General features: G+C 72.3%; 112 protein-coding genes, 1 tRNA gene and 2 pseudogenes (2 of these 115 only partly in view). 33 read left to right on the top strand and 82 right to left on the bottom strand.

Annotated features, from left to right (window positions below; genetic code table 11):
- Together SPOPO_RS0121635 and SPOPO_RS33140 are read left to right on the top strand one after the other, a co-directional pair.
- Positions 1 to 367, top strand: the final stretch of a protein-coding gene (locus tag SPOPO_RS0121635) for a polyprenol monophosphomannose synthase (protein WP_019877182.1). It extends 419 nt beyond the left edge of the window; the window shows 367 of its 786 coding nt (coding positions 420–786); its start codon lies beyond the left edge, outside the window; it ends in the stop codon at positions 365 to 367.
- Positions 368 to 418: 51 nt separating this feature from the next.
- Complete coding sequence (locus tag SPOPO_RS33140; RefSeq protein WP_019877181.1) at positions 419 to 952, top strand: FxsA family protein; 534 nt, start codon at positions 419 to 421, stop codon at positions 950 to 952.
- Between the two features lie 131 nt (positions 953 to 1083).
- On the opposite strand, the gene SPOPO_RS0121625 is transcribed toward SPOPO_RS33140, so the two are convergent.
- The 12 genes from SPOPO_RS0121625 to SPOPO_RS0121570 all read right to left on the bottom strand — a co-directional run bounded on the left by SPOPO_RS0121625 (position 1084) and on the right by SPOPO_RS0121570 (position 13094).
- Positions 1084 to 1452 (bottom strand): RNA polymerase-binding protein RbpA, encoded by a 369-nt coding sequence (locus tag SPOPO_RS0121625; RefSeq protein WP_019877180.1) that lies wholly within the window; start codon positions 1450 to 1452, stop codon positions 1084 to 1086.
- Between the two features lie 260 nt (positions 1453 to 1712).
- Positions 1713 to 3395 carry a S49 family peptidase gene (locus tag SPOPO_RS0121620; RefSeq protein ID WP_084671832.1) on the bottom strand — a complete coding sequence of 561 codons (1683 nt, stop codon included), beginning with the start codon at positions 3393 to 3395 and terminating at the stop codon, positions 1713 to 1715.
- Between the two features lie 10 nt (positions 3396 to 3405).
- Positions 3406 to 4470 (bottom strand): ABC transporter ATP-binding protein, encoded by a 1065-nt coding sequence (locus tag SPOPO_RS0121615; RefSeq protein ID WP_019877178.1) that lies wholly within the window; start codon positions 4468 to 4470, stop codon positions 3406 to 3408.
- Positions 4467 to 5333: a molybdate ABC transporter permease subunit gene (modB, locus tag SPOPO_RS31000; protein WP_084671407.1), complete on the bottom strand. Its 867-nt coding sequence runs from the start codon at positions 5331 to 5333 to the stop codon at positions 4467 to 4469. Before modB ends, SPOPO_RS0121615 begins: the two co-directional genes overlap by 4 nt.
- A gap of 27 nt (positions 5334 to 5360) precedes the next feature.
- Positions 5361 to 6221, bottom strand: a complete 861-nt coding sequence (gene modA / locus SPOPO_RS0121605; protein ID WP_019877175.1) for a molybdate ABC transporter substrate-binding protein — start codon at positions 6219 to 6221, stop codon at positions 5361 to 5363.
- A 42-nt stretch (positions 6222 to 6263) separates the two neighbouring features.
- Positions 6264 to 6851 (bottom strand): hypothetical protein, encoded by a 588-nt coding sequence (locus SPOPO_RS33135; RefSeq protein WP_019877174.1) that lies wholly within the window; start codon positions 6849 to 6851, stop codon positions 6264 to 6266.
- A 47-nt stretch (positions 6852 to 6898) separates the two neighbouring features.
- On the bottom strand, positions 6899 to 7300 hold the full coding sequence (locus SPOPO_RS0121595; RefSeq protein ID WP_033385144.1) for a TOBE domain-containing protein: 402 nt from the start codon (positions 7298 to 7300) through the stop codon (positions 6899 to 6901).
- A 57-nt stretch (positions 7301 to 7357) separates the two neighbouring features.
- Positions 7358 to 9577, bottom strand: a complete 2220-nt coding sequence (locus tag SPOPO_RS0121590) for an MMPL family transporter (RefSeq protein ID WP_211210941.1) — start codon at positions 9575 to 9577, stop codon at positions 7358 to 7360.
- A gap of 117 nt (positions 9578 to 9694) precedes the next feature.
- Positions 9695 to 10459: a maleylpyruvate isomerase family mycothiol-dependent enzyme gene (locus tag SPOPO_RS0121585; protein ID WP_019877171.1), complete on the bottom strand. Its 765-nt coding sequence runs from the start codon at positions 10457 to 10459 to the stop codon at positions 9695 to 9697.
- 11 nt (positions 10460 to 10470) lie between these two features.
- Positions 10471 to 11295, bottom strand: coding sequence for a mycofactocin-coupled SDR family oxidoreductase (locus SPOPO_RS0121580; protein ID WP_019877170.1), 825 nt, complete (start codon positions 11293 to 11295; stop codon positions 10471 to 10473).
- A 10-nt stretch (positions 11296 to 11305) separates the two neighbouring features.
- Positions 11306 to 12778, bottom strand: coding sequence for a protein adenylyltransferase SelO (locus tag SPOPO_RS0121575; protein ID WP_019877169.1), 1473 nt, complete (start codon positions 12776 to 12778; stop codon positions 11306 to 11308).
- 28 nt (positions 12779 to 12806) lie between these two features.
- Positions 12807 to 13094 carry a hypothetical protein gene (locus tag SPOPO_RS0121570; protein WP_019877168.1) on the bottom strand — a complete coding sequence of 96 codons (288 nt, stop codon included), beginning with the start codon at positions 13092 to 13094 and terminating at the stop codon, positions 12807 to 12809.
- A gap of 85 nt (positions 13095 to 13179) precedes the next feature.
- Between SPOPO_RS0121570 and SPOPO_RS0121565 the strand changes: the two genes are divergently transcribed.
- Genes SPOPO_RS0121565 through SPOPO_RS0121550 form a run of 4 tightly spaced genes read left to right on the top strand, consistent with a single transcriptional unit; the run spans position 13180 to position 17059 of the window.
- Entirely contained in the window at positions 13180 to 13692 is a 513-nt protein-coding gene (locus SPOPO_RS0121565; RefSeq protein WP_019877165.1) for a MarR family winged helix-turn-helix transcriptional regulator, read from the top strand.
- A 28-nt stretch (positions 13693 to 13720) separates the two neighbouring features.
- A complete protein-coding gene (locus tag SPOPO_RS0121560) occupies positions 13721 to 14182 on the top strand; it encodes a helix-turn-helix transcriptional regulator (protein ID WP_019877163.1) in 462 nt (153 codons plus the stop codon).
- A 5-nt stretch (positions 14183 to 14187) separates the two neighbouring features.
- The gene (locus tag SPOPO_RS0121555) at positions 14188 to 14598 is read left to right on the top strand and encodes a VOC family protein (protein WP_019877162.1); all 411 of its coding nucleotides are present in this window, start codon (positions 14188 to 14190) and stop codon (positions 14596 to 14598) included.
- Between the two features lies 1 nt (position 14599).
- Positions 14600 to 17059, top strand: a complete 2460-nt coding sequence (locus tag SPOPO_RS0121550) for an ATP-binding cassette domain-containing protein (protein ID WP_084671404.1) — start codon at positions 14600 to 14602, stop codon at positions 17057 to 17059.
- On the opposite strand, the gene SPOPO_RS30990 is transcribed toward SPOPO_RS0121550, so the two are convergent.
- The 6 genes from SPOPO_RS30990 to SPOPO_RS0121520 all read right to left on the bottom strand — a co-directional run bounded on the left by SPOPO_RS30990 (position 16992) and on the right by SPOPO_RS0121520 (position 20502).
- On the bottom strand, positions 16992 to 17906 hold the full coding sequence (locus SPOPO_RS30990) for an AraC family transcriptional regulator (RefSeq protein ID WP_019877160.1): 915 nt from the start codon (positions 17904 to 17906) through the stop codon (positions 16992 to 16994). The two genes, SPOPO_RS0121550 and SPOPO_RS30990, sit on opposite strands and share 68 nt — an antisense overlap.
- Positions 17907 to 17919: 13 nt before the next feature.
- The gene (locus SPOPO_RS0121540) at positions 17920 to 18186 is read right to left on the bottom strand and encodes a hypothetical protein (RefSeq protein ID WP_156870107.1); all 267 of its coding nucleotides are present in this window, start codon (positions 18184 to 18186) and stop codon (positions 17920 to 17922) included.
- A gap of 638 nt (positions 18187 to 18824) precedes the next feature.
- Positions 18825 to 19253, bottom strand: a complete 429-nt coding sequence (locus tag SPOPO_RS0121535) for a type II toxin-antitoxin system VapC family toxin (protein ID WP_019877158.1) — start codon at positions 19251 to 19253, stop codon at positions 18825 to 18827.
- 6 nt (positions 19254 to 19259) lie between these two features.
- Positions 19260 to 19526 carry a type II toxin-antitoxin system Phd/YefM family antitoxin gene (locus SPOPO_RS0121530; RefSeq protein ID WP_019877157.1) on the bottom strand — a complete coding sequence of 89 codons (267 nt, stop codon included), beginning with the start codon at positions 19524 to 19526 and terminating at the stop codon, positions 19260 to 19262.
- 18 nt (positions 19527 to 19544) lie between these two features.
- On the bottom strand, positions 19545 to 19946 hold the full coding sequence (locus tag SPOPO_RS0121525) for a hypothetical protein (protein ID WP_019877156.1): 402 nt from the start codon (positions 19944 to 19946) through the stop codon (positions 19545 to 19547).
- A 1-nt stretch (position 19947) separates the two neighbouring features.
- Positions 19948 to 20502: a TIGR03086 family metal-binding protein gene (locus tag SPOPO_RS0121520; RefSeq protein ID WP_019877155.1), complete on the bottom strand. Its 555-nt coding sequence runs from the start codon at positions 20500 to 20502 to the stop codon at positions 19948 to 19950.
- Positions 20503 to 20549: 47 nt separating this feature from the next.
- On the opposite strand from SPOPO_RS0121520, the gene SPOPO_RS0121515 reads away from it, so the two are divergent.
- The 3 genes from SPOPO_RS0121515 to SPOPO_RS0121505 are packed head-to-tail and all read left to right on the top strand — an operon-like array spanning position 20550 to position 22726.
- Positions 20550 to 21119, top strand: a complete 570-nt coding sequence (locus tag SPOPO_RS0121515) for a GNAT family N-acetyltransferase (protein ID WP_028985000.1) — start codon at positions 20550 to 20552, stop codon at positions 21117 to 21119.
- Positions 21120 to 21139: 20 nt separating this feature from the next.
- Positions 21140 to 21796: a class I SAM-dependent DNA methyltransferase gene (locus SPOPO_RS0121510; RefSeq protein ID WP_019877153.1), complete on the top strand. Its 657-nt coding sequence runs from the start codon at positions 21140 to 21142 to the stop codon at positions 21794 to 21796.
- Positions 21797 to 21847: 51 nt separating this feature from the next.
- A complete protein-coding gene (locus tag SPOPO_RS0121505) occupies positions 21848 to 22726 on the top strand; it encodes a dioxygenase family protein (RefSeq protein WP_019877151.1) in 879 nt (292 codons plus the stop codon).
- 62 nt (positions 22727 to 22788) lie between these two features.
- On the opposite strand, the gene SPOPO_RS0121500 is transcribed toward SPOPO_RS0121505, so the two are convergent.
- Entirely contained in the window at positions 22789 to 23160 is a 372-nt protein-coding gene (locus SPOPO_RS0121500; protein ID WP_019877149.1) for a YchJ family protein, read from the bottom strand.
- A 108-nt stretch (positions 23161 to 23268) separates the two neighbouring features.
- On the opposite strand from SPOPO_RS0121500, the gene SPOPO_RS0121495 reads away from it, so the two are divergent.
- Positions 23269 to 27525, top strand: a complete 4257-nt coding sequence (locus tag SPOPO_RS0121495) for a bifunctional nitrate reductase/sulfite reductase flavoprotein subunit alpha (RefSeq protein WP_028984999.1) — start codon at positions 23269 to 23271, stop codon at positions 27523 to 27525.
- Between the two features lie 7 nt (positions 27526 to 27532).
- On the opposite strand, the gene SPOPO_RS0121490 is transcribed toward SPOPO_RS0121495, so the two are convergent.
- The 5 genes from SPOPO_RS0121490 to SPOPO_RS0121470 all read right to left on the bottom strand — a co-directional run bounded on the left by SPOPO_RS0121490 (position 27533) and on the right by SPOPO_RS0121470 (position 32403).
- Positions 27533 to 28306 carry a CoA transferase subunit A gene (locus SPOPO_RS0121490; protein WP_019877147.1) on the bottom strand — a complete coding sequence of 258 codons (774 nt, stop codon included), beginning with the start codon at positions 28304 to 28306 and terminating at the stop codon, positions 27533 to 27535.
- On the bottom strand, positions 28306 to 28716 hold the full coding sequence (locus SPOPO_RS0121485; RefSeq protein ID WP_019877146.1) for a DUF3037 domain-containing protein: 411 nt from the start codon (positions 28714 to 28716) through the stop codon (positions 28306 to 28308). The genes SPOPO_RS0121490 and SPOPO_RS0121485 overlap by 1 nt, the downstream gene beginning before the upstream one ends.
- Positions 28713 to 29570 (bottom strand): HipA family kinase, encoded by an 858-nt coding sequence (locus SPOPO_RS0121480; protein WP_019877145.1) that lies wholly within the window; start codon positions 29568 to 29570, stop codon positions 28713 to 28715. Before SPOPO_RS0121480 ends, SPOPO_RS0121485 begins: the two co-directional genes overlap by 4 nt.
- Positions 29571 to 29585: 15 nt before the next feature.
- Positions 29586 to 30251, bottom strand: a complete 666-nt coding sequence (locus SPOPO_RS0121475; RefSeq protein WP_245541736.1) for a lysophospholipid acyltransferase family protein — start codon at positions 30249 to 30251, stop codon at positions 29586 to 29588.
- Between the two features lie 121 nt (positions 30252 to 30372).
- Entirely contained in the window at positions 30373 to 32403 is a 2031-nt protein-coding gene (locus SPOPO_RS0121470; protein ID WP_019877143.1) for an acetoacetate--CoA ligase, read from the bottom strand.
- A gap of 96 nt (positions 32404 to 32499) precedes the next feature.
- Here SPOPO_RS0121470 and SPOPO_RS0121465 point away from each other — a divergent pair, with 96 nt between their 5' ends.
- The 3 genes from SPOPO_RS0121465 to SPOPO_RS0121455 all read left to right on the top strand — a co-directional run bounded on the left by SPOPO_RS0121465 (position 32500) and on the right by SPOPO_RS0121455 (position 35373).
- Complete coding sequence (locus SPOPO_RS0121465; RefSeq protein ID WP_019877142.1) at positions 32500 to 33960, top strand: hypothetical protein; 1461 nt, start codon at positions 32500 to 32502, stop codon at positions 33958 to 33960.
- A 64-nt stretch (positions 33961 to 34024) separates the two neighbouring features.
- Positions 34025 to 34624, top strand: a complete 600-nt coding sequence (locus SPOPO_RS0121460) for a sigma-70 family RNA polymerase sigma factor (RefSeq protein WP_019877141.1) — start codon at positions 34025 to 34027, stop codon at positions 34622 to 34624.
- Positions 34621 to 35373 carry an anti-sigma factor gene (locus tag SPOPO_RS0121455; RefSeq protein ID WP_019877140.1) on the top strand — a complete coding sequence of 251 codons (753 nt, stop codon included), beginning with the start codon at positions 34621 to 34623 and terminating at the stop codon, positions 35371 to 35373. The genes SPOPO_RS0121460 and SPOPO_RS0121455 overlap by 4 nt, the downstream gene beginning before the upstream one ends.
- Before the next feature lie 86 nt (positions 35374 to 35459).
- Here the strand turns inward: SPOPO_RS0121455 and SPOPO_RS0121450 are convergent, their stop codons facing one another.
- The 11 genes from SPOPO_RS0121450 to SPOPO_RS30970 all read right to left on the bottom strand — a co-directional run bounded on the left by SPOPO_RS0121450 (position 35460) and on the right by SPOPO_RS30970 (position 45289).
- Positions 35460 to 36053 carry a MerR family transcriptional regulator gene (locus SPOPO_RS0121450; protein WP_019877139.1) on the bottom strand — a complete coding sequence of 198 codons (594 nt, stop codon included), beginning with the start codon at positions 36051 to 36053 and terminating at the stop codon, positions 35460 to 35462.
- A gap of 186 nt (positions 36054 to 36239) precedes the next feature.
- Positions 36240 to 36710 (bottom strand): bifunctional nuclease family protein, encoded by a 471-nt coding sequence (locus tag SPOPO_RS0121445; protein ID WP_019877137.1) that lies wholly within the window; start codon positions 36708 to 36710, stop codon positions 36240 to 36242.
- A 20-nt stretch (positions 36711 to 36730) separates the two neighbouring features.
- On the bottom strand, positions 36731 to 37435 hold the full coding sequence (ftsR, locus tag SPOPO_RS0121440; RefSeq protein WP_211210940.1) for a transcriptional regulator FtsR: 705 nt from the start codon (positions 37433 to 37435) through the stop codon (positions 36731 to 36733).
- Positions 37432 to 37965 (bottom strand): FHA domain-containing protein, encoded by a 534-nt coding sequence (locus tag SPOPO_RS30985; RefSeq protein ID WP_019877135.1) that lies wholly within the window; start codon positions 37963 to 37965, stop codon positions 37432 to 37434. The genes ftsR and SPOPO_RS30985 overlap by 4 nt, the downstream gene beginning before the upstream one ends.
- Positions 37966 to 38044: 79 nt before the next feature.
- A complete protein-coding gene (gene gcvH / locus SPOPO_RS0121430) occupies positions 38045 to 38425 on the bottom strand; it encodes a glycine cleavage system protein GcvH (protein WP_019877134.1) in 381 nt (126 codons plus the stop codon).
- Between the two features lie 15 nt (positions 38426 to 38440).
- Positions 38441 to 39442, bottom strand: a complete 1002-nt coding sequence (locus tag SPOPO_RS30980) for a DUF881 domain-containing protein (RefSeq protein ID WP_019877133.1) — start codon at positions 39440 to 39442, stop codon at positions 38441 to 38443.
- Position 39443: 1 nt separating this feature from the next.
- On the bottom strand, positions 39444 to 39776 hold the full coding sequence (locus tag SPOPO_RS0121420; protein WP_019877131.1) for a small basic family protein: 333 nt from the start codon (positions 39774 to 39776) through the stop codon (positions 39444 to 39446).
- Positions 39773 to 40855: a DUF881 domain-containing protein gene (locus tag SPOPO_RS30975; RefSeq protein WP_019877130.1), complete on the bottom strand. Its 1083-nt coding sequence runs from the start codon at positions 40853 to 40855 to the stop codon at positions 39773 to 39775. The genes SPOPO_RS0121420 and SPOPO_RS30975 overlap by 4 nt, the downstream gene beginning before the upstream one ends.
- A 54-nt stretch (positions 40856 to 40909) precedes the next feature.
- Positions 40910 to 43420 carry a mannose-1-phosphate guanyltransferase gene (locus SPOPO_RS0121410; RefSeq protein ID WP_019877129.1) on the bottom strand — a complete coding sequence of 837 codons (2511 nt, stop codon included), beginning with the start codon at positions 43418 to 43420 and terminating at the stop codon, positions 40910 to 40912.
- Positions 43421 to 43447: 27 nt separating this feature from the next.
- Positions 43448 to 44053, bottom strand: coding sequence for a cardiolipin synthase ClsA (clsA, locus tag SPOPO_RS0121405; protein ID WP_019877128.1), 606 nt, complete (start codon positions 44051 to 44053; stop codon positions 43448 to 43450).
- A gap of 255 nt (positions 44054 to 44308) precedes the next feature.
- Positions 44309 to 45289 (bottom strand): adenylate/guanylate cyclase domain-containing protein, encoded by a 981-nt coding sequence (locus SPOPO_RS30970; protein WP_169577221.1) that lies wholly within the window; start codon positions 45287 to 45289, stop codon positions 44309 to 44311.
- A gap of 109 nt (positions 45290 to 45398) precedes the next feature.
- Here SPOPO_RS30970 and SPOPO_RS35345 point away from each other — a divergent pair, with 109 nt between their 5' ends.
- Both SPOPO_RS35345 and SPOPO_RS30965 read left to right on the top strand, forming a co-directional pair.
- Positions 45399 to 46145: a DUF4234 domain-containing protein gene (locus SPOPO_RS35345; protein WP_084671399.1), complete on the top strand. Its 747-nt coding sequence runs from the start codon at positions 45399 to 45401 to the stop codon at positions 46143 to 46145.
- 13 nt (positions 46146 to 46158) lie between these two features.
- Positions 46159 to 47025, top strand: coding sequence for a class I SAM-dependent methyltransferase (locus tag SPOPO_RS30965; RefSeq protein WP_019877125.1), 867 nt, complete (start codon positions 46159 to 46161; stop codon positions 47023 to 47025).
- Positions 47026 to 47125: 100 nt separating this feature from the next.
- On the opposite strand, the gene SPOPO_RS0121385 is transcribed toward SPOPO_RS30965, so the two are convergent.
- Both SPOPO_RS0121385 and SPOPO_RS0121380 read right to left on the bottom strand, forming a co-directional pair.
- Positions 47126 to 48250, bottom strand: a complete 1125-nt coding sequence (locus SPOPO_RS0121385; RefSeq protein ID WP_019877124.1) for a DUF5938 domain-containing protein — start codon at positions 48248 to 48250, stop codon at positions 47126 to 47128.
- 48 nt (positions 48251 to 48298) lie between these two features.
- On the bottom strand, positions 48299 to 49102 hold the full coding sequence (locus tag SPOPO_RS0121380; protein ID WP_019877123.1) for an SDR family NAD(P)-dependent oxidoreductase: 804 nt from the start codon (positions 49100 to 49102) through the stop codon (positions 48299 to 48301).
- 135 nt (positions 49103 to 49237) lie between these two features.
- On the opposite strand from SPOPO_RS0121380, the gene SPOPO_RS0121375 reads away from it, so the two are divergent.
- Positions 49238 to 49864, top strand: coding sequence for a TetR/AcrR family transcriptional regulator (locus SPOPO_RS0121375; protein WP_019877122.1), 627 nt, complete (start codon positions 49238 to 49240; stop codon positions 49862 to 49864).
- Between the two features lie 30 nt (positions 49865 to 49894).
- On the opposite strand, the gene SPOPO_RS0121370 is transcribed toward SPOPO_RS0121375, so the two are convergent.
- Positions 49895 to 50470 carry a hypothetical protein gene (locus tag SPOPO_RS0121370; RefSeq protein ID WP_019877121.1) on the bottom strand — a complete coding sequence of 192 codons (576 nt, stop codon included), beginning with the start codon at positions 50468 to 50470 and terminating at the stop codon, positions 49895 to 49897.
- A gap of 145 nt (positions 50471 to 50615) precedes the next feature.
- Here SPOPO_RS0121370 and SPOPO_RS0121365 point away from each other — a divergent pair, with 145 nt between their 5' ends.
- Entirely contained in the window at positions 50616 to 52262 is a 1647-nt protein-coding gene (locus tag SPOPO_RS0121365; protein ID WP_019877120.1) for an HNH endonuclease signature motif containing protein, read from the top strand.
- Between the two features lie 31 nt (positions 52263 to 52293).
- Positions 52294 to 52884, top strand: a complete 591-nt coding sequence (locus SPOPO_RS0121360) for a GNAT family N-acetyltransferase (protein WP_019877118.1) — start codon at positions 52294 to 52296, stop codon at positions 52882 to 52884.
- Here the strand turns inward: SPOPO_RS0121360 and SPOPO_RS0121355 are convergent.
- On the bottom strand, positions 52815 to 53816 hold the full coding sequence (locus SPOPO_RS0121355; RefSeq protein ID WP_019877116.1) for a phosphotransferase: 1002 nt from the start codon (positions 53814 to 53816) through the stop codon (positions 52815 to 52817). The genes SPOPO_RS0121360 and SPOPO_RS0121355 overlap by 70 nt on opposite strands.
- Positions 53817 to 53855: 39 nt before the next feature.
- On the opposite strand from SPOPO_RS0121355, the pseudogene SPOPO_RS36090 reads away from it, so the two are divergent.
- A pseudogene (locus SPOPO_RS36090) lies at positions 53856 to 54155 on the top strand (maleylpyruvate isomerase N-terminal domain-containing protein); the annotation flags it as partial.
- Between the two features lie 4 nt (positions 54156 to 54159).
- Positions 54160 to 54450 carry a hypothetical protein gene (locus SPOPO_RS35335; RefSeq protein ID WP_019877115.1) on the top strand — a complete coding sequence of 97 codons (291 nt, stop codon included), beginning with the start codon at positions 54160 to 54162 and terminating at the stop codon, positions 54448 to 54450.
- A gap of 12 nt (positions 54451 to 54462) precedes the next feature.
- Here SPOPO_RS35335 and SPOPO_RS0121345 read toward each other — a convergent pair whose 3' ends face one another.
- The 3 genes from SPOPO_RS0121345 to SPOPO_RS0121335 form a co-directional block, all read right to left on the bottom strand.
- Positions 54463 to 54879 (bottom strand): hypothetical protein, encoded by a 417-nt coding sequence (locus SPOPO_RS0121345; protein ID WP_019877114.1) that lies wholly within the window; start codon positions 54877 to 54879, stop codon positions 54463 to 54465.
- Positions 54880 to 54883: 4 nt separating this feature from the next.
- Complete coding sequence (locus SPOPO_RS0121340) at positions 54884 to 55255, bottom strand: hypothetical protein (RefSeq protein WP_019877113.1); 372 nt, start codon at positions 55253 to 55255, stop codon at positions 54884 to 54886.
- Positions 55256 to 55476: 221 nt separating this feature from the next.
- Positions 55477 to 55902 carry a hypothetical protein gene (locus tag SPOPO_RS0121335; RefSeq protein WP_019877112.1) on the bottom strand — a complete coding sequence of 142 codons (426 nt, stop codon included), beginning with the start codon at positions 55900 to 55902 and terminating at the stop codon, positions 55477 to 55479.
- Positions 55903 to 56125: 223 nt separating this feature from the next.
- Between SPOPO_RS0121335 and SPOPO_RS0121330 the strand changes: the two genes are divergently transcribed.
- Complete coding sequence (locus SPOPO_RS0121330) at positions 56126 to 56437, top strand: hypothetical protein (protein ID WP_019877111.1); 312 nt, start codon at positions 56126 to 56128, stop codon at positions 56435 to 56437.
- A gap of 7 nt (positions 56438 to 56444) precedes the next feature.
- Here SPOPO_RS0121330 and SPOPO_RS0121325 read toward each other — a convergent pair whose 3' ends face one another.
- Together SPOPO_RS0121325 and SPOPO_RS0121320 are read right to left on the bottom strand one after the other, a co-directional pair.
- The gene (locus SPOPO_RS0121325) at positions 56445 to 57158 is read right to left on the bottom strand and encodes a hypothetical protein (RefSeq protein ID WP_019877110.1); all 714 of its coding nucleotides are present in this window, start codon (positions 57156 to 57158) and stop codon (positions 56445 to 56447) included.
- A gap of 89 nt (positions 57159 to 57247) precedes the next feature.
- Positions 57248 to 57321: transfer RNA gene (locus SPOPO_RS0121320), tRNA-Pro, on the bottom strand.
- Positions 57322 to 57546: 225 nt separating this feature from the next.
- Between SPOPO_RS0121320 and SPOPO_RS0121315 the strand changes: the two genes are divergently transcribed.
- Both SPOPO_RS0121315 and SPOPO_RS0121310 read left to right on the top strand, forming a co-directional pair.
- On the top strand, positions 57547 to 58218 hold the full coding sequence (locus tag SPOPO_RS0121315) for a group I intron-associated PD-(D/E)XK endonuclease (protein WP_019877109.1): 672 nt from the start codon (positions 57547 to 57549) through the stop codon (positions 58216 to 58218).
- Entirely contained in the window at positions 58215 to 58943 is a 729-nt protein-coding gene (locus SPOPO_RS0121310; RefSeq protein ID WP_019877108.1) for a mycothiol-dependent nitroreductase Rv2466c family protein, read from the top strand. The genes SPOPO_RS0121315 and SPOPO_RS0121310 overlap by 4 nt, the downstream gene beginning before the upstream one ends.
- A 63-nt stretch (positions 58944 to 59006) precedes the next feature.
- Here SPOPO_RS0121310 and SPOPO_RS36085 read toward each other — a convergent pair whose 3' ends face one another.
- The 14 genes and pseudogenes from SPOPO_RS36085 to ald all read right to left on the bottom strand — a co-directional run bounded on the left by SPOPO_RS36085 (position 59007) and on the right by ald (position 74355).
- Complete coding sequence (locus SPOPO_RS36085; protein WP_211210939.1) at positions 59007 to 59117, bottom strand: TraR/DksA C4-type zinc finger protein; 111 nt, start codon at positions 59115 to 59117, stop codon at positions 59007 to 59009.
- A 257-nt stretch (positions 59118 to 59374) separates the two neighbouring features.
- A complete protein-coding gene (der, locus tag SPOPO_RS0121305; RefSeq protein ID WP_028984995.1) occupies positions 59375 to 60829 on the bottom strand; it encodes a ribosome biogenesis GTPase Der in 1455 nt (484 codons plus the stop codon).
- Between the two features lie 122 nt (positions 60830 to 60951).
- Positions 60952 to 61341: a cupin domain-containing protein gene (locus SPOPO_RS0121300; RefSeq protein ID WP_211211097.1), complete on the bottom strand. Its 390-nt coding sequence runs from the start codon at positions 61339 to 61341 to the stop codon at positions 60952 to 60954.
- Between the two features lie 26 nt (positions 61342 to 61367).
- A complete protein-coding gene (locus SPOPO_RS0121295) occupies positions 61368 to 64481 on the bottom strand; it encodes an ATP-binding protein (protein WP_019877103.1) in 3114 nt (1037 codons plus the stop codon).
- Between the two features lie 10 nt (positions 64482 to 64491).
- Positions 64492 to 65178 (bottom strand): (d)CMP kinase, encoded by a 687-nt coding sequence (cmk, locus tag SPOPO_RS0121290; protein ID WP_051098677.1) that lies wholly within the window; start codon positions 65176 to 65178, stop codon positions 64492 to 64494.
- An 83-nt stretch (positions 65179 to 65261) separates the two neighbouring features.
- Complete coding sequence (locus SPOPO_RS0121285) at positions 65262 to 66338, bottom strand: prephenate dehydrogenase (RefSeq protein WP_019877101.1); 1077 nt, start codon at positions 66336 to 66338, stop codon at positions 65262 to 65264.
- 10 nt (positions 66339 to 66348) lie between these two features.
- Positions 66349 to 66711: a chorismate mutase gene (gene aroH / locus SPOPO_RS0121280; RefSeq protein ID WP_019877100.1), complete on the bottom strand. Its 363-nt coding sequence runs from the start codon at positions 66709 to 66711 to the stop codon at positions 66349 to 66351.
- A gap of 105 nt (positions 66712 to 66816) precedes the next feature.
- Positions 66817 to 67890 carry a pseudouridine synthase gene (locus SPOPO_RS30955; RefSeq protein WP_019877098.1) on the bottom strand — a complete coding sequence of 358 codons (1074 nt, stop codon included), beginning with the start codon at positions 67888 to 67890 and terminating at the stop codon, positions 66817 to 66819.
- Complete coding sequence (gene scpB, locus SPOPO_RS0121270; protein WP_019877097.1) at positions 67890 to 68555, bottom strand: SMC-Scp complex subunit ScpB; 666 nt, start codon at positions 68553 to 68555, stop codon at positions 67890 to 67892. Before scpB ends, SPOPO_RS30955 begins: the two co-directional genes overlap by 1 nt.
- Positions 68552 to 69496 carry a segregation and condensation protein A gene (locus SPOPO_RS30950; protein ID WP_019877095.1) on the bottom strand — a complete coding sequence of 315 codons (945 nt, stop codon included), beginning with the start codon at positions 69494 to 69496 and terminating at the stop codon, positions 68552 to 68554. The genes scpB and SPOPO_RS30950 overlap by 4 nt, the downstream gene beginning before the upstream one ends.
- Positions 69497 to 69530: 34 nt before the next feature.
- Positions 69531 to 70388 (bottom strand): annotated as a pseudogene (locus tag SPOPO_RS30945) (ParA family protein); the annotation flags it as partial.
- Between the two features lie 396 nt (positions 70389 to 70784).
- Entirely contained in the window at positions 70785 to 71711 is a 927-nt protein-coding gene (gene xerD / locus SPOPO_RS0121255; protein ID WP_019877093.1) for a site-specific tyrosine recombinase XerD, read from the bottom strand.
- Positions 71712 to 71801: 90 nt separating this feature from the next.
- On the bottom strand, positions 71802 to 73199 hold the full coding sequence (locus SPOPO_RS33125; protein WP_019877092.1) for a calcium-binding protein: 1398 nt from the start codon (positions 73197 to 73199) through the stop codon (positions 71802 to 71804).
- Between the two features lie 40 nt (positions 73200 to 73239).
- Positions 73240 to 74355 (bottom strand): alanine dehydrogenase, encoded by a 1116-nt coding sequence (gene ald, locus SPOPO_RS0121245; protein ID WP_028984993.1) that lies wholly within the window; start codon positions 74353 to 74355, stop codon positions 73240 to 73242.
- Positions 74356 to 74470: 115 nt separating this feature from the next.
- Here ald and SPOPO_RS30930 point away from each other — a divergent pair, with 115 nt between their 5' ends.
- The 3 genes from SPOPO_RS30930 to SPOPO_RS35950 all read left to right on the top strand — a co-directional run bounded on the left by SPOPO_RS30930 (position 74471) and on the right by SPOPO_RS35950 (position 77967).
- The gene (locus tag SPOPO_RS30930; RefSeq protein WP_019877090.1) at positions 74471 to 75709 is read left to right on the top strand and encodes an LLM class flavin-dependent oxidoreductase; all 1239 of its coding nucleotides are present in this window, start codon (positions 74471 to 74473) and stop codon (positions 75707 to 75709) included.
- 20 nt (positions 75710 to 75729) lie between these two features.
- Complete coding sequence (locus tag SPOPO_RS0121235; RefSeq protein ID WP_033387035.1) at positions 75730 to 76542, top strand: alpha/beta fold hydrolase; 813 nt, start codon at positions 75730 to 75732, stop codon at positions 76540 to 76542.
- A 105-nt stretch (positions 76543 to 76647) separates the two neighbouring features.
- Entirely contained in the window at positions 76648 to 77967 is a 1320-nt protein-coding gene (locus SPOPO_RS35950; RefSeq protein ID WP_019877088.1) for a calcium-binding protein, read from the top strand.
- A gap of 82 nt (positions 77968 to 78049) precedes the next feature.
- Here the strand turns inward: SPOPO_RS35950 and SPOPO_RS0121225 are convergent, their stop codons facing one another.
- The 12 genes from SPOPO_RS0121225 to SPOPO_RS0121170 are packed head-to-tail and all read right to left on the bottom strand — an operon-like array spanning position 78050 to position 90953.
- The gene (locus SPOPO_RS0121225) at positions 78050 to 78691 is read right to left on the bottom strand and encodes an NUDIX domain-containing protein (RefSeq protein WP_019877086.1); all 642 of its coding nucleotides are present in this window, start codon (positions 78689 to 78691) and stop codon (positions 78050 to 78052) included.
- A complete protein-coding gene (locus SPOPO_RS0121220; RefSeq protein WP_019877084.1) occupies positions 78688 to 80367 on the bottom strand; it encodes a CTP synthase in 1680 nt (559 codons plus the stop codon). Before SPOPO_RS0121220 ends, SPOPO_RS0121225 begins: the two co-directional genes overlap by 4 nt.
- Before the next feature lie 11 nt (positions 80368 to 80378).
- Positions 80379 to 81524, bottom strand: a complete 1146-nt coding sequence (locus tag SPOPO_RS0121215) for a glycosyltransferase family 4 protein (RefSeq protein ID WP_019877083.1) — start codon at positions 81522 to 81524, stop codon at positions 80379 to 80381.
- Entirely contained in the window at positions 81521 to 83209 is a 1689-nt protein-coding gene (murJ, locus tag SPOPO_RS33920) for a murein biosynthesis integral membrane protein MurJ (protein WP_019877081.1), read from the bottom strand. Before murJ ends, SPOPO_RS0121215 begins: the two co-directional genes overlap by 4 nt.
- The gene (locus SPOPO_RS35325; protein ID WP_019877080.1) at positions 83206 to 84048 is read right to left on the bottom strand and encodes a hypothetical protein; all 843 of its coding nucleotides are present in this window, start codon (positions 84046 to 84048) and stop codon (positions 83206 to 83208) included. Before SPOPO_RS35325 ends, murJ begins: the two co-directional genes overlap by 4 nt.
- Entirely contained in the window at positions 84045 to 84995 is a 951-nt protein-coding gene (locus SPOPO_RS0121200) for a copper transporter (RefSeq protein ID WP_019877079.1), read from the bottom strand. The genes SPOPO_RS35325 and SPOPO_RS0121200 overlap by 4 nt, the downstream gene beginning before the upstream one ends.
- Before the next feature lie 16 nt (positions 84996 to 85011).
- A complete protein-coding gene (gene steA, locus SPOPO_RS0121195; protein WP_028984991.1) occupies positions 85012 to 86190 on the bottom strand; it encodes a putative cytokinetic ring protein SteA in 1179 nt (392 codons plus the stop codon).
- A 29-nt stretch (positions 86191 to 86219) separates the two neighbouring features.
- Positions 86220 to 87965, bottom strand: coding sequence for a DNA repair protein RecN (gene recN / locus SPOPO_RS0121190; RefSeq protein WP_051098415.1), 1746 nt, complete (start codon positions 87963 to 87965; stop codon positions 86220 to 86222).
- A complete protein-coding gene (locus SPOPO_RS0121185; RefSeq protein ID WP_019877076.1) occupies positions 87917 to 88834 on the bottom strand; it encodes an NAD kinase in 918 nt (305 codons plus the stop codon). The genes recN and SPOPO_RS0121185 overlap by 49 nt, the downstream gene beginning before the upstream one ends.
- Positions 88835 to 88848: 14 nt before the next feature.
- Positions 88849 to 89670 carry a TlyA family RNA methyltransferase gene (locus SPOPO_RS0121180; protein WP_033385139.1) on the bottom strand — a complete coding sequence of 274 codons (822 nt, stop codon included), beginning with the start codon at positions 89668 to 89670 and terminating at the stop codon, positions 88849 to 88851.
- A gap of 1 nt (position 89671) precedes the next feature.
- Positions 89672 to 89998: a hypothetical protein gene (locus SPOPO_RS30915; protein ID WP_211210938.1), complete on the bottom strand. Its 327-nt coding sequence runs from the start codon at positions 89996 to 89998 to the stop codon at positions 89672 to 89674.
- 10 nt (positions 89999 to 90008) lie between these two features.
- Positions 90009 to 90953 carry an AraC-like ligand-binding domain-containing protein gene (locus tag SPOPO_RS0121170; RefSeq protein WP_019877072.1) on the bottom strand — a complete coding sequence of 315 codons (945 nt, stop codon included), beginning with the start codon at positions 90951 to 90953 and terminating at the stop codon, positions 90009 to 90011.
- Positions 90954 to 91113: 160 nt separating this feature from the next.
- Between SPOPO_RS0121170 and SPOPO_RS0121165 the strand changes: the two genes are divergently transcribed.
- Positions 91114 to 93267 (top strand): molybdopterin-containing oxidoreductase family protein, encoded by a 2154-nt coding sequence (locus tag SPOPO_RS0121165; protein WP_019877071.1) that lies wholly within the window; start codon positions 91114 to 91116, stop codon positions 93265 to 93267.
- A 21-nt stretch (positions 93268 to 93288) separates the two neighbouring features.
- Here the strand turns inward: SPOPO_RS0121165 and SPOPO_RS0121160 are convergent, their stop codons facing one another.
- The 3 genes from SPOPO_RS0121160 to SPOPO_RS0121150 are packed head-to-tail and all read right to left on the bottom strand — an operon-like array spanning position 93289 to position 96224.
- Entirely contained in the window at positions 93289 to 94293 is a 1005-nt protein-coding gene (locus tag SPOPO_RS0121160) for a TerC/Alx family metal homeostasis membrane protein (protein WP_019877070.1), read from the bottom strand.
- Positions 94294 to 94329: 36 nt separating this feature from the next.
- Positions 94330 to 95595 carry a tyrosine--tRNA ligase gene (gene tyrS / locus SPOPO_RS0121155; RefSeq protein ID WP_019877069.1) on the bottom strand — a complete coding sequence of 422 codons (1266 nt, stop codon included), beginning with the start codon at positions 95593 to 95595 and terminating at the stop codon, positions 94330 to 94332.
- 14 nt (positions 95596 to 95609) lie between these two features.
- Positions 95610 to 96224, bottom strand: a complete 615-nt coding sequence (locus tag SPOPO_RS0121150) for a DNA-3-methyladenine glycosylase (RefSeq protein ID WP_019877067.1) — start codon at positions 96222 to 96224, stop codon at positions 95610 to 95612.
- A gap of 11 nt (positions 96225 to 96235) precedes the next feature.
- Here SPOPO_RS0121150 and SPOPO_RS0121145 point away from each other — a divergent pair, with 11 nt between their 5' ends.
- Both SPOPO_RS0121145 and SPOPO_RS30910 read left to right on the top strand, forming a co-directional pair.
- A complete protein-coding gene (locus SPOPO_RS0121145) occupies positions 96236 to 97711 on the top strand; it encodes a DUF2867 domain-containing protein (protein ID WP_033385137.1) in 1476 nt (491 codons plus the stop codon).
- Between the two features lie 340 nt (positions 97712 to 98051).
- A complete protein-coding gene (locus tag SPOPO_RS30910; RefSeq protein ID WP_245541735.1) occupies positions 98052 to 99452 on the top strand; it encodes an HNH endonuclease signature motif containing protein in 1401 nt (466 codons plus the stop codon).
- Between the two features lie 65 nt (positions 99453 to 99517).
- On the opposite strand, the gene SPOPO_RS30905 is transcribed toward SPOPO_RS30910, so the two are convergent.
- Positions 99518 to 100162 (bottom strand): TetR/AcrR family transcriptional regulator, encoded by a 645-nt coding sequence (locus tag SPOPO_RS30905; RefSeq protein WP_033385135.1) that lies wholly within the window; start codon positions 100160 to 100162, stop codon positions 99518 to 99520.
- Positions 100163 to 100215: 53 nt separating this feature from the next.
- Here SPOPO_RS30905 and SPOPO_RS0121130 point away from each other — a divergent pair, with 53 nt between their 5' ends.
- From SPOPO_RS0121130 to SPOPO_RS0121120, 3 genes are read left to right on the top strand one after another with little or no spacing between them, the layout of a single operon-like run.
- Positions 100216 to 101049, top strand: a complete 834-nt coding sequence (locus SPOPO_RS0121130; protein WP_019877063.1) for an oxygen-binding di-iron domain-containing protein — start codon at positions 100216 to 100218, stop codon at positions 101047 to 101049.
- Positions 101050 to 101076: 27 nt separating this feature from the next.
- Positions 101077 to 101385, top strand: a complete 309-nt coding sequence (locus SPOPO_RS33115; protein WP_019877062.1) for a helix-turn-helix domain-containing protein — start codon at positions 101077 to 101079, stop codon at positions 101383 to 101385.
- Complete coding sequence (locus SPOPO_RS0121120) at positions 101382 to 101915, top strand: hypothetical protein (protein ID WP_019877061.1); 534 nt, start codon at positions 101382 to 101384, stop codon at positions 101913 to 101915. The genes SPOPO_RS33115 and SPOPO_RS0121120 overlap by 4 nt, the downstream gene beginning before the upstream one ends.
- A 3-nt stretch (positions 101916 to 101918) precedes the next feature.
- Here SPOPO_RS0121120 and argH read toward each other — a convergent pair whose 3' ends face one another.
- The 8 genes from argH to argC all read right to left on the bottom strand — a co-directional run bounded on the left by argH (position 101919) and on the right by argC (position 110394).
- On the bottom strand, positions 101919 to 103331 hold the full coding sequence (gene argH, locus SPOPO_RS0121115; RefSeq protein ID WP_019877060.1) for an argininosuccinate lyase: 1413 nt from the start codon (positions 103329 to 103331) through the stop codon (positions 101919 to 101921).
- A gap of 63 nt (positions 103332 to 103394) precedes the next feature.
- Positions 103395 to 104594, bottom strand: a complete 1200-nt coding sequence (locus SPOPO_RS0121110) for an argininosuccinate synthase (RefSeq protein ID WP_019877059.1) — start codon at positions 104592 to 104594, stop codon at positions 103395 to 103397.
- Positions 104591 to 105124, bottom strand: a complete 534-nt coding sequence (locus SPOPO_RS30895; protein WP_019877058.1) for an arginine repressor — start codon at positions 105122 to 105124, stop codon at positions 104591 to 104593. The genes SPOPO_RS0121110 and SPOPO_RS30895 overlap by 4 nt, the downstream gene beginning before the upstream one ends.
- Positions 105121 to 106089 (bottom strand): ornithine carbamoyltransferase, encoded by a 969-nt coding sequence (argF, locus tag SPOPO_RS0121100; RefSeq protein WP_019877057.1) that lies wholly within the window; start codon positions 106087 to 106089, stop codon positions 105121 to 105123. The genes SPOPO_RS30895 and argF overlap by 4 nt, the downstream gene beginning before the upstream one ends.
- The gene (locus SPOPO_RS0121095; RefSeq protein WP_019877056.1) at positions 106086 to 107303 is read right to left on the bottom strand and encodes an acetylornithine transaminase; all 1218 of its coding nucleotides are present in this window, start codon (positions 107301 to 107303) and stop codon (positions 106086 to 106088) included. Before SPOPO_RS0121095 ends, argF begins: the two co-directional genes overlap by 4 nt.
- Entirely contained in the window at positions 107300 to 108199 is a 900-nt protein-coding gene (gene argB, locus SPOPO_RS0121090; protein ID WP_019877055.1) for an acetylglutamate kinase, read from the bottom strand. Before argB ends, SPOPO_RS0121095 begins: the two co-directional genes overlap by 4 nt.
- Before the next feature lie 15 nt (positions 108200 to 108214).
- A complete protein-coding gene (gene argJ / locus SPOPO_RS0121085; RefSeq protein WP_019877054.1) occupies positions 108215 to 109366 on the bottom strand; it encodes a bifunctional glutamate N-acetyltransferase/amino-acid acetyltransferase ArgJ in 1152 nt (383 codons plus the stop codon).
- A complete protein-coding gene (argC, locus tag SPOPO_RS0121080; protein ID WP_028984987.1) occupies positions 109363 to 110394 on the bottom strand; it encodes an N-acetyl-gamma-glutamyl-phosphate reductase in 1032 nt (343 codons plus the stop codon). The genes argJ and argC overlap by 4 nt, the downstream gene beginning before the upstream one ends.
- 122 nt (positions 110395 to 110516) lie before the next feature.
- Here argC and SPOPO_RS30890 point away from each other — a divergent pair, with 122 nt between their 5' ends.
- On the top strand, positions 110517 to 111995 hold the 5' portion of the coding sequence (locus SPOPO_RS30890; RefSeq protein WP_019877051.1) for a glycosyltransferase. The gene runs 63 nt beyond the window's last position; only the first 1479 of its 1542 coding nucleotides appear in the window; its start codon is at positions 110517 to 110519; its stop codon lies off the right edge, out of view.

Raw genomic sequence — 111995 nt, 5'->3', positions numbered from 1 at the left:
GACGCGCAAGCTGATCTCGCGCGGCGGGACCCTGTACGCGAAGTTCGCGCTCGGCATCCCGATCCGCGACGCGACCGGCGGCTTCCGGGCGTTCCGAGCGGACACCCTCCGCGGCCTCGACATGCACGACGTCGCGTCCCAGGGCTACTGCTTCCAGATCGACCTCGCCTGGCGGGCCGTCCAGCGCGGGTTCGCCGTCGTCGAGGTGCCGATCACCTTCGTCGAGCGCGAGCACGGCGTCTCCAAGATGAACCGCGGCATCGTCGTCGAGGCCCTCTGGCGCGTCACCACCTGGGGCGTCGCCCACCGGGTCGCCCGGCTCCGCCGCGGCGACCGCGCCGCGCCCACCCCGCCCGCCCGGGTCTGACCCGGCTGCGCCCGGGACGTCATCCCGTGGGGGTGGGGGAGGATGGGCGCCATGCCGTTGCTCGTGGTCCTCGCCCTGCTGATCGTCCCGATCGCCGAGATCTACGTGATCGTGCAGGTCGGCCAGGAGATCGGCGCGGGCTGGACGATTCTCCTGCTGATCGCCGACGCCGTCCTCGGCAGCTGGCTGATCAGGCGCGAGGGCCGGCGGGCCTGGCTCGCGCTCCGGGAGAAGGTGAACAGCGGCGGGCTGCCCGCGAAGGAGCTCGCCGACGGCGCGCTGATCCTCATCGGCGGCACGCTGCTGCTGACGCCGGGCTTCCTCTCCGACATCCTCGGGTTCTTCTTCGTGCTGCCGTTCACCCGGCCGCTCGCGCGGCGCGGCCTGATCGCGTTCGCGAAGCGCTACTTCGTCGTCGTCGGCCCCGGCAGGCCCACCGGCCCGGGTGGGTTCGGACCCGGCGGCCCGTTCGGCGGGTTCGACGGCTTCCCCGGCCCTGGCGGCCGCGGTCCCGGGGGTGGCCCGGGGCGGCGCCCCGGCGACGGCCGCGGCGACGTCATCCCCGGCGAGATCGTCGACGAGTAATCCACATATCCACAGGCGGGGTTGTGGAGAACCGGCTCCAGATGTGGAAAAACCCCACCAGGGGTGACACCCCCTGGTGGGGTTTTCTCGCGGGTCTGTTCGGTCGCGCGGTCGGCGGGCGGGCGTGTCGGTCAGGCCGACTTGCGGGTGGCCGGGTGGCCGGGGATGCCGCCGGCGCGGAGGACGGCCAGACGCTCCTCGAGGATCTCTTCGAGCTCCTCGCGGGTCCGGCGCTCCATCAGCATGTCCCAGTGGGTGCGGGCCGGCTTGCCCCGCTTGTCGTCCTGCTCGGGGTTGTCGGCACGCAGTGCGACGTTGCCGCAGACGCGGCACTCCCAGACCACCGGAACCTCGTCGGCCTCGGCCGAGAAGGGCACCTCGAACGCGTGCCCCTTCGGGCAGGCGTAGCCCACGACCTGGCGCGGGGCCAGTTCGATGTCCCGGTCGGTCTCGTAGCTCGTCGCGCCGAGCCGCGAGCCGCGCAGTGCTCGCTCACTCATGTTCGCCGCCTCCTGGGCCTCAGGCCCTCTCGTGGCATCCCCCGGTTGGGAGCTACTCGTACTCGCTGGTACGAGCAACGACCCGATGGTGGAATCAATTCCCGGGAGCCGGTGTACGAAACCGTTTCGCCACCCTCTTGGTACCGCGTCCGGAGGTCGGCCGCCACTGAATTCCGGTCAAAGTTACCAACGCGTAGCGGCTTCCCAGTGCGACCACAGGGTTGCCACAGGAAACCCCGCCGAATGGCGGTATGCGCAGGTCAGCCCCGCAGCGCCCGGACGTCCAGCGTGAGGGGTCCGGCGGCGGGCAGCCCGAGCGCGGTCGCGAGCTCGGCCCAGGACTCCCAGCCCGCGGCGGCCGAGGTGGCGAGCGACACGGGACCGAGCACGGCCGCGGCCCGCGGGTCCTCGCTCGACCGGGGACGGGCGAAGCGGTTCAGCGGCGAGGGGACCGGCAGCGGCCGCGCGGGCGCGTCGGGGGCGAGCCCCGCGAGGGCCCGCGCCTGCGCGACGGCCTCCGGCAGCCCGCCGAAGGCGTCGACCAGCCCGCGCTCGCGGGCGTCGGCGCCGGTCCAGACGCGGCCACGCGCCGCCGCCTCGATCTCCTCCGCCGAGAGCCCGCGGCCGGCCGCGACCTTCGCGGTGAAGTCGGCGTAGACCCGATCGAGCCACTCGTCGAGCGCGGCGAGCTGGTCGGCGTTGAACCCGACGCGCGGCGACGACATCCGCGCGCGGGCACCGACGGCCACCGCGTCGTGGTCGATCCCGTGCCGGGTCAGCAGGTCGCCGACGACGAGCTTGCCGCCGAACACCCCGATGGAGCCGGTGACGGTCGTGGGCTGGGCGAGAATCCGGTCCGCGGCGATCGCGACGTAGTACCCGCCCGACGCGGCCACCGCACCCATCGAGACCACCAGCGGCTTGCCGGCGGCCCGCAGGCCCTGCGACGTCCGCCAGATCGAGTCCGAGGCGATGTAGGAGCCGCCGGGGGAGTCGACGCGCAGGACGACCGCGCCGACGTGGTCGTCGCGCGCCGCGGCCCGCAGCGCCGCGTTCACGGTGTCCGCCCCCGCCGCCGCGCCGAACAGGTTCCGGCCGCTGCGGCCGGACTTGATCGTGCCGCAGACGTCGACGACCGCGACGTGCCGCCGGTCGCGGGCGACGGCGGTCCGCAGCCGGGCGGCCGGGGTTTCGCCGAGCCGGTGGAGAAACCGCAGCTGCGCGCCGGGCAGCCGCGCGGTCAGGGCTGCGTACGCCTCGTCGCGGTAGCCGAGGTGGTCGACCAGGCGGGCGGCGAGGGCGTCCTCCGCCGCGATCGGCGCCCGGTCGACGAGGCGACGCAGTTCGTCGGCGGCCAGGCCGCGGCGTTCTGTTATCTCGTCGAGCACCGCCGCCAGGCTGGAGGTCACGAGTCGCGTCATCGCCTCGCGGTGCGGTTCGGTGTAGCCGCGTTCGGTGACCAGATTCGGCGCGTTCTTGTACTCGCGGCGGGCGCCGACCTCGGCGCGCAGCCCGAGCCGGTCGAACAGCTCCCGGAGGAACACGGCCTCGGCCGCCATCCCGGTGATGCCGACCTCCCCGGTCGGCTGCAGCCAGATCTCCGAGCACCCCGTCGCGATCAGGTAGCCCGAGGTCCCGCGGCCGAACTCGCCGAAGGTCTCCGCCCACGCGACGGTCGGCCGGCCGGACGCGCCGAACTCGGCGATCGCGTCCCGCAGCTCCTGCGCGTGGGCGAGGGGGTGGGACGTGCCGCCGGTGCGGACGATCAACCCGGCCACCCGCGGGTCCTTCGCAGCCCGGTGCAGGTCGGCCAGCACGGTGCGCAGTGCGGGCTGTCCGCGGCTCAGGGCCTTCGTCAGCGGCGCCTGCGGCGGCGGGTCGACGAGCGGGACGTCGAGGTCGAGCTCGAGCAGGAACGACGGGCGGCGTCCGGGCAGCGACATGATCGCCACCCTAGGCGGGATAGACCGAGGTCTCCGTCGCCTTCACCGTGGCCCAGACCTGCCGCCCGGGGACGAGGTCGAGGTCCGCGACGGCGCCGGCGGTGACGTCGGCGAGCACGTCCAAGGCACCCTCCAGCCGCAACCGCACCGCACCGGCGTGCAGCTCCATGTCGGTGATCTGCGCCGGGAAGACGTTGCGCGGCGTGCCGACCGGGCGCTCGGTGAAGACGCTGACCGCCGAGGGCGAGAACGCGACCAGCACCTCGATCGGGTCGTGCGGGGCGATGTGATCCATCACCGCGGAGATCACCGTTCCGTCCGGCAACCGGACGCCGGTGGTGTCGGCGACACCGCGGTAGAGGTTGAGCCCGACGAGCTGCGCGACGTAGTCGGTCTGCGGGTGGCGGGCGACCTCGGCGACCGGCCCACGTTGCACGGCCCGGCCCTCCTCCAGGACCAGGACGTCGGAGGCGAGCACCATCGCGTCGAGCGGGTCGTGGGTGACGAGCACCGTCGCGCCGCCGAACTCGGCCAGGTGCTTGCGCAGGTTCGTCCGGACGTCGAGCCGCGTGCGGGCGTCGAGGGCGGCCAGCGGTTCGTCCAGCAGCAGCAGCTTCGGTTCCGGCGCGAGAGCGCGAGCCAGGGCCACCCGCTGCGCCTGGCCACCGGACAACGAGCCGGGCTTCGTGCGCGCGTGCTCGGCGAGGCCGACGCGCTCGATCCACGTCGTCGCCCGCTCCCGCGCCTCGGCCTTCCCGACGCCGCGGGTCCGCAGCCCGAACGCGACGTTGTCGACCGCGGACAGGTTGGGGAACAGCCGGTAGTCCTGCCATACGACCCCGATCGGCCGGCGCTCCGGAGGGACGTGCACGCCCGGCCCGTCGAGCACCGTGCCGTCGAGCCGGACCTCGCCCTCGTACGGACGCAGCAGCCCGGTCAGCACCCGCAGGGCGGTCGACTTGCCCGCGCCGTTCGGGCCCAGCAGGGCCACCGTGCCGCCCGGCGGCACGGTCAGCCCGAGGTCCAGGTGGAAGCTCCCGCGGCCGACGCGGAAGTCCGCCGTCAGCCCGGTCACCGCGTCCGTCCCGGCGAGATCCAGTGCTCCCGCAGGCTCGCGAGCACGACGACGGAGATCACCATCAGCACGAGGCTCAGGGCGATCGCGGTGTCGGGGTGGCCGGCCTCGAGTTCGCGGTAGACGGCGGAGGGCATGACCATCGTCCGGCCCTCGAGGCTGCCCGCGAACGTGACGGTCGCGCCGAACTCGCCGAGCGCACGGGCCCAGCAGAGCACGGCACCGGCGGCGATACCGGGCATCACCTGAGGGAGCGTCACTCGACGGAAGGCGTACCAGCGCGTGGCGCCCAGAGTGCTGGCGGCCTCGGTGAAGCGGGGATCCGCGCCGCGGAGGGCGCCCTCCACCGCGATGATCAGGAACGGCATCGCGACGAACGTCTCGGCGATGATCACCGCGTTCGTCGTGAAGGGGAGCGAATAGCCGGTCCAGTCGTGGATGTGCTCGCCGATCACGCCCCGGCGACCGAGGGCCGCGAACAGCGCGACACCGCCGACGACGGGTGGCAGCACCAACGGGACGGTCACAAGCGCGCGTACGAGGCCGCGACCGCGGAACCGCCCGTGGGCGAGGACGACGGCGATCGGGACGCCGAGCACGAGCGACAACAACGTCGCCATCGACGCCGTGTACATCGACCGGGCGAGCGCGTCGCGCACGATCTCCCGGCCGAGCTGGTCCGGGAGTTCGGTCCACGGCGCCCGCACCATCAGCCCGACGAGCGGGATGATCAGGAAGACCAGGCCGATCCCCGCCGGCGCGAGGAGCAGCGGCGGGATCCCGGACCGTTCGCGGGGCGCGCGCGGAGGGCGGGCCCCGCCGCCCACGGGGCCCGCCCTCTCGCTCTCGGTGGAGACGCTCATCGCGCTCGCGATGCTGTCACGCCGTCGCTACGACGTCGGCGAGGCGGACGGCGACGGGCTCTCCGTCGCCCCGGGAGACTCGAAGCCCGCGGCCGTCAGCACGTCCTGCGCCGCGTCGCTCCGGAGAAACTCGACCCACTGGGCGGCGAGGTCCGCGTGCTCGGCTTCCTTGAGCGCGCTGATCAGGTAGTCGTTGATCGCGAGGTCGGACTCGTCGAACTCGATGCCCTCGACCTTGCCGGCGGCGGCCGAGAGGACGTCGGTGTGGTAGACCAGCGCGGCGTCGACCTCGCCGGCCTCCACCTTGGTGAGCACGGCCTTCACGTCGGCCTCGCGGGTGTCGGGCTTCGGCGTGATGTTCGCGGCGGCGAACAGCTTGTCCGCGGCGGCGCCGCACGGTGCGGTGTCGGCGCAGAGCGCGATGTCGAGGCCGTCGTCGGCGAAGTCCTCGATGTCGTCGACCTCGCCCGGGTTGCCCGCGGGGACCGCGATCTCGAGCCGATTCCTCACGAACGTCACCGCTTCACCGGCCCCGTTGCCGGCGTCGGTGACGGTCGTCATGGTCGCGGGCGACGCGGAGGCGAACACGTCCGCCGGTGCGCCCTCGTTGATCTGTGTCGCCAGCGTCCCGCTGGAGCCGAAGTTGAAGCGCACCGTCACGCCGGGGTGTTCGGCCTCGAATTTCTTGCCGAGTTCGGTGAAGGCCCCCGTCAGCGACGCCGCGGCGAACACCATCAGTTCACGGCTCTCGACCGCCGGGGTACTCGTGCCGGACGGCGACGCGGTCTCGTCGTCGTCGTCGTCGTTCGCGCACGCCGCGAGGGGGAGCGCCAGGGCGAGAGCGGCCACGACGGCGCAGCTGCGGCGGAACCGCGAGGAGCGGGGCATGGGGTCTCCAGAATCTCGAAGTGCGTGCGAAGTGAGGCGGCGTCAGTGGTGCTCGTGGCCGGGGGAGTTGCGCAGGACCCGGCCCGCCTTGCCGGTGGCCATCTCCGGGCTCAGCCGGAGCAGCGAGATCGAGGCGACGTCGTACACCTGGCGCGCGCCGTGATGATCGCCGGGCAGGACGATGCGGGGCCGGGTCAGCTTCTTGCCGTCCTCGGTCAGCGCCACGATCGCGCGCTTGTTCGCGAGTTCCGGGTCGAGTTCACCCCACGCGATCGCCGCCAGGAAGCCGTCGGTCGCCTGCACGAGGACGGCGTAGCGGAGCGGGTCGTGCCGATCGGAGCTGAAGTTCGGCTGGGCCGATCGCAGGACGTCCAACAGCAGCGGACCCGTGTACCGGTGGGTCTGCGGTCCGCCGCTGGTCTGGTAGGTCATACGCACCGCGCGCTGGTCGAAGCCGGCCAGGGCCGCACGAGAGATCGGCCCGCGGTCACCCACGGCGCCGTTGACGGTGACGCCTCGAAGCTTTGCGGCGGTGCCGGACGAGGAGTCGACGCTCGCGACGCCGGGCGCCGCGGCGAGCGTGCCTCCGGCGAGGACGCCGGCGACGACGACGGAAAGTGCTCGGGACATGGGGGAGCTCCAGCTCGGTCCGGACCGCACCGGCCCGGAGATCGGGGTCAGTCGGCGTCGGCGAGCTCGACGATGACGTTGGTCGACTTGACCATGGCGATCGCCAGGACGCCCGGCTCCAGGCCGAGGTCGTCGGCGGCCTCGCGGCTCATCAGCGAGACGATCCGGTACGGCCCGCACTGCATCTCGACCTGGGCCATCACGGTGTCCCGGACGACGTGGGTCACGATGCCGCGCATGCTGTTCCGGGCGGACGTGGTGACGGTGCGCTCGGGGTCCGGGTTCTCCGCCAGGGACCGGGCGAACGCGGCCAGCGCGGCCCCCTCGACGGTCCGGTGCCCGTTGGCCTCGCGGGTGGCGGGCAGGCGGCCGCTGTCGGTCCAGCGGCGCACGGTGTCGGTGCTGACCCCCATCAGGTCAGCGACCTCGCTGATGCGAAACGTGGTCACGACTGGAGTATTGCAGATGCGAGGCCAATCTGGCGACTGGTCCCGTCGATGCCAGGGTCAGCCGGGCGGCCGGCCCGACCCGGTCGGGGTCGGGACCAGCTCCGGCTCCTCCGGGGGAGGGGCGACCGGGAGGGTCTTTCCGGGCCGGGGGTGTGGCTCGAGCCGGAGCGGCTTGGCGATCCAGGCCGGGAGCCACCAGTTCCAGTCCCCGAACAGGGAGACCAGGGCCGGGACGAGCACGGCGCGGACGATCGTGGCGTCGAGGAGGATGCCGATGCCGAGGCCGGTCGCGAGCACCTTGATCTCGGTCCCGGGGGAGGCCGCGAGGGCGACGAAGGCGAGGAACAGGATCAGCGCCGCGCCGGTGACGAGCCGTCCGGTCCGGGCCAGGCCCTCGATGACCGCGGTGTCGGTGTGCCCGGTCCGGTCGTACTCCTCGCGCATCCGGGCGAGGATGAACACCTCGTAGTCCATCGACAGGCCGAACAGGAACGCGAAGATCACGAGCGGGACCCAGAACGTGATCGCGCCGGTGGCCTCGATGTCGAAGATCTGCTCCGAGCCGTACCCGTGCTGCCAGAACAGGACGGTCGCGCCGAAGGTCGCGGCCACCGAGAAGATGTTCAGCAGCACCGCCTTGAGCGGCAGCAGGATCGAGCGGAACGTCCGGACCAGCAGGAGAAATGTGACCAGCGCGATCAGCGCCAGGCTGTACGGGAAGTTCTTGTAGACCGCCTCGATGTAGTCCTGGATCGTCGGGCCGGAACCGGACAGGCCGACGACGCCGGGGATGCCCTCGAAGTTCGCGGCCAGCGTGTCGACGATGCCGGCCTCGGTCGTGTCGACGGTCTCCGCGTTCGGGATGACGTCGACGAGGACCGCGTCGCCGGTGCGCCACTGCTCGTTCGCCGGGGCGAACGCGGCGTAGACACCGTCCGTGGCCTCGGCCGCGGCGACGACCTTGCCCGCGGACTCGTTCGCCTCGGGGCCGGTGAGAAGCACCTCGATGGGGGAGACGACGCCGGGGGCGACGCCGCCGGAGTGCAGGGTCTGCAGGGCCTCGTAGGCCGTGCCGCCGCTCGCCAGGGACTCGGTCCGGGCCTGTCCGATCTTGATGCCGAAGATGGGTGCGGTCAGCAGCGCGAGGGCGATCGTCGCGAGACCGGCGGCGAGCCATCGGGAGCGGACGACGCCGCGGGCCCAGGCCGACCAGCCGCGGGACGGCTTGTCCTCGTGCCGGATCCTCGGCCAGTCGACGCGCGGCCCGATGCCGCCGAGGACGGCCGGCAGCAGCGTGCAGACCACGAGGGTGCTGATCACCGGGATGAGCATCCCGCCGATACCCATGCTGCGCAGCAGCGGCACCGGGATGACGAGCAGCGCGCACAGACTGATCGCGACGGTGCCGGCGCTCGCGACCACGGCGTGGCCGGCGTACTTCATCGCGATGACGACGGCGTCGTGGTTGTCCCGGCCGTGGGCTCGTTCCTCACGCCATCGGTTGACGACGAGGAGCGAGTAGTCGATCGCGACACCGAGACCGACGAGTGCGATCAGGAACTGCACGACGAAGCTGACGTCCATCACGTAGGTCGCGAGCAGCACGACCAGGAACGTGGTGAGGATCGAGACCGCCGCGATCAGCAACGGGATGAAGGCGAGCAGGCTGGCGAACAGGAACAGCAGGACGGCCAGGGCACCGAGGCCACCGATCATCGTCTCGATGAACAGGCTGGACTCCTCGTCGGAGTCCCCGCCCTCGGACAGCTTCCCGTAGCCGGTGGTCGCCCAGTCGATGTCGGTGTTCTCCATCGCCTCGTCGAGCGGCGGCTGGAGCTCCTCCCACGGCGCGTAGTCGAAGGAGGTGAACTCCTCCGGGTACACGTAGGCGAACATCGTCCGCCGGTCCTCGGTGAGGAACAGGTCCTCGTCGGCGGAGAAGTAGTCGGCGATCCGGCCGCCCGGGATGATCTCGCCCAGCTTGGCGAGCACAGGCTCGATGTCGGACGCGCGGTCGGGGATCGTCTGCCCCTCCGGCACCGTGGCGGTGACGATGACCGGCGTGTTCGAGGTCGGACCGCCGTTGCCGAACTCCTCGAGCACGTCCTTCGACGTCTCGTACCCCTGCTGGCCGGGCAGCGAGAAGTCGATGTTGAGCCGGTCCGGGACCTTGGCCGCAGTCATGCCGCCGATCACGAACATCAGCGCCCAACCGAGGATGACGAGCCGCCGATGCAGCAGCACGAAATGAGCGAGGCGTTCCACGAGTCCCCCCAAGGACGACGTGACGACGGTAGAGGAGCGCTGTTGAGGATGGCGGCGGCGCGCCCTCCCTCGCATCCGGGTTCTCCCGGATTCCTCCCCGCAGCCTGTCCCGCAACCCGTCCCGGACGGTCAGGCGAAGGTGCGAACCAGGTCAAGAACGGCTTCGGCGTCCGGGCCGGTCGCCGTCAGCCCGCTCTCGTCCCCCGGGATCCGTCGCGCCGCGACCTGACAGAACGTCATGGCGTCCCCGGTGACGGTGGTCACGGGGTCGGGATCGGCGAAGGTCCACGTCCGCCCCTCGGGGGTGGTGAGCACGACCGCGACCGGGCCGGTCAACTCCTGCCCGGCCTGGCTGAAGGCGTACGGGATGGTCCGCCACGCGAGCCGTGCGATGTGCCACATCCGCTCGCTGAACGGTTGCTCGACGCCGACGGCCGGGGCGATGTCACCGGTGTGGATCCAGCACTCGGCGAGGCGCGTGGTCGCCAGCGTCCGGGCCGGCAGGGTCCCGACGACCCATGGCACCTGTTCCTTCGGGTCCATCGCCCCGAGCGTCTCGACCACGGCGTCCGCGACGTCGGACCAGCGCGCGAGCAGCGCGTCCGGGGCCGCGCCGCGCTGGGACTGCACCGCGAGGTCGGCCAGGGCGTCCATCGAGTGCCGGCCCGAGTGGAGCGCGTCGAGGTCCCAGCCCGCCGCGCGGGCGCCGGCGTCGATGTTCCCGCGGGCGCTCGCGACCGCGACCTCGTCCGCCTGCGCGAGGTGCAGCACCACGTCGGCGACCGACCAGCCCGGGCACCGGGACGGCGCGTCCCACTGCTCGGGTCGCAGGTCGGTGAGCACGGCACGCAACTCGGCGTGCTGGGCGGCGAGGTCGGTCGTGATCTGTTGCATCGAACCTCCGGTCAGGGGACGGCGAAACCGGCGTCGACCGGTAGGGAGACACCGGTGACGTACTTGGCCTCGTCGGAGACCAGCCAGGCGACTGCGTTGGCGATGTCCTCGGGCTGAAGGATCGTCACGTCCAGCAGGTTCCCGACGTCGGCGCCGCTCTCGGGCGGCGGCTTGTCGGCGAACAGCGCGGCCATCGTGTCGTTGAGGACCATCGGCGTCGCCACGCCACTCGGGTGGATCGTGTTGACCCGGATCGCGTGCGGCGCGAGCCACCGGGCCCAGGCCCGCATCAGACCGACCTGGCCGTGCTTGGCGGCGGTGTAGCCGTCGGCGGTGCCGTTGCCGCCGCCGGTCCTCCCGGACAGGCCCATCACCGAGCTGATCAGCACGATCGCGCCGCCGTTGCCGGCCTCGATCATCGCCGGCGCGGCCGCGTGGACGGTGTTCCAGACGCCGGTCAGGTTGACCGCGATCTGATCGGTGAACGCCTGCGGGTCGCCGACGTCCCACGCCGGCAGCGCGATGCCGGCGTTGGCGATGACGACGTCGAGCCGGCCGAACTCCGCCACCCCCTGCGCGACGGCGGCCTTCATCGCCTCCACGTCGCGGACGTCCGCGGTCAGGCCCAACGCGCGGCGATCGGCCTGCTCGACCCCGGCCACCGTCTCGGCCAGCTCGGCCGGGGTGCCGAGCGGATACCCGACGCTCGGGATGTCGGCGCAGATGTCGAGGGCGAGGATGTCGGCGCCGTCCGCGGCCAGCCGGAGTGCGTGGGCGCGACCCATGCCGCGGGCCGCGCCGGTGATCAGGGCGACCTTGCCGTCGAGTCGTGCCATGCGGTGGAGCTTAGGTCCCGCAGAAGGTGACGTACTTCCCGCCGTTCGGGTCGGGCACGGCGTACTCCTCGGCACCCGGCTGCTCGGTGAACGGGTCGCGGACGACCTCGACCAGACGCGTCACCGGGCCGAGGTCGCCGCGCGTCGCCGCGGCCAGCGCCTCCTCGACCTTGTGGTTGCGCGGGATGTAGATCGGGTTGACGCGATCCATCGCGTCGGCGTCCGGCTGGCGGGCGAGCCACCGCTCGGCCCAGGCGTCGAACGCGTCGCGGGCGAGGAACGCGTCGCGCGCCGGAGCCGGGTTGCCGCGGGCCGCAGAACTGAGCGACCGCCAGAACGAGGTCCAGTCGACCTGCTCGGCGGCCATCAGCTCGAGGAGGTCCTGCACGAGTTGCCCGTCCGCGTCCGGATCCGACTCGGTCAACCCGAGCTTCGCGAGCACCCCCGCGCGCCACGCGTGGGCGAACCGGTCCGCGAACTCGTCGAGCACCGGCACGACGAGGTCGACCGCCTCGTCGGTGTCACCCCCGAGCAGGGGGAGCAGCGCCTCGGCGAACCGGGAAAGGTTCCACAGGGTGATCGACGGCTGGTTGGCGTACGCGTAGCGACCGCCGGAGTCGATCGAGGAGAACACGGTGGCGGGGTCGAAGGCGTCCAGAAAGGCACAGGGACCGTAGTCGATGGTCTCGCCGGAGATCGTGACGTTGTCGGTGTTCATCACGCCGTGCACGAATCCGAGGCACATCCACCGGGCGACCAGCTCGGCCTGACGCGTCGTCACGGCGTCGAGCAGCGCGACGTACGGCTGCTCGGCCTCGGCCGCCTGCGGGTGGTGGCGCGCGATCGCGTAGTCGGCGAGGCGCCGCAGGACCGTCTCGTCCCGCTTGGCCACCGTGAGCGCGGAGGCGTACTGGAAGCTGCCGACGCGCAGGTGACTGGCGGCGATCCGGACGAGGACGGCGCCGGGGAGCGCGCCCTCCTCGCGGTAGATCTGCTCCCCGGTGCCGAGGACGGCCAGCGCGCGGGTGGTCGGGACGCCGAGGGCGTGCATCGCCTCGCCGATGACGTACTCGCGCAGCATCGGGCCGACGGCGGCCTTGCCGTCCCCACCGCGGGAGAACGGGGTGCTGCCGGAGCCCTTCAGGTGCAGGTCGCGCAGGGTCCCGCGAACGTCGGTCAGCTCACCGAGCAGCAGGGCGCGACCGTCGCCGAGTCGGGGGGAGTAGCCGCCGAACTGGTGACCGGCGTAGCCCTGCGCGATCGGGACCGCGCCCTCGGGCAGTTCCGCCCCGAGCAGGAAACGAACGCCGGCCGGGCTGCGCAGCCACTCCGGGTCGAGTTTGAGCTCCCGGGCCAGGTCGTCGTTCAACGCGAGCAGCGACGGCGAGGGGAACTGCGCGGCCTGCCAGGCGACGTAGAGGCCCTCGAGGTCCCGCGCGAACGAGCTCTCGAGACGGATGTCGGGCGCCGCGACGGAAGTCATACGCCGAGGCTACGTCCGCGGAGAGAACTCAGCGGGTGCGCCCGGCGTAGCGCTCCTCACGGCGGCGGGCCAGCAGGGCGAGCGGGTCGTTGTGCGGGTTGAGCTGCGGCGGGCCCCAGATCGTGAAGACCCCGCGCTTGATCCGGTACGAGATCCGCCACGGGATGTCCTCGTACCAGCGCGGCTCGTACGTGCCCGGCGCGAGTTGGCGGGCGCTGATCACCGCCGCCTTGGGCTCCTTCTTCACGATCGGAGCGGTGCGGTTGTCCTGGTAGAGCGCGTTGCTCTTCCCGTGCTCGTCAGCGTCGTTCGCCATGGCTCCATAGTAGTCTAATGATTTGTGCCCTAACAAAATGGGGTGCATCACAGCCGCACCCGGCCGACGACGCCGCAGGGGAGACATGACGACGCACGCGCCCGACGGGGTGGACGGGATCCTGGACCCGGGAGGAGGCGATCGGGGGGACATCGACCTCGGGGAGAACCCGCTCGCGCTGGACCGCCAGGTCTGCTTCGCCCTGGCGGTGGCGTCCCGGTCGGTCATCGGCATCTACCGGCCGCTGCTCGAACCGCTCGGTCTGACGCACCCGCAGTACCTGGTGATGCTCGCGCTCTGGGACCGCGAGCCCCGGACGGTCAAGGACATCGGCGCGACGCTGCGGCTGGAACCGGCGACGCTCTCGCCGATGCTCAAGCGGCTGGAGTCCCTGGGGTACCTCAGCCGCCGCCGGAGCTCGCAGGACGAGCGGGCGCTGTCCGTCGAGCTGACGGAGGTCGGACGGGCCCTGCGCGCCGAGGCCGAGAAGATTCCGTACGCGGTCGTGCGCCGGCTCGGGGTGGGCGTCGAGGACCTGATGGCCCTGCACACCGCGCTCGGCGACGTCATCACCGCGGCCGAACGAATCCCCGACTGAGCCAGGTTCGCACCGTACGATCCCGCGGGTGAGTACGCCCGCCGAGGAGCAGCGCCTGCGGGACCTCGTGCTGCTCCGCAAGGTCCGCGACCGGATGGACCGCGAGTACGCCCGTCCGCTCAACGTCGAGGAACTCGCGCGCGGCGTCCACATGTCCGCCGGCCACCTGAGCCGCGAGTTCAAGCGGGCCTACGGCGAGTCGCCGTACTCCTATCTGATGACCCGCCGGATCGAGCGGGCGATGACGCTGCTCCGGCTCACCGACCGCAGCGTGACCGACATCTGCTTCGCGGTGGGCTGCTCGTCGCTCGGCACGTTCAGCACCCGGTTCACCGAGCTGGTTGGAGTGCCGCCGAGCGTCTACCGGCGGGACGGCGCGCCGGTCGACGGCGCCATGCCGCCGTGCGTCGCCCGCACGGTCACCCGACCCGTCCGCGTCAGACCGGTCAGGAATCAAGAAGCGCCGCCCGGGGAGCCGCGGACAGCATGAGTGACATGGACATCAACATTTCCGCCACCTTCCTCCCGCACAACGACACCGACGCCGCGCTGGCGTTCTACCGCGACCTCCTGGGCTTCGAGCTTCGGAACGACGTGGGCTACGAGGGCCTGCGCTGGCTCACCGTCGGCCCGCCCAACCAGCCCGACGTGAACATCGTGCTGCACCCGCCCGGCGCCGACCCGGGTGTGACCGACGAGGAGCGCCGCGTCATCGCCGAGATGATGGCCAAGGGCACCTACGGCGCGATCATGTTCGCCACCAAGGACCTCGACGGCGTCTTCGCCAAGCTCGAGGCCGGCGGCGCCGACATTCTGCAGGAGCCCATCGACCAGGACTGGGGCTCGCGCGACTGCGCGGTCCGCGACCCCGCCGGGAACACCGTCCGCATCCAGCAGATCGGCTGACATGACGTCGACGTCCAGGAAGGCGACCACCCGCATGGCCCAGCACGCCGCCGACTCGCACGACCGGATCCGCGTCCACGGCGCACGGGTGAACAACCTCAAGGACGTCAGTGTCGAGATCCCGAAACGCCGCTTGACCGTGTTCACTGGCGTCTCGGGGTCAGGCAAGTCCTCGCTGGTCTTCGGCACGATCGCGGCCGAGTCGCAGCGGATGATCAACGAGACCTACTCGGCCTTCGTGCAGGGCTTTATGCCGACGATGGCGCGGCCCGACGTCGACGTTCTCGACGGGCTGACCACGGCGATCCTCGTCGACCAGGAGCGGATGGGTGCCAACGCCCGCTCGACCGTCGGCACCGTCACCGATGCGAACGCGATGCTGCGCATCCTGTTCAGCCGACTGGGTCAGCCCCACGTCGGCTCGCCCCAGGCCTTCTCCTTCAACGTCGCCTCGGTCAGCGGCGCGGGTGCGATCACGGTGGAGAAGGGCGGCCGGCAGGTGAAGGAGCGCCGCAGCTTCACCGTCACCGGCGGCATGTGCCCGCGCTGCGAGGGCATGGGCAAGGTCTCCGACTTCGACCTCGCGGCGCTCTACGACGAGAACAAGTCGATCAACGACGGAGCCATCACCATCCCCGGTTACTCCATGGAGGGCTGGTACGGGCGCATCTTCAACGGGTGCGGGTTCTTCGACTGCGACAAGCCGATCCGCAAGTTCACGAAGAAGGAGCTCGACGCCCTCCTGTACAAGGAGGCCACCAAGATCAAGGTTGAGGGCATCAACCTCACGTACGTCGGCCTGATCCCGCAGATCCAGAAGTCCTTCCTGTCGAAGGACGTCGAGGCGATGCAGCCGCACATCCGGGCGTTCGTCGAGCGCGCGGTCGTGTTCGCGACCTGCCCGGAGTGCGACGGCACCCGCCTGGCCGAGCACGCGCGCCGGTCGAAGATCTCGGGCATCAGCATCGCGGACGCGTGCGCCATGCAGATTTCCGACCTCGCCGCGTGGGTCCGCGGCCTGCAGGAGCCGTCGGTCAAGCCGCTTCTGGACAACATCCAGCACACGCTGGACAAGTTCGTCGAGATCGGCCTCGGCTACCTCTCGCTCGACCGGCCGTCGGGGACGCTGTCCGGGGGAGAGGCGCAGCGAACCAAGATGATCCGGCACCTCGGGTCGTCGCTGACCGACGTGACCTACGTGTTCGACGAGCCGACGATCGGCCTGCACCCGCACGACATCGCCCGCATGAACGACCTGCTGCTGCAGCTGCGGGACAAGGGCAACACCGTCCTGGTCGTCGAGCACAAGCCGGAGGCGATCGCCATCGCCGATCACATCGTCGACCTCGGCCCCGGCGCCGGTTCCGACGGTGGGGAGGTGGTCTACGAGGGCGACCTCGACGGGCTGCGGGGCTCCGACACCCTGACGGGGCGTCACCTGGACGACCGCGCGGCGCTGAAGGAGACGGTCCGGGAGCGGACCGGCGTCCTCGAGGTCCGCGGCGCCGACCTGCACAACCTGCAGAAGGTCGACGTGGACATCCCGCTCGGGGTCCTTGTCGTGGTGACCGGTGTGGCGGGCTCGGGAAAGAGCTCGCTGATTTCCGGTTCGGTCGCCGGCCGCGACGGGGTCGTCGCGATCGACCAGGGGGCGATCAAGGGCTCCCGGCGCAGCAACCCCGCGACCTACACGGGGCTGCTGGAGCCGATCCGCAAGGCGTTCGCCAAGGCGAACGGCGTGAAGCCGGCGCTGTTCAGCCCGAACTCCGAGGGTGCCTGCCCGACCTGTAACGGCGCGGGCGTGATCTTCCACGACCTGGGCGTGATGGCGCCGGTGTCGACGGTCTGCGAGCAGTGCGAGGGCAAGCGGTTCGACGCCTCGGTGCTCGACTACAAGTTCGGCGGCAAGGACATCAGCGAGGTCCTCACGATGTCCGTGGCCGACGCTGAGGCGTTCTTCGCCGACGGCGACGCGAAGACACCGGCCGCCCACGCGATCCTCGCGCGGATGAAGGACGTCGGCCTCGGCTACCTGACGTTGGGTCAGCCATTGACGACGTTGTCCGGGGGAGAGCGCCAGCGGCTCAAGCTCGCCACGCACCTGGGGGAGAAGGCCGGGGTCTACATCCTCGACGAGCCGACGACGGGTCTGCATCTCGCCGACGTGGAGAACCTGCTCGCGCTGCTCGACCGGATCGTGGACTCGGGCAAGTCGGTTCTCGTCATCGAACACCACCAGGCGGTGATGGCCCACGCGGACTGGATCATCGATCTCGGTCCGGGTGCCGGCCACGACGGCGGTAGTATCGTCTTCGAGGGCACCCCGGCCGACCTGGTGGCCGCCCGCTCCACCCTCACCGGACAGCACCTCGCGGAGTACGTCGGGGCACAGCTCACACGCCCGCGGCGGTCCGCCAACGGCCGGGGGAGAGTCCGTGCAGGGCGCGAAAGCGCCGGCTGAAGTAGGTGGGGTCGCCGAAACCGACCCGGCCGGCGACGGCTTCCACCGACAGGTCGGTGGTGAGCAATAGTTCGCGCGCGGCGGCCATGCGGCGTTCGGTGATCCAGTCCAGGACCGTGCGGCCGGTCCGTTGCCGGACCAGGGTCGTCAGATAAGTGGGCGTGAGCGACACGGCCTCCGCGACGTCGGAGGTGCTCAGCGGTTCCGGGTAGCGCTCGTCGATGAGCTCGAAGACCTGCGCCAGCAAGGTCTCGCCCTGGTGCCGCAGCCCGGCGGCGTACGGCGCCGCGAACCGTGCGAGGTCGATCAGGGTCACGTGCAGCAGGGCGGCCAGCACCTCCTCCCACCCGTCGACGCGTTCGGTGTGCTCGCGTTCCATCTCGCGCATCCGGGCGACCCACTCGTCGCGGCGATCGACGGGAACGACCAGGTGCGCGTACCGCGGTCCGCGGCCGGCGAGCACGAACGGCGTGAGCAGGGGATTGGACCACCAGAGCCGGCCGGTCGTACCGGCCCGGCCGGCGGCGGCCGAGTCGACGGTGATCAGCGCCGCCGCGTCGAACTCGATCGCCCAACCGCGGGCCCCGGCGATGCCGCTGGCGTCGTGCACCACACCCGGTGTCACGAGCAGGACGTCACCGGCCTCGACGGCGAAGGCGCTGTCGCCGAGTCGGTCCACACCCGAGCCCTCGGCGTAGAACATCAGTTCCAGGTTCCCGTGCCGGTGCGGGCCGAGGAGGACGCGGTCGTGCGAGGCGTCGAAGGGGAGTACCCGCACACCGGCGGGTCCGGTCCCGGTGTGACGTGCCGTCAGAACGGGGAGGTCCGGCTCGGCCAGAGCGCGCACCTCCCCGGAGTGGCTAGTTGTTCATCTCGGTGAACAGGACGATCCAGAAGGCAGCGTAGAGCCCGAGTGTGAGCATGGCGAACATGTACCAGTAGGTCGATTCGACCGCGCCGTCGTGAGCTCGGATGCGGCCCCGCTCACGAATCTCCTCGTCACTGAGAGCAGCGACACCGGAGGAGAAGCTGCGGTCCATGGTGGCCAGGACGTCGGACTTGAGGTCGTCCGCGATCTCCGTCTCCAGGTTGGACTGCACGCGCTGCGGTTCTGCTATCCGTGTCATGTCGCTCGCTCCTTCCGGTGCCGTTCGTGGTGCCATCGGCGGTACGTCGCTGGTGGCCCTCGTGCGCCACTTCTTCAGCACTTCCATTCTCGAGCCGAGCGGTCGACAAGGTCAGAGCGGGAACTTCCCGCTTCCTGGACAATCCTTCGATCCGCGAGTGGTGCGGGTCACGTGGCGGCCCGGGATGGCCGACGAACTGACTCGGCGTCGATCTGCTGCGAGGTCTCGCCGACGCACCGGGCCGTCCAGCACACTGACCCCATGCGGTGTGCGGTTCCCCGGGTCGCGGCCCGGACCGGCGCGCTCATGTCGGCTTTGCTCCTGCCGGTCCTGGCGGCAACGTCGGCCGCGGCTCTCGGGCCGGCGCCGGTGACCGGGTCCGCGTGCGTCCGGACGGCGGACGCCACCGTGACCTGTCGGTTCGCCGCGGGGGATCCAGGCCCTCGTCGACGCGAACATCCTGCGGCAGATCACGCTGGGCCGACGTAATCGTGCCTTCGAGGCGCCCGAGGTGATCGCGGCGTTCGCCGCGCTCGAGCGTCAACTCGCCACGCCTGGCCAGACCGCCGATAATGTACGTTATGTCAAGTAATGCAGGCATGCGGATCCCCTTGTGACCTGGAGGGATGCACCACCGCTCAGTTGAGAGCCGGCACGACGGCCAGTCCGCGAGCTACTGCGCCCTCCCGGAGCCGCTGGTCCCAGGCCACGAACAACACGGTGGCCGTCGACATCGTCTCGGCGCTGGCGAGATGGACGGCATCGCCGCCCCGCAGGCCGTGTCGCGTCGCCAGATCTCCGGCGGCGAACGCGATCGGCTCACTGAGTTCGACGACGAACACCTCCGACCAGATCTCGGCCCAGAGCGTCTCGGCGTCCGCCAGGGCTCGGCGTCCCAGTCGGCCGGACCGGCCTGCTGCCGCCAGTGCGGCACGGACCTCCGGGTACGCGAGCCGACTGGAGACGGCGACGTCGCACGAATCCCACAGCGTCGCGGCGAGCTCGGACTCGTCCTCGGTCAGCACGAGCTTCACCAGCGCACTGCTGTCGAAGTACGCGACAGCCACGGCGGGTCAGCGTCGCTGCTCGGCGACGGCGTCCGAGATCGGCGGCCCTGGGGTCGGACGAATTCGTTTGAAGTTCCTGCTGGGTGTGCGTGGATTCTTGGCCGGTGTCAGCACGCCGTCCCGGACGAGTCGTTCGACCAACGATGCGGATTCGACCGGGCACAGCCTTGCGACCGGCGTGCCCCGATCGGTGATCACCACCTCGTCGCCGGCCTGCGCACGGGCGATCCAGGCCGCCAGGTCGGCGCGGAGCTTGCTGATCGGAACGTCCACCCCAGAATCGTACATTTGCTACTCCCCCTGATGTACATCCTTTGTCTCCCCGACCAGAACCGCGTCAGGCGCGAATCTGAGCGTCGACCAGTCGACCCAGCAGTCGTCCTGGAGGGTCGCGACCTCGGCGCCGCAGGATGCGCACAGCTGATTCGGTCCGTCGAGCCCGTCACGCCGGCAGCACCCATTGAGGCGCATGGCGTCGTCGTGCTCCCGCAGGCCCACCGCATCGGCCGGGTTGACGACCAGCGACCGGTGCGTCCGGCGCGACACGCCCCGCGGGTCGACCGCGTACGTCCCGGGCGGCATCAGCGGGTGCACGTCCTCCGGGTGCTCAGGGGCCACCCAATCCGGCAGCGGAATCTCGACCAGGTCGCGCGTGAGCTCCGCGCCGCACCGGGCGCAGCGGAGGCGGGTCACGTCAGGGTGTGCGGCCGGTGAACGCGATGAGCCGGGTCTGCTCGTCGGCGTCCGCCGGCACCTCGACCTTCGGGCCGAACGCGCCGCCCTGGCGCATCATCTCGTCCATGGGCTGCATGAAGGTGAACAGCCGATTCACCTCGTCGGCGTCGAGGGTGTCGTCCTGGCCCGTCGCCCGGGACAGGTCCCAGGTGTGGATCAACACGTCGCCGACACCGAAGATGGCAATCATCTCCTCGATGGTCCGCGTCCCGGCCGGGCTCTCGACCTTCTTGCCGGCGATCGCCGGATCGGCGAGAGCGCCGAGGATCGTGTCCCGTGCGGCCTTCCAGGCGCCGACCGGGTCCTCGTCGACCGATGGGCCACCCTTCGCCGGCGAGCCCAGGAAGAACTCGGTCGTGCCGACGATGTGCCGGATGATGTCGCGCGCCACCCAGCCCTCGCACGGGCTCGGGCTGTCCCAGGCGTCCGCGGGCACGCGTTCGACCCGCTCCGTGAATGCCGCCGCCACCTTCCGGTAGCGCTCGGCCGTCGTTGAACTCGCTGTCTCGGTCATGACCCGAACCTAAGCCCGGCCACCGACAGCCGCCTAGCCTGCGAGGCATGGCGCAGGCAATCGTGCTGGCTCCCCGACTCCGGCTCGTGCCGCTGGCACCGGAGCATGTGGAGCACAGCGTCCGTCTCGACGCCGACCCCGAGGTGATGCGTCACCTCACCGGCCGCGGCCGCACCCGCGAGGAGGCCGTCGAGGCGCACCGTGCGCTGCTGGCCCTCGCCGACCGTGTCCCCGGCCTCGGCGTGTGGGCCGGGTTCGCCGGCGACGAGTTCATCGGGCGCTGGACGCTCGAACCGCCGCACCGCGACGACCAGGGCCCGGTCGCCGGCCAGGCCGAACTCGGCTACCGCGTCCGGCGCGAGTGGTGGCGGCAGGGCTTCGCGTCCGAGGGCGCCCGAGCCCTGCTGCGCCACGGCTTCGTCGATCTCGGGCTCGCGCGGATCTTCGCCGAGACGATGGCGGTCAACGTCGCCTCCCGCCGGACGATGGAGGCCGTCGGACTGCGGTACGTCCGGACCTTCCGGCTCGACTTCCCCGACCCGCTCCCCGATTCCGAGCTCGGCGAGGTCGAGTACGCGATCACCCGCGAGGAGTGGCATGCGCGTCAGGCGTTCTGACGGGCCCTACCGTTCCGTGGGTGCCCGAGCCCGAGTTCCTGACCGCCACCCGCAACTCCTACGACGAAGTCGCCGAGACCGTGGCCGAGGCCTGGCGCCGCGACCTCGACGTCAAACCCTGGGACCGCGCGGCCCTTGCTGTCTTCGCCGAACTCGTCGGCCCGGGCGGCCGTGTCGCCGACGTCGGTTGCGGGACCGGGCGGGTGACGGCGTGGCTGGCGGCCCGCGGCCTCGACGTCTTCGGGATCGACCTCTCCCCCGGAATGCTGGCCGTGGCGAGACGTGACCACCCCGAATTGTCTTTCTCCGTCGGCGACATGACGGACCTTCAGCTCCCAGCCGACTCGCTGGACGGGCTGCTCGCCTTCTACTCGATCATTCACGTCCCGCCGGCGCGACTGCCGGACGTGTTCGCCGGGTTCGCCCGTGCGCTCGCTCCTCGTGGGCACCTGCTGGTGGTCTTCCAGACGGGCGACGGGGTGGTCCACTACGCCGAGGGGTACGGGCACTGCATCGACCTCCACTTCCACCGGCGGACCTGCGCCGAGGTGGCGAACCTGGCCGAGGGTGCCGGTCTCGTCGTCAGCGCGCGACTGGAGCGCGAGGCGGTCGAGCGCCACGAACGCACTCCGCAGGGCTACGTCCTGGCCCGAAAGCCGGACGCCGGAATTAGTTGACGCTACAACTTGTTGGCGAGGGTGACCGACCGTCGAGATGTGGAGCGCGCAATGTCCTCGATCATGGCCCCCGAGGTCCCCGGCGCGGCGCTGGACGCCTTCCTGCGGGACGTGGCGCCCCGCACCGCCGAGCGCCGGCCCTGGACGCCCGCCGACGGGCCGATGCCCGCGCTGTACGTCAGCCACGGCGCCCCACCGCTGTTCGACGATCCGCACTGGATCGACCAGCTCTTCACCTGGGCGCAGCGGCTCCCGGTGCCGCGCTCGATCCTGATCGTCAGCGCCCACTGGGAGTCCGCGCCGATCAGCCTGAGCGCAACCGGGGCCGCGACTCCCCTGGTCTACGACTTCGGCGGCTTCGCGGCCCGCTACTACAACGAGCGCTACGAGACCCCGGACGCCTCCGCGCTGGCGCGCCAGGTCGCGGCCGTGCTGCCGGACACCGAGCCCGTCCACGTCCACCCGCGGCGCGGTCTCGACCACGGCGCCTGGGTGCCGCTGAAGATCCTCTACCCGGACGCGGACATCCCCGTGTTGCAGCTGAGCCTGCCGACCAACGCTCCGGACAAGCTGCTCGACCTCGGCCGGCGCCTGCGTCAGCTGCGCTCGGAGGGCGTGCTCGTCATCGGTTCCGGCTTCATGACCCACGGCCTGCAGTTCGCCACTCGCGAGATGTTCTTCTTCAACCAGGTTCCGGGCTGGTCGGCCGACTTCGACGCCTGGGCCGCCGACGCCCTCGCCCGCGGCGACGTCGACGCCCTCGCGAACTTCCGCCGCGCCCCGGGCATGCCGTACGCCCACCCGACCGTCGAGCACTTCACGCCGCTGTTCGTCACCCTCGGCGCCGCCACCGACCCCGAGACCCCCGCCCTGACCCTGATCGACGACTTCCAGTTCGGTTTCGCGAAGCGTTCGCTCCAGGTGGCCTGAACCCTCATAACGTCAGCGGGATCGAGCGCTATGACGCGCGGTCCCGCTGACGTTGTGGTGTGTCAGCGCGCGACGACGCCGTCGACGTAGTACCAGCGGCCGCCCTCGCGGACGAAACGGCTGCGTTCGGTCTGGACGCCGGCGTCGTGGGTGGCGCGGAACTCGACCAGGCCGGTGGTGTCGAACACGCCACCGCTGGCGGAGGTCACCTCCAGGCCGAGCCACCGGATGTCCGGGTCGAGGTTCAGCTTGCGCGGCCGCGTCGACGGGTGCCAGGACGCGAGCAGGTAATCGGCGTCCCGGAGGACGAAGGCGCTGTAGCGGGAGCGCATCAACGCTTCCGCGGAAGCGGCCGGGGCGTCGCCGCGGTGCAGCGGGCCGCAGCACGCGTCGTAGGGCGCCGGGGCGCCGCACGGGCAGGGGCGGGGCGGCATGACAGCAGACCGTACTCACGCGCCGTCCCCGGGTGCGGTGAGGGCGGGTGTCGCCGCGCGCGATACGGATGAAACGGATCGGAAACACGCGGCGGCTTCCCTGGCAGGGTGAGCCCCCACTCCCCCTCGACCGAGCGTGTCCGCGGCGTCTGTTCCTACTGCGGCGTGGGCTGCGGCATCGTCCTCGAGATCGGCCGGGACGAAGCCGGCGGGCGGCACGTCCGCTCCGTCACCGGGGACACCGAGCATCCGGCCAACCGCGGACGCCTCTGCACGAAGGGCGCGACGAGCGCCGAGGTCGCCTGCGCGCCCGGGCGGCTCGAGACCGCGCTGCTGCGGCCCGAGCGCGGAGCGACCCCGATCGCCGTCGGGGTGGACGACGCGATCGCCGAGGCCGTCGCCCGCCTGCGCGCGATCGTCGACGAGCACGGACCGGACTCGGTCGCGCTCTACGTCTCCGGGCAGATGACGACCGAGGCGCAGTACCTCTCCAACAAGCTCGCCAAGGGTTACCTGCGCACCAACAACATCGAGTCGAACTCGCGGCTGTGCATGGCGAGCGCCGGCGTCGGCTACAAGCAGTCGCTCGGTTCCGACGCCCCGCCCGGGTCGTACGACGACTTCGACTCCGCCGACGTCTTCCTCGTGATCGGCTCGAACATGGCCGACTGCCATCCGATCCTCTTCCTGCGGATGATGGAGCGGGTCAAGGCCGGAGCGAAGCTGGTCGTCGTCGACGTCCGCCGCACCGCGACCGCCGACAAGGCGGACCTGTTCCTCCAGGTGCGCCCCGGCACGGACCTCGCGTTGCTCAACGGGCTGCTGCACCTGATCGTCGCGAACGGCGACCACGACCCCGACTTCATCGCCGAGTTCACGACGAACTGGGACGCGGTTGCGGCGATGCTGGCGGACTACGCCCCGGCCCGGGTCGCGGAGATCACCGGTCTGGCCGAGGCCGACCTCCGCACCGCGGCGGCGTGGATCGGCGGCGCCGCCAACTGGATGACCTGCTGGACGATGGGCCTCAACCAGTCGGTCCAGGGCACGTGGAACACCAACGCGATCTGCAACCTGCATCTCGCGACCGGCGCCATCTGCCGGACCGGCTCCGGCCCGTTCTCGCTCACCGGCCAGCCGAACGCCATGGGCGGCCGCGAGATGGGCTACATGGGCGCGGGGCTGCCCGGGCAGCGCGCCGTCCTCTCCCCCGACGACCGTGCGTTCGTCGAGAACATCTGGAACCTGCCGGCCGGGACGCTGCGCACCGACGTCGGGTCGGGCACTGTCGAGCTGTTCGGGAAGGCCGCCGCCGGGGAGATCAAGGCGATCTGGGTGATCTGCACCAACCCCGTCGCCTCGGTCGCCAACCGCAACGCCGTGATCGCCGGGCTCGAGGCCGCCGAGCTCGTCATCGTCCAGGACGCCTTCACCGACGCCGAGACCAACGCCTACGCGGACATCGTCCTGCCCGCGGCGCTGTGGACCGAGGTCGACGGCGTCTTCGTCAACTCCGAACGGAACCTGACGCTGCTTCAGCCGGTGGCCGACGCGCCCGGCGAGGCGTTGCCGGACTGGGACCTGATCGCGCGCATCGCCCGCGGGCTGGGCTTCGTGGAGGCGTTCACCTACGACAGCGCCGAGCAGATCTTCGACGAGCTGCGGGCGTTCGCGAACCCCGCCACGGGCTACGACCTTCGCGGCGTCACCTACGACCGGCTGCGCAGCTCCCCCGTCCAGTGGCCCGCTCCCCCGGACGACGACGAGGCCCGTCACCCGATCCGCTACCTCAACGACGGGCGCAGTCGCGCGCTCGTCACCCACGAGGACGGCACGACCCCGCGCCTGGCGTTCGCCACCCCCGACGGCCGCGCGGTCTTCCACGCCCGCCCCCACGTCGGGCCGGCCGAACTGCCGGACGCCGAGCACCCGTTCGTCCTCACGACCGGACGCGTCCAGCACCAGTGGCACACGCTGACCAAGACCGGAAAGGTCCCGCGGCTGGCGAAGCTCAACCCCGGCCCGTTCGTCGAGCTCCACCCCGACGACGCCGCCGCGCTGGGCCTCGCCGCCGGTGACCGGGTCGAGATCACCTCGCGCCGCGGACGCGCCGTGCTCCCTGCGGTGATCAGCGACCGCATGGCCCCGGGCACCTGCTGGGCGCCGTTCCACTGGAACGACGCGTTCGGCGCCGACCTCGCGATCAACGCCGTCACCAACGACGCCGTCGACCCCGCCTCCTTCCAGCCGGAGTTCAAGGTCTGCGCCGTCGCCCTCGCCCGCGTCGCCCCTGCACTGGAGATGTCATCTCCAGTGGGGTCGGCGCTGGCGGGCGCGCTCGGGCTGGGTGAGGTCATCGGGGCGGAGTTCACGGCGCCGGAGTTCACGGCGCCGGAGTTCACGGCGCCGGAGTTCACCGCGACGCAGCGGCAGTACCTGGCCGGACTCACGGTCGGGCTGGCCTCGCCGCAGGCGCGGCCGGGGACGCCGGTGCTGCCCGCGGACGCGCCGTTCGACGACGAGCGCCGGGCCTGGGTCGCAGGGCTGCTGGCCGGGCTGTTCTCCCGCGACACCGCTCCGGCCGGGGCCGGCACTGAAGATGTCATCTCCAGTGCGGCGGCACCGGCGGAGACCGTGGTGCTCGCCTGGGCGTCGCAGACGGGGAACGCCGAGGACTTCGCGAGCGGGGCGGCGGCCCTGCTCGCCCGGGACGGTCTTCCCGTCCACCTCACGGGAATGGACGACCTCGACGTCGCGACGTTGCCGCAGGTCACGACGTTGCTGGTCGTCACCAGCACCTTCGGCGACGGCGACGCCCCCGACAACGGTCAGGGATTCTGGGCCGGGCTCAGCGCGGTCGACGCGCCCCGGCTGGACGGCGTCCGGTTCGCCGTGCTCGCCTTCGGGGACCCCAACTACGCCGAGTTCTGCGGCCACGGCCGCCGCCTCGACGCCCGCCTCGCCGAACTCGGCGCGACCCGCCTCGCGGACCGCGTCGACGCCGGACCCGACGACCGCGCCCGCGCCGCCAACTGGCTGACCGCCGTCCGCGACCTGCTCCGCCCCGACGACGACCGCCCCGGCGACGACCGCCCGGAGCCCCCGCCGGCTGCGCCCCCGCCCGGGGCGCAGGCGCGGCCCGTGGTCCGCCCGGTCGCGGTGACGCTCCCGCCGTCGGTGCCGCTGCCCGCGCCCGATCCCGGCGCCGAGTACGTCTCCCCCGACGTCCAGCCCGACGTCGAGCAGAACGGTCTCTTCACCCGCCGGCAGCCACTGCCGACGCGACTGGTCACGAACCTCGCCCTCAGCGGGGCCGGTTCGGCGAAGGACGTCCGGCAGTTCGGCTTCGCGCTCGAGGACGGCTGCGCCTACGAGGTTGGCGACGCGCTCGGGGTCTGGCCGAAGAACGACGCGGCGGTGGTCGACGAGTGGCTCGCGGTCACCGGGCTCGACGGGGACGCCGTCGTCGCCCTCGACGACCGGCCCGAGACCGACCTGCGCACCGCCGCGCGTGAGTACCTCGACATCGTCCGGATCACCCCCGACCTGATGAAGTTCGTGAACGAGCGTCACCCCGACCGGGACCTCGCCCGTCTGCTGCGCGCTAACAACAAGATCGCGCTCGAGCAGTGGCTCTGGGGCAAGCAGGCGATGGACCTGCTCGGCGAGTACCCGGTCCGCGCCGCGACCGAGGACTGGCTCGAGGTGATCCGCCCGCTCACGCCGCGGCTGTACTCGATCTCGTCGAGCCCCAAGGAGTCCCCGCGCGAGGTGGCGCTGACGGTGTCGGCCGTGCGCTACGCCTACGAGGGGCGGGCCCGGCACGGCGTCTGCTCGACCTTCCTCGCCGACCGCTGCGCCGACGAGACCGTGCCGGTCTTCCTCCAGCGCTCGCCGCACTTCCGTCCGCCCGCCGACGGCCGGACGCCGATGATCATGATCGGTCCCGGAACCGGGGTCGCGCCGTTCCGCGGCTTCCTCCAGGAGCGCCGCCAGCTCGGGCACCACGGCCGCAACTGGCTCTTCTTCGGCGAGCAGCGGTCCGCGACCGACTTCTACTACCGCACCGAGCTCGAGGAGATGTACGGCGCGGGTCTGCTGACCCGGCTCTCGCTCGCGTTCTCGCGCGACCAGCGCCAGAAGGTCTACGTGCAGGACCTGATGCGCGACGCGGGCCGTGAGTTCTGGCGATGGCTCGACGCCGGTGCGCACGTCTACGTGTGCGGCGACGCCGGACGCATGGCGAAGGACGTCCACGCCGCGCTCATCGAGATCGTCCGCGACCACGGCGGTCTCGGCGATCGCGCCGAGAATTACGTCCGCAGCCTCGTCACCCAGCGGCGTTACGTGCGCGACGTGTACTGACGCCGAGTCAGGTCAAATCCCGGAGCGTCCGCTTCTCGATCGGCTTGTCCGCGGCCTGCTCCGGTGTCAGGGGCAGGACGCGGTGGACGAAGACGCCGGGCAGGTGGACCTCGTCCGGGTCCAGCGCCCCGACCTCGACGAGCTCCTCGACCTCGGCGATCGCGACCCGGCCGGCCATCGCCGCGACCGGGTTGAAGTTCCGCGCCGCGCGGTGGAAGACGAGGTTCCCGTGCCGGTCGCCCTTGATCGCCCGGACCAGCGCGAAGTCGGCGAAGAAGGCCTGCTCGAGCACGTACGTCCGCGTCACGCCGTCGACGGTGAACTCGGCCGTCGGCCGCGGCGGCGACGAAGCAACGACGTGGCCCTCGGTGTCGTAGCGCCACGGGATGCCACCGGTCTCGACCAGAGTCCCGCCGCCGGCCGGGGTGTAGAACGCCGGGATGCCCACGCCGGCGGCGCGGAGGCGTTCGGCGAGCGTCCCCTGCGGGATCAGTTCGACCTCGAGCTCACCGGCGAGGTACTGCCGCGCGAACTCGCGGTTGTCCCCGATGTAGGAGGCGGTCATGCGCGCGATGCGGTGCGCGTGGAGGAGCTTGCCGAGCCCCATCTCCCCGACGCCGCAGTTGTTCGACGCGACGTGCAGGTTCGTCGTCCCCTGCGTGTGCAGGGCGTCGATCAGCACCGCCGGGACGCCGCAGAGCCCGAACCCGCCGACGGCGAGCGTCGCGCCGTCGCCGATGTCCGCGACCGCCTCCGCCGCCGACGCGACCGTCTTGTCCATCAGGGCCGATCCGGCGCGGCGGGGGCCGGGAGCACGAGCGAGCGCATCAACCGCGCGAGGTCGGCGGCGGGGTCGAGGGTCAGACCGGTGTGCACCGGTCCGGGCTGGATCACGGTGCTGCGCGGTGCGGTCAGCCACCGGAAGCGCTTGCCGAGGTCCTCGGCCGCGACCGGACCGGCCCCTGAACCGCCCGCGCACACATCGGCCGCGGTCGCCAGCGCGCGCTCGATCGCGGCGACGTCCGCGCGCCCGTCCAGGACCCGCAGGCGTTCGACGTCGAGATGGGTCTCCGCCGCCAGGTAGTCGCGTGCCCGGCAGTACAAGAGCACCCCGCCGTTGATGAACTCGCCGCGTTCGACGCGGGGCACGACCCGCAACAGGGCGTACTCGAAGCTCACCCGCCCGCTCACGCCCGGCCTCCCCGCCCGCGACGGTCCAGCCACGCGGGTCGGTTGCTGCCACGCTCCGCGATCACCGGCCCGGCCGCCGCGGCCTCGGCCAGCGCCGGGAGCCACGCCGACTGGGCGTCCAGCCGTGCCCGCAGTCGCGCGACGTACGCCGCCCGCAGTTCGTCCGGCGAGCGCTCGTCGTCCGCCACCAACCACTCGTCCGGCACCACGGCGAGTACCGAACGCAGGAGGTCGTCCGTCACCCGCGGCGCGCAGATCTCGGCGGCCGCGGTGACGTCGGGGGTGAACCGGACCAGGGCGTGCTCGCCGATGTCGTACGGCCGGGCGACCGAGGCTTCGGCCCGCGTCCAGTCGTGATGGAACGTCAGAGCGGCGCCGTGGTCGATCAGGATCAGCCGGTCGTGCCAGTGCAGCATGTTCGGGTTCCGCCACGAGCGGTCCGCGTTCTGAACGAACGCGTCGAACCAGAGCACCTGGCCGGCGAGGCCGAGGTCGCGGTCGAGGTCGGCCGGGTCGAAGTCCAGCGCCCCCGGCAGGTAGTCGACCCCGAGATTCAGACCGGCACTCGCCTTCAGCAGCGCCTGGATCTCCTCGTCCGGCTCCCCCGGGGCGAGCGCCGGGTCGAGCTCGATCGCCACCAGGTCCGGCACCGGCAGCTCGAGCGCCCGGGCGAGGCCGGCACAGATCACCTCGGCGACGAGCACCTTCGGGCCCTGACCCGCGCCGCGGAACTTCACGACGTACGTGCCGAGGTCGTCGGCCTCCATCAGCCCGGGCAGCGACCCGCCCTCGCGCAACGGGGCCACGTACCGCGTCCCGACGCGGACGGGCAGAGCGGCTTCTGGGGAGTTCACCCGCCGAAGTCTGCCTCAGCCGGCGGCGAGCTGCTCCTTGACGTCGGTGGCGTAGGCGTCGACGTACTCCTGGCCGGACAGCTCCCGGATCGCCCGCATGATGTCGTCGGTGATCTCGCGGTAGAGCCGGGCGTCGCGCTTGCGGCCGTCGTACTTGGCGAGGTCCATCGGCGGCCCGAACTTCACCGCGACGGGGTGCCGACGCGGCCACACCGTGCCGGGCGGCTGGACCTCGAAGCTGCCGATCATCGCGCAGGGCAGCAGCGGCGCCCGCGTCTCCAGCCAGAGCCGGGCGACCCCGACGCGGCCCCGGTAGAGCCGGCCGTCCGGCGACCGCGTGCCCTCGGGGTAGATGCCGAGCAGGTTGCCCTCGGCCAACACCTCGGCCGCGGTCGCGATGGCCGCGAGACCGGCGCGGCCGCTCTCCCGGTCGACCGGCTTCTGGCCGAGCGCGTTGAAGAAGCTCGCGGTCAGGCGGCCCGCCACCCCTTGGCCGGTGAAGTACTGCGCCTTGGCGAGGTAGATGACCTTGCGGTTGAGGACGTGCGGGACGAAGAAGTGGTCCGAGAACGACACGTGGTTGCCGGCGAGGATCGCGGGGCCGCTCGTGGGCACGTGCTCCAGGCCGCTCACCGTCGGCTTGAACACCGCCTGGACCACGGGTCCCAGGAAGATTTTCATCCCCCTGTAGAGCACGGCGGAACCTCCCGGGCGGCCGGAGCCATCGACTGCGCGGGGCGCAGCTCCCCGTCACCGGCAACTCTAATGGTCGGCCGCGACCGCTCGGTCGGGTGCTCGCCGGCTACGTGCCGGCGAGCCGGGACCGCGCGAACTCGGCGAACCAGCGGACCACGGCGGGGTCGTCCACCGCCGCGAGGTTCGCCGCCTTCTCGAGCGGGACGCCCTGCAGCAGGCGCTTGATCGGCACCTCCAGACGCTTGCCGGTCAACGTGTGCGGGATGGCGGGCGCCGCGATGATCTCGTCCGGGACGTGCCGCGGCGTCCGCTTGGTGCGCAGCTCGGTCCGGATCGCCGCGATCAGCTCGTCGTCGAGCTCGTAGCCGGGCGCGGGAACCACGAACAGCGGCAGGTAGTACCCACCGCCCGGCTGCTCGACGCCCAGGACCAGCGTCTCCTGGATCTGCGGCATCGCCTCGAGGACGCCGTAGAAGTCGCTGCTGCCGAGCCGGACGCCGTCGCGGTTCAGCGTGGCGTCCGAACGGCCGTGGATGACGACCGAGTTGTCCTCGTACAGCGTGATCCAGTCCCCGTGCCGCCACACGCCCGGCCACGGGTCGAAGTACGAGTCGAGGTACCGCGCGTTGTCGGTGTCGTTCCAGAGGTGGAGCGGCATCGACGGCATCGGCCGCGTGATGACGAGTTCGCCCACCTCGCCGGTCACCGGGTTGCCGTCGTCGTCCCAGGCCGCGATCGCGGCACCGGCGAGCGGACCGGAGATGCGGCCGGCGCGCACCGGGAGCAGATCGTTGCCGCCGACGAACGCGCCGCAGATGTCGGTGCCGCCGCTGGTGGAGTCCAGGCGGACGTCCGCGGAGACGTTCTCGTAGACCCACGGGTACCCCGCGGTCGGCAGCGCGGAACCGCTGACCTGAATGGTCTGCACGCAGGAGAGGTCGGCCCGCTCCTTGGGCACCACCCCCGCGTTCTGGGTGGCGGTCACCAGCGCGGCGCCGAGGAAGAACACCTTCGCGCGGACCAGGCCCGCCGCCTCCCACAGCACACCGAAGTCGGGGTACCCCGGGCTGCCCTCGTAGAGCACGATGGTGGACCCGGCGGCCAGCCCGAGCAACTGGGAGTTCCAGAGCATCCAACCCGTGGTCGTGTAGGTGAAGTAGGTGTCACCGGGACCGAGGTCGGCGTAGAGGTGGGCCCACTTCAGACCCTCCATCAGAATCCCGCCGTGCCCGTGCACGAGGCCCTTCGGCATCCCGGTCGTGCCCGAGGTGAACAGCACCCAGAGCGGGTGCGAGAAGTCGGTCTGCTCGAACTCGAGCGGTGCGGCCGCGGCGACCGCGTCCGCCCAGGCGGTGACCGCCGGCCCGTCGGCCGCGTAGGCCGGCAGCGGCTCGCCCGGGAACGCGTAGGACACCTGTACGACCTGACGCACCGTCGGAAGGCTCGCGGCCAGCTCGACCGCGACGTCGCGGCGGTCGATCGTCCGACCCTGCCAGTGGTAGCCGTCGCCGGCGATCAGCACCGTCGGCTCGAGCTGCGAGAGCCGCGCGATCGTGCCCTCGGAGCCGAAGTCGGGCGAGAGCAGGGCCCACACGGCACCGACCGACGCGGCGGCCATGCAAGAGATGACGGCGTGCTCGATGTTCGGCAGGTAGGCGGCGACCCGGTCCCCCGGCCGGACGCCGACCGAGCGGAGCCAGGCGCCCAGCGCCGCGACGTCGCGCCGGAGCTCCCCGCGGGTCACGGTGCGTGGCTCCAGCTGCCCGCCCGCCGCGGGCTCCTTCAGGCAGATCAGCGCCGGGTCGTCGTCGGTGCCCGGCCGCAGACACCGCTCGGCGAAGTTGACGCTCGCCCCGGGGAACCAGCGGACGCCCGGCATCGTGTCGCCCTCGCGCACCGCGGTCCACGGGGTCGGCGACCGCATGTCGACGAAGTCCCACATCGCCGCCCAGAAACGGTCGGTCTCCTCGACCGACCACGCCCACATCGAGTCGTGGTCCGGGAAGTTCCGGCCCTCACGCTCGGAGAGCCAGGTCAGGAAGCGCGCCATGGTGGAGGCGGCGGCGCGCTCGGGCGAGGCCTGCCACAGCACCGGGCCGAGATCGTTGGCGGCAGCGGGGCTGGTGACCTGCGACATGAAACCTCCCGGGAAGACGGCGTCGGAGCCATTCTTTCCTCTCGCGCCGGAATCGCCCCTGAGAGGCGGGTCAGGTCGGTACGGCAGAATTCGCCCGTGCGCGACAGACTGCGGTTCCGTTCCCGGCGTGTCCTCGCGGCCGCGATCACCCTGGCGGTCCTCGGGACCGTTCCGGCCTGCGGCGGTGACGGGGGGACCTCGACGCCCGGCCCGGACTCCACGCAGGCGGCGACCGCGCCCGACCTGGGCCTCGCGATCACGCCGTCGGCCTACCCGGACCCGTACACCGGGGCCGTGGACGCGGCCGCGCAGGCGCCGGAGCTGGCGCTGGTGCTGGCCCGGGGCATCGCGAAGGCGGAGAAGATGTCCGGGGACGTGAAGTCCCCTGCCTCCGACCTGGCGGCGCAGCTGACGTCCTTGCTGGCCACGCACGTGTACGCCGTGGGCTCGGCGGTCAGCACCGTCTACCAGACCGACCGCAAGAGCAAGCAGTCCGAGGCGGCCTGGGCCGCGGTCGAGGCGAACTCGACGGCCCTGATCAAGCTGGTGCGCTCGCTCGGGGCCGAGGCCCTGGGCACGGGCGGCCGCGGGGGCAAGGGCACCTCCCGGCTCGCCCCGACGGCCGACACCCCGCCCCCGAGCGCGCCACCGGCCAATCCGGGCGAGAAGGGAAAGAAGGGCAAGGACGAGTCCCCCTCCCCGCGCCCGACCGCGACCGAACCGCCGTTCGACCTCGACGAGTACGACTTCGCGAAGGCCTGGCGCGAGCACGTCGGCCTGCTGACCGACTACGCGCTCGCCGCCCGGGGGCAGAACGAGAGCGACCAGGGGACCGCACGGCGCCGTCTCGACGGCTGGGCGTCGCAGGCCGGTCAGTACTTCCGCGCGATCACCGAGGGCCGGCTGTCCTCGTACACCGTCCGGACGGACCTCGGCGACTACCTCGACGCGATCACCGAGGCGATCGACGGCATCGCGAGCCGGGACGGCGAGAGCTTCGTCGCGCTGCGCGAGGGCGCCGACGCGATGCCCGAGATCTCGCAGCGTCTCGCGGGGGGACTCGCCGCGGCCACCGACCGGAAGGGCAGCGTCACCGACGCCGCCGCCGAGCTGCGCGCGAACCTGACCGCCACGATGACCGGGCACTCCTACCTGACCGTCATGGCCTTCCAGGTCGCGGTGAAGGCCGGCTCGGCCGGGCTGGTCGGCACGAACTACCGCCGCGTCCAGGTCAGCCTCGACGACAACTCCAAGCAGATCGCGGAGCTGGTGAAGGACCTCGGCGGACCGTTCAAGGAGGCCGAGTTCCTCCAGGGCTGGCGCATCCACCTGCGCGACCTGGAGAACTACACCCGCGGGCTGCTCGACGGTGACCTGGCGGTCCGGCGCACCGCGGCCGACGCCCTGAACACCTACCTGGGCACGGTGTCGAAATTCCTCAAGAACGTGACGAAGGGGGCGGTCCCCGCCGAGGCCGTGGAGGAGCGCCTGCGCGCTCAGCTCGCCGCGATGATCGGGGCGGTGGACGCCCTCGAGGCGGCCTTCCGCTCCAACTGACGCCGACTGACTCCCGACTGACATGGACACCAATCCGGGCGGGTTCCGGCCCCGAACATCGGACATGAGCTCCGGTCCCGTCCCGCTGCCCACGGCCCGCACGGCGCCGGCGGAAGTGCCCGAACGCCTCGAGGACCTGCTGGTCCGCGTCGCGCGGGGCGACACCGCCGCGTACGAGGCCGTCTACACCCGCGTCTCCGGACCGGTCTACGGCCTGGTCCGCCGCGTCCTGCGGGACCCCGCGCAGTCCGAGGAGGTCGCGCAGGAGGTGCTCGTCACCGTCTGGCGCACTGCGTCGCGCTTCGACGCGAACCAGGGCTCGGGCATGTCCTGGATCCTGACGATGGCCCACCGTCGCGCGGTCGACCGCGTCCGTTCGGAACAGGCCGCCACCGACCGCACGCGCCGGCTGGCGCCGCAGTCCTACGAACCCGCCTACGACGACGTCTCCGAGGCCGTCGAGACCCGCCTGGAGAAGGAGGCGGTCCGGCGCTGCCTGGGTTCGCTCACCGACCTGCAGCGCGAGTCCGTCGGGCTGGCCTACTACGGCGGCTACACCTACCGTGAGGTCGCCGAGCTGCTCGACGTCCCGCTCGGCACGGTGAAGACCCGGATGCGCGACGGACTCATCCGCCTGCGCGACTGCCTGGGGGTGACCGCGTGAGTACCGCCGACCTGCACCTGCTGACCGGCGCCTACGCGATGGGTGCCCTCGACCCGGCCGAGGCCGAGGAGTTCGGGGCGCACCTCGACAGCTGCGCCCAGTGCCGCGAGGAGGTGGCCGAGCTGGCCGCCACCGCGACCGTGCTCGGCATCGCCGCCGCCGAGACTCCCCCGCCCGGTTTTCGCGAGCGCGTGATGGCCGAGGTCGCCACCACGCGCCAACTACCTCCCGTCGTGACGCCGCTGGAGTCCGTCGGTCGCCGCCGGGGCCGGCGCGACTCCCGGGTCCGCCAGTGGACGCTGGGTGCCGCCGCCGCCGTCACGGTCGTCGCGCTCGGGGTCGGCACCTGGGCGCTGACGCTGAGCGAGGAGAACTCCGAGCTCCGCCAACGCAGCGAACTGATCGCCGCCGTGCAGACCGCGCCGGACTCCCAGTCCGTGTCGGCGAAGGCCGGCGAGGCGACCGCCGCCGTCATGATGTCGCGCAGCGCGGGCGCGATGGTCTTCATGGCGCACGGCCTGCGGGACCCCGGCTCCGGCCGGACCTACCAGATCTGGCTGCTCGGCCCGGGGTCGTCCGTCCGCTCCGTCGGCACGTTCGACACCGACGGCGGCGACAACACGACGCGTGTGATGAAGGGCTTCCCGGACCAGGCGACCGCGCTCGCGGTCACCGCGGAGCCGGCGGGTGGCTCGGACCGGCCGACGACGTCGCCGGTCCTCGCGGTGAACTTCCCCAGCGGGGCCTGAACCGTTCAGCGGGCGTTCGCCCGGGGGTGGGCGTTCGACGACACCGGCGAACGCCTGCCCGACGGGCAGGTGGTTCCGCCGCGGCGTCAGCCGGTGCGGCGGGCCCGGCGCTGAGCGAGCTCGTCGGTCGCGTCGTCCGCCGTCGCGTCCGGGCGCTCGCCGGGGAGCTCGGCGAGCGAGCCCTCGACCTCCTGCCAGACGCGGCCGACGGCGATGCCGAAGACGCCCTGACCGCCCTGGAGCAGGTCGACGACCTCGTCCGCGGAGCCGCACTCGTAGACGGTGGCGCCGTCACTCATCAGGGTGAGCGTCGCGAGGTCGGAGACGCCCCGATCGGCGAGGTGGCTGACGGCCTGGCGGATCTGCTGGAGCGAGACCCCGGCGTCGAGCAGCCGCTTGACGATCTTCAGGACGAGGATGTCGCGGAAGCCGTAGAGCCGCTGCGTGCCCGAGCCGGTGGCCGGGCGGATGCTCGGCTCGACCAGGCCGGTGCGGGCCCAGTAGTCGAGCTGGCGGTAGGTGATGCCGGCCGCGGCGCAGGCCGTGGGACCGCGGTACCCGATCTCCTCGGTCAGCGAGGTGATCTCGGGCTCGAACAGCAGGCCCTGCTCGCCCGCTGCCAGCACTGCGCGCGAGTCCGGCGCGGCGCCGGTCGCGGGGGTGCCCGGGGTGTCGCTCACGGCGCCTCCTGCCCTCTCCCGGTGCCTCGTAATTACACCGGGGACGTTTGACTCCTTGACGGTAAGCGGGGTGCCGGGACCCGTCAACGCAACTCGCCGGTCCAGCGTGGTGCTGGTGGGGCAGTTGTTACTGATGTGACTGAGTCCGGCTCACCGCCGTGGAGTCGTGCGGCGGGGTCGACGGGCTCAGCCGGACGTGTCGAAGTCCTCGGGAGAGATCTGGTCGAGGAACTCGCGGAACTTCTCGACCTCGTCCTCCTGCTCGTCCGGGATGGCGATCCCGGCCTCGTCGAGGACCTCTTCGCTGCCGAAGATCGGGGTGCCCGTGCGCAGGGCGAGAGCGATCGCGTCGGAGGGGCGGGCGCTGACCTCGACCCCGCCGGAGAAGTGCAGCTCGGCGTAGAACACGCCGTCGCGCAGACCGGTGATGCGGACCTGCTGGAGCTCCTGACCCAGGGCCTGCAGGACGTCGCGGAACAGGTCGTGGGTCATCGGCCGGGCGGGCACGACACCCTGCTGGGCGAACGCGATCGCGGTCGCCTCGACGGCACCGATCCAGATCGGCAGGTAGCGCTCCCCCGCCATCTCGCGCAGGAGAACGATCGGCTGGTTGGCGGGCATTTCCACGCGGACACCGACGACGTCGAGCTGGTTCACACCCGCCACAGTACCCGGGCTCAGGGGCTCAGGGTGTGCCGAAGACCAGCCTGAAGAAGGGCCGCGTGAAGTCGCGCGAGGCGGGTGGCGATCTCGGCGGCCGTGTCGCGGCTGCGCTCGAGTCCGGCGCTCCCCCGCCGCCGCGTGTTGGGCTGCACGACGAGCTGTTCGACCAGCCCGACCTCGCGGTCCGCGGCGCCCTTGAACGAGCGCAGATGACGCGGTTCGAGCCCGAACCGGCCCAGCTCGGCGACGATGCGCGCGATAGTGACGTCATCGCCGTCGTAGTAGCCGCCCCGGCGCCGGTGCAGCAGTCCGGACTCGTCGATCGCGGCCAACTGCTCGGCGTCGAGCCCGGTCTCGTCGAGCATCTGCTCGCGGGTGAGTCGGACGTCGGACGGGGCGAGGTCGAAGCGCGGCCCGCCCTCCGGCGGACCCGGTTCGGCCAGGTCGCCGTGGCCGGCGTCGATGGCCTCGAGCTGATCCTTGATGACCCGTAGCGGCAGGTAGTGCGCGTGCTTGGCCGTCAGGACGTACCGGAGCCGCTCGACGTCCTGCGCCGAGAACTTGCGATAGCCGCTCGGCGTGCGGGCCGGCTCGACGAGACCGGCGGCCTCGTAGAAGCGGATCTTGGAGATCGTGAGGTCGGGAAAGTCCGGACGCAGGCGGTTGAGCACCTCACCGATGCTCAGGTGCGAGCCCTCGGCCGGCACCGCCGCGCTCAACTCGAGCTCTCCGAACCGGCCCCTTCACCCGGTGCCCCCGGCGCCGAGGCGAAGAAGACGAGTCGGTACTTGCCGATCTGGACCTCGTCGCCGCCGGAGAGGACGGCCTCCTCGATCCGCTCGCGGTTGACGTAGGTGCCGTTCAGGCTGCCCGCATCCTTCACCCGGAAGGACCCGTCGCCGACGCGATGGAAATCCGCGTGCCGACGGGAGACGGTCACGTCGTCGAGGAAGATGTCGCTGTCCGGGTGCCGGCCGGCGCGGACCGATTCGGAGTCGAGCAGGAACCGGCTGCCGGACTGCGGGCCCCGCTGCACGATGAGCAGCGCCGAGCCCGGCGGCAGGGCGTCGACGGCGGCCTGGTCACCGGGCGAGAGCAGGCCGGCCTCGGCCTCCACCTCGAGTCCCGCGATCGAGATGCTCGAGGTGTTCTCCGCGCCGTCGGGCCCGGAGGAGGGCAGCGCGGAGCCACAGTTCGGGCAGAACCGCGCGTCGTCGGGAGGCCGGTGGCCGCACTGGCTGCAGAACATTGCTCCGGCCTTTCCCTGTACCTGAGGTTGAGCGTCCACGAAACTTATGTGCCCGAGAATCGAGGGTCAACCGAGGAGATCACTCGATCCCGGCGGCGTACTCCGACGCCGACAGCAACTCGTCGAGCGCGGCCGTGTCGTCCGGCCGGACCTCGAACATCCAGCCGCCGCCGTAGGGCTCCGCGTTCACGAGTTCGGGCGCGGTCTCGATCGCCGAGTTGACCGCCGCGACCTCGCCCGAGATCGGCGCGTAGATCTCGCTCACACTCTTCGTGGACTCGAGCTCGCCGCAGGGCGAACCGGCCTCGATCTTGTCGCCCGGCTGCGGCAGGGAGACGAAGACGATGTCGCCGAGCTGGGACTGCGCGTGGTCGGTGATCCCGACGCGCACCGTCCCGCCGTCGGTGAGCTGCGCCCACTCGTGCTCGGCGGTGTACTTCAGGTCGTCGGGGACGGACATCGCGGCCTCTCGGTCTCAGTTGTTCTCGCTCGGCCGCGCGTAGTCCAGGTCCGCGGCCGGACGCGTCGCGTCCACCGTGATCTGCTTGCGGGTCTCGACGGTGGGGATCGCACCCCGCTCGTCCAGCACCGCGAACACCCCGCCGGGGATCCGCAACGCGGGCACGAGGGTATCCGGGTCGCCGATGACCTTGAACAGGTACGGCGCGCTCACCGCCTGCCCGTCGATCCGGACGCTGCCGGGCCCGGAATCGAGGAAGTCCGTGCCGGCCACGACGCGGATGTCGTTGATCTGCACGGCCTCCGCGCCGGCGTCGCGCAGCTCCTGCAACGCGTCGAGGAGGACGGCCGCGTCGACCTTCTGCTGCGGGTCCTCGATGCGCAGCGCGATGCCCGGTCCCTTCGCCGGGACGGTGCCGGCGAGGATGCCCAGGACGGCCTTCCGGCCCTCGGCCTCGGTCAACGCCGCCTTCGAGCGGTCGGAACCGGACTGCAGCTCGGACCGCCGCTGCTCGAGGTCGCGGATCTCGCTGTCGAGCCGCTCCGAGCGGTCGTTGAGGTCGTCGAGGATGCGGATCAGGTCGCTCTGCCGGGCCGAGCGCAGGTTGTTGTCGTCGGCCTGCAGCCGCAGCTGCACGACCGCGAAGAACCCGAGCAGGCCGCAGAGGACGGCGATCACCAGCTGCGTCGGTGCCGCGCGCCGGACCCGGAGCGCCGCGAGCAGACCGCGGAACCCCGCCGGGGGCGGGCTGAACGACTGCTCCCCCCGCGGCAGCGTCGAGGAAACCGGCGGGGCCGCCGGGGCCTGGCCCTCGCCCTCGGCCTCGGTGCCGTCCGCCCCGGCCGGCCGTCCGCCGATCTTGTGACCGGCGATGAGCAGGGTCTCGTCCTCGCCGGCGGCGTCCTGCGCGGGGCCCGGCGCAGGGCCCCGCGAGGAGCCCGGCGCGGGACCCGAGCCGTAGTCCAGGCTCGCGTCCGCCGGCTCGTCGGGGCGCGGGTGCTCGGGAGGCTTGGTCATGTCAGGCCGAGAGCAGGTGTCGCCGGATCGCGGCGACGTTGGAGAAGATCCGGATGCTGAGCACGACGATGATGCCGGTCGTCAGCTGCCCGCCGACGCCGAGCCGGTCGCCGATGAAGACGACGAGGACCGCGACGAGCACGTTCGCGATGAACGAGACGACGAAGACCTTGTCGCTGAAGATGCCGTCGAGCAGGGCCCGCAGCGCACCGAAGAGAGCGTCGAGGGCGGCGACCACGGCGATGGGCAGGTAGGGCTGCATCCACACCGGGACCGTCGGGTCGAAGATCAGGCCGAGAGCGATGCCGAGAACGAGGCCGAGCGCGCCGATCACGAGGCGACCCCCGTCGGTGTCGGGTCGGTGGCGGCCGCCGGGGTCGGGGTTGCCGCCGGGGTCGCGGTCGGGGTGGGCGCGGGGGTCCGGGTCGGCGTCGGAATCACAGTGGGAGTGGGGGTCGGGGCCACGGTCGGCCTCGGAGTGGGCACCGGGTCGGGTGTCGGGTCGGGTGTCCGGTCGGGTGTCGCCGTCGCGGTGCCGGCGTCGGCCGTCGCCAGCGTCGCGTTCCGCAGCGTCACGCCGGTCGCGCCGGGGAGCCGGAGGTCCTTCTCGGTGGTGACGGTGAACCGGATCCCGAAGCCCGCGAGGGTGTGGAACCAGCGGCCGCCGGGGCCGTCCACGAAGTCGACCTCCAGGTCGTTCGGGTTGCCGATCGCGAGTACGACGTACGGCGGGCTCAACGGGCGGTAGGCGACGAGGATGGCGTCGCCCGCGGACCGGACGGCGGTGAGCTGGGTCAGCCGCTGGCCGTTCACGCTGATGGCCTCGGCGCCCGCGGCCCACAGGCCGTTGAGGAGGCGCTGCAGGTCGGTGTCGAGGACCCGGCCGGTGCCGCTGGTGGAGCGCAGGTTGCCCGCCGGGGCGTCGTCGACGACCACCTTGATGCCGGGCCCGCGGACGGCGGTGACGCCGGCGAGCGCCGAGAGTCGCTCCAGGTCGGCGCGGGCGGCCGAACCTGCCGAGGTGGCGACGAGCGCGGCGTCCCGGAGGCCGTCGACCTCGGAGCGCAGGGCGACCAGGCGGTCGTAGAGGTCGTCCGCCTCTTCGGTCTCGGTGCGGACCCGCTCGATCAACTCGTCGCGGGCCTGGGCGACGGCCGGGGCGTTCGCGCGCGTCTGCTGCGCGGCGACGGTGAGGACGAGGCCGGCGAACGCGAGCACGACGACGAGCGCGACTCCCCCGCGCCAACCCGAACGGCCGGGGCCGCGGCGCACGGGTTCGTCCGACAGCCCGGCGGCCGCCACGGCGGCCCGGCGCGCCGCCTCCCGCCGGTACCCCTCGTCGAGGGTGTTCGTCATCAGGTCGGACAGCAGCGACATCGACGCGTCGGGGCGGCGCGTCGACCCTTCGTTCATGCCGTCATCGTTCCACGGCGCGTCGGCCCGGCGCGGGAGTGGTCGACGGCGCGTTCAGGTGGCGGCGCGCTCGACGACCTGGCACCACTCCTCGGCCAGGGTCGCGGCGGCGACGTCGTTGTCGGCCTCCGCCCACAGGTGGGTGGTGGCCTCGGACGGGTCCGGCAGCACCATGATCCAGCTGCCGTCGCGCTGCACGACGCGGACGCCGTCGGTGGTGTCGATCGTGCGGTGGCCGGCGGCCTCGACGACCGCCCGCATGACCTTGCCCTTGAGCGCCCACGGCGTCGGGAGCACGCGGTAATCGACGTGGGCGCGCGGGATACGGGCGTCGATCTGGCTCAGCGTCAGTTGGGTCCGGGCGATCAGGCCGACCAGGCGGACGAATGCGGCCGTCCCGTCGACGGCGTTGCCGACCTCGGGGATGACGAAGCCGCCACGGCCGTCGCCGCCGAGGATCAGCCGGGGGTCGGTGACCGCGCGGGCCAGGTCGTCCGAGGACGTCGCCGTCCAGGCGATCTCGACGCCGTGGAAGCCGGCGACCTTTTCCGCCACGCGGGTCGTGGTGACCGGCAGCGCGATGCGCCCGCCGCGGCGCTCGGCGGCGATCAGGTCCATGACGACGAGCAGCGCGCGGTCGTCCGCGACCGGGATGCCGCGCTCGTCGACGAGGGAGATGCGCTCCCCCAGCGGGTCGAAGTACACGCCGAACGCGGCCTTCGACGAGGCGACGAGTTCCCCGAGTCGGGCGAGCGAGCGCGCCTTGTCCTCGGGCGTCTGGGTCGGGCGGGCCTCGTCGATGCCCATGTTCACGGTGAGGACGTCGACGCCGAGGCCGCCGACCACGCGCGGCAGGAGCAACCCGGCCGCGCCGTTGCCGGCGTCGACGACGACCTTCATGTCCGGGGTGTCGTCCCGGTGCGGCACACCGGTGGTGTCGACGGTGTTGAGGACCTGCTTGACGTAATGCTCGACGACGCGACCGGGGAACGTCAGGTCGCCGATCTCGCCGGGGAACGCGCGGCGGTACTCCTGCCGGGAGAAGACGCGCTCGACGCGGCGGCGGTGCGCGGCGGAGAGGTCGGCGCCCGTCGCGTCGATGAACTGGATGTCGACGCTGTCCGGAATGCCGGGGGTTGTCCGGATGAGCACGCCGCCGGCGTGGCCGCGCGTCGCCTCGAGCCGCGCAACCGGGGGTGGCTGCATCTCGAGGTCGCGGACGTTGATGGCCGCCGCCTGCAACGCGGAGATGACCGACTGCTTGAGCGCGCGGGCGGCGCGGGAGCCGTCCCGGGCGGTGAGGACGGTGTCGCCCTTCTTCAGCGTCGTCGCGTACGAGCTGGCGAGGCGGACGGCGTGCTCGGGCGTGATCTCGACGTTGACGATGCCGGAGACGCCGCGAGGGCCGAACAGGGCGCGTTGCCCCCGGGCCTCCCAGATGACGTTCTGGTTGACGACGGCACCGGCGTCGATCGTCTTCGAGGGGTAGATCTTCACCCCGGCGGCGATGATCGCCTCCTCCCCGATCAGGCAGTGGTCGCCGACGACGACGCCCTGGTCGACCCGCGCCCCCCGCATCACGTCGGTGTTCTTGCCGACGACGCACGCGCGCAGGTTCGTGCCCGGCCCGATGTAGACGTTGTCGTGGATGACCGCCCGGTCGAGGAAGGCGCCGCTCTTCACGACGACGTTGCTGCCGATCACCGTGTACTCGCGCAGGGTCGCGCCGGCCTCGACCTTCGCGTAGTCGCCGATGTAGAGCGGCGGGCGCAGTTCGACGCTGGGGTCGACCTCGGCGCCCTCGCAGATCCAGATGCCCGGGCGGATCTCGAAGCCGTCCTTGTCGGCGGTCTCGACGGCGTTGGAGAGGACGTCGGCCTGGACCTTGAGGTAGTTCTCGTGGGTGCCGACGTCCTCCCAGTACCCGTCGGCCACGAAGCCGTAGACGGGCAGGCCCTCCTTGAGCAGCAGCGGGAAGATGTCACCCGACCAGTCGGACGGCTCGTCGACCGGCACGTACTCGAACACCGACGGCTCCATCACGTAGATGCCGGTGTTGACCGTGTCGGAGAAGACCTGGCCCCAGCTGGGCTTCTCGAGGAAACGCTCCACCCGGCCGTTCTCGTCGAGAATCGTGATGCCGAAGTCGAGCGGGTTCGCGACGCGCGTCAGGCAAACGGTCACCATCGCCTCGCGCTCCCGGTGGAAGCGGATGACCTCGGAGAGGTCGACGTCGGTCAGCGCGTCCCCGGAGATGACGAGGAAGGTGTCGTCGCGCAGCGCGTCCTCGGCGTTCTTGACGCTGCCGGCCGTGCCCATCGGGACTTCCTCGGTGGCGTAGGTGATCGCCATCCCGAGTTCCTCGCCGTCACCGAAGTAGTTGCGCACGAGCGAGGCGAGGAACTGGACGGTGACGACGACGTCGGTGAAGCCGTGGTGGCGCAGGTGCCGCAGCACGTGCTCCATGACCGGGCGGTTGACGACGGGCAGCAGCGGCTTCGGCATGGAGGCAGTGATCGGGCGCAGACGCGTGCCCTCGCCACCGGCCATCACGACGGCCTTCACTGCGTACCTCCCGTCCCGTTCGGCCGGTCAGGTCCGGCGGTCCGCTTCGACCAGGCTCCGCACCTGGACGAGGTAGAGCACGCCTGCCCACCAGTACAGCCCGCTACCCCAGATCGCGAAAGCCCATCCGAGGACGTTCGCCAGCGTCTGGACCGTCGTCATCTCGCCGGTCCCGTCCCCGAGGAGCAGGAACGGGAAGGCGTAGAGCAGATTGAAGGTCGCGGCCTTGCCCAGGTAGTGGACCGGCAGGGCGGGGCCGTACCCGAGGCGCCGCAGGGTCGGGACGCACCCCAGCAGCACGAGGTCGCGCCCCACGAGGGCGAGCGTGAGCCAGAGCGGGACGATGTCGCGGACGGTCAGCCCGACGAGCGTGGCGAGGATGTAGAGCCGGTCCGCGGCGGGGTCCAGGAGCTGCCCGAGCCGGCTGGTCTGGTTCAGCCGGCGGGCGAGCCAGCCGTCCGCCCAGTCCGTGAACCCGGAGAACATCAGGACCAGCAGTGCGAGCCCGTCGCGCTCGGGGCCCAGGATCAGCCAGAGGAACAGCGGGACCCCGGCCAGCCGGAGGAAGCTGAGCAGGTTCGGCAGCGTGAGGATCCGGTCCGGATGCGCCGTCGTCGTTGCCTCCCCGCTCACGCGCCGACCTTATAGATCGTTCCTCGGCGGTTCCGGGGAGAGGTTCGGGCGTGCCGCCCGCCCACAGGACGCGGTGGGGCCGGCGGCACGCCCGTCCTGGGCGGTACGAGCGATCGGATGGGCCCCCGCCGGCCGACCGCGACCACCTCAGGTTCGGAAGGTCTCGCGGTACCAGAGTGGCCGGTGTGTGTTTCGTCGGTGTTGCCCGGCAGTGAACCTCTGCGGCGAAGGTCTGGGGCCCGTCGTGGGCGGACCTCAGTTCCGGCGGACACCGAACATGTGGACCGTCCCGAAGTCCTGGAGGACCGCCTCGCCGAGCGTGGCGGCCTCGAGGTGGGGCGCCTGCGCGATCGCGGCGGCGGTGTTGCCCTCGATCAGAACGCGGCTCGGGTTCGACAGGCTGGTCAGGCGGCTGGCGAGGTTGACCGTCGGGCCGTAGACGTCGCCCATGCGCGCGACGACCTCGCCGGTCGCGACCCCGACGCGGACCTGGGGCAGCATCGGGTCGGTGTCCATGGCGTCGGCCAGGTCGAGCCCGATGTCCACGGCCTGGATCGCGGTGTCGGAGACGAAGAGGATCTCGTCGCCGACGGTCTTGATGACCCGGCCGCCCTGGCGCAGGACGACGTCGGAGGCGACGGTCTCGAAGCGGTTGACCAGGCGCGCGAGCTCCAGGGGGTCCATGTTCCGGCTGAGCCGGGTGTAGCCCGCCATGTCCGCGAACCCGACCGACAGGCGCATCCGGCGCGCGTCCTCGGTGACGCGGTCGAGGCGCCACTTGACGACGGCCGCCAGGTGCCGGCGGAAGGCGTAGACGAGCAGCGGGCCGAAGTCGTCGACGTGCTCGTAGAGGAAGTCGACCGCGCGGGCGGCGCCGGTCTCCGCGTCCCCCGCCTGGTCGCTCATCTGCTCGACCATGGCGATGACCTGCCACATCGCGAGGCGGGCCATCTGGTGGCCCATGGCGCGGATCAGCCCGACGACGAACTCCTCGTCGGAGCCGATGTCGGTGATCAGGCGGGCGAGGGTGACGATCGCGTCCTTGTCGCCGCGCGTGAACATGCGGCCCGCGGGTTCGGTGTCGGGGAAACCCAGGGCGTGCCAGAACAAACTGGCCACTTCGGGCGAAAGCCCCGCGGCCTCGGCCAATGCCGCCAGCGAGATGTCCGGGTCGCCTCCGAGCAGCAAACGCTCGAGGTCGTCGGCACTCCTGCCGCCTGCCGCCCCGTCAGTCATGCCGTGCCCTGTCTTTCCGCCCGCGCGGCGTTCTTGATCGCTGGTCCCATTGTGACAAGCAGCGCTAGCGTGAGCGAGGTCGCTGGTGCAACTCATAGGAGGCCGGTTCGTGTCCGATCCTCAGCAGCCGTGGAACCCGCCGGGTACTCCGGACCCCGCCGCACCCTCCGACCCCTACGCCGCGCCGCCCACCGCGGGTCAGCCCGCTCCCCCGTACGGCCAGCCCGCGGCGCCGCAGCAACAGCCGCCGCCGTACGGCCAGCAGCCCCCGGCGTGGGGGGCTCCGGCCCCCGCGTACGGGCAGCAGCCCCCGCCCGGGCAGCAGCCTCCGCCCGGCTACGGGCAACAGCCCCCGCCGGGGTACGGGCAGCAGCCGCCGCCGGGGTACGCCCCGCCGCCCGGCTACGCGCCGCCCCCGGGGTACGGCGCGCCGTACGGCACCGTCGGCCCGGGTGGGTACTACCAGGCGCCGCTCGGGGCGTTGGGTCAGGTGCGCCCCACGGGCAAGTCGATCCTGCTCTTCTTCGTCACGCTCGGGATCTACGGGCTGGTCTGGTACTACCAGGTCCACGAGGAGATGAAGCGCCACAGCGGGAACGGTCTCGGGGGCGGGCTGGCGCTCGTCATCGCGATCGTGTTCGGGTTCGCGTCGCCGTTCCTCACGTCCTCCGAGGTCGGGAAGATGTACGAGCTGCGCGGCGCCCCGAAGCCGGTGAGCGGCGCGACCGGGGCCTGGTACATCCCCGGCATCCTGATCCTCGTCGGGCCGTTCATCTGGTTCGTCAAGACGAACAACGCGCTCAACGAGTACTGGATCCGGTCCGCCCAGCCGCCCGCGCCGGCACAGCCGGCCTGACGCGGCTGACGCATTGACCGAGGAGCCGCGGAGCGGACCGCTCCCGGTCGCCCTGCAGGGCGTGCCGGAGACGACGTTGTGGACGCTGTACCACCGTGCGCGCGACGCCGCGCGGCCGAAGTCCCGGCTGCAGGACCCGAAGGCGGCCGAGCTCGTCGCAGCGATCGACTTCCCGTTCGAGCAGCGCTTCGGCGGGCGAGCCACCGGCATGGAGGGCTACCTCGGTGAGCGGGCGCTGACGTTCGACCGCGAGGTGCTCGGGGTGCTCGCCACCGACCCCGACGCGGTGGTGGTCGCGCTCGGCGAGGGCCTGGAGACGCAGTTCTGGCGGGTCGACAACGGACGGGTGCGGTGGTTCACCGTCGACCTGCCCGAGACGGCGGAGGTCCGCCGCAAGCTCGTCGGTGAGGATCCGCCGCGGCGGCGGTTGTTCGCCGGATCGGCGCTCGGAGAGGACTGGTTCGCGGCGCTGACGGCCGACGGAACTGTCGGACCGTCAGATCGCGTGGTGGTCGTGGCACAGGGTCTGCTGATGTACCTGCCGCCGCCGGAGGTCGACGCGCTCGTGGTGCGGTGCGCGGAGCGGTTCCGGCGGGGCGTGTTCCTGTTCGACACCGTGCCGGTGTGGTTCTCCTGGTTGAGCCGCCGTGGCTTGATCCGGGCGCCGAACGGCTACCGGGCCCCGGCGATGCCGCACGGGCTCAACGCCGGTGATCACGAACGGATCCGGCGGCTGTCGCCGCGGATCGCGTCGGTGCGCTCCGTCCCGCCGACCGGGGGTCCCGGGCTGATGACGAAGGTGCTGCTCCCGCTCGGCCGGTCGCTGCCGGGGATCCGGCGTGGGATGCCCGAGGTCGTCCGGATCGACTTCGCTCCCTGACGGGGGGGGGGGGGGGGCGCTCTGCACAGCCGAAGGCGGGCCGCTGCTGTGCAGCGACCCGCCCCGGGTCGGTGGTGGCCGGACGAAGCGGCCGGGAGGCTCAGCCGTTGTAGGTCGTGATGGCTTCCATGCTCAGGCCGAACGAACGCAGCACGCCGTGGAGCTCGCGGTGGCCGAACGCCTGGCAGGCCGAGGCGAAGCCGACCCTGCGCGGGGCCGAGTGCAGCACCTGGGACGCGGACCACGCCTGGAGCAGACCGGTCTGCTTGTAGTTGCAGTTGCCGTAGATGACGCAGTGCGCGCGGGCCAGCGGACCGCTCGCGTAGACCGAGTCGATGGAGATGTTGATGCGGGGGTTCTCGCGGGGCGGGTAGGCGTTGTTCACCTGGGCGGCGACGCCGGCGAGGATCTGCCGGGTCTCCTCCAGGGACTTGCCCGCGGTGAGCTCGAGCATCTGGGCGACGAGCCCGGGCACGGCCTCCATCAGCGGCCGGTTGATGACGCCGCCGAGCACCTTGCAGGTGGCGACGCGCGGGTCGTTCTGGAACCAGATCGGGGACGAGGTGCCGCCCCACGGGAGTGCCAGGCCCAGCTCGTGCTGACCGGGGACGGTGAGTGAGTACAGGCCCGCGTCGGCCGGCCACTCGACGAGCTTGTTGTCCTCCAGGTAGTACGCCTTGGACAGGACCGCGTTCTGGACGATCGTCGCCGTGGAGGCGACGGTCGGCTGGCCCTTCCAGAACACCGACATGTCGAGGGTGTCAAGGCCCGGGTTCTCGAGGCAGTAGTTCGCCGCGATCTCGCCGGTCGTGTACATCTGCGCGATGCCCGGGGAGAGCAGCAGGCCCTTTTCGGCGAACTCGGCGCCGTAGGCGTCGCGGCACTGGATCATCCAGTCCTGCTCGCCGGTGGTGTCCATGTAGTGGACGCCCGCGTCCAGGCAGGCCTCGACCGCGGCCGGGCCGAACTCGGCGAACGGGCCGACCATGTTGCACAGGGCCTTCGCGCCCTGGAGGAGCTTGGTCAGCGCCTCGGGGGTGTGCTCGACCTCGGCGATCTCGTAGTCGGCGGTCTCCAGACCCGGGACGGTGTCCAGACCCGCCTGCAGCTTCTCCTTGCTGCGGCCGGCGGCGATGAACGGGACGTTCAGTTCGCGCAGGTACTCACACACCAGGCGACCGGTGTATCCGCTGGCGCCGTAGACGACGACCGGCTTGTCACTCATGTGGGACGACCCTTCGTTGGGTGGGTGGTGCGGATGGATGACGGGGTGTCAGGTCCCCATACCGCCGTCGACGGGGATGCCGGCGCCGGTGACGAAGCGGGATGCGTCCGAGGCGAGGAAGACCACGACGTCGGCCATGTCGTTGACCTCACCGAGACGCCCGAGCGGGGTCTGCTCGACGACCAGGCCGACCGCGCCGGGGATGTCGGGTGCGAGGCCGATGTCGACGATGTCCTGAGCGAGCTTCATGCCCATCTCGGTCGGGACCAGGCCCGGGTAGATGCAATTGACGCGGACGCCGTAGCCGAGCTTGCCGGACTCGACGGACGCGACGCGGGTGATGCGGTCGACCGCGGACTTGGAACCGGAGTAGCCGGCGATCGCCGGGAAGGCGATGGTCGCGGCGACCGAGGCGATGTTGATGACGGAACCCCCGTTGCCCGCCGCTCCACCGGGACGCATGGCGCGGAAGGCGTGCTTGATGCCGAGGATCGTGCCGACGACGTTGACGTCCATCATCCGGCGGATGTCCTCGGGGTCGATGTCGATGACCAGGCTGGACAGTTCGATGCCGGCGTTGTTGACGACGATGTCGAGGCCGCCCAGGGCACTGACCGTCTGCTCGATCGCGGCCTCCCAGCTGGCCTCCGAGGTCACGTCGAGCGAGACGAACTCGGCTGCGGCGCCCTTGCTCTTCAGCTCCTCGACGGTCGGCTTGCCCAGGTCCTCGCGGATGTCGCCGATCGCGACGGCGGCGCCTGCCTCGGCCAGGGCGGCCGCCATGCCGGCGCCGAGGCCGCGCGCGCCGCCGGTCACCAGGGCCTTGCGGCCGGTCAGGTCGAATACGCCCATGTCGGGCTCCTCTCGGGGGGCTGGAGTGATCTGGGCCATAGCCAAGCCCGCCGATTGGACACTCGTCAAGAGTTTCTTTGACAGTTGCCCAAGATAAGCTGGAGTTTCGCCCTGACCTGCGATTTCATTGGGCGTATGACGGAGACCGTTCCCGGCGATCGGGTGTCGGCGCGCCTGGTGGACAAGTTCACGGCGCGCCGGGACGAGTTGGCGGCCGCCACCCGGGCCACGCTGGCCGAGCTCGGGTACGCGCGGACCAGCCTGCGCGAGATCGCGGCGAACAGCGCCTTCTCGCACGGCGTCCTGCACTACTACTTCCGCGACAAGGTCGACCTGATCACGCACAGCGTCCGGCAGTACAAGGCCGAGTGCGTGAGCCGCTACGACGAGATCGTGGACTCTGCCACCGATGGCGACGCACTGGCCCGCGGCTTCGCGGTGGCGATGGCGACGACGCTGCGGGACGACGCCGCGATGCACCGGCTCTGGTACGACCTGCGGAACCAGAGCATGTTCGAGGACGTCTTCCGGGCCGACGTGGCCGAGATCGACGCCGGCCTCGAGCAGATGATCTGGCGGGTCGTCAGTCGCTATACCGACCTGACGGGCGCGACTCCCCTGCTGTCGTCGAAGGCGCTGTACGCCGCGTTCGACGGACTCTTCCTGCAGGCGCTGACCCGGTGGACCACTGACCCGACGGGCGCCGCGGCCGAGCTCGAAGAGTCGGTGGAGCGGTTGCTCCGGCTCGTCGTCTCGTCCTGACGGGTGATCAGTTCGCCCAGGTTGCCGGGTTCAGCTCTTGCTGACCGCGCTGAGCGAGAGCGCGTTGCCGCTGGGGGCGCACGCGTCGGGCACTGCGGGGAACTCCTGGGCGGTCTCGATGAGTACCGTCTCGGCGTTGGCGCTGAACGAGTCGCCGTCGAAGATGTCGACGCCGTCGCCGGGGTTGACGCCGGCGCGGCCGTTGGCGGTCAGCGGCCGTGAGCCGCGCGGCCAGACCAGCAGGTTGGTGCCGTCGGTGAAGCAGTTCTCCGCGGTGAGGTATTTCGCGACGCCGTTGTAGGGCGAACCCGGCCCGGGCACGCCGCGCGGGAGCGTGTTGGTGACGAGCTGCGTCTCGTCCGTCGCGCCGACCGTGAACCACAGCGGCCCGCCGTACTCACGGGGCGGCGGTGCTCCGGTCGCCCGGTCCTCGAGGTCGGGGTCCTCGTCCCAGAAGCTCGCGACCCCCGCGATCGCCACGATCGCGACCACCACGAACGCCCCCGCGGCGGCGAGCATCCACTGCCGGTTCAGCGGTCCGGGTACCCGTCCTGTGAACTCGCGGTCCTCGTACTGGTGACCCTCGTCGCCCGGCGTCTCACTCACGCGATCATTCTGCGCCACCACTCCCCTGCCGCGTGGACCGACCGCTCGAACGAAAACATGTGTCGTCGGGGTCAACAGCACCCTTCCGAAATCGTCGTGATCAAGGTCTTGCGGTGGGATCGATGCGGCGCTAAACTTCGAACATATGTTCGAGCAGCTGATCGAATCGGATGAGGTCGACGGGATCGACCTCGCTGAGCTGCGCGCGGGTCTGTGGCACGTTCCGGACGACGAGCCGCCCGCCGAGCATGTGGAGGCCACGCTGGCGCGGGTGCTCGCGGAGGCGGACGCGCGGGTGTGGGACGACCCGCCGCCGGAGGTCGCGGCGCTGCTCGACCGGTGCTCGCGTGAGGAGTCCGAGCAGACGGAGAGGTCGTTCTCGGCCGCGGATGCGGAGCGGTGGCGGGAGCGGGAAGCGACCGCGTTCGCGTTGTGGGAGCAGGAGTACGCCACCACCGACGGGATGCTCCAGCGCATCGTCCGCTCCCGGGCCGATGCGGCCCGGTGCAACGGTGCTGAGTTGCGGGGGATGGCGGAGTTCGCGATGCAGCGGGCGCAGGAGGCCGCGGTTGCGGTCGCGCAGGCCGCGGCCGAGGGCGCCACCCGTGAGGAGCTCGAAGCGGTGATCGAGGCCGCGGAGTCCTCCGCCGCGGCCGAGCTCGGGGTGGTGTTGCACCTGTCCCCGGCCGCGGCCCGCGCGCGCAGTGATTTCGCCTCGGGGTTGTTGCGGCGCCTGCCCGAGACCTTGAAGGCCCTGGAGGCCGGGGTGCTCACCGAACGGGCGGCGAAGGTCTTGTGGGAGGAGACCCGGGACCTGAATGTCGCCGACGCGGCGCGGGTCGAGCGGGACTGCCTGGACAAGGCCAAGAGCCTGACCCCGGCCTCGTTCGGGCGCCGGGTCCGTAAGCGGGTGGAGGAACTCGACCCCGCCGCCGCGCGTAAGCGCCACGAGCGGGCCCGCACCGAACGCCGCGTCTCCATGAGCCCGGCCGGGGACGGGATGGCCTGGATCTCCCTGCTGCTGCCGGCCGAGGAAGCCATGGCGGTCTACGGGGTGATCGATGCCGCCGCCCGCCTGAAGGTCCCCGGCGACCCGAGGACCCTGGATCAGCGCAAGGCCGACGCCGCGGTCGACCTGATCACCCGCCCCGGCAACCAGGACCCCCGCGTCGGCTACGTCGTGCACATGCACGGGAGCACGCAGCCCACCCCGACGAACTCCACCACGGGCCCCACCTCAAGCGACGAGGCCGAGGACTCCGGGTTCGTGCAGGTTCAAGGTGGGGAACGGATCCCGGCGGCGCGGGCGCGGGCCAAGGCGGACCTGACGGTGTATCACCCGTCAGTGCCGGTGGACATCGCCGCGCTGCTCGCGGACTACAACTCCCGCGCCGACGTCTACCGACCCCCGGCCAGGCTCAAGCGGGCGATCCGGGCGCGGGACCGGCACTGCCGGTTCCCCGGTTGCCGGGTCCCGGCCGACCGGTGCGAACTGGACCACACCATCGCCTTCGAGATCGGCGGCCGGACGGTCTATTTCAATCTCTCCGCGTTGTGCAAGTTCCACCATCGGATCAAACACATGCCGGGATGGACGTGCTCGCAGGACGAGCACGGGGTCCTGACCTGGACCACCCCCACCGGACAAGTGTTCATCACCCGACCACCCCCACCGGTCGGGGACGAACCCCCCGACTTCGAACAACCCGCACCCACACCCTGGGCCCGGGCTGCTTCGACGCGGGCGACCGCGACACCGGCACCCGGACCCGACGACGAACCGCCGTTCTGAGCGGTCGCTGCGCCCTACCTAGGCTTGTGGCATGAACGCGCCCGTGTTGTCGACCGATCGGCTGTTGCTGCGGGGATGGCGGGAGTCGGACCGCGAGCCGTTCGCGGAGATGAACGCGGACCCAGAGGTGACGGAGTTCCTCCTCGGTCCGATGACGCGGGCCGAGAGCGACGATCTGGTGGACCGGATCGAGGCGTCGTTCGCGACGAAGGGCTACGGGCTCTGGGCGGTCGAGGTGGTCGGCGAGCCGGAGTTCATCGGGTACGTCGGACTCTGGGACCCGACGTTCGACGCCCCCTTCGCGCCCGCGGTCGAGGTCGGGTGGCGACTGGCGCGGTCGGCCTGGGGCCACGGCTACGCGACCGAGGGGGCGCGGGCGGCGATGCAGTACGGCTTCGAGACCGTCGGCCTCGCTGAGATCGTCTCCTTCACTGCCACCGTCAACGTGCGCTCGCGGGCGGTCATGGAACGGCTCGGGATGACGTGCGATCCGGACGAGGACTTCGAGCACCCCCGCGTCGCGGTCGACTCTCCCCTGCGCCGGCACGTCCTCTACCGACTCGCGAGCACCGCCACGCCCTCGACGGCCCGGGCCTCCCACCAGGCCAGCTCCTCGTCGTAGCCGCCGAACGCCTTCTCCCAGCCGAACTGCACGAGGCCGCCGAGGAGGCAGAGGGCGAGCTGGCGGTCCCACCACGGCTCGGTGTCGACGCCCGCCGCGGCGAGGGCGTCGCGGTACGCGGCGATCGTCGCCTCCTTCGACTCCGGCAGCCGGCGGCAGTTGATCGCCAGGTACCAGGCGAGGTCCGCCAGGGCGGGACTTCGGCCCGGGATCTCCCAGTCGAGGAGGACGGTGCGCCCGTCCGGGTTCACACCGAGGTTGTCGAGCTTCCAGTTGCCGTGGACGAACGTCTGCGGCGTCTCGGCGAGGGCGAGCACGAGCGGCCCGGGATCCCAAGCCAGGGGCGTGACGATCGCGGCGGCAGTCGGGGCGACCTGCTCCAGCAATGGCCAGCCCTGCCCGACCAGACGCGGCACCAGGTCGTCGCCTCCGCTCTCGGCCTCGGCCTCGGCGAGCCAGGGCGAGAGGTCGAGGTAGCGGTGGGTGGTCGGGACGACGTCGCACTCCGGGCCGGCGTCCCAGAACGCGGCGTGCACGGCCGCCATGTGCGCAAGGAACTGACGATGGGTCGGCAGATCGATCGGATCGTCGCACACCGGCACCAACATGTCGCCGACGTCGCGCATGAGCAGGGCCGCGCCACGCTCGGACGCCGCGACGCCGACGATGGGTTGGTCAATGCAGTCGGGCAGGCACGCGAGCACACCCCGCCGCCACAGTTGCAGCGCCGCGGGGACGAGGCAGCCGGCCGTGCGCATGGTCCAGTCCGAGTCGAGGTCGACGTACTTGACCACGTGCGGGACGCCGTCGATGCGGACCCGTTCGAGCCGGGCCCCGGACTTCCCGGCGGCGTCGAGGATCGGCTCGCGGTCGGTGGCGGCGGCGAGAAGTTCGGCCACGGAGGCGGCCTCGGCGGCGGTCGGCAGGGCCACGTCCGGAATCCTGTCGCATCAGTGCCCTAGCGTGCACCTGTGCTGACCGTTGAGCGGTACTCCGCCGCCATTCGCGACCAGGCCCGGAACCTGGCGGACGACCTCGCCGGCGCAGACCTGACGACCCCGGCCGGGTCCTGCCCGGGCTGGAACGTCGGGCAGGTCGTCCGGCATCTCGGCGGCGGCCTCCGGTGGGCGGCCGAGCTGATCAGCACCCGGGCGACGGAGCCGCCCGTCGACCAGCACTTCCGGGACCTCTCTTCCTACGTCGACGAGGACCCGACCGTCCTCGCCCCCTGGATCGCCGAGAGCGGCGAACTGCTCGCGGCGGCCCTCGAGGAGAGTGGGCCCGACGGCCGACACCGACGAGGCGGAGGCGCTGCTCGGTCCGGGGCGGACCGTGCACCGGCACGCCACCGACACGGATCCCGAGCTGCACGCCGAGTGGGTCCTCGACCTGACCGGGCAGGCCATCACCTGGCGGCGGGCACACGAGAAATCGGCGGTGGCGGTCCGCGGTCCGGTCACCGACCTGCTGCTGATGGTCTATCGACGACGCGCCCCCGACCAATTGGATGTGGTCGGGAACGCGTCGCTGCTGGAGTTCTGGCTCGAAGGTGTGCCTTTCGGCTGACGGACGCTCAGATCAGCTCTGGGCCCAGATCTTGAGCGCGTAGCGGACGCCGTTCTTGCGCATGCCCTTCACGTAGACACGGTCGCCCTCGCGCAGGGCGCGCAGGCCGACGCGGTCCCCGTTGCGGTAGATCTTCGTCCAGCTGCGCACGGTGACCCGGCGGTCCGGGCCGCGCCGCTGGTCGATCTCGATCCGGCGCGGACGCAGGCTCTTGTCCTCGAGGGTGCCGGCGATCGTGAAGCCCCGCCAGCGGCGCCGGCGGTCGGTGACCGCCTGCTCGGAGTTCGCGCTCTGCGCGTACGAAACGGTCGTCTGCTGGTCCGCCGCCGGAGTGCCGGCGACGGCCGTGGCCGGAGACGCGGGCGCGATCAGGCCGACGGTCAGCAGCACGGTCGCCGCCAGCGTGGCTCGGTTCGTGGTTGTGCGCATGTAGTCAGCCCTCCGAGGAGATGAAAGTTGCGTAACGGACGCCGTTCTTGACAACTCCACGGGCGTAGATCCGGTCGCCCTCGTCGAGGGAGCGGAGACCGACCCGGTCGCCGTTCAGACGTATGAAGGTCGACTTCGTGACCTTGACGTCCACGTCGGACCCGCGGTCCCGGTCCACCCGGATCCGGCGGTTCGGCAGCGAGATGTCGTCGATCTCCCCGCGGACCTCGAAGGTGCGGGTGGTCGTGGTGGTCGTGGCCTGGGTGGATGTCGGAGAGGCGGATGTCGAGGCCGAGGTGCCCGCGGCACCTGCGGGTAGCGCGGGAGCGATCAGGGTCAGGCTGAGTACTGCGGTCGCGGTCAAGGACGAACGCATCGGTGTCTCCTCAACGCAGGGGCGCCGTCAGTGCGGCGCGGGGTCCTGGCCTGGCTGTTCCCGGTGACTTTCAAGATCACTCCTCGGACGCGGTTGAAATGTGGGACCCCGTCAGATTTCTGTCGCCCGCCTGGGACGGGTGGGACGACACAGAACGGCCGCGGGCACTGCCCGCGGCCGTTCGTGCGTTGTGTCTGGTGGTGCAGATGGTTCCGCGAGGGTCAGTCGCGGTCGGCCCAGATGCGGAGGGCGTACCGGTCGCCGTGCTTCTTGACCCCGCGGACGAGGACGCGGTCGCCTTCCGCCAGGTCGGCGAGGCGGGCGCGATCGCCGTCGATGCGGATCCGGGTGAACCGGTGGACCTCAAGCGTACGGTCCGATCCCCGGCGCCGATCGACGCGGATCTCGCGGTCGTCGAGGTCGACGTCCTCGATCACGCCGACGACGGTGAAGCCGCGCCAGTGCTGGTGGCGGTGCCGGTCACGGTCGCCGTCCCGGCGGTCCCGGTCGCTGCGGTCGTCCCAGCCCTGGCTCTGGCCGGCGACGGCGGCGCGGCTGTCGGAGCCGGTCCCGGCGACCGCGGGCGCGGCCGGGACGGCCAGCGCGGCGGTGAGGACGGCGGTGGTCGCGAGGTGCAAGCGCTTCATTCGGGTTCCCCTCCCAGTCGGGCGCCGCGAGCGGCGCGCGCTTCGGGTTCGGGGTTTCCCGGGCCCGTTGTGGATCAGTCGTGGATCTTGACGGGCGACATCTCACACGGTCAGATCGGTCGTTTGCCGGACGGCGCGCCACCTGCCGTGGTACCTCGGGCGGTGCGGTTAGGGTCGCTGGCGTCGGTCGTCCCGTCCGGCGTTCGTCTGCGGAGGTGCCGCCGTGATCCGGATCGTCGTGGTCCTCGCGCTGGGTGCGGCGTTGTGGCGCAAGGTCTCGCGCAAGCGGCGCTACGCGCTCGGCGTCGTCACGACGGCGCTGTTGAGCATGGGCGGTGCGGTCCTCGGCGGTCTGCTCGGCGATCTGCTGGTCGACGGCTCCGGCGTCGCGCGGGACGCGGCCGCGGGGCTCGGGGCCGTGGGCGGCGCCATCCTGTTCGTCCTGGCCGGGGAGCTGGGGGCCCGGCACCGCAAGGGCTGGCCGCTGTTCGGCCCGGCCCCGGAGAAGCCGAAGCGCACGCTGCGCCGGCGCTGACTCCGGGTCAGACCTGGTTCGGGCGGCAGCGCGGGTCCTCGGCCACGTTGGTCCGGAACGTCGACAGGTGCGACCAGTCGAAGCCGGCCACGATCACCCCGGGATCGTGGAACTCCAGGGTCAGCAGGCGATCGCCGAGGACGAGGGCGATCCGGCGCAGGATGTGGCCGTCGGTCCAGACGGTGAGGTCGAGGGCGTCCGGGCGCGGCAGGGCCGGGACCCACGCCATGGCGGGCGCGGTCTCGGCCACCCGCACCTCGGGTCCGACGGTGACGTCGGCGCTGACGCGGATTCGCCGCCAGGGCTCGCCGTCGACCTCGTCCAGCCCGTCGTCGACCGCGTCGTTGAGGAACTCGACCGCGCCCAGGAACCACAGCGGTCCCGGCCGGTTCTCCGGGTCGACGGGCAGGTCGGCGAGCGTCAGTCCGGAGTTGCTCCCCCAGATGTTCGCGCCGATCTCGGTGACGGCGAACTCGCCGTAGTCGTACGCCGCCCCGGGCTGGTTCAGGTCGAGGATCCCGTGCGCCTCCAGCGGCTGCCCGGCCCCGGTCAACGTCCGGACGAACCGCGCCAACCGCCCCGTCGGCGGCTGCACCTGCGCGGGGTCCGGCTCCCGCCGGTAGACCAGCCGCGCCGTCCGCGCCGCGATCAGCCCCCGCCGCGCCCCGTGCACCGCCGCGAGCGGATCCTCCCCGCGCCGGCTCCGGACGATCTCCTCCACCCGGCGCAGCCTAAGGCGGGTGGGGTCGGCGATCGGCCCCGGACAGCGGAAGAGCCACCCGAAGGTGGCTCTGACCTGCGATTTCCCGGTCGGGCTGACAGGATTTGAACCTGCGACCCCTTGACCCCCAGTCAAGTGCGCTACCAAGCTGCGCTACAGCCCGAAGCCCGGCGAACCGAGCGCGATGACGGTATCGCATCGCCCTGCGGGAGCCGAACCCGATTCCCTCCTCAGCCACGCCGGAGGTGTCCGGGCCGCGGGAAGTCGGCGTGGATCTCGCTGCCGGAGCCGGGTGCTGGACTGCGTGCATCCGAGCCGAAGGGGTGCCGTGGACGCCCGACCAGCCGCACCGCGCGGGGCCGTTGCCAGGTCCTCTTCCTGGCGCGGCGTGCTGCAGGCGCTGGGGCTCGCCGCGACATCGGGCGCGGCGATTCGCTCCGCCCGCACCCACGCCGACCGTCTGGGCCTCGACTACCGCCACTTCAGCGGCGGACGCCGGTGGACCGATGCGGAGCTGTCCGACGCCGTCGCCGCCGCACGGACCTGGGGCGAGGTGGCGCGGGCGCTCGGTCTGGTCGGTGGGTCGAGCGAACGAACGCTGCGCGCCCACGCCGAACGGTTGGCGCTCGACGTCACGCATCTCGGCCCGGGGCAGGCGTCCCATGAGTTCTCGTCGCTGTGGCCGTCCGCGGATCCGGCGCACCTCGCCCGGGCCGGCGCGCACCTGGCGGCCGCGTGGTTCGCCTTGCGCGGCTGGGACGTCGCCTGGCCGACGGAGCCGTGCCGGTACGACCTGCTGGTCACGCGGGACGCGACCATGCTGCGGATCCAGGTGAAGACGACGACGGTGCGCGCCGGGTCGAGCTGGACCGTGTGGCTGTCGACGACCCGGAGGTCCCGGACCGTCTACGGCGCCGACGAGATCGACTTCTTCTTCGTCGTCGACGGTGACCGTCACTACTATGTGCTTCCCCTGGCGGCAGTCGGTGGACGTCACCAGATCCACCTGTCGGCCTACTCCGCCTACCGCGTCGACGACGATTGCCGAGGGTCCGGATGACGGACGCCGATCTGCACTTCTACTTCGACCCGGTCTGCCCGTTCGCGTGGCTGACCAGCACGTGGGTCCGGCAGGTGATCGCGGCGCGGGAGTACCGGGTCGAGTGGCGGTTGGTCTCGCTGCGGATCATGAACTCCCACCTCGACTATGCGAGCCACTTCCCGCCGGAGTACGAGGCGGGGCACAACGCGGGGCTGCGACTGCTCCGGGTGGCGGCGCGGGCGCGGCGGGAGCACGGGGCGGCGGCGCTGGACCCGCTGCAGGCCGCGATCGGCCAGGCCCTGATGGAGCGCCGGCCCTGGGCCGAGGACCTGCCGATGCTCGACCCGGCCCGGGAGGTCCCGTTCGTCGAGGGCATCCTCGCCGACGCAGGGCTGCCGCCGCAGCTCGCGGTCGCCCTGCACGACGAGTCCGAGGACGCCGAGATTCGGGCCGAGACCGAGGCGGCCCTGAGCCTGACCGGCCGGGACGTCGGGACGCCGATTCTCCACGTCGAGCCACCGGGCGGAAGCGCGTTCTTCGGCCCCGTCATCAGCCGGCGGCCCAGCGACGCCGAGGCCGTCGAACTCTGGGACCACGTCGTCGCCCTCGCGCGCTTCCCGGGCTTCTCGGAGTTCAAGCGGAGTCTGCGCGAGCGGCCCCAGCTCCGCGCCTTCGGTGTCGAGCCCGGCGAGGTGGGCCAGGTCGAGGACTGGCACGCCGGCAGCCGCCGCCTCAAGCGCTGAAACACCGGCAACGTCAGCGAGACCGCGCGCTATAGCGACCGATCCCGCTGACGTTGGGGGGTTTCAGCGGGACGCGCACGCGACGCAGGTCCGGGCGGTCGGGCGGGCCGTGAGGCGCGCGGGCGGGATGGCCTGCCCACACCGCTCGCACGTCCCGTAGGTGCCCGCGGCCACGCGCTCACGGGCGGCCGCGATCTCGGTCAGGTGCCGCTCGGCCGACTCGATGAGCGTCGCCGTGCGCGCGCGGTCGTAGGCCGTGGTGCCCTCGGGGTCGTGCTCGTCGTCGGTGGCGGTGTCGGCGCTGTCGACGATCTGGCCGAACTCGCGGCGCAGACCGGCCAGGCGCTCCCGGGTCTCGGTCTCCTCCGCGGCCAGGGCGTCGACGGGGTCGGCGTCGTCGGGGTTGATGTCGACGGGGTCGATGTCGCCGCTCAGCGCTTCCGCTTCTCCCGGACGCGGACCGAGATGTCGATCGGCGTCCCGACGAACCCGAACTCCTCGCGGAGCCGGCGCTCGATGAACCGGCGGTACCCGGCCTCGATGAACGCCGACGCGAACAGCACGAACCGCGGGGGCCGCGTCGCGGCCTGCGTCGCGAACAGGATGCGCGGCTGGCGCCCGCCCCGGATCGGGTGCGGGTGCGCGGCCACGAGCGTCCCGATGAAGCTGTTGAGCCGCCCGGTCGGGATGCGCTGGTCCCAGGACTCGAGCGCGGTCTCGATCGCCGGCACGAGCTTGTCGACGTGTCGGCCGGTCCGCGCCGCGATGTTCACCCGCGGCGCCCACGGGACGCGGACGAGGTCGCGCTCGATCTCGCGCTCGAGGTAGTACCGGCGTTCGTCGTCGAGCAGGTCCCACTTGTTGTACGCGATCACCAGCGCGCGCCCGGACTCGACGACCATCGAGAGAATCCGCGTGTCCTGCTCGGTGATCGACTCCTGCGCCTCGATCAGGACGACGGCGACCTCGGCCTTGTCCAGCGCGGCCGCCGTGCGCAGCGAGGCGAAGTACTCGTGCCCCGACGCCGTGTTGACCTTGCGCCGGATGCCGGCCGTGTCGACGAAGCGCCACGTCTTGCCGCCGAGCTCGATGAGCTCGTCGACGGGGTCGACGGTCGTCCCGGCCTTCGCGTCGACGACGACGCGGTGCTCCCCCGCCAGCTTGTTCAGCAGCGAGGACTTCCCGACGTTCGGCTTGCCCAGCAGGGCCACGCGCCGCGGGCCGCCGAGAATGCGGTGCCCGTGGGTCGGCTCGGTCGGCAGCGCCTCCATCGCGGCGTCGAGCAGGTCACCGGAACCGCGACCGTGCAGCGCCGAGACCGGGTACGGCTCCCCCAGGCCGAGCGACCACAGCATCGCCGCGTCCGCCTCGGTCGCCGGGCCGTCCACCTTGTTCGCGGCCAGCACGACGGGCTTGCGCGCCGCGCGCAGGATCTTCACCACGGCCTCGTCGTGGTCGGTCGCGCCCACCGTCGCGTCGACGACGAACAGCACGGCGTCCGCGAGCGCCACGGCCCGCTCGGCCTGCGCGGTGATCGACGCCCGCAGACCCTCGCCCTCGGGATCCCAGCCGCCCGTGTCGAGCACCGTGAACCGCCGGCCGTTCCAGTTCGCCTCGTACGCGACGCGGTCGCGCGTCACACCCGGGGTGTCCTCGGTGACCGCCTCGCGGCGCCCGATGATCCGGTTGACCAGGGTCGACTTGCCGACGTTCGGCCGCCCGACGACCGCGAGGACCGGAAGCAGCTCGCCCTCGTCGTCGGTCCAGGCGTCCCCCTCGTAGGCGGGCACCTCGTCGCCGACGAACTCGTCCTCGTCGAAGGAGCTCTCGTCGAACGCCTCGCCGTACTCGGCCTCGTGCTCAGCGTCGATCTGGTTGTCGTACACGTCGTCGGACTCGGCCTCGGTGACGCCGGTGTTTCGGTCGTCTCCCGGGTCGAGCCGGGATTCCGGACCGCCATTCACACGCCTCACAGTAGTCGGCGCGGCGGCGGCCCGGTCCCGCCCCGTCAGCCGCCCGTGATGTGCTTCACGACCGCGGCCAGCTCCGCGGACGGCGAGAAGTCGACGTAGGCGCAGTCCGTGAGCGCGAACGGCGTGTGCCCGGGGCCCCAGTAGAAGGCCTGACCCGCCTCGTACGTCTGGTCGCCGCCGGGCACGCGCATCAGCAGGCGGCCCTCGAGCATGTAGCCCCAGTGGGGGCACGGGCAGGAATCGTCGGGCAGGCCGACGAAGGCGGGCCCGAGATCGGTGCCCTGCCGAAGCCGGAAGAACCCGACGGTCATGTCCCCGGCCTCGGCGGCGCGGACCTCGATGCCCTCGTTCTCCAGGGCGACGGGCAAGGATTCTGCGGTGTAGGCCTGCATGGCGTGCTCCTCGGGAAGTGCGGTGGCTGACACCGAGGACGGTCGCGCGGCGGCGTTCCTCAAACGTTCCCAGCGGCGGACCCGGCGGACCCGGCGGCCAGCGCCGCGCAGCGCTCGGCGTCGAGGGGCTGGCCGGTCTCGGCGAACCGCCGCGCGGCCTCGGCGAAGTGAGCCGCTGCCGGCTCGCGCCGCGCCTGCGCGGCATGGCCGCGTACCTCGGCGCGGGCGGCGTACCAGCCGGGCAGGCGCATGACGACGTCGGCGAGGAAGTCGACGGCCGGCTCCCATCGCTCCAGCAGCGCCAGGTCGCGGGCCCGGGCCGCGGCGATCGCCGCCGGGACCGCGAGCGTGATCCGGCAGCCCGGACAGGTCTCCAGCGGCCCCTGCACGGAAGCCTCCGCGTCGAGCAGCACCGTCAGCGCGGCGTCCGGGTCGCGCGCCGCGGCGATGCGTGTCCCGTAGATCCGGTCGAGCAGGTGGAACCCGACGTCCGAGTCCCGCGCCACCGCCAACGCCTCGTCCAGCAGGGCCTCGGCCTCGTCGACGCGCTCGCGGTACAGCGCCAGTTCCGCGAGCCGCTCGAGGGCGAGCGCCTCGCCGACCGCACCCCCGAGCCCCCGGCTGAGCCGTATGGCCGCCCCCAGATCGGTCGCCGCCTCGTCGAGTCGGCCGGAGAGCAGCTCCGCCTCCCCGCGCAGCGTCACCGCGTAGGCCCGCCCCCTTGCCGCGCCGAGCCGCTGCGCCTCGGCCTCGAACCGGTCGGCGAACGCGATCACGTCGGGGTACGGCGCCGACCCGTAGAGCAGCCGCTGGCTGATGCACAGGTGCCCGTCGAAGACGTTGACCGCGAGCTCGGGCAGCGCGGCCGTGTCGAGCAGGTCTGTCCAGACGCTGTTGCGCAGGTCCCCGCGCGCGTGCGCGGCCGCGGCCTGGGCCCACGACGCGATGACGAGTGTCGCCGAGTCACCGGACTGCAGCGCGAGGCGTCGGCTCTCGGCTGCCTTCGTCGTGCCGACATCCGGCGGCGCAAATCCGAGCACCGCGGCACCGGCCCACGCGAGCGCCTCGGCCATCCGGCCGCCGACCGTCACCGGCGCGATTCCGTCGAGCACCTTGAGAGCTGACGGAGGGTCACCTCGCTTGACGAGGGCGAGCGCCTGCTGTGCGCGGATCTCCTGCGCCCGCGGGTCCCCCGCGGCCTCGGCCGCGCGCGCGTAGGCCTCCGGGGCACCCGGGTCGCCCAGTGCGTCAAGCGCCTCCGCGCGGAGGACCAGACCGTCGGGGTGCGCGGGTGCGTGCTCGACGAGCGTGTCCAGGTGTCGTAGCGCCTCGGCGAAGGCGCCGACCTTCACGGCCCGCCGGGCGGCGTCGAGCAGCCAGGGGATCGCGTCCTCCGGGCGCTCCCCCAGCAGCCAGTGCCGGGCGACCGCCGCCGGCTCGGCGCCCGTGTCCGCAAGGCGTCGCGCCGCGTCGCGGTGCACCGCGACGCGGTGGTGCGGCGGCACCTGTTCGATCAACGCCGTCCGGACCAGGTCGTGCCGGAACCGGTAGCGCGTCCCCGTCACGACCAGCGCCCCGGCCGCGAGGCCGGCGTCCAGCAGCGCGAACGCGTCGCTCTCGCCGAGACCGGTCATGGCGAGCACGCCGTTCACGTCGAGGTCCTCGCCCGCGACGGCGAGGCGTCGGAGCATCGCGACCGTCGAGGAGTCCAGGTCGAGGAAGCGGGCGGTCACCACGTCCCAGACGGATCGCGGGACGCCGGCGGCCGGTGTACGCAACAGTTCGAGGGCGAAGAACGGATTGCCCTGGGCCATCTCGACCACGGCCGCCACCCGGTCCGGCGGAGCGTCGCCGGCCAGCGCCACCAAATCCTCCGGCGGAAGCGGTCCGAGCTCGAGGACGTCGGCGCGCTCCGCGTGCGCCAGCCCCGCCACGCCCGTGGTCAGGCCCGGCCGCGCCGCCTCGGCCCGGTAGGCCAGGACGACGAGCAGCGGCCGCGCGCCGCGCGTCCGCGCCAGCTGGACGCAGGCCTCGACGGTCCCGTCGTCGGCCAGGTGGGCGTCGTCGACGATCAGCACGGCGCCGGTCCGCGGACCGCTCATCAGGACCCGGTGGGCCGCACCGATCACCATGTGCCGGGTGACGCCCGCGGGCGGTGGCGGCGCCGGGGCAGCGACCTCCGTCAGTTCGGCCAGCGTGGAGCGCACCTGCACCGTCACCGTGTCGAGCAGGTGGCGGTCGGCGGTGACCACGGCCTCGAGCGCCTCGACCAGCGGGCCGTAGGCGCCGCAGCCGGCTCGGGCGGCGACGGCGACGGTCTGCCAGCCGCGCTCGGCGGCGATCGACTGCACCTCACGGCACAGCGCTGTCTTGCCGATCCCGGCCTCGCCGCGGACCGCGACCAGGCCGGACCCCCGGTCGGCGGCCGTCGCCAACGCACGCTCGACGGTCGCCAGCTCGACCTGGCGCCCGGAAAACGCCGGCCGCTCCGGCGCGAGTCCCTGGACGCAGCGGTCGTAGAGGGCGACGCTCTCGGCGTCCGGCCGCAGGCCGAGCTCGCGGGCGAGGGCGGCACGCAGCCGCCCGTACCAGCGCAGGGCGGCGTGCCGGTTCCCCGCGGCGAGCGCCGCGCGCATCAGCTCCCGGTACGCCTGCTCGTCGGCGGGGTCGGCCTCGACGACCGCTTCCCACGCCCCCGCCCGCCGGAGCAGGGCGACGCGGAGGCGGGTGACGTGCTCCCGGCGGGCCGCGACCCAGTCCTCGTACCGCGCATCGGGCAGCAGTTCACGGTCCGCCAGCTCGGCCGCCGCGGCACAGGCCGCGGGATCGGCCGTGGCGAGTGCCGCCGCGGCCGCCCGTTCGAACTCGTCGAGGTCGGTCTCGACCGTGGATCCGGCGAAGAGCGTCACCCGCCCACCGGCCAGGACGACCGCGTCGTCCCGCCCGAGCACCTGCCGGGCGTGGTGGGCCGCCTTGCGGAGCTGGGCGGCGGCCGCCTCCGGCTCCAGGGCCGGCCACAACGCGTCGAGTACCTGGTCGCGCAGGAGCGTCCGGCGCTCGGCGAGCGCGAGCAGCGCGACGAGTTCGGCCGGGCGTCGTCCGGGCCAGGCGTCGATCTCACGTCCGTCGACGAGGACGCGCAGACCGCCCAGCAACGAGATGCGGACGGTCATGCCGCCTCCGTCAGGACGTGCCGCTCACCGGCTGCAGCAGCGTACGGCGGACCTGCTCCAGAACGGCAGCCACGACGCCGTCCTTGTCGAGCGTGGTGGTGTCGAGCAGCACCGCGTCGGGGGCCTGGGTGAGCGGCGAGGCGGCGCGGGAGGAGTCGAGTCGGTCGCGGCGCGCCATGTCGGCGTGCATCTCGGAGACCGTCGCGTTCTCGCCGGTGTCGAGGATCTCGCGGGTGCGGCGGCTGGCGCGGGCGTCCGCGGAGGCGGTGAGGAACATCTTCACCGGGGCCTCGGGGGCGACGACGGTGCCGATGTCCCGGCCCTCGACGACGATCCCCTGCCCCTGCTCCAGCGTCCCGGCGATGATCTGCTGCTGCATCGCGACCAGGCGGGCGCGGACGGCCGGCACGGCGCTGACCGCGCTCACGGCTCCGGTGACCTCACGGCCCCGGATCGGGGCGGAGACGTCGGTGCCGTCGACCCGAATGGACGGGGCGGCCGGGTCGGTCCCGATCAGCAGTTCGGGCTTGCCGGCCAGGGCGCCGACGGTCTCGGCGTCGGCGACGTCCACGCCCTCACGGAGCATCCACCAGGTGATCGCCCGGTACATGGCGCCGGTGTCGAGGTACCGGAATCCGAGGGTCGCGGCGACCTCACGGGAGACGCTGGACTTGCCGGACCCCGAAGGTCCGTCCATCGCGAGCACGATCGGCGCGGTCTCCACGGGTGACCATCCTACCTCTAAATCGGCGTTGACCTGCGAAAACGACCTTGTGACGCTCACCAATGCACGGTCCAACCGCGCGAGCGCAGCTCCGCGACCAGCGGTTCCGCCCGATCCGGCCGCACCGCGATGCGCGCCAGACCCACCGGCTGACCCGGCGAGTGCTCGATCTCGAGGTCCTCGATGTTGAAGTCCGCGTCACCGACGTCGGTCATCAATCGCGCCAGCTCGCGCGGCCGGTCGGGCACCAGGACCGGTACCCAGGTGTACTTCGCGGGTTCCCCGCCGTGCTTGCCGGGCAGCCGCGCCCGGCCCGCGTTCCCGGCCTGCAGCGCGGCGGTCACGGGCGAGACGTCTCCCGCCCGCAGCGCCGACCGGACCGCCTCCAGGTCCCGCGCGACGCCGTCGAGAACGTCCGCCACCGCGGTCGCGTTGCCGCCGAGGATCTCGGTCCACAGCGCCGGGTCCGAGGCCGCGATGCGCGTGACGTCGCGGACACCCTGCCCGGCCAGCTGGACGGCGTCCTCCGGGGCGTCGACCAGCCGGGCGCCGACCAGGCTCGCCAGCACCTGCGGCGCGTGCGAGACCAGCGCGACGGCGCGGTCGTGCGCCTCGGGGTCCATGACGACGGCGTTGGCGCGGCAGAGCCGGATCAGCTCCCGCACGGCCGCCACGGCCTCCGGCGCGCTGTCCGTCGACGGCGTCAGCACCCAGGGCCGGCCCTCGAACAGGTCGCCCCGGGCCGCCGTCGGCCCGGAGCGCTCGCTGCCCGCCAGCGGGTGGCCGCCGACGAAGGTCGTCGCGTCCGCGCCGGCGCTTTCCAGGGCGCGCTGCAGGCCGCTCTTCGTCGAGGCGAGGTCGGTGTAGGCGCGCGCGGCGCCGCGGCGCTGCAGGTCGGCCAGGACGGTGGGCACGGCCGCCGGCGGGGCGCCGATCACGGCCAGGTCGGCCGGGGGCGTGTCCGGACCCGCGACGATGCCGGCCCCGAAGGCAGCGGCCATCTCCGCGACCGCGGGGTCCCGGTCGGTCAGGTGCACCTCGACGCCGTGGCCGCGCAGGGCGAGGGCCACCGAGGTGCCCATCAGCCCCGTCCCGACCACCAGGACGCTGCCCAGGGCCGGGAGCTCGCTCACGGAACCCGGCTCACTGGGCGATGTCCTTGCGCAGCGCCACCGCACCGCGCAGGTACACGTGCGAGATCTCGGCCTTCGTCAGCTCGGTCTCCGCGTGCGCGAGCAGCCGGATCACCCGCGGCATCGCCCCGGCGATCTCGAGCTCCTGCGCGCACAGCAGCGGCACGTCGGTGATCCCGATGTCCCGCGCCCCGACCGCGGGGAACTCCGAGTGCAGGTCCGGCGTCGCCGTGAACACGATGCTGATCAGGTCGTCGACGGCCAGCTTGTTCCGCTCGAGCACCGCCCCGACCAGCTCCGCCACCGACGCGAGCATGTGCTCCCGCTCGTCGGAGTCCAGCTGCACCGCACCGCGGATCGCCCGCACCGCCACGTTCTAACCTCTCCTCGCCGCCGCCGGCTCATCTTCTGCTGCGTGGCGCGCCCATCCCGGGTCCGCGAAGGGCGCGCCACGCCGGAGAAGACGGCCGGGGAAACCCTAGCTGCGCGGACGCTTCGGCCGGGGTGCGGCCTTCTTCGCGGGAGTCTGTTTGGCGGCGGTCCTCTTCGCGGGAGCTTTCTTTGCGGGTGCCTTCTTTGCGGGTGCCTGCTTCGCCGCGGCCTTGCGTTCCGCGGCCGCCTTGCGGACCGACGGGGCCCCGACGTTCTTCTTCGCCGGGTCGGGCCGCTTGCCACCTCGCTTCGCGGCGGGCTTGGCGGCTGTCTTCCCGGCGACCTTCGCCGGGGGCTTGCGGGACTTGTCGGTCGACTCGGAGGCCGTGAGCAGCGCTGAGACCTCGTGCGTGGTGAGGTGGCGCATCCGGCCCGGGGCGAGGTTGCCCATGTTGACCGGGCCGATCTGGACGCGGACCAGCCGCGACACCGGGTGCCCGACGGCCTCCAGCATCCGGCGCACGATGTGGGTACGGCCCTCGTGGATCTCGATCTCCACCTGCGCCCGCCCGCCGACCAGGCCGATCTGGCGGAACTTGTCGGCGCGCGCGATGCCGTCCTCGAGCTCGACCCCGCCCTTCAGTGTCCGGCTGAGGTCGCGCGGCAGCGGGCCGGGCACGTCGGCGAAGTAGATCTTCGTGACGCCGTACCGCGGGTGCGACAGGCGGTTCGCCAGCTCGCCGTCGTTCGTCAGGAGGATCAGACCCTCGGTGTCGGTGTCGAGGCGCCCGACGTGAAAGAGCCGTTCCTTGCGGTCGCGGACGTAGTCCCCGACGCACGGGCGACCCTCCGGGTCGCTCATCGTCGACACGACGCCCTTGGGCTTGTTCAGCACCAGGTACGTCATGCCCGAGCGCGTCGGCAGCCGCGAGCCGTCGACGCGGATGATCGCCGTGTCCGGGTCCACGCGGGTTCCGAGCTCGGTGACGATCCGCCCGTCGACCTCCACCCGGCCCGCGGCGATCAGGTCCTCGCAGGCGCGGCGGCTCCCGAGCCCCGCGGCCGCGAGCACCTTCTGCAGGCGGACCGGCATGCCCTCGGCGGTGGGGTCGTCGGCGGTGTCGACGTCGTCGTTGTCGTTGATGTTGTCGTTGATGTTGTCGTTGATGTCGTCGTCCACTAGGAGCTCGGGAGGTCGAGGTCGCCCTCGAGAGAGGTGAGGTCGGGCAGCAGCGGCGCGAGCGGCGGCAGCTCGTCGAGCGAGTTCAGCCCGAGCTTCTCGAGAAACAGGTTCGTGGTCCGGTACAGCGTCGCGCCGCTCTCGGGCTCGGCCCCGGCCTCCTCGACCAGGCCGCGCGCGAGGAGCGTCCGCATGACGCCGTCGACGTTGACGCCCCGCACCGCGGACACCCGCGACCGGCTGACCGGCTGCCGGTACGCCACGACCGCGAGGGTCTCCAGCGCCGCCTGCGTCAGGCGCGTCTGCTGGCCGTCGCGGACGAACCGCTCGACGACCGGCGCGCACTCTTCCCGCGTGTAGAACCGCCAACCGCCGGCGACCTCACGCAGCGCGATCCCCCGGCCCTCGGCGGCGTACTCCTCCGCCAGGGACCGCAGGCACTCCTCGACCTCCGTCGGGGGCCGCTCGCACACCTGGGCCAGCATCGTCGCGTCCACCGGGGTGTCGACGACCAGCATCACGGCCTCGATCGCCGCCCGCAGCGACGGCCCCTCCGGGCTCCCGACTCCCCCGGCCGGCAGCTCGTCGTCGCCCTCGGTGGAGATGTCATCTCCAACGGTGGTCTCGACGGCCTCCTCGGCCTCGATGTGGGTGTCGATGCTCATGACCCCTCCTGTGCTGAGGCGCCCGGTTGGGTGGGGCCCGGCTGGTGCGGAATGGCGGGTGCCTCGTCGAACTCGTCGGTGACCTCGACCTCGGCGTCGTCGGTCCCGGTCCAGCGGACGTGGAGCTCCCCCAGCGGCGTCAGCTGCTCGAACCCGACCACCTGCTCGCGGTAGAGCTCGAGCAGGGCGAGGAAGCGGGCGACCTTGGTCAGGGTGTCGGGCGCGTCGGCGACGAGCGCGCGGAACGTGGACGCCCCGGAGTGGCGCAGGCGCTCGACCAGCACCGCGGCCTGCTCGCGGACGCTCACCTTGGGCATGTGCAGGTGCGCGATCGAGACGACCGGCTCCGGCTTGGGCTCCATCGCCTTCATCGCGAGCGCGGCGAACTCCTGCGGGCCCAGGCCGATCAGGACCTCAGGCAGCAGAGAGGCGAACGGCTCCTCCAGCCCCACGGTCCGGGGGTAGCGCCGGGACTCCAGCGCCATCCAGCTCTCGAAGCGGGACGCGACCTGCTTGTAGGCCTTGTACTGCAGCAGCCGCGCGAACAGCAGGTCGCGGGCCTCCAGCAGCGCGAGGTCCTCCTCGTCGTCGATCTCGCCCGCGGGCAGCAGCCGGGCCGCCTTGAGGTCGAGCAGCGTCGCCGCGACGACGAGGAACTCGCTGGTCTCGCCCAGGTCCCACTCGGAGCCCTGGGCGCGGATGTAGGCGATGAACTCGTCGGTGACCTTCGCCAGCGCGATCTCGGTGATGTCGAGCTTGTGCTTGGCGATCAGGTTCAGCAGGAGGTCGAAGGGTCCCTCGAAGACTCCGAGGTGGACCTGGAACTTGCCGTCGCCCTCGCGGGCGGCGTCCAGTTCCGTCTCAGGAACCTCATCCGACGCAGGGACCGCCTCGGGGGCCTCGAGACCGGGATCGAGTCCGGGATCGAGGGCGGAGTCCACCGGGGAACCTTAACCGACGCCGGGGCCGGCGCCGTCAGCGGCGATGCGTGGTCCGTTCCCCCTGGGGCCGGGCGAGGAGCTCCCGGGCCAGCTGGCGGTAGGCCTTGGCGCCCGTCGAGGACGACGCGTAGGTGGTGATCGGCTCGCCGGCGACCGTGGTCTCCGGGAATCTGACGGTCCGTCCGATCACCGAGTGGAACACGCCGTCGTCGAAGGCCTCCACGACGCGGCTGAGGACCTCACGGCCGTGGACGGTCCGCGAGTCGTACATCGTCGCGAGGATGCCCTCCAGGCGCAGGTCCGGGTTGAGCCGCTCCTGCACCTTGGCGATCGTGTCCGTGAGCAGCGCCACGCCGCGGAGTGCGAAGTACTCGCACTCCAGCGGGATGATCACCGAGTGCGCCGCGGTGAGGGCATTCAGGGTGAGCAGGCCCAGCGACGGCTGGCAGTCGATGATCATGACGTCGTAGTCGGCCATCGCCGGCTGCAGCGCCCGGTACAGGCTCTGCTCCCGCGCGACCTCGTTGACCAGCTGGACCTCGGCCGCGGCCAGGTCGATGTTGCAGGGCAGCAGGTCCAGGCCGTCGACGTTCGTCTTGAGCAGGACGTCCTCGAGGCGCGTCCCGCGCTCCATGAGCAGGTTGTAGATCGTCACGTCGAGTTCGTGGGGGTTGATCCCCAGACCGACGGAGAGCGCACCCTGCGGGTCGAAGTCGACGAGCAGGACGCGGCGGCCGTACTCGGCCAGCGCGGCGCCCAGGTTGATGCTCGACGTGGTCTTGCCGACCCCGCCCTTCTGGTTGCACATGGCGATGACGGTGGCCGGGCCGTGGTGCTCCAGCGGCGGCGGCTCCGGGAAGTGCGGCAGCGGACGGCCCGTCGGGCCGAGCTTGCCGGCTGACTTGCTCGGCTCGGCGGCCTCGGTCGGCTCGGCGGTCACGGTCGGCGCCGCGTGGGTCGACTCGACGCCGAAGACCGGGTCCTCGGCGAGGGCCTCCTGGTCGACGTGACTCGACGGACGGTTCGGGGACCAGCGGTCCTTGGGGACCACGGCCCGTGCCGTCGGCAGGGGCGGGAACGACTCGTCGGCCCGTGCGGTGGCGGCGAATCGCGATCCGAACTTCTCCGTCATGTGCTGCCGACTTTCTCCGCGAGGGCACTGGTCGTCCCGTTCAGGGTCCACCACTGCAGGTGCAGTTCCGCGGCACCGGCGCGGCGTGTCGCGAGGGTCCTTGACAACGTCCTCGCATTGTGTTGCCGGTGGGGCTGATGTTACTCGAGTGACGATTCAGCGGGCCCGCGGGTGGGAGCTGGCGTAGACCTCGCGGAGGCGGTCGACGGTCACCAACGTGTACAGCTGGGTGGTCGCTACCGAGGCGTGCCCGAGCAGTTCCTGGACGACGCGGACGTCGGCGCCGCCGTCGAGCAGATGCGTCGCGAACGAGTGCCGCAGGGTGTGCGGCGAGACCTCGACGTCCAGCCCCGCCGCCTTCGCCGCGGCGGCGAGGACGGCCCACGCGCTCTGCCGCGAGAGCCGCCCGCCGCGGGCATTGAGGAAGACCGCCGGGATGCCCTTCCCGGCCGCGTTCAGCACCGGCCGACCCTGGACGAGGTACCGGTCCAGCGCCGCCAGGGCGTAGCTGCCGAGCGGCACGATCCGCTCCTTGCCGCCCTTGCCGAGCAGACGGACCGTGCGTGAGTCCAGGTCGAGGTCGTCGACGTCGAGCCCGACCGCCTCGGAGATCCGCGCCCCGGTGCCGTAGAGCAGTTCGAGCAGGGCCGAGTCCCGCGTCGTCAGTTCGGTGCGCGCGCCCTTGCCCGCCGCCTCGATCAGCGCCTGCACGGCCTCGAGCGGGATCGCCTTGGGCAGCCGCTGCGGACGCTTCGGCGGACGGACCGGCCGGGCCGGGTCGACCGTCGCCATCCCCTCCCGCACCACGAACTTGTGGAAGCCGCGAACGGCGATGACCGCCCGCGCCGCCGAGCTCGCCGACAGCGGCGGGTGCTCCTCGTCGCCCTGACGCAGCCGGGCGAGGAAGTCACTGACGTCCGACTCGGTGACCGCGGCGACGTCCGCGATCCCCCGGTCGTGCAGGACCGTCGCATAGCGGTTCAGGTCGCGGCGGTAGGACAGCAGTGTGTTCTGCGCCAGGCCGCGCTCGACCGCGAGATGGTCGAGGTAGCCCCGCAGCGCCAGCCCGACCTCGGTAGTCATGGGAGACAGGACTACCGGGTCGGACTGACATAACCACTGCGGCGCGCCGGTGTGAGCGCTCCCGTGTCAGCTCCGGGGTCAGCTCCGGGGTCAGCGCTCGGAGCGCCCGTCGACGACGTCGCGACCCGCGCCGCCGATGAGCTGGTCGCGGCCCTTGCCGCCGTAGAGGACGTCGGCTCCCTTACAGCCGCGGAGCACATCACGGCCTCGGTCGCCGCGCAGGACGTCGTCGCCGCGCCCGCCGATCAGCGTGTCGTTCCCCGCGCCGCCGTCGACGACGTCGTGCCCGGACCCGCCCCGGACCGTGTCGTTGCCCCCGTAGCCGTAGATGACGTCGTTGCCGCCCTTGCCGTCGATCACGTCGCCGAACCTGGAGCCGCAGATCACGTCGTCCCCGGGGGTGCCGACGATGGTGCGCGGGCCGGTGGCCTTGCGCTGGTCGAGCGCCCCGGAGCAGCCCGGGCCGCTGCTCGACCCGCCGGGTCCGGCGGGCCCGGCCGGGCCCTGCGGACCGGCCGGTCCGGCCGGCCCGGCCGGACCGGTGTCGCCCTTGTCGCCCTTCGGTCCCTCGAGGGACGCGGCGCGATAGGCGATCCGGACGACGCCGTTGCCGGCCCGCACGCCCGAGTCGTTCTGCGCGGAGCCGAGCTCGGCGATCGGGGCGACGTAGCCACTGCCGCCGGCACCGCCACCACTGCCCAGGAAGTCGGACGCGCCGCCACCGCCGCCCGCGAACCCGGCGCCGCCACCGCCGCCGCCGGTGGCGCCGAGGAGGGCGTTGGCGCCGGGACCGCCGAACTCATCCGTGCCGGACCCGCACGGGGGTAACCCCACGCCGCCGGCGCCGCCGAAGGGGCTGCCCGCCGTGCCGCCCTGCGCGGCGCCGATCGCCCCGGGCGCCGACCCGTTCGCGCCGGCACTGCCCCCGCCGGCGCCTCCGTCGACGGCGCTCCCGCCGCCGCCACCCCCGCCGACCACGATGCGGTCGGTCGCCGCCGTGCCGCCGAGCCGCACGTCGGAGGCGCCGCCCCCGCCGCCGCCGCCGAATTCGAGGAAGCCGTAGCCGCCGGTCCCGCCGCCGTTGAGACCGCCGGGAGACCCGACGCCGTTCACTCCGTTGCCGCCCGCTCCCCCGACCCGGACGTGCAGAACGGTGTTCGGGGCGACGGCGAAGATGCCCGCGCTCAACCCGCCCAGTCCGCCGGCCGTGGCCGCGCCGCCCGGGGCAGCGCTGCTGCCACCCTGCGCCCCGGCGGCCGTGATCTGGACACTGGTGACGCCGGCGGGAACGACGAACTCGTAGTCGGCCACCGTTGGATCGGTGTAGACGCAGGTGATGAGGCCGTACAGGTCCGTCGTGCTGCAGGCGCCCGCGGTCGCGGCGTGCGCGCTGGGCGCCGCGACGGCGAGGCCGCCGGCGGCCAGGGCGAAGACGGCCGCGATGCCGCGGGCGGTGTTCAGGCGTGCGGAAGTTCGTGAGGTGTCCATGACGACCCTTCGGCCGCCCGCCGCCGCAGCTGAGGGAACCTCAGCCCAGGACGTCGGTCAACGGGGTCGCCGGGAGGACGTGGGCCTCGGCGACCGGACCGTAGACGACCTGCCCGGCGTGGGTGTTCAGGCCGAGGGCGAGGGCGGGGTCCCGGCGGGCGGCGTCGCGCCAGCCGAGGTCCGCGATCTCGAGCGCGTAGGGCAACGTCACGTTAGTGAGGGCGTAGGTGGAGGTGTGCGGGACCGCGCCCGGCATGTTCGTGACGCAGTAGAAGATCGAGCCGTTCGCCTCGTAGGTCGGATCGCCGTGGGTGGTGGGCCGCGAGTCCTCGAAGCAGCCGCCCTGGTCGATGGCGATGTCGACGAGCACGGTGCCCGGCTTCATCGCGGCGACCAGGTCGCTGCTGATCAGCTTCGGCGCCCGGGCGCCGGGGACGAGGACGGCGCCGACGACGAGGTCGGCGTCGAGCACGGCCTTCTCGATCTCGTAGGAGTTCGACGCCACCGACTGCACGTGGCCCTGATAGATCCGGTCGGCCTCGCGCAGCTTGGCGATGTTCTTGTCGAGCAGCAGGACCTCGGAATGCATGCCGACCGCGATCGCCGCAGCGTTCATCCCGGCCACGCCCGCTCCGATCACGACGACCTTGGCGGCGTAGACCCCGGACACCCCGCCCATGAGCACACCGCGGCCGCCGCCGGGGCGCATCAGGTGGTACGCCCCGGCGAGCGGGGCGAGCCGGCCGGCGACCTCGCTCATCGGGTACAGCAGCGGCAACGACCCGTCGGGCAGCTGGACGGTCTCGTAGGCGATCCCGGTGGTGCCGGCGGCGAGCAGCGCCTTCGTGCACTCCGCCGACGCGGCGAGGTGCAGGTAGGTGAACAGCACCTGGTCAGCGCGCAGCCGCCCGTACTCCTCCGGGACGGGCTCCTTGACCTTGAGGACCATCTCCCCCGTCGCCCAGACGTCGTCGGCGGTGGGCAGGACCCTCGCGCCGGCCGCCACGAAGTCGGCGTCGGAGATCGACGACCCGGCCCCGGCGTCGTGCTCGACGAACACCTCGTGTCCGTGCCGGACGAACTCGTGGACCCCCGACGGCGTGATCGCCACCCGGTACTCGTGCTCCTTGACCTCGCGCGGCACGCCGATCCTCATGGCGGTCAGCCTAGGAGGCCCGCGGGGGGCGTCTGGCGAAAGGAGACATGGACTCACCGCCCCCGGGGGCCTAGCGTCGGTCGCGGCCAGCCCGCAATGGCGCGAGGAGGCGCAAATGAAGGTCTCGATGGTCCACCTGATGCCGCATCGGGAACTCCCGGAGGACTTCACCGAGCGGTACAAGTCCGTGTGGGTCACCCCGCCCTGGCACGAACTCGTCCCGGAGCCGGAACGGATCTCCCAGTACTACAACCACTCGATGGACGAACTGATCCACGCGGCCCGGTCGGGCTACGACGCGATCGGTGTCAACGAGCACCACCAGAACGCCTACGGCTTCATGCCGAACCCGAACCTGATCGGCACCTCGCTCGCCCGCGAGACCAACGACCTCGACGTGGGCATCCTGCAGATCGGGTCGACGCTGCCGAACACGCAGCCCGCGATCCGGATCGCCGAGGAGTACGCCCTGCTCGACATGGTCTCCGGGGGACGCCTGATCGCCGGCATGCCGGCCGGCACCTCGATGGACGCCAACCAGTGCATGGGCATCCCGCCGATCGAGCAGCGCGAGCGCTACTACGAGGCGCACGAGCTGATCCTCAAGGCGTGGCAGGCGAAGGAGACCTTCGCCTTCAACGGCCGCTACAACCAGCTGCCGTCGGTGAACATCTGGCCGCGTCCGCTGCAGGACCCGCACCCGCCGGTCTGGATCCCGGGCCTCGGCTCGCTGTCGACGTGGAAGTTCGCGGCGAAGCACAACCACAACTACTGCATGCTCTCCTTCTTCGGCTCCCAGCTCGGCAAGAAGGTGATGGACGGCTTCTGGCACTTCGTCGACGAGGAGGGCCTGGACCGCAACCCCTACCGCGCCGGGTTCGCGCAGATGGTCTGCGTCGCCGACACCGACGCGCAGGCGGAGAAGCTGTTCAGCAAGCACATCCGCTACTTCTTCGACAAGTGCATGCACGTGCCGCTCCCCTGGTGGGGTCTGCCCGGGCACCTCGACCACGCCAGCCTCGCCAACGGCATCCGCAGCGGGTCGGCCATCCGCCAGATGGAGATCATGGCCAACTTCAAGAACTTCACCTACGCCGACTTCGTCGACAAGGACATCGTCATCGCCGGCAGTCCGGCCACCGTCGCCGACAAGCTCGTCGGTGCGGTCAAGGATCTGCGGGTCGGAAATCTGATAGTGCTTCAACACATCGGATCGATGCCGCACGAGTTGACCAAGGACTCGATCTCGCTGTTCTGCCAGGACGTCCTGCCCAAGCTGCGGGACATCTGGGACGACGAGGGATGGGTCAACCACTGGTGGCCGGCCAAGCTCCGCGGTCCGCGAGCGGCCTGAGCGGCGAGGGAGAAACGACGATGCAGCACTCTTCCGTCCACGACGTCCAGACCCGCGACATCGAGGTCTGGGACGGCGACGTCCGCACTCAGGTCCTTGTGGCCGGCGACGGTCCCCCGCTCGTGTTCCTGCACCCGGTGCTCGGGCTGCAGTGGGACCCGTTCCTCGACACGTTGGCGCAGAGCCACACGGTCTACGCGCCCTATCTGCCCGGCACCGCGCCCGGCGAGCCGGACGCGCACAAGCCGATCACCGACAACTACGAGCTGACCCTCGTCTACGAGGAGATCCTCACCGCGTGCGGGATCTCGTCCGCGGCCGTCGTCGGGCACTCGTTCGGCGGGATGGTCGCGGCCGACCTCGCGGCGACCTTCCCCGACCGCGTCAGCTCGATGGTCCTGCTCTGCCCGATCGGGCTCTGGACCGACGGCCGGCCGTTCCAGAACCCGTACCTGCTCGAGCTGCCCGAGCTCGCGGCCGCGGCCTTCGCCGACCCGGCCGGTCCGGTCGCGCAGGCGGCGCTGGCGATGCCCACGGACCCGGAGGTCCTCGGCGAGGTCCTCATCGCGCTGCAGTGGGCGATGGGTGTCGCGGGCAAGTACTGGTGGCCGATCCCGGACCGTGGCCTGAGCCGGCGCATCCACCGGATCACCGCGCGCACCCTGGTGATCTGGGGCTCGGAGGACAAGATCATCTCCCCCGAGTACGCGCACGACTTCGCGCGGCTGATTCAGAACGCGCGGGCCGAGGTGCTCTCCGACGCCGCCCACGTCCCGCAGCTCGAGCGGCTCGACGTCGTGGGCCCGATGGTGACGGAGTTCCTCGCGGGCTGAGTCCTCAACTTCTGCGGCGCGGCGCGGGTGTCCGGCCGCCCGGATGGGCGCGCCGCGCCGCAGAAGATGCGAGGTGGCGGCGACGCGGGGGACTAATTTCGCCGGGTGGCCGCCGAGATCCCGGTCTTTCGCCCCCTCGCGCTCGCGATCGTGCTGGGGTGCGCCGCCGTGACCGTCGCGGAGTCCGACGCGTCCCCGGAGAAGCTTCCGACCGCCTGCACCCAGGTCGACGCGCGGCTGGTCTCGTGCCTGTACGCGACCCCGTCCAACTCCCCCGTCGGCTTTCGCGTCCCCGAGGGCGTCGAGTCGATCACGATCACCACGCGCGGTGGCACCGGCGGGCCGGGCGCGTCCGGTGGCCGCGGCGGCCGGGCCGGGGTGGTCACCGCGACGCTCGCGCTGCCCGTGGGCACCGCGCTCGACCTGTACGTCGGTGCCCGCGGTGAGGCGGGCCGCATGCCCAGCGCCCGGCGTGAGCCCACCGGCGGTGTCGGGGGCGTCGGCGGCGGTGCCCGCGGCGGCGGCGTCACGACCGACACCGGGGCCGGGGGCGGCGGCGGCGGTGGCGGCACCTTCGTCATGTACGCCGGCCAGGACCCGACCGACGCGTCGACCGCTCCCCTGCTCGCGGCCGGGGGCGGCGGCGGGGGCGGCGGCCGGGCCGTGGGCGCGGGCTTCGGTGAGCGCGGACCCGACGGACTGAACGGCGGCGACGCCGGCGGCGCGGCCGGGCGTCACGAGGGCAAGGACGGCCGGGGGGCCCGGAAGGCCGCGGCGGTCGCCAAGGGCGGCGGCGGGGGCACCGACCTCGACGGCGGCCTCGGCTCGATGGCCACCCGCTACTCGACCCCGGCCGGCGGCGGCGGGAAGGGCGTCGGCGGTGCCGGCGCGAACGCCGCGGGTCTTGGCGCCGGCGGCGGTGGTGGCGGTGGCTTCTACGGCGGTGGCGGTGGCGGGGCCGACGGTGGTCCGCACGCCACGTCCCCACCCGGCCTCGGCGGCGGTGGTGGCGGCAGCAGCTTCGCCGACACCCGGGTCGCGAAGTCGGTCCGGTTCTCCCTCGGTCCGGCCGGCCTCTTCCAGGACGGCGTCGTCCAGGTGACGTTCGTGCCGCCGGCCGCGGCGCCGGAGTCCTCCGTCCCCGAGGGGACGCCGCAGTGCGCGGGCAAGCTCGCGACCAAGGTCGGCACCCCCGGATCGGACCGGATCGTCGGCACCCCGGGAGACGACGTCATCGTCGGCCGCGGCGGCGCCGACGAGATCGACGGCAAGGGCGGCCGCGACGTGATCTGCGGCAGCGCCGGCAACGACACCGTCCGCGGCGGCCCCGGCGACGACGTGATTCTCGGCGGCCCCGGCCGCGACCGCGGCCTCGGCGGCCCCGGCCTCGACTCCTTCGACGGCGTCGAGGAGATCAGCTACTGACGCGCACTGCCGCGTGACCGCGTGTCAAGAAAGGGTGACACCCCTTACTGCGCAGTAAGGGGTGTCACCCTTTTTTGACAGCTCAGGCGGGGCGGTCGCGCCAGGGGGCGGTGGCGGGGCGGAGGGAGCCGGTCCCGTCGGTCGTGAGGACGTTCTGGAGGGCGAGGGAGCCCATGACCACGAGCGGGTTGTGGAGGCGGCCGCCGAGGACGCCGGAGACGACGTCGGGCAGGGGGACCCAGCGGAGCTCCATGTCCGCCTCCTCGTGGACGGCGGCGCGGCGGTCGCCGTCGCTGGGACGGACGTCGCGGGCGAGGTAGATCCGGACGGCCTCGTCGCTGATGCCCGGCGAGGTGTAGGCGTCGAGCAGGACGCGCCAGTCGCGGGCCTGGAGGTGGGTCTCCTCCTCGAGCTCACGCTTCGCCGCGGCCAGCGCCGACTCGTTCTCGTCGAGCAGGCCGGCCGGGAACTCCCAGAGCCGGCGCTGGATCGGGTGGCGGTACTGGCGCAGCATCAGGACCTTCGGGGTGTCCTCGGAGTCGTCGAGGACGAGGATGCCGACCGAGCCCGGGTGGACGAGTACGTCGCGCTTGGCGACGAGGCTGCCCGGCATGGCGACCTCGTCGACGCGCATCGACACGACGCCGCCGGTGAAGGCGGTGGTCGAGTCGAAGACCTTCCAGGCGTCGTCGGTGTCGGCGAGGGGAGCGCCGGACGAACTCAACGGGCCACCGCGTACTCGGACTGCTGCGGCGGGTTCGAGCGCTCCTTGCGGCGCACGAGCCCGGCCTCGATCAGACCGGCGAACAGCGGGTGCGCACGGGTCGGGCGGGACCGGAACTCCGGGTGCGCCTGCGTCGCGACGAGGAAGGGGTGGACGTCCCGCGGGAGCTCGACGTACTCGACGAGCCGGCCGTCGGGCGACGTGCCACCGAAGACCAGCCCGGCGCGCTCGATCTGCGCGCGGTAGTCGTTGTTGACCTCGTAACGGTGGCGGTGCCGCTCGGAGACGTACGGCTCGCCGTACAGGTCGCGGACGATCGAGCCCTCGGCGAGCTTCGCCGGGTACAGGCCGAGCCGCATCGTGCCGCCCATGTCGCGTTCGCCGGCGACGACGTCGCGCTGGTCGGCCATCGTCGCGATCACCGGGTGCTGCGCGGCCGGGTCGAACTCCGCGGAGTTCGCGCCCTCGAGCCCGGCGATGTCGCGCGCGTACTCGATCACCACGCACTGCAGCCCCAGGCACAGGCCGAGCAGCGGGATCTTGTTCTCGCGGGCGTACTTGATCGCGCCGATCTTGCCCTCGATGCCGCGCACGCCGAACCCGCCGGGGACGCAGATCGCGTCGCAGTCGTCGAGCTGGGCCGCGGCCCCCTCCGGGGTCTGGCACTCGTCCGAGGGCACCCAGCGGATGTGCACCTTCGCGTCGTGCGCGAAGCCGCCGTGACGCAGGGCCTCGGTCACCGACAGGTACGCGTCGGGCAGGTCGATGTACTTGCCGACCAGGCCGACCGTGACCTCGTTGGCCGGCTTGTGCACCCGGCGGAGCAGGTCGTCCCAGGCCGTCCAGTCGACGTCGCGGAACGGCAGGCCCAGGCGCCGCACGACATAGGCGTCGAGGCCCTCGGCGTGCAGCACCTTCGGGATGTCGTAGATGGAGGGGGCGTCGACGGCGGCCGCGACGGCCTCCTGGTCGACGTCACACATCAGCGAGATCTTGCGCTTGATGCTGGCGCTGATCGGACGGTCGGATCGGCACACGATCGCGTCGGGCTGGATACCGATGCTGCGCAGCGCCGCGACCGAGTGCTGGGTCGGTTTGGTCTTCAGTTCGCCGGACGGGCCGATGTAGGGCACGAGCGAGACGTGGAGGAAGAAGACGTTGTCGCGGCCGACCTCGTGCCGGACCTGACGCGCGGCCTCGAGGAACGGCAGCGACTCGATGTCGCCGACCGTGCCGCCGATCTCGGTGATCACGAGGTCGACGTTCTCGCCGCCCATGCGGCGGATGCGCGACTTGATCTCGTTGGTGATGTGCGGGATCACCTGGACGGTGTCGCCGAGGTACTCCCCGCGGCGCTCCTTGGCGATGACGGCGGAGTACACCTGACCCGTCGTCACATTCGCCGAGCCGTGGAGCTCCGTGTCGAGGAACCGTTCGTAGTGACCCACGTCGAGGTCGGTCTCGGCACCGTCGTCGGTGACGAAGACCTCGCCGTGCTGGAACGGATTCATCGTCCCGGGGTCGACGTTGAGATAGGGGTCCAGCTTCTGCATCGTGACCCGCAACCCGCGCTTGGACAGCAGGTTGCCGAGGGAGGAAGCGGTGAGTCCCTTACCGAGCGACGACGCAACGCCGCCGGTGACGAACAGGTGCTTGGTGATGTGCGGCGCGGCCATGGAACTCCAGCCTACGGGATCGGCGGGAGTGCCCCGTCGCGCCACTCACGATAAAGCGTGATCAACTCTGATTGCACCGCGGTTTCGTCGGGCCAGGCGGCGCTCCGGCGTCGGCCGGCCGCCGCCAGCTCCGCGGCCAGCCCGGGCTCGGTGAGCACCCGCCGGACGGCTCCGGCGAGGGCGGCCGGGTCCCCGGGCGGGACCAGCAGCGCGGCGTCGCCGACCAGGCCCGGGACCCCGCCGACGGCCGTCGCCACCAGCGGGACCCCGGCCCGCAGGGCCTCCTGCGCCACCAGCGCCCGGGCCTCCCAGGTGCTGGAGAGGACGACGGCGTCGGCGGCGCCGAGCAGGTCGGCGACGTCGCTGCGGGCCCCGAGCAGGCGGACGTCCAGCCGGTCCCGGGCGATCTGCGCGGCCAGGTCGTCGGCCAGCGGCCCGTCCCCCGCGATCACGAGGACCGGTGCCGGGTCCTCCTCGGCCCAGCGGCGCGCGGCGGCCAGCATCGTCGGGTAGTCCTTCTGCGGGGCCAGACGCCCGACGGCGAGCAGCAGGGGCCGGTCCGTCGCGCCGAGCTCGGCGCGGACCTCGGCGGGCTCCCGCGCCGGCGGCGGCAACGGCGGCGCGGCGACGGGTCCGAGCCGGGCGTGCCGGGCGCCGAACCGCCGGGCGCGGGCGACGAGGTCCTCGGAGGCTCCGAGCGTCAGGTCGGCGCCCCGCGCCGCGACCGTCTCCAGGCCGTGCTGCAGGGCGCGGCGCGCTCCTGCGACCACCGGGACGTTGTGCCACGTGACGACCAGCCCGGGGCGCGGCCGGGCGCCGGCCGTTCGGCCCCGGGCGCGAGTGGCCGCGCGCGCGGCGATCGCGACCCCGGCCGCCCGGAGGCCGTGCGCGTGGACCACGGTCGGACGCCAGGAGGTGATCGCGCCCGTCAGCGCGCGGACGGCGGCGACATCCCGGGGGCTCGGTGCTCCCCCGATCTCAACGACGTGGAAGACCGCCCCGGCCCGGCTGAAGCCGAAGTCGAGGTCGCCCTGTTCCGGCCCCGCGACGGCGACGGGGATCCCGGCCGCCACCAACCCCTCGACGACCGAGAGCACGTGCCGCCCGATCCCCCCGGTGCTCCCGGCGAGCACGAGCAGCACTCGCGGCGCGGTCATCGCGGCGCTCCACCCCCACTGGAGATGTCATCTCCAGTGGGGGTGGCGGCGGGGCGGAGGTGCGCGCGGACCGCGAGGAACGTCCCCCGGTCGCCGAGGGCGACGACGGCGAGCAGGACCGTCCCGGCGAGGGCGGCGCAGGCGGCGGTGCCGAGCAGGCCGCCGACGAACCCGGCGTCGTCGAACCGCGCGCCGAGCGGGGCCCCGACGGCGGCGCCCGCGAGCCCGCCGAGCAGGGCCGTCGCCGCGGTCCGGGGCAGGCCGGCGACGGCCGCCCGGCCGGAATGGTGCACGACCGCGACGAGGAGCAGACCCGCGGCCACCGTCATGCCGATCGCGTTGCCGATGCCGAGCGCGAGCACGGTGTGCCGGTCGGCGACGGCGGCCACGAGCGCGACGTCCGCGACCACGACCACCGCCCACCCCGTCGTCGCGGCGCGGGCGGCGGCGCGGGCGTGGTGACCGGCGTAGAGGACCCGCGTCAGGTGCGCGACGAGCCCGTAGCCGACCAGCCCGGGGGCGAAGGCCGCGATGCCCGCGGCGAGCGACTCGGGGTCGTTCGAGCCGCCGTTGGAGGCGAACACCCGCGAGGCCGGGACGGCGGCCGCGGCGACCAGCGCGGCCCCGGTGGCGGCGGCGACCAGCACCGCCCGCGTCGTGCCCGCCGTGAGCCGGGCCAACCGCTCGGCTTCCCCCGCCTCGGCCGCGGCGGCGAGGCGCGGGAACGCGCTGGTCGCGATCGGCACGGCGAGCACGGCGTACGGCACGAGGTAGACCGCCCACGACCACACGTAGGCGGTCAGGGCCCCGGGGTCGCCGGCGTGGTTGGCGAGCAGGGCGATGACGACCAGCGCGCCCTGCTGGGCGAGCAGCACCGCGAGACCCGCCCCGGCCAGGCGCCGTACCTGGGGCAGCACGCCGGGCGGGAACGTCAGCGTCGGCCGGACGCTCACGCCGGCGGAGCGGATCGGCACGGCGACCGCGATCGCCATCGCCACGACCCCCAGCGTCGTGCCCACCGCGAGAGCGGCCTCGGCCGAACGCGGCACGGCGTCCGCGGCGCGCTCGCCGTCGGCCAGCGCGACGAACGCGAGGTACGCCCCGATGACGACGACGCTCGAGACCAGCGGCGCCGCGGCGGCCGCGAGGAACCGGCGGTGGGCCTGCAGGGTGCCGCCGAGGACGACCGCCAGGCCGTAGCAGATCAGCTGCGGGGTGAACATCAGCAGCATCCGTGTCCCGGCGTCGACGGCGCCGGGGCAGTCGACGTCGTCGCCGAGCAGGAACCGCACGACCGGCCGCGCCAGCAGCGCGAGCAGCAGGCTGACGGGGACGAGCAGCGCGAGGGTCCACGACAGCAGCGCGGACACGGTGCGGTCGACGGCGGCGCGGTCGGAGCGCGCCACGGCCCCGGCGAGGACAGGGACCACCGCCCCGGCGAGCGCTCCCCCGGCGACCACCTCGAACAGGACGTTCGGCACCAGGTTCGCGGTGTTGTACGCGTCGGCGAGGCAGCCGCCGCCGACGGTCTTGGAGAACACGACCCACCGGCCGAGCCCGACGACGCGGGCGACGACGGTCACCACCGCGACCGTGACCGCCCCGCCGATCAGGCCGGCGGCGAAGCCCCGGGCCAGTGAGGGCGGCAGCGGCGGAGGGGGCGACGGCGCGGCCGGGTCGCTCACGTCGCGGTCGGGTGGGGCACGCGGCCGAGTTCGTCGAACCAGCGCAGCGGCGGGGTCGCGGCGATGACGCGGGTGAAGCTGATCCTCTCGCTGGCGGCGGTCAGGGCGGCGAGCCCCGCGAGGTGGACGAGGCGGCCGCGCGTGGAGTGGCGGAGCAGGACGGCCGTGCCGAGCGCGGCGCCGAGCGCGTTGGCCCCGGCGTCGCCGAGCATGGCCTCCTCGCGCAGGTCGGGCGGGAGCAGCCCGGCGGCGGCGCCGAGCGGCCCGGCGAGCAGCGCACCGGACGGGCCGCCGGCCGCGACCAGCGGCGCGTGCAGCAGTCCGAACTTCAGCGCGCGGCCCGGGCGCAGGTCGAACAGGTTGGCCAGGTTCGCGTACCCGGCGACGACGGCGCCGCCGAGCAGCGCGTCCCGGGGGCGCGCGGAGACCAGCGCCGCGGCGGCGAGCGAGGTCAGCCCGATCCCGCCGGCCTTGACCGCGCCGCTGGTGAGCCGGCCCTCCCGCAGCGCGGCGAAGTGCCCCGCGAACCCCTTGGCCTGCTGGGTGCGCAACCCGCCGAGGTCGTCGTACGCGCCGATCGCGCCGGCGCCGAGGATCGCGATCGTCCCGGCCGCGCGGGCCGGAGCCGGCAGGCCCGGGGTGAGCGCGACGGCTGCCGCGGCGCCGACGGTGTAGGCCGGTCCTTCCAGCAGCGTCAGGCTGCGGCCCCGGTGGTTGATGCGCTCCCAGCGGCGGTCGGACCCGAGGCGGCGCTGGGCGGCGGCGTACGCACTCTGCGCGGCGAGGGCGCCGAGTCCGGCGGCCAGGCCGGTCGAGCGAACGGTGGATCGGGTGCTCATCGTCTCCCCGGCGTGGGTTCGGGCGGCAGCGGGGCGTCCGAGTCGGTCGCCGCGCCATAGTGTCCGGCCCCGCCGCTCATCTGCTCGACGAGGGCGAACACCAGGGCCATGCGGCCGAACACGGCCTCGACGGTGTCGACGGTGCTGATCGTGCGGCGTGTGGTGTTGTCCTTGCGGATCGCCGCCATCACCCCGCCGGTCGCGGCCTTCGTCGGCGCCGCGACGACGACGCCGTTGCCGGCCGCGTCCAGCGCCGCGGCGAGCGCGGGGATGCCGCGGGCGACGCGGTCGGGCGTCGTCGGTGTCGGGTCGGCCGGGGTCGCGAGCAGGATGACGGCGAGGTCGGCGCGGTCCGCGAGGTTGTTGCGGGAGAGGAAGCCCCCGCGGTCGAGCTGCTCGAGGAACGTCTTCGCGGTCGGCGCGACCGCACGGTCCGCCCCGCCCTTGGTCAGCAGCGCCCCGGCCAGCTGGACCGCGGCCGGCTGCCCGCGCAGCTCGGGGATCGCGTGCTTGCGGACGATCTCCTCGCGGGCCCGCGCCGTCGCGGCGCCGTCGCCGTCGTCCTCGTCCGTGGCGAACCAGTTCTCGGAGATGCCGAGCCGGCCGGTCACCCGGGCGCCCGCCTTGCCGAGGATCTCGGTGAGCCCGTCCGCGTCCCCGCCGGCCGCGCCGGGCATCGTCACCAGCAGCACGCGCTGCCCGGCGAGGCGTCCGGTGAGCAGGCGCTCGTCGAGGGCGTCGAGGTAGCTGTTGCGGTACGCGACCTCGTTGCGGGCGGTGTCGAGGTCCCGGCGCAGGTTGTCCTTCTCGGTCTGCTGCTGGGAGATCGTCGAGCGCTGCGAGTCGATCAGCGACTGGTTCAGGAGGGAGCTGCCCACGAGGATGCCGGTCGCGAGCGCCATGAAGACAGCGATCAGCGACACCAGGTGGTAGCGGAAGGAGACCACAGGACGATCTTGCCGCCTACACCTTGTCGCTCAGCCAGTAGGTGAAGTCGCCCCACTGGTCGGAGAGGGTCGTACCGATCGCGCGACCCGACGGCGAGGCCGTGAACGCCACGATCATGGTGATCAGACAAGCGAGCAGCAGGAACCCCAACTGCCAGTTGCTGACCCGCGAACGGTAGAGCCGGGACACGCCCTTCGCATCGACGAGCTTGCCGCCCACCCGCAGCCGGGTCAGGAACGTGCTGGCCATGCCGGCACGGCCCTTGTCGAGGAACTCGTCGAGCGTGGCGTGCGTGCCGACGGCGACGATCAGACTCGCGCCGCAGTCGTCGGCGAGCAGCATCGCGACGTCCTCGCTGGTGCCCGTGGCCGGGAACACGACCGCGTCCAGCCCGAGGTCCCGCAGGCGCTCGAGGCCCGGGGCGTGCCCGTCGCGGTAGGCGTGGACGACGAGCTCCGCGCCGCAGCAGAGAGCCCGGTCCGAGACCGAGTCCATGTCGCCGACGATCAGCTGCGGGGTGTACCCGGCCTCCAGCAGCGCGTCGGCACCGCCGTCGACGCCGATCATGACCGGCCGGTACTCCTGGATGTACGGCCGCAGCGTCGCGATGTCCTCGCGGTAGTGGTGCCCGCGGACGACGATCAGCGCGTGCCGACCCTCGAGGTCGGTGGTCAGGTCCGGGATGCCGACGCCGTCGAGCAGCAGCGAGTGCTCGCGCTCGAGGTACTCCATCGTGTTGGCGGCGAATGCACGCAACTGGTCCGAGAGCCCCTCGCGGGCCTTCTCCATCGCCTCGGCGACGTCCTCGGGGGTGCGCACCACCCCCTGGCCGACGGCGTCGCTCCCCCGGTACAGCGTCCCGCCCTCCAGCCGCAGGACCTCGCCCTCCACGACGAACTCGAGCAGATCCGCACCGGCGTCGTCGATCAGGGGGATCCCCGCCTGAAGCAGGATCTGCGGCCCGAGGTTCGGATAGCGGCCGCTGATGCTCGGGGCGGCGTTGACGACCGCCCGCGCGCGGCCGGCGACGAGGGCCTCCGCGCTGACCCGGTCCAGGTCCTCGTGGTCGATGACCGCGATCTCGCCGGGACGCAAGCGCTTGGTGAGGTTCTTGGTGCGTCGGTCGACCCGGACGACCGCGGAGACCCCGGGCTCGGAGTTCACCCGCGCCCGAGTCCGGTGCGACCACCTCATGAGGGGGATTCTCCCACGTCAGAGGCGGATCACCCCTGGCCCGCCGCGGCGAGGAGTTCCTCGGCGTGGGCCCGGGCGGCTGCGGAGTCCTCCTGACCGGCGAGCATGCGCGAGAGCTCCCGGACGCGGTCCTCCCCCTCCAGCACGGTCACCCCGGTCCGGGTGACGCGGCCGTCGTCGGCCTTGGCGACCAGCAGGTGCCGGTCGGCGAACGCGGCGACCTGGGGCAGGTGGGTGACGACGAGGACCTGCGAGGTCCGGGCCAGGGCGGCCAGCCGGCGCCCGACCTCGACCGCGGCCTTGCCGCCGACGCCGGCGTCGACCTCGTCGAAGACGAACGTCGGGACGGGGTCCGCCCCCGCGAGCACGACCTGCAGCGCGAGCATGATCCGCGAGAGCTCACCACCGGACGCCGAGCGCTGGATCGGCCGTGCCGGTGCCCCGGGGTGCGGCGCGAGCAGCAGCTCGACCTCGTCCGCGCCGTCGCGTCCGAACTCGGCCGGCGTCACCGCGACGGTGAAGGCCGCCTTCGGCATCGCGAGCCCGGCGAGCTCGGCCGTGACCGCCTTCGCGAGCCGGTCGGCGGCCTTCGTGCGCGCCTGGGTCAGCGCCGCGGCCAGCGTCGCGCGCTCGCCGTCGAGGCGGGCCTCCTCCGCGCGCAGCTCCTCGGTCGTGTCGCTGTCGGTGTCGAGCTCGAGCAGCCGGGCCGAGCCGACCTCGGCGTAGGACAGGACGTCGGCGATCGTCTCGCCGTACTTGCGCTGCAGCCGGCCGAGGTCGGCGAGGCGCTCCTGGGCGCTCTGCAGGCGCGCGGGGTCGACCTCGACCCCGGCGGCGTAGGACGCGAGGTCCGCGGTGACGTCGGTGAGCAGGTAGGAGATCTCGGCGACCCGCGAGGCGAGCGCCGTCAGCTCCGGGTCGTGGACGGACATCGCGTCGAGTGCGTTGCGGGCGTTGCCGACCAGCGTCGCGGCGTCGGTGCCGCTGCGCTCGGCATCGGTGAGCAGCAGGTCGTGCGCACCGGTCGCCGCGGCGCGCAGGGCGTCGGCGTGGGCGAGCCGCTCGATCTCCGCGGTGAGGCGGACGTCCTCGTCCGGCTCCGGGTGCACGGCCTCGATCTCGGCCAGGCCGAGGCGGAGCAGGTCGGCCTCCTGTGCGCGTTCCCGGGCGCGGCCGGTGATCTCGGCGAGCCGGGCGCGGACCTCCAGCAGCTGGTCGTGCGTGCGCCGGTAGGCGGTCAGCGCCCTGGTCACCGGGTCGCCGCCGTAGCGGTCGATCAGTTCGCGCTGCCGGGACGGGCGCAGCAGCCGCTGCTGGTCGTGCTGGCCGTGGACCGCCACGAGGTCCTCGGCGAGCTCGCCGAGCAGGCCCACCGGGGCGGACCGGCCGCCGACGTAGGCGCGCGAGCGGCCCTCGGCGGTGACCGTGCGGCCGAGGATGAGGACGTCCTCGTCGAGCTCTCCCCCGGCGTCGATCGCCCGGGCGGCGACCGCGGAGTCGGGCGCGACGCGGACGCGCCCCTCGAGCACGAGACGTTCGGCGCCGACCCGGATCAGCCCGGAGTCGGCCTTGCCCCCGAGCAACAGCCCGAGGGCGGTCATCACCATCGTCTTGCCCGCGCCGGTCTCGCCGGTCAGCACGGTGAGGCCGGGACCGAGCTCCAGCACGGCGTCCTCGATCACACCGAGCTCGCGGATCGCGATCTCCTCCAGCACCTGATGCCCCCTCAGGTTCCGGTGTCCGGGTCGTTCCGGTGCTCGGCGGCGCCTCGCCATCCGCGCACCGGCAGCTCGAACTTACGGACCAGCCGATCGGTGAACGGCGCCTGGTGCAGCCGCGCGAGACGGACCGGCACCGCCCCGCGGACGACCTCGACGCGTGCTCCGGCCGGCAGCGGCCACGTCCGGCGGCCGTCGACCCAGAGCACGCCGTGCGGCGTGTCGGACTGCACCTCCACCGCGAGCCGCGACCGTGGCGACACCACGATCGGGCGCGAGAACAGCGCGTGGGCCGAGATGGGGATCATCAGGAGCGCATCGACCTCGGGCCAGACGATCGGGCCGCCGGCCGAGAACGCGTAGGCCGTCGAGCCGGTCGGAGTCGCGCACACCACGCCGTCGCAGCCCCACCGGGACAGCGGGCGGCCGTCGACCTCGGCGACAACCTCCAGCATCCGGTCACGCGCCGCCTTCTCCACCGACGCCTCGTTCAGCGCCCAGGTCGAGGCGACGAGCTCGCCCTCGACCGTGACGGTGACGTCGATCGTCATCCGCTCCTCGACCGTGTAGTCGCGGGCGACGACGCGGTCGACGAGCTCGCCGAGCTCCTCGCGCTCGGCCTCGGCGAGGAACCCGACGTGACCGAGGTTCACCCCGAGCAGCGGGATCCCCGGGTCGCGGGCCAGCTCGGCCGCGCGGAGCAGCGTGCCGTCCCCGCCGAGGACCAGCGCGAGCTCGCAGCCCGCGGAGGCCGCCCCGTCGGCCGCGACGACCTCGACGTCGGGCAGCAGCAGCGCCTTGGCGTCCACCTCGGTGGCGTGGAGGGCGATCCCGGCCTCCAGCAACCGCGTCGCCGCCCGGCGCGCGGCGTCCAGGGCGTCCGGGCGACCCACGTGCGCGACCAGCAGCACCGTCCGCTGGTCCACCGGGCCTCCTGCGCTCACTGGGGTCCTGCCTCGATCGCCGCCGCCAGATCGGCGTCGTCCAGGGGCGGAGCGCCCGCGGCCATCCAGAGGAAGTATTCGACGTTGCCGCTCGGTCCGGGCAGAGGGCTCGCCGTGACCCCGCGGATCCCCAGGCCCAGTTCCGCCGCCGCGGCGGCGACCGACCGCACGGCCGCGGCCCGCAGCTCCGGGTCGCGGACCACCGCGCCGGCGGGCAGATTGGCCTTCCCGACCTCGAACTGCGGCTTCACCATCAGGACGAGGTCCGCCTCGGGCGCGGCGACCCCGGCGAGGGCCGGCAGCACCTTGACCAGGGAGATGAACGACAGGTCGGCCACGATCAGCTCGGGCGGCGGGTCCCCGGCCTCCTCGGGCGTGAGCGTGCGGACGTTGGTCCGGTCGCGGACGGTGACGCGTTCGTGCGACTGGATCGGCCAGGCCAGCTGGCCGTAACCGACAGCCACGGCGACGACGTGCGCCGCGCCCCGGCGGAGCAGGACGTCAGTGAACCCGCCCGTCGAGGCGCCTGCGTCCAGACAGCGGCGACCCTCGATCCGGGGCCCGCCGCCGGGTCGGGCGTCAAAGGCGTCGAGCGCGCCGGCGAGCTTGTGCCCGCCCCGCGAGGCGTAGTTGGGGTCGGACTCGTCCTCCGTGACCACGATCGGGTCCGCGGACTCCACCTGCGTGGCGGGCTTCGTCGCCGTCCGGCCCCCGACACTCACCCGGCCGGCCCCGATGATCTCGGACGCGTGCTCCCGCGACCGCGCCAGCCCGCGTCGCACGAGCTCCGCGTCGAGGCGCAACCTGCGCGGAGGCACCTCAGCCCTGGTCGAGGTTCGCCAGCGCGTCCTGCAGCCCGCGGTGCACCTCGTCGTAGACGGCCACGTGCTCGGCGGTCGGCAGCTGCTCGATCCCCGCCAGCTTGTTCAGGACCTCGTCCACCCGCGCGTCCCCGGTCTCCGGCAGGTCCGCCGCGGCCGCGATCTCCTCGACGAACGGCTCCGGCTCGTCCGGAATCCCCGCGGGCTCGTCGGCGGGGAACTCGTCGACCGGCCCCTGCTCCGCAGTGGAGATGTCATCTCCACGCTCGTCGGGGGTCTCGGCGGACTCCTCCTCCACGGCGGGGTCGGTCCAGGCGTCGGTCACGGCGGCCACGCTACCCGGAGCCGGGGAGATGTCGGCTCGGCGCCGTGCCGTAGGCGGCCTTGAACGCCCGGCTGAACACGGCGGGGTCGCTGAAGCCCCAGCGGCGGGAGATCTCCGCCACGCCGCCACGGCCGGTGACGAGGTCGTGGCGGGCGCGGTCGAGCCGCTCCGCCCGCAGCCACTGCCCGACCGTCCGGCCGGTCCCGGCGAACAGGCGGTGCAGGTGACGGGTGGAGATGAAGTGCGCCGCGGCGATCGTCTCCGGGGACAGGGCCGGGTCGGCGAGGTTCGCGCGTAGGTACGCCTCGATCCGGGCCCGCAGGCGGGCGTCCGCCGGCGGCGGGGCCGGGCGCACGGTCCCGGCCGCCGTGACGGCGAGCCCGGCGACGCGGCGCGCCAGGTCGGCCGCGTCGGCGCGCGGGTCGCGCGCGATCGCGGGCGCGTTGCCGGCGAGATCGCGCAGCATCCGGCTGACGACGCCGGAGAAGCCGTCTCCACCGGCGAGCTGACGTGCAGTCAGGTCGACGGCCTCGGTCTCGGTGAGGTCGACGGCGGCGCGGGGCCAGGTGAACACCAGCAGGCGCCAGGGATCGGTGCCGTGCCCGAGGTCCCAGGTGAAGGGCCGGTCGGTCTCGTACAGCGCGAAGTCGCCGGGGCGCAGCTCGCACTCGCGGCCGTCCTGCGTCAGGCGCGCGGCTCCCCCGGTGAGCAGGCCGATCTGGAACCAGCGCGTGGCGTCGGCGCGGGCCAGCGCAGCGGTGCGGTGCGCGGACTGCGGGATCGAGGCGACCTCCGCGACCCGCAGGTCGCCCAGCTCGACGGTCCGCACCTGGCCGCGGAAACCGTCCGGCCGGGGCGCGTCGACGTCGAGGGAGACGAAGTGGTCCCGGATCAGGTCGCGCCAGAGGTCGAGGCGTCCCGTGCTGGCGGGCGCCAGGTCGACGGTTGGGGCCACCGGGGTCTCCTCGCGGGATCTCCATCGAGGTGGTGCGACGTGGCGCCGAGATTACGACGGATGTCGCTCCACGTCATGGCCTGACGATGAGCACGGGGGAACGATGCCCGCACGAGGTGGCGCACCGCCTGGCGCCGCCGCGCTGTGGAGAGGTACGTCGATGACCGCTGTCCTGCCCGACTCCGAATCCGACACTGCCGCCCGGACCCGGACCGTGCGGGCCGCCTGCCCGCACGACTGCCCCGACACCTGCGCGATGCGCGTGACGGTGGTCGACGGCGTCGCCACCGAGGTCCGCGGGGACCCGGACCACCCGTTCACTCAGGGCGGTCTGTGCGTCAAGCTCAACAACTTCGTCGACACGGTGTACTCCCCCGGCCGCGTGCTGTACCCGATGCGGCGCACCGGCCCGAAGGGCAGTGGGCAGTTCGCCCGCATCAGCTGGGACGAGGCGCTCGACGAGATCGCGACCCGGTTCCACGAGATCGCGGACACCTACGGCCCCGAGGCGATTCTGCCCGCGAGCTACCTCGGCACCCAGGGCATCCTCAACGGGCTCAACGTCGGCGATCCGTTCTTCAACAAGCTCGGCGCGACGATCAGCGAGCGCACCTATTGCGACTCCGGGGCCTCGACCGCCTACGTCATGACGCTGGGCCCGGCCGCCGGTGTCGACCCGGAGAGCTTCGTCCACTCGAAGTTCATCCTGATCTGGGCCTGCAACCCGATCAGCACCAACCTGCACCTGTGGCCGTTCATCGCCGAGGCGCAGCGGCGCGGGGCGAAGGTCGTGGTCGTCGACCCGCTGCGCACGAAGACGGCCAAGCACGCGGACTGGCACATCCCGATCCGGCCCGGGACCGACACGGCGCTCGCGCTCGCGATGATGCACGTGATCATCGGCGAGGGCCTGCACGACGCCGACTACGTCGCGAACCACACCGTCGGGTTCGACGAGCTCGCCGAGCGGGTGCGGCAGTATCCGCCGGAGTGGGCGGCCGAGCAGACCGGCGTCCCCGCCGACGACATCCGCACGCTCGCGCGGGAGTACGCGACGACGCAGCCGTCGATGATCCGCATCGGCGTCGCGATCGAACGGCACGCGGGCGGTGGCCAGACGGTGCGCGCGCTGACCTGCCTGCCGGGTCTCGTCGGCGCCTGGCGGCGGCCCGGCGGCGGCATCCTCGCCCTGCCGCTGTGGGCGTTCCCGGTGAACTGGCCGGCCCTGCTCGGCGCGGAGCTGATTCGGCCCGGCACGCGCGTCGTCAACCAGTTCCTGCTCGGCCGCGCGCTGACCGGCGAGCTCGAGCTCGACCCGCCCATCCAGGCCCTGATGGTCTACAACACCAACCCGCTCGTGGTCTGCCCGGAGCAGGACAAGCTGCTGGCCGGGCTGGCCCGCGAGGACCTGTTCACGGTCGTCTCCGAGCACTTCCAGACCGACACCGCCGACTACGCGGACATCGTGCTGCCGGCGACGACCCAGCTCGAGCAGGACGACGTCATGTTCAGCTGGGGGCACTTCTACATCACGCGGAATAACCGGGCGATCGAGCCGCTCGGCGAGGCCATCCCGAACACCGAGCTGTTCCGCCGCCTCGGGCAGCGGATGGGCTTTCCCGAGCCCTACTTCACCCGCACCGACGACGAGATGATCGCCGCGGCGTTCGACTGGTCCGCCCCGCAGATGGAGGGCATCACGCCGGAGTCCCTCGCCACCGACGGCTGGGCCCGACTGCGGCTGCCCGACGCCGACTCCTACGCGCCCTACGCCGAGGGCGGGTTCCCGACGCCGTCGGGAAAGGTCGAGTTCACCGCGGCCGCGGCGGCCATGGGGAACTTCGTCCTCGGGCTGTTCCGGCAGGGCTCGGAGGAGCACCAGCCCGGGCAGGCGGTCGACCCGCTGCCGCACTGGATCCCGCCGCGCGAGTCCGCGTTCGGGCCGGACGCCGGGAACCGGCTCAACCTCGTCTCGCCGAAGTCCCACGCCTACCTGAACTCGAGCTTCGCCGACCAGCCGCAGCAGCGGCGAATCCAGGGCGAGCCCGCGCTGCTGATCCACCCGTCCGACGCCGCGGCGCGGAACATCGCCGACGGCGACGCGGTGCGGGTCCACAACGAGCGCGGGTCGTTCGTCGTCGTCGCCAAGGTGACGGACGAGACCGGTCCCGGCGTCGTCGCCGTCCACATGGGCGGCTGGCGCAAGCACGCGAAGGAGCTCGCCACGGTCAGCGCGGTGACCCCGTTCGAGTTCGCGGACCTCGGCAACGCCCCGACGTTCTCCGACACCTGGGTCGAGGTCGACCTCGCCTGACGGAGCGTCGCCGCCGGTGCCCTACTCGTCGGCCTTCTTCGAGGGCTCGCCGAGCAGGGTGCCGGCGTGGGCCTTCGCGGTCGGGTCCTGCCGGGTCTTGATCAGGCTGGCGACCGTCACGATCGTCAGCACGACGACGATGACGCCGAGGCTGACCGGCGTGCTGATCTGCGGGGCGTCGTGCCAGACGTCCTCGTGCAGCCAGTGCAGGACGAGCTTGACGCCGATGAAGCCCAGGATGATCGCGAGGCCGGTGGACAGGTACACCAAGCGGTCGAGCAGGCCCTTGACGAGGAAGAACAGCGCCCGCAGGCCCATCAGCGCGAAGGCGTTGGCCGCGAAGACGATGTAGGCCTCCTCGGTGACGCCGAAGACCGCGGGGATCGAGTCCAGGGCGAAGAGGAGGTCGATGGACCCGATCGCGATCAGCACGACGAGCAGCGGGGTGACCATTTTGCGGCCGTCGATCTTGGTGATCAGTTTCCCGCCGACGTACTCGTTCGTCACGGGCAGCAGGCGGCGCGCGGCCTTGACCACGCCGTTGTTCTCGATGTCCGGGTCCTCGTCACGGTGCCGGAAGAGCTGGACCGCGGTGAACAGGAGCAGGAGCCCGAAGAGCAGGAACATGAACGAGAACGCCGCCAGCAGGGCCGCGCCGGCCATGATGAAGATCGCGCGCATCGCCAGCGCCAGCACGATGCCGAACGTCAGCACCTTCTGCTGGTAGGCCTCGGGCACCGCGAACGTCGTCATGATGATGACGAAGACGAACAGGTTGTCGACGCTCAGGCTGTACTCGACGATGTAGCCGGCGAAGAACTCGGTCCCGTAGTCGCCGCCGTGCGCCATCGTGAACCAGATGCCGAACGCCACCGCCACGCCGACGTAGAAGATCGTCCACGCGATCGCCTCGCCGAACCCGACCTTGTGGGGTCGCAGCACGCCGAGAATCAGGTCGAAGGCCAGCAGGCCGACCACCAGGGCGACCGTCAGCGTCCAGGTGAGTCCGCTGATCTCCAGGTCCATGTGCGCCCTTCCTCGTCAGGACGCCGCTCGCCCTGCCTAGGAACCTACGACCCGGACCGCGGCAAGGTTCCGCTTGCCCCGGCGAAGTACGAGCCAATCCCCGTGAAGCAGGTCACTCGCCGCCGGAACGGCCGCCTCCTCGGTGACCTTGACGTTGTTCACGTAGGCCCCGCCCTCGGAGATGGTGCGGCGGGCGCTGTTGTTGCTCTTCTCCAGGCCGGTGGCGACCAGGAGCTCCGCCACGGTCGGCAGCGGCCCGCTGACGGTGGTGCTGGGGAGCTCGCCGAGCGCGGCGGCGAGGGTCGCGGCGTCGAGGTCCCGGAGCTCGCCGCGGCCGAACAGGGCCGAGCTGGCGAGCTGGACCGCGGCGGTCTGCTCGGCGCCATGGACGAGCGTCGTCAGCTCCTGCGCGAGGGCGCGCTGGGCCTCCCGGGCGCCCGGGCGCTCGGCGGTCGCCTTCTCCAGCTCCTCGATCCGCTCCTGAGGCAGGAACGTGAGGCACTTGAGGTAGCCGATCACGTCCCGGTCGTCGGTGTTCACCCAGAACTGGAAGAACGCGTACGGGCTCGTCAGCGCCGGGTCGAGCCACACCGTCCCGGACTCGGTCTTGCCGAACTTGGTGCCGTCGGCCTTGGTGAGCAGCTGAGTCGTCAGCGCGTGGGCCTTGCCCGCCTCGATCCGGCGGATCAGCTCGGCTCCGGCTGTGATGTTGCCCCACTGGTCCGAGCCGCCGATCTGCAGCGAGCAGCCGTGGCGGCGGTAGAGCTCGAGGTAGTCCATCGACTGCAGCAGGACGTAGCTGAACTCGGTGTAGGAGATGCCCACCTCGGAGTTCAGACGCTTGTCGACGGCGTCGCGCGCCAGCATCCGGTTGACCGGGAAGTGCTTGCCGATGTCGCGGAGGAAGTCGATCGTCGACAGCGACGCGGTCCAGTCGAGGTTGTTGACCATGAGCGCCGGGTTGTCGCCGGTGAAGTCGAGGAACGGCTCGATCTGGGCGCGGATCCTCCCGACCCACTCCCCGACGACGTCCTTGGTGTTCAGGCTCCGCTCGGACGTCTCCTTCGGGTCGCCGATCAGCCCGGTGGCACCCCCGACGAGCGCGATGACCCGGTGCCCGGCCTGCTGGAACCGGCGCAGCGTCAGCACCTGCACCAGATGCCCGACGTGCAGGCTCGGCGCGGTCGGGTCGAAACCGCAGTACAGCGTGACCGGGCCGGCCGCGAGCGCGGCGGTCAGGGCGTCGGGATCGGTGGTCTGCGCGACGAGGTCGCGCCAGCGGAGGTCGTCCAAGATGGTCACGGGGCGGAATTCTCTCACCGCGGGTTCCCCCGCTGCTTCCGAGTTCCGGCGCGGTACGCGCTGACGGTCGGGTCGTCGGCCAGCCAGAAGCGCCAGGGCCGCGTCGCCCCGGCGCTGACCCCGACCCGAGGGCCGGTGCGGATCTCCGCCCTCGGGGACGTGCTGCGCCGGACCCGGACCTCCCGCCCGGCGACGACGTCGGCCCCGTTGTGCTCCGGGCCGAGCCCGAGCGCCCGGACCAGGTTGGCCGGGCCCCGGGCCAGCGCGGTGTCGCGCGTCACGGCGGGGCGGTGGGTGCGGGCCACGTCGATCCCGTCGACGACCTCGCCCGCGCGCAGCAGGACCGCGGCGGCCGTGCCGTCCGGTCCGCAGACCAGGTTCGCGCAGTGGTGCATCCCGTACGTGAAGTAGACGTAGAGGTGTCCGGGTGGGCCGAACATCACCCGGGTTCGCGGGGTGAGGCCCCGGTAGGCGTGGGAGGCCGGGTCGTTGGCCCCGTCGTAGGCCTCGACCTCGGTCAGGCGGACCGCGACGGGGCCGGCGACGATCACCGCGCCGAGCAGGTCGGCGGCGACGTCGAGGACCGGGCGGTCGTAGAACGACCGGGGCAGGGTGTCGGAACGGGCCACCGGGGCACGTTATGGCAGTGCGGATACTCGTGACCGGGACGACCGGCTACATCGGCGGGCGCCTGGTCCCCCGCCTCCTCGACGCGGGCCACGAGGTCCGGGCCCTCGCCCGTGACCCCGAGAAGCTCCGGGACGTGCCCTGGCGCGACCGGGTCGAGGTCGTCCGGGGCGACGTGACCGACGCGGACGCCATGGCGAAGGCGTGCGGCGACGTCGACGTCCTGTACTACCTCGTGCACTCCCTGCAGCGGAGCAGCTTCGAGTCGGTGGATCGCCAGGGCGCGCTGATCACCGCCGACGCGGCGCGGGCGGCCCGCGTGGGCCGGATCGTCTACCTCGGCGGGCTGCGCCCCACCGACGGTGAGGACCTCTCGCCCCACCTCGCCTCCCGGAGCGAGGTCGGCGAGATCTTCCTGCGCTCGGGCGTCCCCGCGGCGGTGTTCGGCGCGGCGGTGATCCTCGGCGCCGGGTCGGCGAGCTTCGAGATGCTCCGGTACCTGACCGAGCGGCTGCCGGTGATGGTCACCCCGCAGTGGGTGGATCGGCGCGTGCAACCGATCGCGGTGCGGGACGTCCTGCACTACCTGGTCGGCGCCGCCGAGCTGCCACCGGAGGTGAATCGGACGTTCGACATCGGCGGACCGGACGTCCTGACGTACCGCCAGATGATGCAGCGGTACGCCGCGGTGGCCGAGCTGCCGCACCGGCGGGTGCTGCCCGTCCCGTTCCTGACGCCGAGGCTGAGCTCGCACTGGGTCAATCTCGTGACCCCGGTCCCCCGCAAACTCGCGGCGCCGCTGATCGAGTCGCTGGTGCACGAGATGGTCTGCACCGAGCACGACATTGCCCGCTACGTCCCCGACCCCGGCGGCGGGCTGACACCGTACGACCGCGCGGTCGAGCTGGCGCTGGCGCGGGTCCGCGCCGGCGAGGTCGAGACCCGGTGGTCGGACGCAGCCGTCGGCGACACCCCCGCCGACCCGCTGCCGAGTGACCCGGACTGGTCCGGCGGCAGCGCCTACGTCGACGAGCGCCGGGTGGAGGCCGCCGCCGACCCGGACCGCCTGTGGGCGGTCGTGACCGGGATCGGCGGCGACAACGGGTGGTACTCGTTCCCGCTCGCGTGGTCGGTGCGGGGCTGGCTGGACCGCCTCGTCGGCGGCGTCGGGCTCCGCCGGGGCCGCCGCAACCCGACCCGGCTCCAGGTCGGCGAGGCGCTCGACTGGTGGCGCGTCGAGGCCCTCGACGACACCGGTCCCGAACGGCTGCTGCGACTGCGCGCGGAGATGCGCGTTCCCGGCCGTGCGTGGCTCGAACTCGGTGTGAGCGCGGGATCTGACGGAGGATCGGTCTATCGCCAGCGCGCCGTCTTCGTCCCTTCCGGCCTTGCCGGCCAGCTCTACTGGTGGGCGGTCTGGCCCTTCCACGGCATCGTCTTCGGCGGCATGACCCGCAACATCGTCACCGCCGCCGAGCGCCCCGCGTAATCCCTTGCGTCCGAAGATGTGGCTGCCATAGCGACCACATCGTCGGACGCTACGGCCGGCCAGGTCTAGGGTCGCCCTGTTCGCCGTTGGCAGTCAAGGTCCCGGATGTCTCTTGTGACCGCCCTCACCATGCTCCGGCGCGGGGCAGTGGGAACAACTTGCATGGCGCACAGAGCTGTCACGAGGCGACGCCCGCGCCGAAGAATCGGCGGACTGGATGGTGTCCCGCGTTGACCCTGCGGCACAGTCACTGACGCGGCGTCAGAAGATAGTGACGCAAGGGGCTAATGAGGCCTTGACACCACTAGAACATACGTTCGAACGCGGGTAGAATCGTGGTATGTCCGCAGGGGTGGGGATGCATCCGGCACTGGCGACGATCGCCGGTGCTGTGGAGGACGTCCGCAAGGTGGCGGCGATGCTGACCGCGGACGAGGTCTGGACGCTCACCGACGCTGATCTGGAACTGATGGTGCGGGCGCAGTCCGAGCTCGACTCCGCCGTCGCGGCGGTCGGGGTGCGGGCGGTGCGGGAGGCCGATGTCCGCGGGCTCTCTCTGGCCGACGGGAAGATCTCCACCGCGGTCTGGCTGGGACAGAAGCTGAACCTGCACCCGGTCGAGGCGCGGCAGCGCGTCAAGGACGCCGACATCCTGTCCCGCAAGGGCATCGCCACCGTCGAGGCGTTGGCCGAGGGGAAGCTCAATCGCGACCAGGCCCGTGCGGTCGGGCGGAGTCTGCGCAAGATCGAACCCATCGGCTCGGCATCGGAACTCGCGAAGGCGGAGACGTTCCTGCTGGCCAAGTCCCACGGCGTGGACCCCGGGGCGATCCTGCGCCTGGGTCGGCACATCGAAGAGGTCATCGACGAGGACGGCAAACCCCCGGCACCCGACCCGGACGACCCCACCGGCGGCGCCCCGGCAGAGTCGAAGCGAGCGGCCCGCGCGCAGCGCAAGCGGTCGCTGACGATCACCGATCTGGGCAACGGGCTGCACCGCATCCGCGGTGAACTGACTGACGAGGTCGCCGCCCTGGTCAAGGCCGCCCTCGACCCCCTCGCCGCCCCGCGACCCGCCGTGAACGGCCAACGCGACGAACGATCAGCGCCGCAACGCAGGCACGATGCGCTCGGGGACGTGTTCCGCCAGTTCCTGCGCTTCGGGGATCTGCCCCCGTCCCACGGGGTGCGTCCGCACCTGCATGTGACCGCGTCGGTGGAGACGATGGCCGGGGACACCGGGCACCCGTTTGCGAGGACCGCGACCGGTGAGGACCTGGACATCGCGACCGTGCAGCGGATCGCCTGCGACGCGGGGATCACCCCGATCGTGGCGAACACCCTCGGGGTGCCGTTGGCGATGGGCCGCGAGGTCCGCACCGCCACCCCGGCCCAGTGGGCGGCGCTGGTCGCCCGGGACATCGGGTGCATCGGCGAGGGTTGTACCCGTCCGGCCGCGTGGTGTGAAGCGCACCATATTGAGTGGTGGGACCGGGACGAGGGCCCGACCGACGTGGACAAGATGGCCTTGGTGTGCTCCCACGAACACTATCTGATCCATCATCAGGGCTGGGGTGTGCGGATGGCCGCCGACAGCCACCCAGAAATGATTCCCCCGAAGTGGGTTGATTCCGAACAGAAGCCAAGACGCAACGCGCACTGGCAACTGGTCCGCGACGGGCTCAAGGTTCCACCCGAGGAACCGGACCCACCATCACCGGAAGCCCGCCGCCGCGAATAGCCCCGCGGTCAGGCGGGGTGTGACGTCCGAGGGTGTGGTTGCAATAGCAGCCACATCGTCGGACGCTACGGGTGGTCGGGGTCGCCGAAGGTCTCGCGGAGGAGGGTCTCGGCGGCCCAGGCGGTGACCTTGCGGGCGGTGCGTTCGTCGACGCCGCAGACGTCGCGGAGGGTGATCATCGCCTCGGGGCCGGAGAGCAGGCACAGGGCGGTGATCAGCCGGTCCCAGTCGGCCTTGGAGATCTGGCTGCGGAGCGGGGCGAGGGTCTGGGCGTACCAGCGGCGCCGACGCCCCTCCCGGATCGTCGGGGACGACTCCCCGCCGGCGACGGCGGCAAGCCACTGGTCCTGGTAGAGCCGCGCCGCCTGGCGGTACTGGCCCTCCGCCTCGAAGGTGTTCCGGAGGAACGCCTCCATCACGGCGAGGGTCCGCTCGCGGGCGTCCGACTCGTCCACCGGGCGCGCGACGAGTTCCTCGATCGATTCGACGCCGGCGGTCACGGTCAGCTCGGTGAGCAGTGACTCCTGAGTCGGGAAGTAGCGGTACGCCGTCGTACGCGAGACGAGCGCGGCCTCCGCGGCCTGCGCGACGGTCGGCGTCGTTCCGGCGTCGAAGAGCTCCTGCGCCGCAGCGACGATCGCCGCGCGGGTGCGCAGTTTCTGATTTACCCGCCCGCGACTGGGCGTCAGATCTTGACGTGGCACTGGCATTCCTTCATGGTACTCCAGTACCACGACGGCATCCTGATTCCGTGAGGTTTCCCATGATTCCCACCGCCCTGCCGAAGACCCGTCTCACTCCCACCCTCATCGCCCCCGAGACGTTCCTCGTCCACGACCACCAGGGCGAGGGGTCCGCGCCCGTGTGTGTCGCCCTGAACTCGATGGTCATCCGCGGCCGCGAGCCCGTCATCGTCGACACGGGTGAGGCCGCCAACCGCGAGCGCTGGTTCGAGGACGTCTTCTCCCTCGTCGAGCCGGAGGACGTCCGCTGGCTCTTCATCTCCCACGACGACGCCGATCACACCGGCAACCTGCACGAACTGATGGACCGTTGTCCCAACGCCACGCTGGTCATCAACTGGTTCATGGTCGAGCGCATGGGCGGCGGCCTGAGCACGATCCCGCCGTCCCGCTGGCGCTGGGTCTCGGACGGCGAGTCCCTCGACGTCGGCGACCGCGTGTTGCAGGCGGTCCGGCCGCCGGTGTTCGACGCGCCGACCACCCGGGGGCTGTACGACCCGGTCACCGGCGTCTACTGGGGTTCGGACACCTTCGCGACGCCCATGCTCGCGCCCGTGCCGGTCGTCGACGAGTTCGACCAGGACTTCTGGTTCGAGGGCATCGCGACGTTCGGCCAGTACGTCAGCCCCTGGCTACTGCTGGCCGACGAGCGGCGCTGGCAGGCCACGGTCGACCGCGTGGCAGCACTCGACCCGACCGTCGTCGTCGGGTGCCACACCCCGGCGGTGATGGGCCGGGACCGCGTTGCGCAGGCGATCGAGGCGACCCGGCGCACGCCGTCGACCGTCGTCGCGGCCCAGCCGGACCAGGCCGTCCTCGACGAGATCAACCGGGTCCTGGGAGCCGCTGCCTAGTGGTATCTGAACTGATACCATCCTCGCGTGGACATCGCGGCGCAACTGAAGCGGGCGAGGGCGAGGGCCGGCCTGAGTCTCCGTGAACTGGCGGAGCGGGCCGGCACCTCGCACTCGACGCTCGCCGCCTACGAACAGGGCCGGGTCACACCGAACGTCGAGACGGCGGAGCGCATCCTGCGGGCCGCCGGCTACGAGTTGAACTCCCGCCTCGTCGTGCACATCGACGAGGCGAAGCGCGAACGCCAGATCCGCGACGTGCTGCTGCTGGCCGGCGCCTTCCCAACTCGTCACTCCCCGACCCTGCAAGCCCCTCGCTTTCCGGGCACCCGGTGAACATCCTCGATCGGGTGCTCGCGCTGCACGACGCGCTCGGCGAGGTCCCGCACGCCTTCGGTGGGGCGCTGGCCCTGGCCTGGTGCACGGCGGATCCGCGAGGTACCAGCGACATCGACCTCAACATCTTCGTCCCCACCGACGAGGCGGGCCGCATCCTGGACGCCCTGCCGGCGGGAGTCCTGGTGTCGCGGAAACACCGCACGCTTCTCCGCCGCGACGGTCAGGTCCGGGTCCTGTGGGACGAGACGCCGGTGGACCTGTTCCTGAACACCACGGCCTTCCACGAACAAGCGGCGGCCCGGGTGGTCACACGGCCGTTCGAAGGACGTCCCCTGCCGTTCCTGGCCTGTGGCGACCTCGCGGTCTTCAAGGCGTTCTTCAGTCGGTCCAAGGACTGGGTCGACCTCGAGGAGATGGCCGGCGCCGGACGCCTCGACGTCGCCGAGGTGGTGGCCGTACTCAGCGAGTACCTCGGCGGCGACGACCCGCGGGTCGCCAAAGTGCTCGCGCTGCGCAACGTCTCTTGACGCTCAGGCGTTCGCCCAGGCGCGCTGCGCGGCGATCTCGCCCTGCAGCGCGGCAAGTTGCTCGTCGACCCGGGACTGCGCGGTCCCACCTCGCGCGTCCCGCGACGCGATGGAGCCTTCGACGGTCAGCACCTTCCGCACGGCCGGCGTGAGGTGCTCCGAGATCGCCGCGAGGTCGGCGTCGGAGAGGTCTGCGAGCTCGATGCCCTTGCCCTCGCAGACCCGCACGCACTCCCCCGCCACCTCGTGGGCGACACGGAACGGCACACCCTGCCGGACGAGCCACTCCGCGATGTCGGTCGCCAGCGAGAACCCGGCCGGCGCCAGCTCGGCGAGACGGTCGGTGTGGAAGCGCAACGTCGCCATCATCCCGGTGAACGCAGGCAGCAGGACCTCGAGCGTGTCGACGGAGTCGAAGACCGGCTCCTTGTCCTCCTGCAGGTCCCGGTTGTACGCGAGCGGCAGACCCTTCAGCGTCGCCAGCAACCCCGTCAGATTCCCGACGAGGCGACCGGCCTTGCCGCGGGCCAGCTCGGCGATGTCGGGGTTCTTCTTCTGCGGCATGATCGACGACCCGGTCGAGAAGGCGTCGTCGAGAGTGACGAAGGAGAACTCCTTGGTCGCCCAGAGGATGACCTCCTCGGCCAGCCGGGAGAGGTCGACGCCGATCATCGCGAGGACGAACGCCGCCTCGGCGGCGAAGTCCCGCGACGCGGTCCCGTCGATCGAGTTCGGCGCGGAGCTGTCGAAACCGAGTTCGGCGGCGACCTGTTCCGGGTCCAGGCCCAGCGACGAACCGGCCAGCGCGCCGGAGCCGTAGGGCGAGACGGCCGCGCGCTTGTCCCAGTCCTGCAACCGCTCGACGTCCCGCGCGAACGCGTGGACGTGGGCGAGCAGGTGGTGGGCCAGGAGCACCGGTTGCGCGTGCTGCAGGTGCGTGCGGCCGGGCATCGCCGCGCCGGGGTGGGCGGCGGCCTGCGTGACGAGGGCGTCCTGCAGGTCGGCGAGGAGCAGGGTGATGCGACGCGCGGCGTCCCGCAGGTACATCCGGAACAGCGTCGCGACCTGGTCGTTGCGCGAGCGGCCCGCGCGCAGTCGGCCACCCAGCTCCGGCCCGACCCGCTCGATCAGGCCGCGCTCGAGCGCGGTGTGCACGTCCTCGTCCGCGACCGTCGGCGTGAAGGCCCCCGCCTCGACGTCGGCCAGCAGCCGGTCGAGACCGGCGAGCATCCCGGCGAGGTCGTCGTCGGAGAGCAGCCCCGCCCGGTGCAGCACCCGGGCGTGCGCCTTCGACCCGGCGATGTCGTACGGGGCGAGCCGCCAGTCGAAGTGCACCGACACCGACAGGGCCGCCAGCGCGTCCGCCGGCCCAGAGGCAAATCTTCCGCCCCACAACCGGAGCGCCTCGTCGCTCATGACTTCCCTTCGTTGCGTCCGGCCAACTGTGGCCTATAGCCCACAGTTGGCCGGACGTAAGAGCTACTTGGTGCGGGCGTCGCGGCCCATGGCGATGCGGGAGGACATGCCGAACAGCTCGATGAAGCCCTTGGCCATCGACTGGTCGAAGGTGTCCTCGGCGTCGTAGGTCGCGAGGTTGTAGTCGTAGAGCGACTGCTCCGAGCGACGGCCGGTGACGACGGCGCGGCCGGCGTGCAGGGTCATGCGGATGTCGCCGGAGACCGGGGCGTTCGCCTCCTCGAGGAACGCGTCGAGAGCGTTCTTCAACGGGGAGAACCACAGGCCGTCGTAGACCAGCTCGGACCAGCGCTGCGAGACCCCGCGCTTGTAGCGGGCGAGCTCGCGCTCGACGGTGACGTTCTCGAGCTCCTGCTTGGCCGTGATCAGCGCGATCGCGCCGGGGGCCTCGTAGACCTCGCGGCTCTTGATGCCGACCAGGCGGTCCTCGACCATGTCGAGGCGACCGACTCCCTGCGCACCGGCGCGGACGTTCAGCTGCTCGATGGCCTGCAGCATCGTGACCGGCTTGCCGTCGATCGCGACGGGGACGCCGGAGGCGAAGGTGATCACGACCTCGTCCGGGTTCCGCGGGGTGGCCGGGTTCTGGGTGTAGCTGTAGATGTCCTCGATCGGGCCGTTCCAGACGTCCTCGAGGAAGCCGGTCTCGACGGCGCGACCCCAGACGTTCTGGTCGATCGAGTACGGCGATTTCTTGGTGACGTCGATCGGGAGGTTGCGCTCCTCCGCGAAGGCGATGGCCTTGTCGCGGGTCATGCCCGAGTCGCGGACCGGGGCCAGCACCTTGAGGTCCGGCGCGAGGGCGCCGATCCCGACCTCGAAGCGGACCTGGTCGTTGCCCTTGCCGGTGCAGCCGTGGCCGACCATCGAGGCGCCGTGCTCGCGCGCGGCGTCGACGAGCGCCTTGACGATCGTCGGGCGCGAGAGCGCGGAGACGAGCGGGTACCGCTCCATGTAGAGCGCGTTGGCCTTCAGTGCCGGCAGGCAGTAGTTGTCGGCGAACTCGTCCTTGAGGTCGAGGACGATCGACTCGACCGCGCCGCAGTCGAGCGCGCGCTGGCGGATGACGTCCATGTCCTCGCCGCCCTGGCCGACGTCGGCCGCGACGGCGACGATCTCTGCCCCGGTCTGGGCCGCGATCCAGCCGATGCAGACGGAGGTGTCGAGACCTCCGGAGTACGCGAGAACGACGCGCTCGGTCATGTCTTTGCTCCTTGACGCTTTGAATCGGCTGGTGCTGTGGCGAGCGAGAGGAAGTACGCGGCGACCGCGGCCCCGCCGTTGGGGTCACGGGTGATGACGAGGACGGTGTCGTCCCCGGCGATCGTGCCGAGCAGATCGGGCAACGCGGCCTGGTCGACCGCGGAGGCGAAGAACTGCGCCGCGCCGGGTGGCGTGCGCAGGACGACGAGGTTGGCCGAGGCCTCGGCCGAGACGAGCAGCTCCTCGGCGATGCGGGCGAGCTTGGCCTGCGGGGCGCCGGGCTCGGGGACGCGCGGGGTGCGGTCACCCCCCTCCCCGGGGACGGCGTAGACGAGGGAGCCGTCGGCGTCCCGGATGCGGACGGCGCCGAGCTCCTCGAGGTCACGCGAGAGCGTCGCCTGGGTGACGGCGAGCCCGTCGTCGCCGAGCAGGCGGGCCAGCTCGTTCTGCGACCGCACCGGCGCGCGGCCGAGCAGCTCGACGATCCGGCGGTGCCGGGCCGCCTTGGTGGCGGGGATGCTGATCGTCATACCGACCGCCCCGCCTGCCTGGCCGACTGCGCCGACTTCTCCAGCAGCCAGACCAGCAGCGCCTTCTGCGCGTGCATGCGGTTCTCGGCCTCGTCCCAGATCGCCGACTGCGGCCCGTCGAGCACCTCGGCGGTGACCTCCTTGCCGCGGTACGCCGGCAGACAGTGCAGGACGATCGCCGTCGGGTCGGCGAGACCGAGCAGCGCGGAGTCCAGCTGGAACGGCGCGAACGCCGCCTCCCGGGCTTCCTGGTCGGACGGGCTGTCGGACTGACCCATCGACACCCACGTGTCGGTGGTCAGGACGTGCGCGCCGCGGCACGCCTCCTTGGCGTCGTCGGTGACGGCGACCGAGCCCCCGGTGGTCGCCGCGATCTCCTGCGCCCGCGCGACGAACTCGGGGTTCGGCGCGAAGCCGGCCGGGCAGGCGATGCGGACGTGCAACCCGGCGGTCGCTCCCCCGACCAGGTACGAGTGCGCCATGTTGTTGGCGCCGTCGCCGAGGTAGGTCAGCGTCAGCCCGGCGAGCCGGCCGTGCCGCTCCCGCACGGTCTGCAGGTCGGCGAGGACCTGGCACGGGTGGAACTCGTCGGTGAGCGCATTGACGACCGGGACGGTGCTGATCGACGCCATCTCGTCGATGCGTTCCTGGCCGAAGGTCCGCCACACGATCGCCGCGCACTGCCGGTCGAAGACCCGGACGGTGTCGGCGATCGGCTCGCCCCGGCCCAGCTGCGACGACGCGGCCTCGATGACCAGCGGGAAGCCCCCGAGCTCGGCGATCGCGACGCAGAACGAGACGCGGGTCCGGGTCGAGTGCTTGTCGAACATGACCGCGACCGTCCGCGGCCCGGCGAGGGCCTGCGACGCGAAGCGGTCGGCCTTGAGCCGGTCCGCGAGGTCGAGGACTTCGAGTTGCTCGGCCGGAGTCAGGTCATCGTCGCGCCGGAAGTGACGGATCGTCATGCTGTGCCTCTCGCCTGCGCGCTCGCGGCGTCGAGGATCGCCGGCAGGGCCGTGACGAACTCCGAGACCTGATCCGCGGTCAGGACCAGTGGCGGCGCGAGCCGGATCCGGCCCGGCTGCACGGCGTTGACGAGGAACCCGGCCTCGCGCGCGGCCGCCTCCACGTTGGCCGACACGTCGGCGGTGAGGACGATGCCGAGCCAGAGGCCCCGGCCCTCGACCTTGCCGAGCAGCGGGTGGTCGATCGCCGCGATGCCGTCGGCGAGCTGGCCTCCGACCTTGACCACGTGGTCAAGCAGGCCCTCGGACTCGATGACGTCCAGCACGGTCAGCGCCGCCGCGCAGGCGACCGGGTTGCCGCCGAACGTGGAGCCGTGATCGCCGCGCTGGAACGTGCCGCCGAACGACCCGAGGCCGACGCACGCCCCGATCGGCAGACCGCCGCCGAGGCCCTTCGCGAGGGTCAGGACGTCGGGCGTCACGCCCTCGTGCTGGTGGGCGAACCACGCTCCGGTCCGCCCGATCGCGGACTGGATCTCGTCGAGGACGAAGACCGCACCGGTGGCGTCGCAGACCTCGCGGGCGACGGCGAGGTAGCCCGCCGGCGGCGGGACGACACCGCCCTCACCGAGGGTCGGCTCGAGGAACACGGCCGCGGTGTCGGAGTCGACCGCGGCGCGCAGCGCGTCCGCGTCGCCGTAGGGCACGAAGGCCGTGTGCCACCCGTACGGCGCGAACGGCTCGCGGATCGACGCCTTGCCGGTGATCGAGAGCGCGCCCAACGAGCGGCCGTGGAACGAGTTCTCCGCCGCGACGATCTTCGTCCGCGTCGGCGCGTGCCGGCGCACCAGTTTCAGCGCCGCCTCGTTCGCCTCGGTGCCGCTGTTGCACAGGAAGACGCGCGAGTCCGAGCCCGCGACCCCGAGCAGGTCGAGCAGGCGCTCGGCCAGCGCGATCGCCGGCTCGTGCAGGTACAGGTTGGAGGTGTGGGCCAGCGCGGCGACCTGCCGACTGACGGCCTTCACCAGTTCGGGATGGCCGTGGCCGAGGGAGGTCACGGCGATACCGCCGAGCAGGTCGAGGTAGCGCTTGTCGTCGACGTCCCAGACCTCGGCGCCGCTCCCGACCTTGAGCGCGACCGGCGGGGTGCCGTAGTTCGGCATCAGCGCGGCGTCCCACCGCGACTGCAGGGCGTTGGTGTGAGGACCCGTCATGACTCGCCTCCCGGCTTGGCCCCCGGCACGACCATGGTTCCGATGCCTTCGTCGGTGACGAGCTCGAGCAGCACCGAGTGCTCCACCCGCCCGTCGAGGACGTGCGCCGCGGGCACGCCGCCGCGCACGGCGTGCAGGCACGCCTCCATCTTCGGGATCATGCCCGAGCTCAGCGACGGCAGCATCGCGGCGAGCTCGTCGGCGCTCAGTTGGGAGATCACCTCGTCGTCGTCCGGCCAGTTCGCGTACAGGCCCTCGACGTCGGTGAGCATGACGAGCTTCTCGGCGCCGAGGGCGACCGCGAGCGCGGCCGCCGCGGTGTCGGCGTTGACGTTGTAGAGCTCGCCGTCGGACCCGCGGGCGACGCTGGAGACGACCGGGATCCGGCCGTCGCTGAGCAAGCCCTCGACGACACCCGGGTCGACCTCGGTGACCTCGCCGACCTGGCCGAGGTCGACCTCCTCGCCGTCGACGAGCGCACCGCGGCGGGTGGCGGTGAACAGTCGCGCGTCCTCACCGGAGAGCCCGACGGCGTAGGAGCCGTGCGAGTTGAGCCGGCCGACGATGTCGCGCTGGACCTGGCCGACCAGCACCATCCGGACGACCTGCATCGCCTCGGGCGTCGTGACGCGCAGCCCGCCGGCGAAGTGCGAGGAGATCCCGAACCGGTCGAGCGCCGCGGAGATCTGTGGCCCGCCGCCGTGCACGATGACCGGCTGGATCCCGGCCAGGCGCAGGAAGACGACGTCCTCGGCGAAGGCGTCCATCAGCGCCTCGTCGGTCATCGCGTTGCCGCCGAACTTGATCACGACGGTGCGGCCGCGGAACCGGCCCAGCCACGGGAGGGCCTGGACGAGGACGGCGGCGCGCTCCTGCGCGGTGTCGAGTCTGCTCATGTCGGTTTCAGGGCCTCAGGTCGAGTAGGCGCTGTTCTCATGCACGTAGTCGTGCGTGAGGTCGTTGGTCCAGATCGTGGCGGTGGCGTCGCCGGCCTTCAGGTCGATCACCACGTTGACCTGACGTCCCGTCAGGTCAACCTTGTCCCGGGACTCCCCCACCCCGCCGTTGCGGCAGACCGGCACGCCGTTGAAGGAGACGTCGAGCGCGTTCGGGTCGAACGTCGCCGACGTCGTGCCGACCGCGGCCAGGATGCGGCCCCAGTTCGGGTCGTTGCCGAACACGGCGCACTTGAACAGGTTGCTGCGCGCAACGGACCGGCCGACCTCGACGGCTTCGTCCTCGGTCGCGGCGTTGACGACCTCGATCGCGATGTCGTGGGCTGCGCCCTCGGCGTCGTGGAGCAGCTGGAGCGCGAGGTCCAGGCACACGGTCCGGACGGCGGCGGCGAACTCGGCCGGGTCCGGCTGCACGCCGGACGCGCCCGAGGCCAGCAGGAGCACGGTGTCGTTGGTCGACATGCACCCGTCGGAGTCGACGCGGTCGAAGCTGACGCGGGTCGCGTCCCGCAGCGCCGCGTCGAGCCCGGCGGGGTCGACGTCGGCGTCGGTGGTCAGCACGACGAGCATCGTGGCCAGCCCTGGGGCGAGCATGCCCGCGCCCTTGGCCATGCCGCCGACGGTCCAGCCGGACCCGGTCGCGACGGCGTTCTTCGGCACGGAGTCGGTGGTCATGATCGCGACCGCCGCGTCCGGGCCGCCGTCCGCGTTCAGCGCCCCGGCGGCGGCGTCGACGCCCGCGAGGAGCTTGTCCATCGGCAGCCGCTCGCCGATCAGGCCGGTCGAGCACACGGCGACGTCACCGGCTGAGATGCCCAGCACCTCGGCGACGTGCTCGGCCGTGCGGTGCGTGTCGCCGAAGCCCTCGGGACCGGTGCAGGCGTTCGCCCCGCCGGAGTTCAGGATCACGGCGTCGACCCGGCCGTCGGTGACGACCTGCCGGCTCCAGACCACCGGTGCGGCCTGGACCCGGTTCGAGGTGAACACCGCCGCGGCGGCGTGCGAGGGCCCGTCGTTGACGACCAGCGCGACGTCGGGCTTGCCGGACGCCTTGATCCCCGCCGTGACGCCCGCGGCCCGGAACCCGGCCGGTGCGGTCACGCTCACGGCGCGACCCCGATCGCGGAGAGCCCGAGGGTCTCCGGCAGACCGAGCGCGATGTTCGCGTTCTGCAGGGCCTGGCCGGCGGCGCCCTTGCCGAGGTTGTCGATCGCGGAGACCACGACGGCCCGGCCCGAGTCGGGGTCGGCGGCGGCCTGCAGCTGCACCGAGTTCGCGCCGAAGGTCGCGGCCGTGTGCGGCATCTGGCCCTCGTCGAGGAGGAAGACGAAGGGCTCGTCGGCGTAGGCCTTGTCCAGGGTCGCGCGCAGGGCGGCGGTGTCGACGCCCGACTTCAGCTTCGCGGTGCAGGTGGCGAGGATGCCGCGCGGCATCGGCGCGAGCAGCGGGGTGAACCCGACCGACACCCGGGTCCCGGCGGCCAGCGACAGCCCCTGCGTGATCTCCGGCGTGTGCTGGTGCGCGCCCCCGATCTTGTACGGGGACAGGTCGCCCATGACCTCGGAGCCGAGCAGGTTCGTCGCGGCCTTGCGTCCGGCGCCGGACGTCCCGGACGCGGCGACGACGACGATGTCGTCGGTCTCCACGAGGCCCGCCGCGAGCAGCGGGCCGAGCGCGAGCGTGACCGACGTCGGGTAGCACCCGGGGTTCGCGATGCGCTTGGCCCCGGCGATTCGGTCCCGCTGTCCCGCGAGTTCGGGCATGCCGTACACCCAGGTCCCGGCGTGGGGCAGCTGGTAGAAGCGCTCCCACGCGGCGGCGTCGTCGAGCCGGAAGTCGGCGCCGAGGTCGACGACCAGCTGGTCGGGCCGCAGCGTGGCGGCGATGGCCGCCGACGCCCCGTGCGGGAGTGCCAGGAAGACGACGTCGGCGTCCTCGAGCAGCGCAGGATCGCTGGGGGCGAGCGTCTGCCCGGCGTAGGTCACCAGGTTGGGGTGCACGGCGGTCACCGGCTCCCCCGCCCGCGAGTCCGCCTGGGCGACGACCACGTCCAGCTCCGGGTGGGCCGCGAGCAGGCGCAACAGCTCGCCGCCCGCGTAGCCGCTGGCTCCGGCGACGGCCGTCCGCATACCCACGGGGCACTCCTTCGATCCGTTGTACATAGAAATACGTTCGTCGGAAGAATTATACGGCCAGCTCACCCGACCGGCGCAAACGGGATCTGGGGCCCGTGGGGCCGAAGGTACCGTCGCGGTCCATGACCACCATCGGCCTGTGCATGATCGTCCAGGACGAGGCAACCGTCATCGAGCGGTGCCTGACGTCCGTCCGCGACCGGATCGACCACTGGCTGATCGTCGACACCGGCTCGACCGACGGTACGCCCGACCTGGTCGCCAAGCTCCTCGGCGATCTCCCCGGCCGGCTCTACCAGCGGCCGTTCGTCGACTTCGGCTACAACCGCACCGAGGCTGTTCAGGCGGCCCGGGTCGGCGCGGACTACACCTTGCTGATCGACGCCGACGAGGTCCTGATCAGCGCCGACGAGTTCGCCTGGCCGGAGCTCGAGGCCGACATCGTCGAACTCGCCCACATGACCGGCAACCAGACCCGACGCCAGCCCGTGCTGCTGGCCAACCGGCGGTCGTGGCACTTCGCCGGCCCGCTCTTCGAACGCCTGGTCACCGACGCCGGGGACTCGCGCGCCTTCCTGCCGAACCTCGTGGTCCGGGAGTTCAAGGACGGCAACCGCCACACCGCGGTCACGCCGATCGAGCGCAACACCCTCGACGCCCGCGTGCTCGAGGCCGCCCTCCAGGACCTGGCCCCCGCCGCAGTCGCCGAGGGCGCCGAGACGCCCGAGGACGGGACGCCGGCGCCCGCCGGGCCCGATCCGCTGGCGCTGTACCTCCGCTACCGTCTCGCCGGTTGCTACCGCGACAGCAACCGGGCCGCGAAGGCGCTCGAGGCCTACGCCCGGCGCGTCGCGCTCGGCGGGGACCGTGGCGAGGTCGCGGAATCCCTGCTCCAGATCGCGCACCTGCTGCAGCGCTCCGGCGCCGAGCCCGACCGCGTCGTCGCCGCGTACCTCAACGCCTGGGAGGCGATGCCGACCCGCGCGGAGCCGCTGACCGACCTCGCCGGGTACGCCCGCGAGCAGGGTCGCTACTCGCTCGCCCGCATGATGTCGGCCCGCGCCCTGGAGATCCCGCCCCCGGCGGACGCGCCTTACATCGACGAGACCGTCTACCGGTGGCGCAGCCAGGACGAGTACGCGGTCGCCTCCTACTGGACCGGCAACGTCCTCGAGTCCGCGGTCGCCAGCCACGACCTGATCGCCCGGGGCGTGCTCCCGGACGCCGAGCTCGCCCGGGTCGAGCAGAACCTCGCGTTCGCCCGTGCCCGCTGCGAGGAGGCGGGCCTGTCCGTCACCCCGGAGGCCGCCGCGGCCGCGATCGCCGCCGCCCGCGCGGCCGTCACCGTGCCGGCCCCGGCCGCGCCCTCGAGCGCACAGTCGGCTGCCCCGGCACCGGCCACGCCGCCGGAGACCGCCGAGGACCTCGAGGACCGGCACGCCGCGGACGCCGTCGACGTCGAGGAGGAGGACCCCCACGACGACGCGGCCCCGGTCGTGGCCGCGGCCTCACCGCCCCCGGCCGGGTTCCTCGCCCGGCCGGCCGGGCCGTCGGGGGCCGAGGCCGAGGCCCGGATCCCGGTCCCGATGGCCGCCCTCGAC

Origin of the sequence: Sporichthya polymorpha DSM 43042 (assembly GCF_000384115.1) — a bacterium.
GTDB classification, from domain to species: Bacteria; Actinomycetota; Actinomycetes; order Sporichthyales; family Sporichthyaceae; genus Sporichthya; species Sporichthya polymorpha.
The sequence above is the reverse complement of the archived record's forward strand: the minus strand, read 5'-3'. Positions and strand labels throughout refer to the sequence as shown.

Coding starts and splice junctions, on each gene's coding strand:
- SPOPO_RS0121490 (WP_019877147.1), bottom strand. CDS start 28,306: ATGGACAAGACGGTCGCGTCGGCGGCGGAGGCGGTCGCGGACATCGGC.
- SPOPO_RS0121215 (WP_019877083.1), bottom strand. CDS start 81,524: ATGACCGCGCCGCGAGTGCTGCTCGTGCTCGCCGGGAGCACCGGGGGG.
- SPOPO_RS0121460 (WP_019877141.1), top strand. CDS start 34,025: ATGAGCTCCGGTCCCGTCCCGCTGCCCACGGCCCGCACGGCGCCGGCG.
- SPOPO_RS0121095 (WP_019877056.1), bottom strand. CDS start 107,303: ATGACGGGTCCTCACACCAACGCCCTGCAGTCGCGGTGGGACGCCGCG.
- scpB (WP_019877097.1), bottom strand. CDS start 68,555: ATGAGCATCGACACCCACATCGAGGCCGAGGAGGCCGTCGAGACCACC.
- SPOPO_RS0121160 (WP_019877070.1), bottom strand. CDS start 94,293: ATGGACCTGGAGATCAGCGGACTCACCTGGACGCTGACGGTCGCCCTG.
- SPOPO_RS0121380 (WP_019877123.1), bottom strand. CDS start 49,102: ATGGGCGTATTCGACCTGACCGGCCGCAAGGCCCTGGTGACCGGCGGC.
- SPOPO_RS0121475 (WP_245541736.1), bottom strand. CDS start 30,251: ATGAAAATCTTCCTGGGACCCGTGGTCCAGGCGGTGTTCAAGCCGACG.
- steA (WP_028984991.1), bottom strand. CDS start 86,190: ATGAGGTGGTCGCACCGGACTCGGGCGCGGGTGAACTCCGAGCCCGGG.
- recN (WP_051098415.1), bottom strand. CDS start 87,965: ATGGCGAGGCGCCGCCGAGCACCGGAACGACCCGGACACCGGAACCTG.
- xerD (WP_019877093.1), bottom strand. CDS start 71,711: ATGACTACCGAGGTCGGGCTGGCGCTGCGGGGCTACCTCGACCATCTC.
- SPOPO_RS0121620 (WP_084671832.1), bottom strand. CDS start 3,395: ATGTCGCTGCCCGGACGCCGCCCGTCGTTCCTGCTCGAGCTCGACCTC.
- SPOPO_RS0121385 (WP_019877124.1), bottom strand. CDS start 48,250: ATGAGTGACAAGCCGGTCGTCGTCTACGGCGCCAGCGGATACACCGGT.
- SPOPO_RS30905 (WP_033385135.1), bottom strand. CDS start 100,162: ATGCCAGTGCCACGTCAAGATCTGACGCCCAGTCGCGGGCGGGTAAAT.
- SPOPO_RS0121165 (WP_019877071.1), top strand. CDS start 91,114: ATGACCGCTGTCCTGCCCGACTCCGAATCCGACACTGCCGCCCGGACC.
- gcvH (WP_019877134.1), bottom strand. CDS start 38,425: ATGTCCGTCCCCGACGACCTGAAGTACACCGCCGAGCACGAGTGGGCG.
- SPOPO_RS0121555 (WP_019877162.1), top strand. CDS start 14,188: ATGGACATCAACATTTCCGCCACCTTCCTCCCGCACAACGACACCGAC.
- SPOPO_RS0121295 (WP_019877103.1), bottom strand. CDS start 64,481: ATGACCGTCCGCATCTCGTTGCTGGGCGGTCTGCGCGTCCTCGTCGAC.
- modB (WP_084671407.1), bottom strand. CDS start 5,333: ATGAGCGTCTCCACCGAGAGCGAGAGGGCGGGCCCCGTGGGCGGCGGG.
- modA (WP_019877175.1), bottom strand. CDS start 6,221: ATGCCCCGCTCCTCGCGGTTCCGCCGCAGCTGCGCCGTCGTGGCCGCT.
- SPOPO_RS0121220 (WP_019877084.1), bottom strand. CDS start 80,367: ATGGCCGCGCCGCACATCACCAAGCACCTGTTCGTCACCGGCGGCGTT.
- SPOPO_RS0121575 (WP_019877169.1), bottom strand. CDS start 12,778: ATGACTTCCGTCGCGGCGCCCGACATCCGTCTCGAGAGCTCGTTCGCG.
- cmk (WP_051098677.1), bottom strand. CDS start 65,178: ATGGACGGACCTTCGGGGTCCGGCAAGTCCAGCGTCTCCCGTGAGGTC.
- SPOPO_RS0121580 (WP_019877170.1), bottom strand. CDS start 11,295: ATGGCACGACTCGACGGCAAGGTCGCCCTGATCACCGGCGCGGCCCGC.
- SPOPO_RS30910 (WP_245541735.1), top strand. CDS start 98,052: ATGTCCGCAGGGGTGGGGATGCATCCGGCACTGGCGACGATCGCCGGT.
- SPOPO_RS0121500 (WP_019877149.1), bottom strand. CDS start 23,160: ATGCCGCCCCGCCCCTGCCCGTGCGGCGCCCCGGCGCCCTACGACGCG.
- SPOPO_RS0121145 (WP_033385137.1), top strand. CDS start 96,236: ATGGCAGTGCGGATACTCGTGACCGGGACGACCGGCTACATCGGCGGG.
- SPOPO_RS30980 (WP_019877133.1), bottom strand. CDS start 39,442: ATGACCAAGCCTCCCGAGCACCCGCGCCCCGACGAGCCGGCGGACGCG.
- SPOPO_RS0121470 (WP_019877143.1), bottom strand. CDS start 32,403: ATGTCGCAGGTCACCAGCCCCGCTGCCGCCAACGATCTCGGCCCGGTG.
- SPOPO_RS0121340 (WP_019877113.1), bottom strand. CDS start 55,255: ATGCGTTCGTCCTTGACCGCGACCGCAGTACTCAGCCTGACCCTGATC.
- SPOPO_RS0121505 (WP_019877151.1), top strand. CDS start 21,848: ATGTCCTCGATCATGGCCCCCGAGGTCCCCGGCGCGGCGCTGGACGCC.
- SPOPO_RS0121625 (WP_019877180.1), bottom strand. CDS start 1,452: ATGAGTGAGCGAGCACTGCGCGGCTCGCGGCTCGGCGCGACGAGCTAC.
- SPOPO_RS0121515 (WP_028985000.1), top strand. CDS start 20,550: ATGGCGCAGGCAATCGTGCTGGCTCCCCGACTCCGGCTCGTGCCGCTG.
- SPOPO_RS33125 (WP_019877092.1), bottom strand. CDS start 73,199: ATGGACACCTCACGAACTTCCGCACGCCTGAACACCGCCCGCGGCATC.
- SPOPO_RS0121585 (WP_019877171.1), bottom strand. CDS start 10,459: ATGCAACAGATCACGACCGACCTCGCCGCCCAGCACGCCGAGTTGCGT.
- argF (WP_019877057.1), bottom strand. CDS start 106,089: ATGACGATCCGTCACTTCCGGCGCGACGATGACCTGACTCCGGCCGAG.
- SPOPO_RS0121570 (WP_019877168.1), bottom strand. CDS start 13,094: ATGGCGAACGACGCTGACGAGCACGGGAAGAGCAACGCGCTCTACCAG.
- ald (WP_028984993.1), bottom strand. CDS start 74,355: ATGAGGATCGGCGTGCCGCGCGAGGTCAAGGAGCACGAGTACCGGGTG.
- SPOPO_RS30985 (WP_019877135.1), bottom strand. CDS start 37,965: ATGTTCTGCAGCCAGTGCGGCCACCGGCCTCCCGACGACGCGCGGTTC.
- SPOPO_RS33135 (WP_019877174.1), bottom strand. CDS start 6,851: ATGTCCCGAGCACTTTCCGTCGTCGTCGCCGGCGTCCTCGCCGGAGGC.
- SPOPO_RS0121550 (WP_084671404.1), top strand. CDS start 14,600: ATGACGTCGACGTCCAGGAAGGCGACCACCCGCATGGCCCAGCACGCC.
- SPOPO_RS0121540 (WP_156870107.1), bottom strand. CDS start 18,186: ATGACACGGATAGCAGAACCGCAGCGCGTGCAGTCCAACCTGGAGACG.
- argH (WP_019877060.1), bottom strand. CDS start 103,331: ATGAGCGACGAGGCGCTCCGGTTGTGGGGCGGAAGATTTGCCTCTGGG.
- SPOPO_RS0121365 (WP_019877120.1), top strand. CDS start 50,616: ATGTTCGAGCAGCTGATCGAATCGGATGAGGTCGACGGGATCGACCTC.
- SPOPO_RS0121520 (WP_019877155.1), bottom strand. CDS start 20,502: ATGACCGAGACAGCGAGTTCAACGACGGCCGAGCGCTACCGGAAGGTG.
- SPOPO_RS35325 (WP_019877080.1), bottom strand. CDS start 84,048: ATGAGCACCCGATCCACCGTTCGCTCGACCGGCCTGGCCGCCGGACTC.
- SPOPO_RS0121335 (WP_019877112.1), bottom strand. CDS start 55,902: ATGAAGCGCTTGCACCTCGCGACCACCGCCGTCCTCACCGCCGCGCTG.
- SPOPO_RS0121375 (WP_019877122.1), top strand. CDS start 49,238: ATGACGGAGACCGTTCCCGGCGATCGGGTGTCGGCGCGCCTGGTGGAC.
- SPOPO_RS0121345 (WP_019877114.1), bottom strand. CDS start 54,879: ATGCGCACAACCACGAACCGAGCCACGCTGGCGGCGACCGTGCTGCTG.
- SPOPO_RS0121360 (WP_019877118.1), top strand. CDS start 52,294: ATGAACGCGCCCGTGTTGTCGACCGATCGGCTGTTGCTGCGGGGATGG.
- SPOPO_RS0121110 (WP_019877059.1), bottom strand. CDS start 104,594: ATGACCGAGCGCGTCGTTCTCGCGTACTCCGGAGGTCTCGACACCTCC.
- SPOPO_RS30970 (WP_169577221.1), bottom strand. CDS start 45,289: ATGACTGACGGGGCGGCAGGCGGCAGGAGTGCCGACGACCTCGAGCGT.
- SPOPO_RS30975 (WP_019877130.1), bottom strand. CDS start 40,855: ATGAACGAAGGGTCGACGCGCCGCCCCGACGCGTCGATGTCGCTGCTG.
- SPOPO_RS30895 (WP_019877058.1), bottom strand. CDS start 105,124: ATGACGATCAGCATCCCCGCCACCAAGGCGGCCCGGCACCGCCGGATC.
- SPOPO_RS0121565 (WP_019877165.1), top strand. CDS start 13,180: ATGACGACGCACGCGCCCGACGGGGTGGACGGGATCCTGGACCCGGGA.
- SPOPO_RS30930 (WP_019877090.1), top strand. CDS start 74,471: ATGAAGGTCTCGATGGTCCACCTGATGCCGCATCGGGAACTCCCGGAG.
- SPOPO_RS0121310 (WP_019877108.1), top strand. CDS start 58,215: ATGACGGACGCCGATCTGCACTTCTACTTCGACCCGGTCTGCCCGTTC.
- SPOPO_RS0121130 (WP_019877063.1), top strand. CDS start 100,216: ATGATTCCCACCGCCCTGCCGAAGACCCGTCTCACTCCCACCCTCATC.
- argB (WP_019877055.1), bottom strand. CDS start 108,199: ATGAGCAGACTCGACACCGCGCAGGAGCGCGCCGCCGTCCTCGTCCAG.
- SPOPO_RS0121235 (WP_033387035.1), top strand. CDS start 75,730: ATGCAGCACTCTTCCGTCCACGACGTCCAGACCCGCGACATCGAGGTC.
- SPOPO_RS33140 (WP_019877181.1), top strand. CDS start 419: ATGCCGTTGCTCGTGGTCCTCGCCCTGCTGATCGTCCCGATCGCCGAG.